We start from the raw sequence: 113,338 nt of genomic DNA on the forward strand, positions 1-113,338 counted from the left end.
GGACGCCATGCTCCGTCTGGTCAAGCATTACCGCACTAAACCTGCGGAGGAATGGACGCCACTGTTCTGGGGCATCCTGCGCCGGCGCATCGTGGACCTGCAGCGCCGCCGCAAGGTGCGCTCCATCGTGGTGGGCTGGCTGGGCGGCGGTCACGATGATGACGGCGACGAACTCCCGGTTTGGGAACCGGCCGACAACGGCCCGGATCCGTTGGAAAAGCTACATGGAGAGCAGTCCTACGCGGATGTGGCCGCTGCCGTACGGCGGCTTCCACAGCGCCAACGCGAAGCCTTCACCTTTCGAGTGCTGGAGGGGCTGGACGTGGCGGAAACCGCTCACGCGATGGGTTGCTCGGAAGGTAGTGTGAAAACCCATCTCTCGCGAGCCATGCAACATCTGCGGGAGCATTTGGAGGAGTGGCGATGAACTCGTCCGACAAACAATTCGAACAGCGCGTTCGCGCGCTCTACCAGGAGGCGACGCAAAGCATCGACCCTGTCACCGCCGGTCGCCTGCGCGCCGTGCGTCGCACGGCCCTGGAAGCGGCCACTGCGCACACCTCGCCGCATCACCGTGCTCGCGTGCTGTTGCCGGTAGGCGCCCTAGCGGCCGTTGCCTTGGCGGCGCTGATGACCTGGCAGCCCTCGCCTCAGCCACAGGCGGACGGAAAGCCGCAGGTCGTTGCCGTCACCGAGCAGGAGAATGAATATTTACCGCCGGGTGCCGATAAAGCCGATCCTGGCCTTTATCAGAACCTCGACTTTTACAGCTGGCTCGCCGCCAACGACGGCAGCCAGGCCAAACGTTGATCCATGTTGCTACGAAGAGTTCGCCTGCCAGCGCTGTTGACCTTCCTGCTCGGTCTGATGATCGCGGCACCCGCGTACGCGCAAAACATCCATCCATGGGGCAGCCTGAGCCCATCCCAGCAATACCTGCTCGCACCGCTGCAGTCACAGTGGAACACGCTGCCGCAGGCCCGCCAGGAACACATGATTCAGCGCACCCAGGAATGGATGAAGCTACCGCCGGACAAGCAACAGGAAATTCGCGAGCGCATTGATCGCTGGCAAAAAATGACACCAGAGCAGCGCGAGCAGGCTCGGCAAAACCAGCATTTGTACGACACCCTGCCTGCGGATAAGCAACAGCAATTGCACGAAGCCTTTAAGCGCTACCAGCAATTGCCACCGGATCAGCGTGAAGAACTCCGCCGTCGTTGGTTGCAGCAGTCGCCGGAGGAGAAGCGCCAATGGCTGGAACACATGGGACCAGGCTCCACCTTACCCGCGGGGCGTGCGTTCGGCATGCCTCCCCGCGGTCGTCATTGATAGGCAGGTTTGGGTTCGCACCCCAACCTGCGCATCAGGCATTAACTAGCGCTTCGCCATTGCGCGCCACGCAACTCTTCGCCACCAGCTCATCCTGAAAATCCGGCTGCAGCGCGCCATCACGCACCAGCAATTCCGCGAAGTTGTAGATGTTGCGCGCGTACATCTCCGAAGCGTGCAGCGCCGCGCCAGCAGCGAGATTGAGCGGCCCGAGAATCGTCACACCGCCCTGCTCCACGCGCTCGCCCGGACGCGTCAGCTCGCAATTGCCGCCGCTTTCGGCGGCAAGATCAACGATCAGGGCGCCCGGCTTCATGCCTTCGACCATCGCTACCGTAAGGATCTTCGGCGCGGCACGTCCCGGCACGGCCGCGGTCGTCACCACCACGTCGAACACTTTCAGATGTTCCGCCAACGCTTGCTGCTGAGCTGCGCGCTCTTCGGCTGTGAGTTCGCGCGCGTAACCGCCACTACCGGCAGCACTCACACCCAGATCCAGAAACTTCGCGCCCAGCGACTCCACCTGCTCGCGCGTTTCCGGACGTACGTCGTAACCTTCAATCTGCGCGCCAAGCCGGCGCGCCGTGGCAATCGCCTGCAGGCCTGCGACGCCCGCGCCAATGACCAGCACGCGCGAAGGACGGATGGTGCCGGCCGCCGTGGTCAGCATGGGAAAGAATTTCGGCGCATTGTCGGCTGCGATCAGCATGGCGCGATAACCCGCCACTGCCGCTTGCGAACTCAGTACGTCCATCGCCTGCGCACGCGTCGTTCGCGGCAGCAATTCCAGTGCGAATGCCGTCAGCTTCTTCTGCGCCAACGCGGCGATACGCGCCGCCGCGCCGTGCGGTCGCAATTGGCCGAGCACGATGGCGCCTTCGCGTAGATGGGCCAGTGCAGCATCTTCGGGCGGCAGCACGCAGGTCAGCAGATCAGCCTGCGCCAGTACGTCCGCCGCACTGGCAAATTCGACCTCTGCATAGCCCGCATCCGGAAAACCGGCCGCGGCACCTGCGCCGTGTTCAAGCAGCACGCGCAGCCCTTTGCCGCGCAGCTTCTTTGCTACTTCCGGCGTGATTGCCACTCGCCGCTCACCAGCGGCGGTTTCACGCAATGCGGACACGGTGATCGACATCGGCCATCTCCTGCAGGTCAGATTTCCCATCGTAGCCTAAGAGCCTGTCTACGATCTCTGCGTAGCCCTCGTTGTGCCCGAGTGGCCGCCATGCGGCAGCGCGCGGCTTGACCAGACGGCCAGTCTGGCGCTGCGCCACGCACTACCACCTGACAGCCACTCAGACGCAACGCGAACCACGCAAAGATCGTAGACAGGCTCCATCGCGGGTTAGACTGACTGGCCCGAATCGGGGGTTACGAGGAAACCCTTGTGTCCGAGCAGATCGTCAGCAGCACCCTGTTGGACTTTGCCCGCCGCGCGCGCGAACTGGCATACGCGCCTTACTCCCGCTTCCAGGTCGGTGCCGCATTGCAGACGAAAGACGGCCGCGTGTTCCCCGGCTGCAATGTGGAAAATGCCGCATACGGTCTGTGCAATTGCGCCGAACGCACGGCTTTGTTCAGTGCCATCGCCGCGGGCTGCAAGCCCGGCGATTTCAGCGCCATCGCCGTGATTGCCGATACACCGGAACCGGTTACGCCATGCGGCTCCTGTCGCCAGGTGCTGGCCGAACTATGCACAAGCGACATGCCGGTGCTGCTGGCCAATGTGGCTGGCGTCATGCGGCAGACCACCGTAGAAGCACTGCTCCCTGACGGATTCAGGCTTAATACCGCCGACTGATTCGTTGGGTTACCCCGGACTTGATCCGGGGGTAACCCAACAATGCTGCTCGAATGCGTTGGGTTACGCTGCGCTAACCCAGCCTACTGGCTACGACTCAGCAGTTGCTCGAGCGCAGTGTCGAATGCCTGTGGGTCATCCACGAACACTGCGTGACGCGTGTTCGGCACTGCGATGAAACGCGCACCACGAATCGCCGTGGCCATTTCCTTCTGCGCATCGAGCAGCGGCGATTCTGCTGAAGCAATCACCAGCGTGGGACGATCGATCTTCTGCAGCGCCGGCCGGCGATCGGCGCCGAAGATATCCGCCGTCAGCATCGCGGTACCGACTGCTACGGGCGTGTGCTGAGCCTGAGCAATCACCGCGTCGATGTTCGCGGGCGGATGCTTGAAGATGGAACGCACTATGCCGGCGCTGTAATCGGCCGGCTGTGCCGCGTAGCGCGACAATCCTGAAAGAATTGCTTTGCTGAATGCCTTGCGGATATCCAGCTCATTGGTGCCCGCGGAAACCGGCGAATCCACAAACACCACGCCGGCAAGCGAAGCAGTACCGAACTGCTGCACATAGGCGGCAACATCCTGCGCACCCTGCGACCATCCCACCAGCACACAGCGATCGATGTGCAGCGACGCCAGCAATGCGTGCAAATCCTGCGCGCGACGCTCCGGCGTATTGCCGGTCAGCATGATCGACGACTCGCCTTGCGAGCGCGAGTCCACGGCAATCACACGCCTTTGCCGCGAAAATCGCTCCAATTGCTCGTGCCACAGCGATGTCGTCAAAGTCCAACCGGGAATCAGCACCAGCGCTGGTGCCGCTCGATCCTGCCCCGCCTGCAGGTAGTGAATGCGCGCACCATCGTCGGTCGTGAAATAACTGTCACTGATCAACGCTGCGGCTTCGCTGGCATGCGCTCCCGAAAGCAGCGTAAGCAGGAAGATGGCGATCACACTTTTCAGCAGCTTCATACCAAGCGCTCCTTTGGAGGGGTGCGCGGATCGTAGGCCCTTGGCTCGCGTACGTCTGCGTGACTGAAAGGCATCGTGACCGGATGCAGACGGTTGTAGGATAAGCGTTTTCCCAGGCACGCCTTCCCATGCTCGATGCGCTCACCTTGCTGCAGCAACGCCATTCCGCACCTTCGCGCCAGCTCGGCGAACCTGCGCCCGATGCAGCCACCTTGCGCGGCCTGTTGGAAGCCGCCATCCGCGTACCCGATCATGGCAAGCTCGTTCCTTTTCGTTTGATAGCGTTGCGCGACGATGCCAAGCTGAAGTTCGGCGCGTTGCTTACGGAGCGCGCCATTCGACGCGATCCGGAGCTACCGGAATCCAAACGCGAAAAAGAGCGGTTGCGCTACACCTTCGCACCGCTGGTGATCGCAGTCATCGCACGCATCGATCACGAGAACGGCATTCCGGAAATCGAACAGAAGCTGTGCGCCGGCAACGTGGCCTACAACATCCTGCTTGGCGCTTACGCGCTGGGTTTCGGCGCGCAGTGGCTCACAGGTTGGGCAGCCTATGATGCAGAAGTAGCCGGTTTGCTCGGCCTGGCCAAGCACGAATGCGTCATCGGCTTCGTGCACATCGGCACGCCGCAAACCGAAATTCCCGATCGCGATCGCCCCGCGCTCGACGATCTGCTCACTGAATGGAAGGGATAAGCCCATGTCCCAGCTACCCACCGCACATCTGATCGACGGCAGCCTGTATGTGTTCCGCGCCTGGCATTCGATGCCCGACGAGTTTCACGATGCGGACGGCCATCCGGTCAATGCGGTGCATGGCTACACCCGTTTTCTATGCGAATTGCTCGAGCGCGAAGATCCTTCGCATCTCGCCGTGGCGTTCGATGCATCGCTTACCACGTCATTTCGCAACGCGATCTACCCGGCCTACAAGGCCAATCGCGAGCTGCCCCCACCTGATCTTGAACGGCAGTTCGTGCAATGCCGCGCGGTGACGGAAGCGCTCGGCATTCGCGTGTTGATCGATCACAGCTTCGAAGCGGACGATCTGATCGGTAGCACCCTGTGGAGTTTGCGTGCGCAGGGATTCCGCAGTGTGATCGTGTCTGCCGACAAGGATTTCGGCCAGCTGTTGGGCGAGCACGACGAGCAATGGGATTACGCACGCAACCTTCGCTGGGGGCCAGCGGGTGTGTTCGAAAAACTGGGGGTACACCCGACTCAGGTCGCGGATTTTCTCGCGCTATGTGGCGACGCGGTCGACAACATCCCGGGCGTACCCAGCATCGGCGCGAAAACCGCCGCCGCGCTGCTCGCACATTTCGGCAGCCTGGATGAATTGCTCGATCGCGTGGATGAAGTTGCATTCTTGCGTCTGCGCGGTGCAGCGAGCTGCGCTGCGAAACTACGCGAACACGCCGACGCTGCCAGACTCTATCGCCGACTGACCCGCATCGCGCTGGATGCACCTATCGAAGGCGGCGCCGAGGTGTTGATTCGCAAACGTGGCGTGGACACGCTCGAAGCGCTGTGTGAGCAACTTCGCTTCGGTCCGTTGACGCGCAATCGGCTGCGCGCACTCACCAGCCTCTAAAGTTTCCTACTGAATCATTTCCATGAACGACATCAACCGCAAACCTGAAGACGCCAACGCTCCTGTAGAAACGCTCTATCAGGGCCGTTGGCTGCGCCTGCGCCGCCGCGGGCGCTGGGAATTCGCCGAGCGCAACAACCCCGGCGGCGCCGTGATCATTCTGGCGGTAACGCCCGAAGACAAGGTGCTTTTCGTGGAGCAATACCGCGTAGCCGTGCAGCATTTCACCATTGAAATGCCGGCAGGCCTGGTAGGTGACCTGGCGGATCAGCAACATGAAAGTGCACTCATCGCCGCGCAACGCGAGCTGGAAGAGGAAACCGGTTACCGCTGCGACCATGTCAGCTTCGTGCACGAAGGGCCATCGTCATCCGGCATGAGCAACGAGATCATCGCCTTCGTGCGTGCGCACGATCTGGTGAAGGTGAGTGACGGCGGCGGCGATGGCACCGAAAACATCGTGGTGCATGAAGTGCCACGGCTCGAAGCGGGTGAGTGGTTGATGGCGCGTGCGAAAGATGGTTACTCGATCGATCCGAAACTGTTCGCGGGGCTGTGGTTTATTGAGCACACCGAGGCATTCAGTTAATGATCCTCCCCCTCCCCTGCTAGCTGCACATCTCTACGCAACTCGTATAACTCTGCTTTTTTATCTCACCATTGCCCGGTGAAAACTGGGGCTCAGCGACTCGTCAAACTTCTTAGTCGCGAGGACAACGGTTAGGCGTCATCAAAAAACGCGTTGAGAGTTGTGTAGATACCTATGCCTGCTAGCAAGGGAGGAAGCCCACCATTCAGTGCCGCTAACCTGTAGTTCCGTCAGCGACCAAGCGCGCGTCGAACGCAGTCTCGTCCTGCTCGGACATACGCAGCGATTGCAGATTTCGCTTCAGCACAAGCGCCCAGCATTTGAGATCTTGCACGGCCAACGTGGCCTCCTGCTGCAACAGATCGCTGTCATCAGCGTCTACCGTCGGCTCGGCACAGGAAACACTCTGCTGCTTATTCCCCATGAAGGCCGTCATTTCCGCACCTTGGATAACGGAATCGATGATATGGAGCATTTGCAGACCCGCCTGCTCCATCACGATCATGCTTTGGCGGATACGATCCACGCTGTCGGCAACGACTGCATCGATATGTTTACAAGCGACTGAACCGCGCTGCGCATTTTTCAGAACTTGACTCGCCAGCGAAGAAAAATGCTGGACTTCTTGATGATCTGCCGTGGGCGGCGAAACCAGTTTCGACGCGGAGTTCTCCACTTCGTCGATCAGCCTTACGACGTCATGTGACAACTCGCTGAAAACCCGCGCGTTGTCGACCAGCTCATGGGCGATGCTTCTTCCTCGATACCACGGAGAGCTGATCGCTCCAGCCGATTTGTCTCCCCTGATGCAGGTGTACTTTTTCGCAGTGCCCGCTTCCTCATGTGTAGAGGTGCCATGCGTTTGAAAAGCAGCATTTCTGCATCGGTGGCCCGGCGTACTTCCTTCTTCGGCCACCCGAGTGCGCTTAAGCGACACTCTCCACTTCCTTGTCAGCTTGAAACACTTTGCGTTGCGCATTTGGAAGCGCCCCCGCTATGCGTAGTCGAGATCTGCTCGTTCGAGCACCGACTGGAGAAACAGGGGGAAGTCAGAAGGCCTCGCTCTATGACCCAGTTCCACGTCATCCTCATTTGAGGGTCCAAGCCAGCTTGGGTGGGCTTGGAACTTTCCGTGCACTGACTGCGAGTGCCCCTTTCATCTCCACGCGATGCCGTTTCCGCTCCTTACGACATCACCGCTATATGTTTATTAGCGAAATGAGTGTTCAAATGTGTTTTATTCCAAACTTCGCCTTAGTGCAAGGGGTTTTGGAAGTTTTTTTCAAAAAAATGGCACCCAGGCGCCACGCCTATCACAAACACTTGTATTCAAAGGAAAAATAACCAAGGCGGCAGCGAAAGCCGTGTCTGGCTCCGGAAAAGTAAAGCTATGCGACGGCCCGCAACGCCCGCACGCGCCACACCGCCAGCGCCACACCTACCACCGCAAGGCCGAACCACTGCGCCGCCACCGCATTGTCATTGCCCAGCCACAGCACAGCATCGACCGCACCCATCACCAGCACGGCAATAGCCGGCGCAAGAACCGGATCGATGCGCTGGTAATGCCAACGCACCAGCAAGACTGCACCGAGCGTGGCCAACAACCATGCGAGAACGCGGCGCAACCACGGCACATCAGGCGGCAACGGCGTATCGGGAAAAATGCCCGAGAGCGGCATATCGCCGGATTGCACGGCGAAGCCGACGCCATCTGTCGCATCGCTAGCCGGCACGAGCTTGTTGCCGTCCACCTTCGCAACAATAGTGACGGTCTGCACCGGCACCGCTTCCCATGTCACGCGTAGATCCCCCAACTGCGGACGCGACGGCACCGCACTGGTCACCAAGCCATTGTCGTAAAGGCTGAAACTCGCAGCGAGATTGCTCGGCAGGTTGCGCAGATTCGGTGTGACCGGTTCGCTGCCGACCAACGCATGCACCAGCGCTGGCGCAAGCACAAAACCATTCAAGCGCACCTTGCCTGCATCGAACTGCTCGCCTTGCAGCAGAAACTTGTCCGGATTGGTGTGGCCTTCCGGATGCTGAAAATGGCTGGTATCGACGGGATGGTCTTGCCAGTCCATTTCGTACGTGGGCGCGCCGCCGTAACTCAGTTCGCGCCACTGGAACATTTGCACGTGGCGAATCAGTACGGGTTGATCAGTCTGCTGGTTGAACTGTTTGTCGAGCGGCGCTTCCACGACCTGCAGCTGCCCGACCACGCGCACCATGAAGCCCTGTTCGCTGGCATCGGGAGTACCGTGGATGCCAAGATCCAGCACGTCGCCGCCGTGGCGTTTCATCTGCTCGCTGTAATCGAGCTGTCCCTTTTCCACGACCGCGCCCACACCTACGCCGATCAGCAGAAGCACGGCGCCCAGTGCGGGCAAAAGCAATTCACGGATGGAGAGTGGTGGCTTGCGCTCGCCGCTCATCGAGCCTCCGGGTGTGAGCTTGGATCTTAAGGGTCAGACGACGCCACGCAATTCAGGTTGCTCGTCGACCGTACCATAACGCCCACGCTCGTCACGTGTCACGCGCGCCATTGCACAAGCGTGATCGTGAGTGAAAAACAGCCGCACATTGCGCGCGAGCTTGTCGTCCAGGAAGGCACGCTTTTCGTCGATCAGCGCTTCTGGAAAGCGGTCGTAACCCATGGTGATAGGCAGGTGCACCCAGGAGCGGCCCGGAATCAGGTCGGCGCAAAAAACTACGCCGGCCACTTCGGACAACATCAGTCCTGGCGTGTGGCCGTCCGAAAAATGGAAGCGCACGGCCCGACCGAGCGTCTGCGAATGTTCGCCCGCTACCAGTTCCAGCCGTCCACTGTCTTGCAACAGGTGCTGCAACTCGGGAACGAACGAGGCACGATCGCGTGGATGCGGTTTCATGGCGCGCTGCCAGTGTTGTGCGCCAACCAGAAAACGCGCATGCGGGAACAGCAACCGCGGTGTTTTGCCTTCCTCCCACGGCGCAAGCAAACCGCCTGCGTGATCGAAATGCAGGTGCGAAAGCACTACTACATCGATGTCTTCATGCGACAGACCCAACGCGGCGAGCGAATGCAACAGCACATGCTCGCTCTCCACCACGCCATAGCGTTCACGCAGCGACGGCTCGAAGAACGCGCCGATGCCGGTTTCGAACAGCACATTGCGGCCTTCCAGATCTTTCACCAACAGACAGCGGCAAGCGAGCGGAATGCGATTGAATTCGTCGGGTTCGATCCAGCGCGACCACATCGCTTTCGGCGCATTGCCGAACATGGCGCCGCCGTCGAGTTTTTGGGTGTTGCCGTTGAGGGACCACAGTTGCATGACAACGCTCGCTGATCAATCTTGCCTTACACCACCAACTCGTCATCCCCGCGAAAGCTGGGATCTAGCGACTTGCAGATCCTCAAAGGCACTGGATCCCAGCTTTCGCTGGGATGACGGAATATGCATTTAGGATGAAGCAGGCGCTCATTGCACCTTACCGAGACCATCTTCCCTGCGCGGATCACTCGCCGCATCCAGCTTGTTGGTACGACGATCCCAGATCACCGCATTCATGAAGCCCCATGGCTCGCGCTCTTTGAGCGTGTGGCCCATCTGAGTCAGCGCGCTGCTGGTGGCGGCATCGAAGGCACCGGGTTCTACCATGACCCTGTCCGGCATGTACTGATGATGGAAGCGCTTGTACGCAACAACCTGATGGGCGTCGCCGCCATCGATGAAAGCGAGTATGCCTTCCAGCACCTGGGTGATGATGGTGGAGCCACCGGGCGACCCGATCACCGCCGTGCGATCAGCGCCGATCACGATGCTCGGCGACATCGATGACAGCATGCGCTTGCCCGGCTCGGGTGCATTCGCCTTGCTTCCCAGCAAGCCATACACATTCGGCTTGTTCGCCACCAGCGCGAAGTCATCCATCTCATCGTTGAGCAGCACACCCGTGCCTTTCGCGACGAAGGTGGAGCCGAGCACGTAGTTCACGGTGCACGTCATCGCCACCATGTTGCCGTCGGCATCGATGATCGAGAAATGCGTGGTGTGCTGCCCAGGATCTTCGCTGTTCGACGGCGCCAGCATCGATGAAGGCGTGGCCTTGTCCGGCAGGATGGTTTGCCGCAAACCGTCGGCGTAATACGGCGACAGCAGCATGTTCAGCGGCATCTTCACGAAATCCGGATCACCAAGGTAATCGTTGTGATCGCGGAACGCGCGGCGCATCGCTTCGATCACCAGATGCACGCGATGCACCTGGTCGAGCTTGCTCAGATCGAAGCCGGAAAGAATGTTGAGAATTTCCGCAATGGCTACGCCACCGGAAGACGGCGGCGGTGCGGTAATGATCTTGTAGCCGCGATAGTCGACCGTGAGCGGCGCGCGTTCCTTCACGCGATAGGCTGCCAGATCCTTCAGCGTCCAATTACCGCCGGCTTCGTGTACCGCGCTTACCAGCTTCTGCGCGGTTTCACCGCTGTAGAAGCCGGGCTCACCGTATTTGGCGAGCAATTCCAGCGTGTGTGCCTGATCGGGATCGCTCCAAACCTGACCAGCTGCTGGCGCCTTGCCACCAGGCAGGAATTTCCCCGCGGAAGCGGGCCAGCGCTCGAGGTTCTTTTGCTCTTCATTGATGGAACCGAGCAAGCGGTTATCCGGCTTGAAGCCATCGCGTGCGGTGCGGATCGCCGGGGCCAACGAAGCGGTGAGCGGCAGCTTGCCATAGTGCTTGGCCAGCCATGCCAGACCCGCCGGCTCGCCGGGAATACCGGCCGACAACGGACCCTTCAACGCGGTATCGCGATTGGGCGTGCCGTCGGGGTTGAGATAATCCTTGGTATTGACCGCCGCCGGCGCCGTCTCGCGCGCGTCGATGAACACGCTGCGCTTGTCGGCAGCGATGTACATGGTTGCCATGAAGCCGCCGCCGATGCCCGAACTTTCCGGCTCTACCACCGACAGCGTGGAAGCCACCGCGACGGCTGCGTCGAACGCATTGCCACCCTTGGCCAAGACTTCCAGTCCAGCTTCCGTTGCGAGCGTGTTCGCGCTGGCGATACCAGCATGGCCAGGACGCTGTGCAAGCTGCGTGGAAGGTGCGGAGGTTTGAGGTTTGTCGGCTGCGAATGCGCCGCTGGTACCAAGCAAGAAACCTATCAAAAACACGTGCCAACGCAACGCAAGCTTCATCCCTTGGCCTCCATCAGGTGTTTGTATTTGTCTTCGAGCTGTCCGCGCGTTTCGGTATGCGCGGGATCGATGATGATGCATTCCACCGGACACACGACGACGCACTGCGGCTCATCGTGATGGCCGACACACTCGGTGCACAGTGAGGGATCGATGACGTAGAACTCCTCGCCGAGCGAAATCGCCTTGTTGGGGCAGACGGGTTCGCAGACGTCGCAGTTGACGCAGGTATCGAGGATCTTGAGAGACATGCCGGATTAGTTTACATGGGCCGGCTGGGGGATTGTGCGAAGCAGCAACGGAATCGCCTGCCTAGGGGATTGCGGTGAGGGCAACGGAGCTTGCTCTCACCCAGCCTCTCCCCCGTTATTGATCAAAGACGGGGGAGAGGGTGGAATAACACAGCTTTAGAACTGCACGTAGCGAATCGTCGAGTCCGTCGGCTTCAGCACGTCGTTTACACGCTGTTCGTCGGCCTTGTCGCCGATCACAACGATGATCACGCCCTTGAGGGAACCAGGCTTGGCATCCTTGAAGGCGGTGGTGACCAGATCGGCGGTCTTGGCCGAATCCGGGCCGCCGAATGCCAGCAGGTTGCCCGGCAGCACGCCGCGGGCCACGATGTCCTGCACGTTGCTGAGCTGACGATCACGCGAGTCCTTGGCGTCGTCGCTGTCGCCGGCCGGGATCATGTAGGCATACGGCTGCGGTGCCGACATACCCTGCATGTTCTTCTGCATGATCTGACCGAGGTAGGCGTTCCAGCCCTTGCTGTCGTTCGGATCGGTGGGCTTGGTCACCTGCTGCTGTTGCTGCGCCTGCTGCTGGCCGTCCTGCTGCTGGTTGTTGCATGCAGACAGAGCGAGGCAGCCGGTCAATGCAAGGGCGGAGGCGACGAGAGTGAGTTTACGCATAGTTATCCCCTTCGGTTTCGGGTTGCTTCTTTTGCCAGCGCTGCCGCATGGCTTGTTGGACCGCAGGATGCACGAAACCGGTAATGTCGCCACCCAGGCGACCGATCTCGCGTACCAGCGAGGAAGAAATGAAGCTGTACTGCTCGGCCGGCGTCAAGAATAACGTCTCGGCCTGCGGAATGAGATGGCGATTCATGCTCGCCAGCTGGAATTCGTACTCGAAATCCGACACAGCGCGCAGTCCGCGGATGATCACGCCGGCGCCAAGCTCACTCACCAGTTGGGCGAGGAGGCAATCGAAGCCGCGTACTTCCACATTGGGCAGGTCCGCCAGCGCCAGCCGCGCCAGCGTGATGCGCTCCTGCAGCGAAAAGCCGGGGCCCTTGTTCGAGCTCTCGGCCACGGCCACCACAATTCGTTCGAATAAGGGCGCTGCGCGTGCGACGAGATCCGCATGGCCATTGGTGATCGGGTCGAAAGTGCCCGGATAGACGGCGAGGCGTTTATTGACCGGCGGCTGGTTCACGTAGAGGAATGGGCGGACAAAGAAGGCACTAGCTTAACGGAACGTCTTGAAGGCGGCGATAGAGCGCGTAGCGCACCTCGCCCGCATGCCCTTCGCGATGCAGCATCCAGTTTGACGGCAAAGCCAGCTCCGCTCCGCGTGGTGATTCGACATAAATCTGCGCTGTCTTGGCAAGCCAGCCACCCTGCTCCAATTGATGAGCCAGTGAAGCCCAAAGCTGCGCGGCAAACGGCGGATCGAGAAACACCAGCCCGAATGGCTGCGGTGCGCCACGCAGGAAATGCGCGGCATCGTTCGACGACACTTCCCCGCCTTGCGCTTTCAGCCGGGCCAGGTTGCCGCGCAGCGCATCGGCCGCCGCACGTTCCGGCTCCACGAATTGCACCGTGCTCGCGCCGCGCGAGAGCGCCTCAAGGCCGAGCGCGCCGGTACCGGCGCAAAGGTCGAGCGCTCGCACACCTGCGATGGTCGGCGCCAGCCAGTTGAACAGGGTTTCGCGCACGCGCTCGGGCGTAGGCCGCAAGCCGGGAAGATCGGGCACGTTCAAGCGCGAATTGCGCAGATTGCCGCCGATAATACGGATTCGTCCGGGTATGGCCTTCATGCGCAGGCGCCCTCAGCGGACAGTACGGGTCGGGGTGTTAGCATGTTCGGCATTGTCTTCGAAGCTAGCCCTTCATGCTCAAGTTCTGGAAAAAGAAGCCCACCGACCAAGGGTCGGGGGAAAACGAAGAAGCAGCCGATCAGGTACCCGCGCAAACGGAAATGCCTGAACGGGCGTCGGTACCGGAAGTCACTCCACCTCCCGAACCGACCGTCGCCGAAGCACCGACCAAGCGCAGTTGGCGCGAGCGCCTTTCCGGAAGCACGTTCGCGCGCGGACTCAACTCGCTGTTCTCCCGCCATCCCAAGCTGGACGACAGCCTGCTGGACGAACTGGAAACCACGCTGATCACCGCCGACGTCGGCATCGAAGCCAGCACCTCGCTGGTGGAGAACCTGCGCAAGCGCATGCACAAGCGTGAGTTCGCCGATGCGGGCGCCTTGCTGCAGGCTTTGCGGCAGGAACTGATCACACTGCTCAAACCCGTGCAGAAGCCGCTGGACATTAACGGCCACAAGCCGTTCGTCGTGCTTACCGTTGGCATCAACGGCGCCGGCAAGACCACCACGATCGGCAAACTGGCTCGCCGTTGGCGCGATGAACATCACCAGGTGCTGCTGGCTGCCGGCGACACCTTCCGCGCTGCTGCGGTGGAACAGCTCAAGACCTGGGGCGAGCGCAACCAGGTGCCGGTGATTTCGCAAGGCCAGGATGCAGATGCCGCCAGCGTGATATTTGACGCGCTGCAAGCCGCGCGTTCGCGCAACGCCGATGTGCTGATCGCCGACACAGCCGGCCGCCTGCATACGCAAGGCGGCCTGATGGATGAACTGGGCAAGATCGCACGCGTGCTGAAGAAGCTCGACGCGGAAGCACCGCACGAGGTGCTGATGGTGATCGATGGCACCGTAGGCCAGAACGCAGTGAACCAAGTGCGCCAGTTCCGCCAGATCGTCGGCGTGACCGGTCTGGTGGTGACCAAACTCGATGGCACCGCCAAAGGCGGCGTGGTGTTCGCGCTGGCACGCGAGTTCGGCTTGCCGATCCGGTTCGTTGGTCTGGGTGAAACCGCCACCGATCTGCGCGTATTCGATGCGGAAGCCTATGTCGACGGGCTGCTTCCCGCCGACTTCGCACGGGCATGACGATCCCGCGTCCGCTGCGACTCCTGCTGATTGCGTTGGCCAGCCTGGCTGGCGCCATCGTGCTGGTCGTGCTGGTGGCGCTCTATCTGCTGCTGCAACCTGATCGCTTCACAGCGATGCTGAAGGAGCAAGCGAGCCAGGCAAGCTTGCGGCTTACGCTATCGAGCCCTGCCAGCCCTACCTTGTTTCCGCGTCCCGCCTTGCAATTGGAAGGCATCACGCTCGTAGCGAGCGATGCGGGTCCAAACGCCATGCCGATCCTGCTCGCTGCAAACGGCCGACTGGTGTTGCCATGGCATGCGCTGTTCGGCCGTCAGGTTGTTATCTCGCGCATGCAGATCAACTCGCCACGCGTAGATCTGGATGCGCTGCAATCCTGGTTGATGCACTTGCCGCCACAATCGGCCGCCGTGCCGGATGAAATTCCGCGCATCGCCACCGGCGTACGCATACGCAACGGCAGCGTGGTGCAGAACAACAGCGAATGGTTGAGCAACGTGTCGCTCGACACCGGCCGTCTTGCGCCAGGCCAGGCGTTCTGGGTGAACCTGTCCGCCAAGGAAACCGACGGTACACCGCTGCAATGGCAGTTTTCCGGCGTACCGAACATCGCCAACGGCGTATTGCGGCTGGATGACATCAACATCAACGTTACCGACAGCAGTGCCACCACACTGCGTTTGAACGGTCATGCGCACTGGATGGGCGCGGCCAATGCGTCCATGCAACTGCAAGGCAAATTCCATCTCGCGGACGCAGGCGATTACGACGCCGCAGTCACGCTCAACCCCGCCGCACAAGACAAACCATTGCTGCTGCATCTGAAGCTGCTCGGTTCTGACAATCACATCGACCTCGACCTGCCGCCGCTCGCGCTCGCGCAGTGGTGGGATCAGTTGGGGAATCCGCAGGGTCCCATGCTGTCCGTGCCACCCGGCAACGGGCAGATCGACATGGCCAAACTCGACGTTGGCAAGATTCACATCGAAGGATTGAGTGTGCAGACCGGCGATGCGGTGCCTGCAACTGCGGAAAGCACCGCGCCGCCTGCTAAATCTGCCGCATCTAAACTGCAGTGACTCCTTTCGCCTCCGCCCTGCTCGACTGGTTCGATCGCCACGGCCGTCACGATCTGCCGTGGAAACATCCACGCGATGCCTATCGGGTGTGGCTTTCCGAAATCATGCTGCAGCAGACGCAGGTAGCCACGGTCATCCCCTATTTCCAGCGCTTCGTGACGCAACTGCCAACGCTGCACGATCTGGCTGCCGCCGACGAAGACACCGTCCTCGCGCTGTGGTCCGGCCTTGGCTATTACCGCCGTGCGCGCTTTCTGCATCGAGCAGCGCAAGTGTGCATAGAACAACACAACGGCGAGCTGCCGCGTGAATTCGATGCGTTGGCAGCACTGCCTGGTATCGGCCGCTCCACCGCGGGCGCGATCCTGGCACAAGCCTACGAGCTACGTTTTCCCATTCTCGACGGTAACGTGAAACGCGTGCTTACGCGCTATCACGGCATTGCAGGTTATCCAGGCGAGCGCGAAATCGAAAAACAGCTATGGCTGCATGCGGATGCACATACGCCGGCCGAACGCGCTGCCGACTACACGCAAGCCATCATGGATCTGGGCGCAACACTCTGCGTACGCACTCGGCCGTTATGCGCCATGTGTCCAGTACGGAGCGATTGCGTAGCGCACCACGACAACCTCACCGCGCAGCTACCCACACCCAAGCCCGGCAAAGCGATTCCCTCGCGCAGCACCATCATGCTGATCCTGCGCAATGCCGACGGCCAAGTGCTGCTGCAGCGCCGCGGTGCGCAAGGTGTGTGGTCGGGCTTATGGAGCCTGCCGGAAGCCGACGACACCGACAACGCTTGGCGCGAAGCGCAACGCCACGCGCGCATCGACGACGCACAACCGCTCACGCCCTTCGTGCACGTCTTCAGCCACTATCGCCTGCAGATCCAACCGTTGCTGTTCGATGCAGCGGCACCCGCGCACGCGATCGCCGATAATGCCGACTTGCGTTGGTGCGCCATCGCCGACTTGCCTGCGCTGGGCCTGCCCGCACCCGTACGATCGCTGTTGATGGCGCTGCCCGAACCGGCTGCACCGTAATCCTTAACCACGAGACATTTCCGATGAGCCGTACGATTCATTGCGCCAAGCTCGGCATCGACGCCGAAGGCCTGGATTTCGCACCCTGGCCCGGCCCGCTGGGCCAACGCATCTTCGCGGAGATATCCAAGCCCGCGTGGCAGCAATGGTTGGCCCACCAGACCATGCTGATCAACGAATACCGCATCAATCCGCTCGACCCCAAAGCGCGCCAGTTCCTGGGCGGCGAAATGGAAAAATTCCTGTTTGGCGGCGAGGCGAAAAAGCCCGAAGGCTACAAGCCGCCCGAGGCGGAGTCTTGACGCAGACCCGCTCATCCGATTTAATGAGCGGCTCCATGCAACGCATGGTTACCCTCTGGCCGGGTAGCTCAGTTGGTAGAGCAGGGGATTGAAAATCCCCGTGTCGGCGGTTCGATTCCGTCCCCGGCCACCATGTATTCCCTGATCAAGCCCGCTCATCGAGCGGGCTTTTTCGTTTTCGGCATACGGCATAGATCAGAAACGAAGCCAGGCATTTGACGGCGAAGCCATGCATGGCAAATGATCGGGACAGGGAATCGATCCAACCTTTCGAATGACCCAAGTGGGGATGGGTCCAACACGGCTGGGAACTCTTCGCCCAGCGCACAGGGAGAGCGGTAACGCGAGCAGCCGATGCAGGGGAAGCACAAAACGGCATTGCCTTATCAGCAAGCATGGCGTGAGCCGATGGCCCTCAACCAGAGCCACAGACGGCCAGCGCAACTCGATTGTCACTCGTGAAACAGGAGTTTCCATGTACGGCATTCAACGCTTCAAAACCAGCAACTGCCAACGTCATTCGCTTTCCGTGCGTAACGCGGCCATCGTCATGGTGCTGGGTATCGTCAGCTCCCTATCTCCGCCGACTGCGCATGCGCAGTCGACGACCGCTTCCGTCTTCGGCCAAGCCCCCGCAGGAGAAATCGTGACAGCGCACAGCTCGGAGGGTCTGCAACGGCACAAAATCGTAGGTAAAAATGGCCGCTACAGGATCGATCCGCTACCGGCAGGCGATTACTCGGTGACGCTGGAGAAAGACGGGCAACCCGTCGATGCACGCACGCATATTCCACTGATCGTAGGTCGAGGCACAGAAGTCGACTTCGCCTGCCCTAACGATCATTGCGCAGCCTCCGAAAGCCGCTAAAACCTCTATCACTAACAGCACTGATGACAGACCCGGCGTCGTCGCAATGCAAACTTGCTTGCGACGACGATCGGCATCAACGCGGCAACGCACTCCATCGCTCCTTCATAGCGCATGCACTGAACAGCACATGATGCGCAGCATGAACATTTCCCTACCCCGCTAATCTTTTCTTCACCGCGGATTGATTACGCGCGACCAAGACTGCGGACACTCACCGGCAGCGAGGGTAATTCCGTGAAGAAGATCGCTTCATTGACCATTGCATTGGCATTGGGCTGTGCCGGCATGGCTATGGCGCAAGATGAGCATGCGTTGACTCAACAAGAAGTCATCGCACAACTCACGCAGCAGGGATACACGGATATCCATGATGTGGATTTCAGAGACGGCGTGTGGACAGCACGCGCCCATAGCGGCGATGGCTCACATGTAACGCTGCGCGTAGACCCGATCACTGGCAAGGCCTATCCGAACAAGCAAGTGTCGCGCATGAATGAAATGGACGTCCGCGCCATGCTTTCGTCAGAAGGCTACACGCATGTGCATGATGTCGATTTCCGTCATGGCGTGTGGACAGCAAACGCCAGGAACAACGCCGGCGTACGCGTTTCGCTGCAGATCGATGCGCAGTCGGGACGGATCATCGGTACGAATTGATGACCGCAACTACGTCATAGCGAGGTCGTAAGATTCGTCACCCAATCCGGCAATACGCCGATGATGATTGCCTCCAGGCGGTGATCCGTGCCGGTGATGATCAACACGGCGACCAGTGCGATGAGCACGCCAAGCACTCGCCTGCCCCGCGTACCTGCGCTCATCAGTTTGCTCCGCCAACGCGTTAACACGCTTTGCGCGAGCAAGGCCATAACGAGCAACACGCTGGCAATGCCGAGCGCAAACGCAGCCATCACCAGCGCTACCTGACTGAGATCCTTGCCCTGCGCAGCCAGTACCGTTGCAGCGCCCAATGTGGGACCGACGCATGGACTCCACACCAGGCCAAGCAGTACGCCAATACCCGCCTGCCCAGTTAGGCCGAAACGTTCCAGCCGCGCCTGACGCTCACCCGCCCAATTGGCGAGCGGTCCGGCGGCATGTTCGAACTGCGCTTGCAACCTCGGAACGATGAGTACGATGCCTACGACCAGCAGCAACACCGCACTCCACAGCCGGACCGTCTCCGTATTCAAACCAATCGACGCACCCACCGTGGCGATAAGAAAGCCGGTCAGCGTAAACGACGCTACCAACCCTAATGCCAGTGCCAGCGGCCCCCAGCGATGACGCTGTGCCGCACTGCCGAGCACAATAGGAACCAACGGAAGCACGCAGGGCGACAGGATGGTCAAGGCGCCGGCGGCGTAGGCAACGATGGGGCTGAGACTGCCGCTCATGATCCAAGCCTCGGGCGAATGAACGGTGAAGTGGCGAACGACATGACGGACTCCGATATTTTCACTCCTATTTCGCTCGTTCGTGTCATGAGGTTACGGCTGTAACCGGCAGCTTTTTTGCAACGAATAGCCAGGAGAACTCACCCGAAGGATTCGCCATGTCTTTCTTTCGCAAACTCTCCTTGATTGCACTGCTTGGCCTGATTTATGCCGCGCCGCTGCTGGCCCAACCCATTCAGCCCTTCACTACGGCGGCATTGAAGGCAGCCCAGGCTGCGGGCAAACCGGTACTGGTGGATGCTTATGCGAGTTGGTGCCCGATCTGCCGCAAGCAGGCGCCCACGATCGATGCAATGGCTACTGATCCGGCGTTTGCGAAGCTGGTGATTCTGCGCTTGGATTACGACTCACAGAGCGCGGAAAAGCGTGAACTCGGCATCGTGCAGCAAAGCACGTTGATTGCGTTCGACGGGAACAAGGAAATCGGCCGACTCGTTGGTGTGACGGATCCGGATCAGATCAAGAAGTTGGCGGAATCGGCTTTGCATTGAAAGCCCCAGCACAGCGGGTATTTCCGTCGCACCGCAGACCAGTCCCCTCTCCCCTTCGGGGAGAGGGCTAGGGTGAGGGGCTGGGCTTGCGGGAAACTCGCCAAGCACGTGCAAGTTTTGCCCTTTGAATCTTGCATAGAGCTTGCTATTGCGCGAGATTCACCCCTCAGCCCAGCCCTCTCCCCAAAGGGGAGAGGGAGCACGCGACATCAAATTTCCCCGAATGCCAGTGAGCCTTCGGCGGAATGACGCTGAGGCATATGTGCGCCTAGAGAGGGAATCCGTCATGTCTATGCGTTACAGCATTGCCGCCACGGCGGTACTCATGATGACGGGTTGCACGACAACACCGATCGATCGCGCTGCATGGATGAACTACGCATGCAGCAATGGACAAAACGTGCAAGCCACGTACCCTGATACGAACGCCGCCGTTATCGAGCTCCAGGGCAAAACGCACACCCTGCACGTCGCTCTTTCCGGCAGCGGCACCCGCTACACCGGCGAAGGCTGGCAATGGTGGACCAAAGGCATGCACGACGGCACGCTGGCGCCGCTAGCGCCGGGGGAAAGCATCGCCGGCGCACCCGGCACGACCTGCCACGCCAACTGATCACATCTTTCTAACGAAGCGAGACGACGATCACGAAGCCGTCATCCGTCGACATCGAAATGACGCATGGAAATAATCCTCGCGTCATCACCCGGCGCGATGCTGTCACCATCGGATTCGGAGTTCCTCCCGTGGTGTCGCAGTACGTATTTCCTTCCAGCCGGGGCATGTTCCGCATCGTCAAGCATGGGCATCGCTGGCGTTCGTTGATCGAGGCGCGTGAAGTGGCTCGGCACGATTCGCCCGAAGCGGCGCTGGATGCGCTGCGCCTGGCCTGGCCGCAGGCGCGCCTGCCGCAGATGTTGAGCCAGTGGCGCTATGTCGCCGAAGCTGCTTATCTGCCGCACGCTCGGTTGGCGCGCGCCACCAATGGTTTCAGGGTTACTGGCATCGATCCATCGCAACCGCGCGTACGTCGCTCGCGCCGCGCGCAGGGTCGGCCAAGCCGTGGCGTGACTGATCATGGATGATCGGTCACAGCCTTCACACTTCACTCCTGCGCGTTGATCACGTCCAGAAAATCGCGGCCATAGCGCTTGAGCTTCGCTTCGCCCACGCCGCTGATCGATGCGAGCTCTTCTTCATTCGCCGGCATCGCACGCAGCATCGCCAACAACGTAGCGTCGTGAAAGATCACGTACGCAGGTACACCGTGTTGCTTGGCGAGCTGTGAACGCAAGGCGCGCAGCGCTTCCCACATGGGTTGTTCGTAGGCTTCGATACCCAAGCTGGCGCCGGTGATCAACTGACTGTCGCGACGACGCGACGCGCGGCGTGCTGGTCGTGTTTCCTCGCGCATGTGCACTTCACGCTTGGATGTCAGCACGTCGCGGCTGGCAACGGTGAGTCGCAAGGTTCCAAAACCTTCTGCATCCGTTGCTAACAAACCAGCCGCAAGCAACTGGCGGAACACCGAGCGCCACTGCTTTTCGTCCATGTCCGCGCCGATGCCGAAGGTGCTCAGACGATCGTGTCCGAGTTGGCTCATGCGCTCGTTGTCGACGCCACGCAAGATGTCGATCACATGCCCCGCGCCGAAACGCTGGCCGCTGCGATACACCGCCGACAAAGCTTTCTGTGCGGGAACGGTGGCGTTCCAAGTTTTAGGTGGCTCAAGGCAGTTGTCGCAGTTGCCGCATGGTCCGGGAAGTGTTTCGCCGAATGCAGCAAGCAGCATCTCGCGCCGACATTGTGTTGCCTCGGCGTAGCTGAGCAACGAATCCAGTTTCGAACGCTCGACACGCTTACGCTCGTCGCCCGATTCGGACTGCGCAATCATCTGGCTCATCGTTACCACGTCTGACAAGCCGTAGATCATCCATGCATCGGCGGGCAACCCATCGCGCCCGGCGCGGCCGGTTTCTTGATAATAGCCTTCCATACTGCGCGGCAGATCCAGATGCGCAACAAAGCGCACGTCGGGTTTGTCGATGCCCATGCCGAACGCAACCGTCGCCACCATCACGACGCCATCCTCACGCAAGAAACGTTGCTGGTTCGCCATGCGTGTCGCCGCATCCAGGCCGGCGTGGTACGGCAACGCCTCGATGCCGCCTTCGGCCAGCCAGGCGGCCGTTTCATCCACCTTGCGGCGGCTGAGGCAGTAGATGATGCCGGCATCGCCGCGATGCCCATCGAGAAAACCCAGCAGCTGGCTGCGAGGATTGTGACGTTGCGTCACGCCATAGCGGATGTTGGGGCGATCGAAGCTGGAAAGGAACTGACGCGCATCCTGCAGCGCCAGCCGCTCGACGATTTCCTCACGCGTGCGTGGATCAGCGGTAGCCGTGAGCGCGATGCGCGGCACGTTCGGATAGCGCTGATGCAGGATCGTCAGTTCTCGGTATTCCGGCCGGAAATCGTGGCCCCATTGCGATACGCAATGCGCTTCGTCGATGGCGAACAGCGCCACTTCCGCGCGATCGAGCCATTCCAGGAAACGCGTGGTGAGCAGGCGTTCCGGTGCCACATACAGCAGATTCAGCTCGCCTGCCGAAAGCTTGCGCTCCACCTCGCGCTGTTCCTGCGCATCGAGACTGGAGTTGAGATACGCAGCCGCCACGCCCGCTTCGCGCAATGCGTCTACCTGATCGTGCATCAACGCGATCAGGGGCGATACCACGATGCCGGTGCCTTGCCGCAGCAGCGCCGGAATCTGATAGCACAGCGACTTGCCGCCGCCGGTCGGCATCAGCACCAATGCATCGCCACCCTCAGCCACGTGCTCGACGATGGCCTGCTGGTGACCGCGAAAATGGGCGTAGCCGAAGATGCTTTGGAGAATATGGAGGGGCGTGGCGGACATGTTTCTTGTTTTTCGCCCTCTCGCCTACGGTGAGAGGGTTGGGGTGAGGGATAACCTGGCGGCCAAGCTTATTTCTTTCGCGCCTGACCTTCGAGTTATGTAATCCCGTTGAGAAGGGAGGGACTTGCCTCGCCAAAGTGACAGGCGCTTCGACCGTACTTCTCAGCCAGCCTAAGGCAGCCCCCACAGTTCCCGATCCACATCCGCATCCAGCCCAAAACGCGCCAGCGGCACGCGACCGTTCTTCACCTCTACACCTTCCGCGCGCAACAGGCGGCATTGCTCACGAAAACCGCGACTGCCGGGTGGCATGGCGATTTGGCCGCTGGAGCGCAGCACGCGAAACCACGGCAGCTTCATGCCATCAGGCACCTCGCCCAGCAGGCGGCCCACCAACCGTGCGCGACCCGGCAAGCCTGCGCGTGCCGCGATAGCGCCATAGCTGGCCACGCGACCGGGCGGGATGGCTGCGATGGCTTCAAAAACCTTGAAATATTCCTGTTTCACGACAAGCGTGCACCTTCACGAAGCTCGTGGCAGAGTAGCAGCGGTCCGCTTTCGATTCGGATAGCCGCATGCATCACTTCGAAGCCGTCCGTTCGCTGATTGGCAGCCTGCACACCTTGCGGCGAAACGATCCGTATGTGATCAGTTTCGATATGACGCTGCCGCATGGCCGTCACCAGGGCATGTACCTGGCCGAACTGGAAGATGAGAACGGCCGCCGTTACCTTCGTATCTCCACGCCGATCGGCCCGCTGTCGGGCGCCGATCCCAAGCGCTGCCTGCGTTTCAATTGGGAGCAGCGTGTCGGCTTCCTGGCGGTGACGGATCTGGATGGCTCCCCTTACCTGCACTTATGCGAGAACCGGCCATACGAGCTGGTGAATGGGCAGGAACTGATGCGGCTGATCACGGAACTGGGCTCGCTAGGCGATGAGCTGGAACAGTTGATCGTGGATAGTGGGGATAGCTTCTAGTTGGTTGGGGTGAAAATCCCACCATCGGGATTCTTGCGTGCATGGCAATGTTGGGGTCTGCACCCCCAACGGTGACTCACCCGAACTGCCGTGCCAGTTGCACAAACCCGTACGCGATCAACGCCGTCACGGGCAAGGTGAGAATCCACGCCCACACCATGCGTTCCACCACCGACCAGCGGATGGCATTGAAGCGCTTGGCTGAGCCCACGCCCATGATCGAGGACGACACCACGTGCGTGGTCGATACGGGCAGACCGAACATCGAGGCGAAGAGAATCACCATCGCAGAACTGCCCTCCGCCGCGAAGCCATTGATCGGATGCAGCTTCACCATCTTGTGACCGAGCGTCTTGATGATGCGCCAACCACCACCCGCCGTACCGCCGGCCATGGTGAGCGCACACACCGCCGCCACCCAATGCGGCACGGCAAAGCCACCCGCCGTGGATTCATGGATACGCAGGAACGACAGCCATTCCGGCAAGTTGTCGAAGCGACCGGCTGCCGTAGCGCTAGCCAACGCCAGCGCGATGATGCCCATGCTCTTCTGGGCATCGTTCATGCCGTGCGCCAGACCCATCGCGCTGGCTGAAAGGATCTGCACTTTGCCGAAGAAGCTGTTCACGAACGGCGTGCGTCCCAGATGACGCAGAACGCTCTTGCGCGTCGCGAACCAGGCGAGCAGGCCGTACAAGCCACCCATCAGTACAAAACCGAGCACAAAGCCCATCACCGGCGACACCACCATCGGCATCACCACCTTCGGTAACACACCCTTGCCTTCCCACCAGTGCGCGCCACCCTGCGCCCAGATCACTGCAGCGAGGCGCCCGCCGGATTCGGCAATAGCCGCACCAATCAGCGCCCCCACCAGCGCGTGACTGGAACTGGAAGGCAGACCCAGCCACCAGGTGATCAGGTTCCAGACAATGGCTGCCAGCAGCGCGCAGATCAGCAACTCAGGCCCAGCGTGCACCACGCCGGTGTTGACGATGCCGGCCGCGATGGTGGCGGCCACCGCCGTGCCCCACATGGCGCCGACCAGGTTGGTGACGGCTGCCAACAGCACTGCCTGCCCGGGTGACAACACCTTGGTGGCGACAACCGTGGCAATCGAGTTGGCGGTGTCGTGAAAGCCGTTGATGTAAGTGAAGATAAGCGCGATCAGCACGACCGCAACGACGAGGCCAAGGCTCATGCGTGCACCCGGCCTCAGGAGTTCTTCAACACGATGGAATAAACGGTGTTGCCGACGTCACGGCACTTGTCGATGGCCTTCTCGATCAGCTCGAACAGATCTTTCGCCAACATCGCACGCATGGCGTCGTTGCTTTCAAGATAAAGCGTGCGATACGGCGCAAGCAGCATGCGATCGCCCTCCGATTCCAGTGTCTGCAGGCGATCCTGCAATTTTTTCACCGGATCGATGCGCAGGCCGCGGCGCAGTTCGCCGATCATCTCGGCCACCACGTCGGTGGCGCGCGTCAGCACCAGGGTGCGCTGGCTGAAATCCACGCCCTGCAGGCGGCTGGCGACGATCTCGTAGCGTTCGGCGAACTTCTCCACGCTTTTCGGAATTTTGTACAGCGAGGAGTTGAGCGCCTCGATGTCCTCGCGGTCCAGCGCCGTGACAAAGGTGTTCACGAGTTCTTCGCTGATTTGAGCAGCCAACGCCTTTTCGCGCGAACGGGTGGCAGCGAAGGCAGCCATCACCGGCGCATGGTCGGGCTGGCTGACCAGCTCATGCAGGGCTTTGGCGCTTTCACGAGCCGCCTCAGCGCTCTGCTCCAGGAGCCCGTAGAACTTATCGCCTTTGCCGAAAATCGTCTGGAGAGAAAACATGCTTGGGGGCCTGGAAGCAGAAAAAAAGACAAATATTTCGCGAATGTTACAGGACGCCCCTGCCGCGCCGCACCACCCGGGCCTGACGGGACCGTGTCTAAGACGGCTCGCCGTGCCTTACACTGCTCACATGCCCGCACCTGATGCCCTGTCGCGATGCTAGCCACAATCGCGCTCGTCCTCCTCCTCGCCCTTTGCAACGGTTTCTTCGCGCTTTCGGAAATGGCGCTGGTCGCCTCACGCAAGAGCCGGCTCAAGCAGATGGCCCGCACCAGCCGCCGCGCCCAGATCGCGCTCAAGCACGCCGAGGCGCCAGAGCATTTCCTTTCCACCGTGCAGGTGGGCATCACCCTGGTGATGTTGATCACCGGCGCAGTAGCCGGAGACGCCATCGGCACGCAGATCGGCACCATGCTGCACGACGGCAGCATCGCCTGGCTGGCGCCTTACACGCGAGTGATCGGCATCGTGCTGGGCTTCATGGTGATCTCGTTCATCCAGATCGTGGTCGGTGAGCTGGTGCCCAAACGCCTGGCGCTGTCCGCGCCGGAGAAAGTGTCGAGCATCGTCGGCGTGCCCATGCTGGTGCTTTCACGCGCCACCGCCCCGTTCGTGTGGATGCTCAACCGCTCCAGCAGCGTGTTGCTGAAGCTGATGCGCGTGCAGGATCGTGGCGACAGCGCCGCGACAGAAGAAGAAATCCGCCTGCTGGTGGCTGAGAGCACCGAGCAAGGCGTGCTCGACGCCGACGAGCAGGCCATGGTCAACCGCGTGCTGCGCTTGGGCGATCGCACAGTGGATAGCGTGATGTCCCCGCGCACACGTATCGCCTGGCTGGACGTTAACGCGCCGCTGGAAGAAAACCTCGAGGTATTGCGACACAACTCCTACTCGCGCTACCCCGTCTACCGCGACGATGAAAGCGACGTGCTTGGCGTGATGGAAGTGAAAACCCTGCTCGGTGACATCACCCTGGGCAAACTCGACCTGTTCCGCACGTTGGCAAAACCGCTATACGTGCCCGCCACCGCGCGTGCCCTGGATCTATTGGAAGAATTCCGCGACGCCGAAACGCCGATGGCACTAGTGGTGGACGAGTATGGCGATATCGACGGCGTGGTGACGCTCAACGATCTGCTTGCCGCCGTGGTCGGCGCCAGCCAGCTCGGCCACGGTAGCGGCGGTGAAGAAAACTCACCGATCGTGCAGCGCGAGGACGGTAGCTGGTTGATCGACGGCGCCATCTCCACCGACGACCTCCGCGAGCTGCTGCATTTGGATCAACTGCCCGGCGAAGACGAACACGATTTCCGCACCGCCGCTGGCATGGTGATGGCCGCGCTCGGCCATATTCCGCAGACCGGCGAAGTGTTCGCCTGGCGCGGCATCCGTTTCGAAGTGGTGGATCTGGATGGCGCGCGTATCGACAAGTTGCTGGTGACGCCGGCGCCGCGGATTGAGCTGGGCGACGACGAGCAGTGAGCTTGCTTTTCATCCTCTCCCCTACGGGGAGAGGATCGAGGTGAGGGGACATGGCTTGCCCCTGCCTTTTTCAAACGAAGCGATGCCTTGATCTACCTGCAACGCAAGATTGCCCCTCACCCTAACCCTCTCCCCGGAGGGGAGAGGGAATAACACACTTACTTCTTCTCGCTCGCCAACTTCGCCATCCGCTGCGCATCCGCCAAAATCCCGTGCAGCATGCGCAACTCGCGCTCATCCATCTGCGTGCGCTGAAACAGCTTGCGTAGTCGCAGCATGATCATGGTCGGTGAGCGGCCCTTGTGGAAATCAATATCGTCCAGCGTTTGCGACAGATGTTCGTAGAAGCGTTCCATCTGCGACGCGTCTGCCGGCAGCTCATCGTGCAGCGGTGGCGGCGCGGGCATCTTCTCGCCGAGCAAGGCTACGCGTAACTCGTAAGCCATCACCTGCACTGCCTGCGCGAGATTGAGCGAACTGAAATCGTCCACGCTGGGGATACGCACCATCGCGTGGCAGCGCGCCAACTCTTCGTTTTCCAAACCCGTGCGTTCGTTGCCGAACACCAGCGCCACCTGCTCGCCACGTTCCGCTGCCGCCAGCGCCTGGGCTGCGGCTTCACGCGGGGTCAGTTCCGGCAAGTTCACGCCTCGGCGGCGTGCCGAAAGACCGAAGGCCACGCTGGTACTGGCCAAGGCATCCACCAGCCCCGCGTGCACACCAGCGCCGTCAAGGACATCGTCCGCACCCGCCGCCATCGCCGATACCTCGCGATCCGGAAAGCGCTGCGGTGCGACCAGATCCATGCGAGTAAAGCCCATGGTGCGCATCGCCCGCGCCGCACTGCCGATGTTCCCCGGGTGGGAGGTACGGACGAGGACAAAGCGGAAGCGGTTGGGAAGATCGATGGCGGTCATGCGGTGGGACATCGGGTTTTCGGGCTGGCAAGGATAGTCGAGGAGCAGGCGCAGGGGGCGACCCCGGTGGCTCGTCCCTCGCCCCACATCGCCCGCTCTGCTATTATTGCCGGTCGCTAACCCGTTCTTTTGCCAAGCCAAAGCCATGACCAGACCCGCCGTCAACGTCGCGGTACGCGCCGCGCGCTCCGCCGGTAACGTGATCCTGCGTTACATGAACCGCATCGACGGCCTCAACGTCGTTGAGAAGCAACGCATGGACTTTGCGTCCGAGGTCGATCGGCTGGCTGAGGCCGAGATCGTCAAAGAACTGCGCCGCGCCTACCCCACTCACGCCATCCTCGCCGAGGAAGGCGGCGCCATCGGCAAGAGCCCGCAAGTGTGGGTGATCGATCCACTGGATGGCACGCACAACTATCTCCGCGGCATTCCGCATTTCAGCGTATCCATCGCCCTGCTCGACAAGGGCGAGCCGGTGTATGCAGTGGTGTTCGATCCGCTGCGCGACGAACTGTTCACCGCCAGCAAGGGCGACGGCGCCTATCTCAACGACCGTCGTATCCGCGTCAGCAAGCGCGAAAACCTCGCCGGCGCCATGATCGCCACCGGGTTTCCCTACCGCCAGCGCGCGCATCTCGAGTCCCAGCTGGCGATGACACGCTCGCTGCTTTCGCAAGCCGAAGACATCCGCCGCTCCGGCTCCGCTGCGCTCGATCTCGCTTACACGGCCGCCGGCCGCTATGACGGCTTCTTCGAAATCGGCTTGAAGCCCTGGGACATGGCCGCGGGCGTGCTGCTGGTGCGCGAAGCGGGCGGCAAGTATTGCGACTTCGCGGGCCGGGATGGCATTCCCGAGAGCGGCAACATCGTCGCCGGCAACGTACATGTGACGAAGGCGATGCTCGAAGCGATCAGTGCGCAGGCAACGCCAGCGTTGCTGAGGGCTTAATGCGTCAACAGTAGGTTGGGTGCAACCCCCAGCCTACCGCTCACACCGTAATCTCAATCCGATTCCCATCCGGATCCAGCACCACGCTTTCGTAATACCCATCGCCGGTGCGCCGCGGCCCGTCGAGCAGCGAATAGCCGTCGTCCTTCAGGCGTTGCGTCAACGCATCCACTTTCTGCTCCGATCCCACCGACATCGCGAAATGCGTCAAGCCCATGCGTTGCGCACCTTGCGGGAGCACCGTGGGCGAAAGCGTCGTCGTGCGCATCACTTCCAAGCGCGCACCATCGGAAAACCTGAGAAAGCAGGATTCAAAACCCTTGGCCGCGTTGACATACCGGTCGCCCGCAGCGGCATCGAAATACGTCGTGTAGAACTGCACACAGCGATCGATGTCCGTGGTCCACAACGCGAGATGTTCGATACGCATGCAAGGCTTTCCTTACGAAAGCAGCAACAACATCACGTGCCGGATGTACCGATATTGAATATCAGCCCATAAGGATCGCGAAGATAACAGCGAGGAAGCTGTGCATCCTCCTCGACGACTTCGCAGCCCGCAGCGAGCAATTGCGCCTTGGCTGCCTGCACATCCGGCACCAGGAATTCGAACACCGGTCCATGCGCCGCCCCTTTCTCGACATAGAGGCGGAACTCACCGGTTTCGAAACCCACCATCCCTTCACCGCGCTGGACCGCTGCCAGACCTAGCACCGAGGTATAGAAATTCACGGCATCCGCCCAAGCTTCGGTGCGGATGATTACGTCGCGAGAAGAACGGAACATTGCGGACATAACGCCACCTCACTGCTCACATTCGAGGTTATTCCGGCAGATGACACACCGCTTCGATATTGTGCCCGTCCGGATCGAGCACGAAGGCACCATAGTAGTCCTGGTGATAGTGCGGACGAATGCCGGGCGCACCGTTATCGCGCCCACCTGCGGCAATAGCCTCGCGATAGAAGGCATCGACCAACGCACGATTGTTCACGCGAAACGCCACGTGCATAGGCGGCTGATGGGGCGCGCCTTTGCTAATCCAGAAATCCGGCTTGGGCGGCTCACCAAAACCAGCCACGTCTGTGCTGCCGGTGACCGCAGAGGGAAATTCCATCAACAGCGCATAACCGATCGCGGTTAGCGCCTTGACATAGAACGCCTTGCTTTTCTCGAAATCGCTGACAGACACACCAATGTGGTCAATCATGTCGCGTTCCTTGATGAAGCGTTACACAACCGTTGTGGCCATTAGTCGAACTCCTGGTGCTGCGGCAACCCATCGGTAATCGTGAACCACGGCGCTTTCGAGCCGACGAAGATGTGAGCCGTTGGCCGTATGGATGGATCGTCGATCAGCGTTCCCAGCGTGACGTGCACATACTGCCCTTCACGCACGACCGAATACAGCAGCGAGCCACACACCTTGCAATGCGCATCGTGCCCGTGTTCGTCGCCGAAGGTCATCAGATTTTCTGCGCCTTTGACGACGTTCAGTTTGTTTCGTTCGATGCCGCCGAATGGTTTGAATGCCGAACCGGTCGTCCTGCGGCATTGCGAGCAGTGGCAGTTCAGCGCGTAAACAAAGCTGTCTTCCACGCGATACCGAATCGCGCCGCAAAAGCACTCGCCTGAAAGCATCCGATCGCGTGAGTTATCGCCGGCATTCATGCTTATCTCTACCCGTCACTCACCGTTGAAATTCCGTAGGTCGCTCTAGTTGATAGATCGCGTCCTGGATATCGTCGAGCTTTTTGGACAGCACCGCCTGCGTATCGTACAAACCGCGGTTGTAGAAATACGCACCGATCTCCTTCGCAAAAAAGTCCAGGAGAAACTCCGCATCGAAACTGCCGATCGATTGATCCAGTTCTTCGGAAAAATACAGCTTTATCTTCCGAACGATCACTTCTTTTTCAGCCGGCGAAAACGCGATATCCGTCGTATGCATCGCACAGTCCTGATAGCAAGAGTGTTTTTCTTCCCGTAACGCCTAACCGATCTCGCGAAGAAACGTGCGCAAGAATGGGACGGTGATGCGCCGTTGCGCCGCCAGTGACGCCTGGTCCAGACGATCGAGCAGGTCGAGCAGTGCGCCGAGGTCGCGCGCGTAGCGGGCGAACAGCCAGTCGAGCACAGTGTCATCCAGCTCGATTCCGCGCAGTGCGGCCTGGCGCCTCAACACTTCGCGACGCTCGCCATCTTCCAGCGGCTTCAGCGTGAACTGCGTGCATGCACCCAGGCGGGAACGCAGATCAGGCAAGCTGAGGTTGAGTTGTGCGGGCACGACCTGCGCCGTAAAGATGAGCGCGGTGCCTTCGGCGCGGGCGCGATTGTAGAGATCAAACAGGGCGTGCTCGGCTTCACGCTCGCCAGCAAGCACATCGATGTCATCGAGCGCAATGAACTGACTTCCAGCCACACCGCGCAGCGCCATGACGTGCTCGTGCAGATTCTTCATCGGCAGATATTGCACGGTATGTCCGGCCTCATGCGCGGCCTGACACGCGGCCATAAGCAGATGGCTTTTCCCGCCGCCGGTAGCACCGCTCAAGTACACCCAAGGTGCACCGGGCTGCGTGGCAAGTGCTTGTACAGCAGCCAGCGCCGCGGCGTTAGCGCCGGCGTGGAAATGCTCGAAACGCTGGCGGCGGGGCCAGCGCAAGCCCAACGGAAGTTGCGTGGTCATGGCTTGTCGTTGTGGCCGGCGACATGCACAGATGCCTCGCCATCGTTCACCGTCACGTCCTCATCGACAAACACGCTGTCAGGCTCGCCTTTTTCGGTGTACAGATCGCTTTGCCGGTAACGCTGCGCGAGATAGCGCAGCAGCACCAGAATGACCGATGCGGCCGGCAGTGCAAGCAGCACGCCGAGGAAACCAAACAGGTAGCCACCCGCCAGCACGGCGAAGATCACCGCCACGGGATGCAAACCGATCTTCTCGCCAACCAGCCGCGGCACCAGCACGTAGCCTTCGAGCAATTGCCCGATGATGAACACGCCCACCACCATCATCAGGTGCGTCCAGTCCCCGTGTTGCACCAGCGAGGCGATGATGGCCGCGGCGAAACCCGTGATGAAGCCGAGATACGGCACAAAGCTAAGCAAGCCGGCGACCATGCCGATCAGCGGGCCCACCGAAATGCCGATCAGCGTCAGCGCCACACCGTAATAGATCGCCAGCGCCAGCATCACCAGCAATTGCCCACGCACGAATGCGCCGAGCACCATGTCGGATTCGCGTGCCAGGTGCGCAACAGTCGGCTCGACCGAACGTGGCAGCATGCGATCGATCCATGCCACGAGACGATCCCAGTCGCGCAACAAGTAGAACCACACCACCGGAATCAGAACCACGTTGGTGAGCCAGGCAACGACACCGAGGCCCGAGCGGGACAGCTTGCCCAGTACGGTGCCGATGGAACCGATATGTTGCTTGATCTGATCGACCAGGCGGTCGGTATCGAACGCCTTGGGGTCCAGATGCAGCTTAGCCTGCAGCCATGGCACGGCTTTGGCCCTGGCCCACTCCACGTAAAACGGGAAGTTCTGCACCAGATTCTCGACCTGCCGCGCGATCAGCGGTATCAGCAAAAGCAGCGCGGCGGCGATCACCAGAATCAGCAGCACGAACACGATGCTTACCGCCAGCGCCCGCCCAAGCCCGAGTCGCTCCAATCGATCGGCCAGCGGATCGCTGAGGTAGGCCAGCATGGCGGCAACGGCGAACGGCATCAGTACCGGTGCAAGCAACCAGACCAGCAAGCCGATGGCTACGATGATTGCCAGCATCTGCCAGCGGCGGGATGTCTCTTGGCTTATGGACACGAAAGGCTCATCGGTGATGGGCGAACGTAGGCAAGTGTGGCTGATGTGGCGGATCGTTCAAAGTCTTGCATCACGGTGCGTGACGCGTATGCCATGCGCGGCGAGACCATTGCCACACATAGTGCGCTCCGCTCGCCACACACAACACCGCTACCAGCCAGGCGAGTGCCGTCGAGCGCAGCATCGGCCAGCACGCCAACGCCAGCAGCAGCGTTAGCAGATAAATGATCTGGGCCAGCGTGCAGGCCTTCGACAGCAAGCTGGGATGAGGGTCGATTGGACCGATCAGTACGCGCCAACCCAGCGCGCCTGCAGCTATCACCAGGTCGCGCCCGCACACGATCGCTGCCAGCCACAGCGGCGTCTCCTGTCGCCACGCAAGGATCACGAAACAGCTGACCAGCAGCAGTTTGTCCGCAATCGCATCGAGCATGCCGCCGAGCCGGCTCTGCCATCCATAATGACGCGCGAGAAAACCGTCCAGCCCATCCGATGCGCCGGCTACCGCCACCAGTGCGAGCGCGGACGGCCATTTTTCATTCCATAGCAGCCAGCAGATCGGCGCCACGAGCAACACCCGCAGCATGGAAATGGCATTGGGTAGATGCCGCCAAGGAGAATGCGACGCAGATGGCATCGCAGCGGTCACGCTTTTTCAGTGCAGCCAGCGCAGGCTGGCATCCGCACCATCGTGGGAGCTGCCTTCTATCACTCGGCCTCCCGCCGAGAGATTGGTCACCAGGTTGTCCAGCGGCATGCCGGCCTTCACCGCGAGCAGTACGCCATCGTCCTGAGCACCGACCGTGTAAAGGCTGCGCACGGAAGGATCGGCACGCAGTGTGGCGAGCAGGTTGGCGTAGTCCATGGCCGAATGCAGCCCGCTTACCCATAGCTTGCCGTTGACGTCACTGGTGGCGATGACGTTCAACGCTTGCCCCAGGCGGTCGGCGGCAGTTTTACCTGCATCAGCGAACAGGGCGTCCTGATTGCCGCCTTGCGCATTCCAGTGCTGCGACTGGCCGCCGCTGATCAGCGTCCAATCGGCACTGTTGGCCTGCAGGTTACCGATCAGCACCAATCCGGTGTGGTACAGCCGGCTGATCGCCGACAGCGCGGCAGGATCGGCATCGGCGAGCTTGCCCAGATCGGGCAACTGAGCCGGATCGGCATAACTGACCTGATAGCCGCGCTTGCCGACTGCGCCGGTGAGCCCGCCCAGCTCGTTCTGGCTGAGCAGATGCCCATCGCTGCCTTTCACGATCAATAGCAGCGGCGGTTTGACACCAGCCGTAGTCGCACCCAACTGTGTGACCAGCCGTTGCACCGCGCCCTGATCGAAGGTCACCGTCAACGTGAAAGTTGGTGGGTTGCCGCCATCGCCCTGATATTGGAACTGCTTCACGATGCCGGCAGCATTCTGCATGGCCTCGGGGTAGCCATTCTTGCTGGATAGATCCTGGCCACCGGAGACACGTACCAGCACCTGCCCGAGGGCTGCCTGGAACGCCTGGTTGCGCTGGATCGCGCTGGTATCCGGTACGGGCACCACGACGGTATAGGGCGAAGTGGCGGTCTGAGCCTGCGCAACCGGGACAAGCCCCAGGACAAGACCAAACAGCAAGATGGCGATCGGCAGGCGTGACAGGCGCATGAGCGTGAGCTGTGCTCTGGGTCAGGGGTTCGGGCGGAAGTCTGCCCAATCCGACCCTTAACGTCTATCATTGGACGTTTTCCGAACGCCAGGTTGGCCATGTCCGACGCCCTTACCTACCGCGCTGCAGGCGTGGATATCGATGCCGGCAATGCCGTGGTCGAACGCATCAAACCGCTGGTCAAGCGCACCTTCCGCCCCGAAGTGATGGGTGGGCTGGGCGGTTTCGGCGGCTTGTTTAATCTCGGCACACGCTACAAAGAGCCGGTGCTGGTCTCCGGCACCGACGGTGTGGGCACCAAGCTCAAGCTGGCGCAGCAGTTGAACCGTCATGACACCATCGGCATCGACCTGGTCGGCATGTGTGTGAACGACGTGCTGGTGCAAGGCGCGGAACCGCTGTTCTTCCTCGACTACTTCGCCACGGGCAAATTGGACGTGGACACCACCGTGGCCGTGGTCGGCGGCATCGCCAAGGGCTGCGAACTGGCCGGCTGCGCACTGATCGGCGGCGAAACCGCCGAGATGCCCGACATGTATCCGCCCGGTGAATACGATCTGGCGGGCTTCACCGTCGGCGCGGTGGAAAAAGAAGCGCTGCTCAGCGGCGACGACATTGTGGCCGGCGACGTGATCCTGGCGGTGGCTTCGTCCGGTCCGCATTCGAACGGCTATTCGCTGATCCGCAAGATTGTCGAGCGTGCGGGTAGTCCGCTGGAACTCGATCTTGGCGGCGTGAAGCTAGTGGACGCGCTGATGGCGCCGACCACGATCTACGTGAAGTCGATGCTGGAATTACTGAAGTCGTCGCCAGTCCACGGTATGGCGCACATCACAGGCGGTGGCTTGAAAGAAAACATCATCCGCGTAGTGCCAGACGGCCTTGGCTTGAACATCGACGCCAACGCCATTGTCCTGCCGCCGGTGTTCGATTGGCTGATGCGCGAAGGCAAGGTTGTACGCGAGGAAATGTGGCGCACCTTCAATTGCGGTGTGGGCTTCACCGTGCTGCTGCCGCGCGACGCGGTGAGCGCGGCCTCGGCCCTGTTGGACAAGCATGGCTTGAAGAGCTGGGTGATCGGCGAAGTGGTGAAGGCGCAAGGCGACGAGCGCGTGCATATTGGCTGAGCGCGCTTTGCTCCCTCTCCCTTCCGGGGAGAGGGTTGGGGTGAGGGGCCAACCTCGCCGGAAGCCTGAAACATCACCACGCACAACGCATCTCAATCCCAAGCATTAACGTCAATCTTCGCAAGAGTGTCCCCTCACCCCAGCCCTCTCCCCGGCGGGGAGAGGGAGCAAAAAAAGCCTGCACCTTATGCCCAAACCCCTCCGCATCGCCATCCTCGCCTCCGGTCGTGGCAGCAACTTCGCCGCGCTGCTGGCCGCACGCGAACGCGGTGAGCTGCCGGTGGAATTCGTGCTGGTTGCCAGCGATAAAGCCGATGCACCAGTGTTGCAACTCGCGCAAAGCGCAGGTGTCCCGACCATAGTGCTCGACCCACGCGAATACGCTGACCGTCGCGCCTATGATTTCGCACTGTTCGACTGCCTTGCCGCCAGCAAGCCGGATCTGCTCGTGCTGGCGGGCTTCATGCGCATCATCGATGGCGATGCGATGAAACCCTGGGCGGGAAGGATGATCAACATCCACCCTTCGTTGCTGCCCAAATATCGGGGCCTGCATACCCATCGCCGCGCGCTGAAAGCAGGCGACGTCGAACACGGCGCCAGCGTGCATTACGTAACGGCCGAACTCGATGGTGGCCCGGTGATCGCACAGACCACCCTGTCGATCGAGGCCGGCGACAACGAGAACACCCTCGCCGCGCGGTTGCTTCCGCTGGAACACCAACTGCTGCCGGCAGTCGTTGCGCTTATTGCCTCCGGCAGACTGGCGCTAGGTGAACAGGGCGTCATCTTCGATGACGCCCCCATTCGCAAACCTTTGCGCTGGCAAGGCGGCGAACTCGTTCGCTGATTACGCGTTCAGGATGAAGAACCTGTTTGATGTCTCAGCGTGGTTCGCCTAGTCCCTGAGTAGCTGTCAGGTGGTCGTGCGTGGCGCAGTGCCAGACTGGCTGTCTGGTCAAGCCACGCGCGGCCGCATGACGGCTACTCAGGGACTAGGCGAGCTACGCTGGGATGTCAGACAGGTTCTTTGACGTACACTCCCGATCCATGCGCACACTTAACCTTCCCCGCTCCCTTCTCGCCGGCCTTGTGCTGGCCGTTTCCACCAGCGCCGCACTTGCCGCGCAACCGACGCCCTTCACCGCCACGTACCAGGTTTCGCGCCAAGGCGAAGCGATGGGCGAAGCGACGATTACGCTGAAGCCGCTTGGTAACGGCGAATATGAGTACAGCAATCAGATCCACGGCACTTCCGGCCTGGCTGCGATGCTGGGTGCGAACTCCAGCGACGTCACGCATTTCCGCTGGAACAACAATGCCCCCGAAACAGAGAACTACACATCCAAAGTCGTCGCGCTGAAAACCAAGCAGCGCATCATGCAGGTGAATTGGAGCACCAAGCAGGTAAGCGTGGAGGATGGCAAAGGCACCATGAATTATGCCGCAGTGCCAGGTCTGGTCGACCGCAATACGCTGTTGTTGGCGATAGGTCTTTCGCTGCGCAATGGCAACCAGAACGTGACGCTGCCGGTGGGCGTGAGGCAACAAGTGGAGCAACAACAGTACAAAGTGCAGGGCACTGAAAGCGTGCAGGTACCTGCAGGCAGCTTTCAGGCCGAGCGCGTCACACGCACCGATTCGGACAAGCATTTCGACGCGTGGTACGTGCCGAAGCAGTATCCGTTACCGGTGAAAGTGGCGCAGAGTGAAGGTGGCGATTTGACGCTGCAGTTGGTTCGGTACAGCTCGCCGTAAATCACATCATCACGCATCCCACATCGCCGTCATTCCCGCGAAAGCGGGAATCCATGCTGCTCTGATGCAAAAGCAAAAATGGATTCCCGCTTTCGCGGGAATGATGACCATTGAGGTCCAAGGCAAGGCGGGAATTAGGTCGGCAAGCGACGAATCCGCGCCCCAAGCGTGCTGAGTTTCTCTTCGATGTTCTCGTAACCGCGATCGATGTGATACACGCGATCGACCGTGGTATCGCCTTCCGCGACCAGTCCCGCCAGCACCAGACACGCCGACGCGCGCAGATCGGTAGCCATGATCGGCGCGCCGCTCATCTTGTCCACGCCGCGAATGATGGCGGTGTTGCCTTCCAGGCGGATATCCGCACCAAGACGCTGCAGTTCGTGTGCGTGCATGAAGCGGTTTTCGAACACGGTTTCGGTAATCACACCCACGCCTTCGGCCACGCAGTTGAGCGCGGTGAACTGCGCCTGCATGTCAGTGGGAAATGCTGGGTACGGCGCAGTCGTGATGTTCACGGCTTTAGGACGGCGGCCCTGCATGTCCAGCTCGATCCAGTCCGGACCGGTGCTGACGTGCGCACCGGCTTCTTCCAACTTCACCAGCACGGCATCCAGTGTGTTGGCGCGCGCGTTGCGTGCGCGAATCTTGCCGCCGGTCATCGCCGCACCAACCAGAAACGTGCCGGTTTCGATGCGATCGGGCAGCACTTCGTAATCGCCGCCGTGCAAGCGCTCCACACCATGGATCACCAAGGTGGAGGTGCCAGCACCTTCGATCTGTGCGCCCAACGCATTGAGGCAGTTGGCCAGGTCCACCACTTCCGGTTCCTGCGCCGCGTTTTCGATGATGCTGGTGCCGTCGGCCAACACCGCCGCCATCATCACGTTCTCGGTGCCGGTGACGGTCACCATGTCCATCAAGATGCGCGCGCCCTTTAGGCGCTTGGCACGGGCCTTGATGTAGCCGTTCTCGACTTCGATCTCCGCCCCCAGCGCTTGCAGGCCGCGAATGTGCTGGTCCACGGGACGCGAACCGATCTGGCAACCACCCGGCAGCGAAACTTCCGCCTGACCGAAGCGCGCCACCAGCGGCCCGAGCACCAGGATCGAGGCGCGCATGGTTTTCACCAGTTCGTACGGCGCGAAATAACGGTCGGCGGAGCGCGGGTCCACCTGGATCTTCATGCGGTCGTCCAGCACCAACTGCACGCCCATCTGGCCGAGCAGCTCCATGGTGGTGGTGACATCGTGCAGGTGTGGAACGTTGCTGATCGTCACCGGCTCATCAGCCAGCAAACAGGACGCGAGAATCGGCAGCACGGCGTTCTTGGCGCCGGAAATACCCACTTCACCGCGTAGCGGCTCGCCGCCGCTGATCAGAATTTTAGCCATCAGGAATTCCTAGAGAAAAACGGAAGCAACCGCGGCAGCGTCAACGGCGCACGGCGGCTTCTTCCGGCGTCAGAGTCTTGAGTGCGAGCGCGTGGATCGCGCCCCCCATGAGGTCGCCCAAAGTGGCGTAGACAAGGCGGTGGCGAGCCAACGGCAGCTTGCCCGCAAACTGCTCGGCCACCACTTCCGCCTCGAAGTGCACCCCATCGTCACCTTGCACGCTCGCCTTTGCGCCGGGCAGGCCCGTTTCAATCATTGCCTGGATGCTGGCTGCGTCCATCGATTTTCCAATTGCTGAGATACTGAACGCCGGCTGCCGGCTGGTACAGGGCGAGCCATGGGCGACAGGCATCAAGATAGAATGCGAATATGCCATGTTAATGGAAATCCGCTGTCGCAGAAACGACACAGGCGTTTTGCCCCCTGCCCAGCACGCCCCGAGGACGCATGAACGCACCCATCACCAAAGCCAAATCCACCCGGGTGGATGCCGCCACCATCGTGCGCAGCGCACGCACGGTCATCGCTACCGAAGCCGCCGCCATCCGGGCGCTGGAGCCGCGTATCGACCAGACCTTCGTCGATGCTTGCCGGCTGATCCTGGGCTGCAAGGGACGCGTGGTGGTCACGGGCATGGGCAAATCCGGCCATGTGGGGCGCAAGATCGCCGCCACCTTGGCTTCCACCGGCACACCGGCCTTTTTTGTGCACCCGGGCGAGGCCAGCCACGGCGACCTTGGCATGATCCTGCCGCAGGACGTGGTGCTGGCCCTGTCCAACTCGGGCGAGACGGACGAGATCCTGTTCATCCTACCGGTGATCAAGCGCCAAGGCATTCCGTTGATTGCCATCACTGGCAACCCGGATTCTTCGCTCGCCGGCCAGGCCGATGTACATCTGGATGCCGGCATTTCCGCCGAAGCCTGCCCACTGGGCCTGGCCCCCACCGCCAGCACCACCGCCGCGCTGGTGATGGGCGACGCCCTCGCCATCGCCCTGCTGGAAGCACGTGGGTTTACCTCCGAAGACTTCGCGCGTTCTCACCCCGCAGGCAGCCTGGGACGCCGTCTGTTGCTACACATCAGCGATGTGATGCACACCGGTCCGGGCGTCCCGATGGTTCCACCGGATGCAACGCTTACCGAAGCCCTTATGGAAATGACCCGCAAGCACTTGGGTATGACCGCCGTAGTCGACCCTGACCAGCACTTGCTGGGAGTGTTCACCGACGGTGACTTGCGCCGCGCGCTCGACGACGATGGCGTTGATCTGCGCAACGCGCGTGTCAGCGATCTGATGACACGCGGTCCGAAGGTGATCGGCACCGACAAGCTCGCCATCGAGGCAGCACAGCTGATGGAGAAGTACCAGATTCACGCCCTGCTGGTGGTCGATCACACGCAACGCGTGGTCGGCGCCCTCAACATTCACGACCTGCTGCGCGCGCGCGTGGTCTGAAGAACGGAACCGCTGCATGCAATACCTTTCCAACCTGCCTGCCAACGTGCTCGCACGCGCTGCCAAAATTCGTTTGGCCGCGTTCGACGTGGACGGCACGCTCACCGACGGTCGCCTGTGGTACAGCGAAAGCGGCCACGAAACCAAGGTTTTTCACGTGCACGACGGCCTGGGCCTGAAGCGCCTGCAGGCGAACGGCATCCAGGTAGCCATCGTCAGCGCGCGCATCAGCCATCCGGTCGCCTTGCGCGCGGAAGAACTGAACATCGCGCACGTCTACCAGGGTCAGAACGACAAGCGCGAATGCCTGCGCCAGATGCTCGAAGCCCTGAACCTTCAGCCCGAGCAGGCCGCCTTCGTCGGCGACGACCTGCCTGACTTGCCCGCGATGGATCTCGCCGGTTTTGCTGTGGCTGTCGCCAATGCGCACCCCTGGGTCACGCAGCGCGCACATTGGCAGACCAGCCTGGGTGGCGGTATGGGCGCCGTGCGCGAAGTGTGCGATCTGATCCTGCACGCGCAGGGCAAGAGCGCAGCGGAACAGGAGCACTGGCGGTGAGCTTTCGCCAATACCTGCGCGACAATCGCGTCAACGCAACCATCGTGCTGCTCGCTATTGCCGCACCCGCCAGCTGGATGCTGCGCAGCTGGGTGGTAGGCGAGCCGCCGACCAACGAATTCATCGGCCCGCCCGTGGCCGACTATGTGCTCTACAACTCCCGCGTGTGGAGTTATGACGTCGATGGATTGCTAAGCTTCACGATGACCGCACCGCGCATGGATCGCCGCGGTGGCGACGAGTCGCTGTACATCAACGCACCGGTGTTCGATGTTGCCTCGAAAAAAACCGGTGTGCCGGACTGGCAAGGCAATGCACCATACGGCTGGGTCAACAAGAGCGGCACGGAAATGCGGCTGGATGGTGCGGTGTACATGTGCCGCCCTGCCTACGCGCAAAGTCCCATGGCAACATTACACACCTCGAATGTCACGGGCTGGCCGAAAGAGAACCGCATGGAAACCGCGGACCCGGCCACTCTGACGCAAGGACAAAGCGTAATGAACGGCGTCGGCATGCGTGCCAGCCTCAACGATAACCACTTGGAGTTGCTCCATGACGTGCACGGTTTCCTGTATCCGCGCCAGAAAAATGCTACGGCTCAGTCTGCTGGCCACGGGGCTGCTGCTCCTGCAACCTGCGATGGCGCGACAGGATGATCGCAACCAGCCGATTCACGTCGTACATGCCGACAGCTTCGACGGCTACAACCAGCCCAACACCATCAGCACTTTCAAAGGCAGCGTGCTGATCAACCAGGGCACGATGAAGCTCATCGGCGACATCGCCAAAATCTACACGGCCAAGGAAGACACGTCGGTCGATCACATCGTTGTGACCGGCACGCCACAAAAGCGTCCGCACATTGAACAGATCGACGACAACGGCAACTTGATGACCGGTGATGCCGATCAGCTGTACTACGACAACGTCAACGGCGTGGCGATCCTCACCGGCACCGCCTACGTGCATCAGCAGAACAAGGGTGATGCGCGCGGTGCCAAGCTTACCTACAACACGCAGACCGGCTACATGGTCGGCGAAAGCGGTGGCGCGGGTCAGGTCACCATGACCTTCCTGCCGAAGCAAAAACCGCTGCCGCCGCCGAAGCACGGTGCGCCGGCCACACCGCCTGCGCCCGCCAAGCCCGCACCGTCACCCAGCGCGCCGGCGTCCGCCAGCAGCGCATCGAAGGAATAACCCGTAAATGCTTTCCGCAGAAGGTCTGCAAAAGAGTTTCCGCGCGCGCCAAGTCGTGCGCGATTTCGCGTTCTCGATCCGCCAGGGCGAAGTAGTGGGCCTGCTCGGCCCCAATGGCGCCGGTAAAACTACCTGCTTCTACATGATCGTGGGCCTGATCGAGGCCGACGGCGGTGCGATCAAGCTTGACAAGCAGGACATCACCGGCCTGCCCATGCATTCGCGCGCCAAGCTCGGCATCGGCTACCTGCCGCAGGAAGCCTCCGTATTTCGTCGCCTGAGCGTGGCCGACAACATCATGGCCGTGCTGGAATTGCGCCAAGGACTCGATCAACGCAAGCGCGATGCCGAACTGGAAAGCCTGCTGGACGAACTGAAAATCGCGCACATCGCGGGACAGAAAGGCATCAGCCTGTCCGGTGGCGAGCGTCGTCGCGTGGAGATCGCGCGCGCCCTCGCTGCACAGCCGCGCTACATGCTGTTGGACGAACCGTTCGCCGGCGTCGACCCGATCTCGGTGGGCGAAATCCAGCGCATCGTGCGGCACTTGAAGGAACGCGGCATCGGCGTGCTGATCACCGACCACAACGTGCGCGAAACACTCGGCATCTGCGATCGTGCCTACATCATGAACGAAGGCGAGGTGCTCTCGCGCGGCACCCCGGCGCATATCCTGGCCGATGAACGGGTGCGTGAAGTGTACTTGGGTCGCGAATTCCGCCTGTAAGCGGTGGTTGAAAGCATCCGGTTAACCAGACTGCGGACGACCGGCTGCGGATCAGCACGTCAAATGACTGATCCGTATCGCCGAGTCCGGTAAACCCAGCCTCGGCACATTCGAATAGCACACGGACCACGCCTGTTCGAATCTCTGGTAAATACTCCAACTTATTCGCCCGCACAAGCCTAATTTGCGCCGCTTCACATCCACGTTACGACGCAATCATTCCCCTCGCGACAACTATGGCCGACATTCCGGCGAAGGGTTAGGATGAGGTTGTCTTAACCGTTTCGGCAGGCATGAAACCAGGGCTTCAGTTCCGTCTCAATCAACAGCTGGCTCTCACGCCGCAGTTGCAACAGGCCATTCGCCTACTGCAATTGTCGCAACTGGAGCTGGCTGCCGAGTTGCGTCAACTCGCTGAGAGCAATCCTCTGCTCGAGTTCGCCGAAGATGCTTCGCTGGAGCAGGACGAAACAGAAGCCGACGGCGAATACGACAACGAATTCGAATCGTTGAACGCCGCCAGCAGTAGCAGTTCGACGTCCAGCAACGACGCCAACGACGAAGCGCCGGAGTGGACCGAACCGGAGATCAGTTCCGACGAGCCGATCGATTTCTCCGCCACCAACGGCAACGGTAACGGCAGCTCGAGCAATCGCGACGACGAAGGCATGGAACCGCAAAACGCGGCGCCCGAATCGTTGCAGGAACATCTGCTGTGGCAGCTCAACCTCACGCCGATGGAACCGCGCGCCAAGGCGATCGCCACGGTATTGATCGACGCACTTAACACAGACGGTTATCTAGGTGAAGGCATTGAAGCGGTGCTCGCAGCGCTGCCGCCACATCTGAAAGCCACGGTCGAAGAAGTGGATGCGGTGCGCCGCCAATTGCAGCGCTTTGATCCTGCTGGCGTGGCGAGCATCGATCTTCCCGATTGCCTGCGCGCACAGCTCGAGCAATTCGATCCAAGCACGCCGTATCGCGACCTCGCGTTGCAAATCGTCCAGCACGAACTGGAACTCCTTGCACGCAACGACATGGTCAAGCTTGCCCGTCGTTTGCACGCAACCGAGGAAGAAGCAACCGGCGCGGCGATTCTTATCCGCAGCCTTGATCCGCGCCCTGGCGCGGCGATGGATACCACGCCCGTGGAATACGTCGCGCCCGACGTCTATGCACGCAAGGACGGCACGCGTTGGCGCGTACTGATCAATCCGGACAGCCAGCCCAAGCTCAGCCTCAACCAGCACTATTGCAGCCTGATCGCGCAGGCGCGCAGCGATGATGCAAGTTGGATGCGCGGCCAATTGCAGGAAGCGCGCTGGCTGATTAAAAGTTTGGAATCCCGTGCCGAAACACTTATGAAGGTGGCGGAAGCCATCGTGCGCCGGCAGAGCGCCTTCCTGGACTACGGTCCGGAAGCGATGCAGCCGCTGGTGCTGCGCGAAGTGGCCGAGGAGGTAGGTATGCACGAATCAACCATTTCACGTGTAACTACCCGTAAATACATTCACACGCCGCGCGGCACCTACGAGTTGAAATATTTCTTCTCCAGCGGCGTATCCACCGAAGACGGCGGCAGCGCGTCCGCCACCGCCATCCAGGCCATGCTGCGCAAGCTGGTCGATAACGAAGATCCACGCAAGCCGCTCTCCGACCAGGCACTCGCCGAGGAGTTGCATAACAAAGGCATTCAGGTAGCGCGCCGCACGGTGGCGAAATACCGGGAAATCCTGCGCATTCCAAGCTCCAGCGAACGACAGCGCAGCAACTGAACCATGCCATCCGGCCATGCCCGGGAACTTGCACAGCGGCAGGACAATCCCATATTACAGAACAAGGTCTAGCTTCACGATGCAACGGTCGGCTCTTTTCGATCTGCGCATCGATCAACGCCGCCATTGGCGGCCAGCTCTAGAAGGAGGCGTACCATGCAATTCCAACTCAGTGGCCATCGGATCGAAGTGACCCCAGCTCTGCGCAATCGCGCGGAAACCAAGCTTGACCGATTGACCCGCCTCGACGACCGCATCGTCAGCCTGAACGTAGTGCTTTCGGTAGACAAACTTCAGCAACGCGCCGAAGGAACGCTCAAGGTAGCGGGCAATACGCTGCACGCCGAAGCCACCGAGCACGACATGTACGCCTCGATCGACATCCTCTTTGACAAGCTCGTTGACCAGCTTCGCCGTTATCGCGAAAAGCTGTGTGATAAGCATCAACGTGAAGTAAGAGAAATCCGTCAGTACGGTTGATACAACAACTCCGTTTCACCCCTCTCCCCTTCGGGGAGAGCACGTTCAAGAGTCCTCCCTCTCCCCTCCGGGGAGAGGGTTGGGGTGAGGGGCCAAGGCTTGCCCCAGACCTCAATAAAACGATGCTCCGATGCACCTTCCCCGCAAGATTGCCCCCTCACCCCGCCCTCTCCCCAGAGGGGAGAGGGAAAAACACTGTCCGTCTTCGAACAGAGGGGATCGCAAAAGCTGGCACAATGTCCCCCGCCGCCGCCTCCGCCCAGGCAGCCACGCGGCGCAAAGGGAATATCTTTGGACCGGCTCACCGCAAGACAACTCTTCGACGATATCCACGAGCGCATGGCATTGCGCTGGGTGGCCGGCATGCGCGGCGAAATGCGCGTGCTCGAATATGGCTCCACGCCTGCGCGCCGCCCGTCGCTGGTTGGCTATCTCAACGTCATCTATCCCAACAAGATCCAGATCGTCGGCACGGAGGAGCTGAGCTACCTCGACGGCCTCGATTCGCGCCAGCGCTGGGAAGTCATCCACAAAGCAGCTGCCACGCATCCGGTCGCATTCATTGTGACCAAGGATCAGGCGATCCCCTCCGACCTGCGCGAGGTGGCCGAAGAAACGGACACGCCACTATGGATCAGCGCCAAGCGCGGCCATGAGCTGCTCACCTGGATGCAATACCACCTGGCGCGCACCATGGCGCCACGCCTCACCCTGCATGGCGTGTTGCTGGAAGTGTTCTCTATCGGCGTGCTGATCACCGGCGAAGCCGGCTCTGGCAAGAGCGAGCTGGCGCTGGAACTGATCAGCCGCGGCCATCGCCTGGTTGCCGACGATGCGCCCGAATTCACCTTGATCGCACCGGACGTGGTCGACGGCGCCTGCCCCGAGCTGTTGCAGGATCTCCTGGAAGTGCGCGGCTTGGGCGTGCTCAATGTGCGCGAGATGTTCGGCCACACCTCGGTGAAGACGTCCAAGTATCTGCGCCTGGTCATCCATCTCAAACCATTGCGCGACGGCGAAAATGTCGATGCGCTTACGCGCCTGACCGGCGACGTGGGCCACCGTGACATCTTCGACGTGAAGATGCCGATGATCACCCTGCCCGTTGCCCCCGGCCGCAACTTGGCGGTACTGGTGGAAGCCGCCGTGCGCAGCCATATGCTGAAGAGCAAGGGCATCGATCCGGCGCAAAGCTTCATGGACCGCCAGGCCCACCAGATGCGCCGACTGCCGCCTTGGTGAACGCATGACTCACTACGAAGGATTGATCAATAACGACGATCCGAACGCCATCCATCTGGTGGTGCTCACTGGCATGTCTGGCGGCGGCAAGACCGTCGCCCTGCGCGCGCTGGAGGATCTGGAGTTCTACTGCGTCGACAACCTGCCCAGCACACTGCTGCCGGAATTGGTGGAAGCGGCGACGGGCGGCTACAGCGGCCGTCGGCGCATTGCCGTCGGCGTGGACGTGCGCAGCCGCGATGAAGATTTCCAGCACATGCCCCAGGTGCTCTCGACGCTGGCCGCCACGGTGCAGGTGCATCTGATCTTCCTCGACTGCAATGATGAGGTTTTGATCAAGCGCTATTCGGAAACACGCCGCCGCCATCCGCTGGCTTCGCTCGGCATGTCTCTGGCCGATGCAATTGCCGAAGAACGCCGGCTGCTGCGTCCGCTGATGGCGATCGCCGAACGCGTGATCGATTCCAGCAACTTGAACGTGCATCAGCTGCGTCGCCTGATCGCCACCGGCTACGCACAGACCACGTCCGGGCTCACGCTGATGTTCCAGTCGTTTGCGTTCCGCCGCGGGCTGCCGCTGGATTCGGATTTCGTATTCGACACACGCTGCCTGCCCAATCCACACTGGGAACCCACGCTGCGCCCGCTATCCGGCAAGGATGCGCTGGTGCGCGAATTCCTCGAAAAGCAACCAATGGTGAGCGAATATTTCGCCGACACCTCACGCTGGCTGGATGCGTGGCTACCCCGCTTCGAGGCGGACGATCGCAGCTACGTCACCATTTCCATCGGTTGCACCGGCGGACGCCATCGCTCGGTCTATCTGGTCGAGAAACTTGCCGCGCACTATCGCGCCAGCCGCGAAGGCGTTCTCACATTCCATCGCGAACTTGAGTGATGTTTATGATGTCTGCTAGAGCCTGCCTACGGCCTCCGCATGGCCCGCGCCGGAATCTGTTTGCCTGTCGGGCAAGGAGGAACGAAGGCGTGTATGTCGATACACAACTGAGTGAGGACGCCGCTCGGCGAGCAAACAGATCCGGCCCGAAGGGTTGTCACGGTGTGGTCGCCATGCGGCAGCGCGCGGCTTGGCTTGACGGCCAGTCAAGCGCTACGCCACGCACTACCACCTGGCGACCACGCCGTGACAACGCGGGCTATGCGGAGGCCGTAGACAGGCTCTCTAACTCAACGGAAGCCGCCGTGTCATGAGCGTCGGCGTGCTTCTGATGACCCATGAGTCGGTCGGCCAGGCGCTGGTGAAAGCCGCACGTCACGTGCTGCCCAAACTGCCGCTGCGGGTCGCCACCGTGGAAGTGCCCGCACGTGCCGATCCGGATGTGATGCGCACACTCACGGCCAAGCATGCGCGCGAACTGGATCAAGGCGAAGGCGTGCTGGTGCTGGCCGATCTTTACGGCGCCACGCCCTGCAACATCGGGCTGTCGTTGAGTAGCGTGGGCGTAAGGCTGCGCTGTGTTTCGGGATTGAACCTGCCCATGCTGCTGCGCGTACTCAACTACGCCGACAAGCCGCTGGACGAACTTGCTGAAATCGCGGCCAGCGGCGGTCGCGGAGGAATCTTCATCGATCATGCTTGAAAAAGAAATCGTCGTCTCCAACAAACTGGGCTTGCATGCCCGCGCATCAGCCAAGCTGGTGCAGCTCGTGCAAAGTTTCAAATCCACCGTGTGGTTGATCAGCAAAGGCCGCGAAGTAAATGCGCAAAGCATCATGGGCGTCATGATGTTGGCCGCAGGCATCGGCACGCCGCTCACGGTGCGCGCCGATGGGCCGGACGAATCGGCAGCACTTGGCGCGGTGATCGATCTGTTCGATCGCAAATTCGATGAAGGGGCGTGAATGAAGCAGGGAACAAGGAACAGAGAACGGGGAACATCACGCTTGCGGCGTGACGTGCACCTGCGCACTGCTCGCGTTCCCCGTTCCACGCTCCCCGTTCCCGGCGATCCCCATGGGGGTCGTCCATGAGGCAAATCCTCTCCGGCACCATGGCTTCGCGCGGCATGACACTCGGCCGCGCGCGCCTCGTGCAGCCCAGCCGCTACCTGGTCGACACCCGTCCGCTTACCGAAGAAGAAGTCCCCTCCGAACTGGAACGCTTGCATGCCGCGCTCAACACGGCGCGGCAGGAACTGCACGAACTGCGCGGCAAGCTGCACGGTGCGCTGGCGCGCGAAGTCAACGAATTCATCGACGCGCATAGCCTGCTGCTGGACGATGCCGAGCTGCTGCGCGGCCTGGACGAGATGATCACCATCGGTCGCTATCGCGCCGGCGCCGCGCTGAAGAAACAGCGCGACCGTCTTGCCGGCGTGTTCGCAGCCATGGACGATCCCTATCTGCGCAGCCGCATGGAAGATGTCGACCAGGTCATCGGTCGCGTCATCTCCGCGCTACAGCGTCAAACGAGCGCGGAGGAGCGCAAGCTTGCCGCGCGCGTCGGTGAAATCCTGGTCGCCGATACCATCGCGCCTGCCGATATGGCGCATCTGGCGGGCAACGGCCTGCTCGGCGTGATCACCAGCTCCGGCAGTCCGTATTCGCATAGCGCGATTCTTGCGCGCAGCCTCAACTTGCCCATGCTGGTAGGCACGCGCGATGCACTCTCCACCATTCATGACGACGATCTGATCCTGCTCGACACCGAACGCGGCGAAGCCGTGGTGCACCCCGCCGCGCAGGACCTGGCCCGCTACCGCGCATGGCAGCGCGAAGCGGCGCAAGAAGGGCGCAGGCTAGCCAGCCTGGCCAACGCACCTACGCTTACACGCGACGGCATCCACATTCGCCTGCTGGCCAACGCCGAATCGGTTAGCGACGTCGCGCTCGCCCGTGCGCGCGGCGCGGACGGTGTGGGCCTGTATCGCACGGAATTCCTGTTCCTGCGCCACAAAGGTTTGCCGTCCGAAGACGAACAGTTCAACGCCTATCGCGATGTGGTGATGGGGATGGGCGGCACACCGGTAACGATACGCACACTCGATCTCGGTGCCGACAAAGCCGACGCTGCAGGCCTGGTGATCCGCGGCGAAGAAAACCCCGCTCTGGGCGTGCGCGGTGTACGTCTTTCATTGCGCCATCCGGCCGTGTTCACCACGCAGATCCGTGCCATCCTGCGCGCTGCTTGCTACGGCCCGGTGCGCGTGCTCGTGCCGATGGTGACGCAACCCGATGAATTGATCGCCGTGCGGACACTGTTCAAACTGGCGCGACAAGAACTCAAACGCGAGAACATCGACCTGCCGGAGAAACTCCCGCTCGGCGCGATGATCGAAGTGCCCGCCGCCGCGATCAACGTCCGCGCCCTGCTCGAGCACTCCGACTTTCTCGCCATCGGCACCAACGACCTGGCGCAATACGTGCTCGCCGCAGACCGCGGCAACGATGCACTGGACAACATCTACAACCCTCTGCAGCCCGCGCTGCTGCGCTTGCTTTCGCACGTGATTTCCGCCGGTCGCCGTGCCGGCAAGTCGGTCAGCCTATGCGGCGAGATCGGCGGCGACGAAAACTTCACCGCGCTGCTGCTCGCGCTCGGCTTGAATGAATTCAGCATGCATCCCAGCCGCATCCTGGTCGTGCGCGATCGTCTCGCCACGCTCGATCACGCGAAACTGCGCAGTTTCGCGCCACGGCTGATTCGTGCACGTACGCACGAAGAAGCGGAGGCCCTGCTCGCTTCCATCGTCTGCCCCGAGTCAGCGTAGGGCGTAGATTGAAGTGCAAAGTCCAATATCGTCATGTCCGCAGGCATGGCGACTTTGGGGCGTGCACCCTAACCTGCAAATTGCTTCGCCGAAGGCTACGTCACGGATTGCAAAAAGACTTCCAACGCCGCGCCGCGATATTTTTCGCGATGCAGAAGCATGGACAGCTTGCGATGCAGATCGAGGAACGGTGTTTTCAACGCAATCAATTTTCCTGTTGCCAGTGCATCGCTCACAGCAACTTGCGGTAGGCATGCGATGCCAAGGCCTGCGGCAACAGCCTGTTTTATGGCCTCGATCTGATCCAGCTCCATCACCGTTTCGCCTGGCGGCAATTGAGCCAGCGCTCGCTCGGTGGTAACGCGCGTGGCGGAGCCGTGTTCGCGCAGGATCCAGCGTTCACCGGCGAAGTGTTCCGGTTTCAGTCCCCGCTTCTTCGCCAAAGGATGTTCGGGTGACGCGCAGACCAGCAGCGTGTCGTCGCGCCAAGGCCGCACTTCCAGTAGTGGATGCGTGACCGGTCCTTCCACACAACCGACGTCCAGGCTGTGATCGAGCACTGCGGTGGCGATGTCATCCGTATTGCCCACGCGCAGGCGGATGGCGACTTGCGGATGTGCGCGCACGAAGTCGCCCAGCAGTTCACCGACGCGATAATTGCCGACCGTGTTGCTCGCACCAATACGCAATTCCCCAGCGAGCGCCACCGTCTTGCCGGTGGCGCGGCGCCCGAATTCGGCGTGGCGTTCCAGCAGTTCCTGCGCCAGCGGAAGCAGCTCACGCCCTCGCGCGTTGAGCCGGAGCCGGCCGCGCTCGCGATCGAACACGGGCGCATCGAGCTGACGCTCCATTTCCGCCAGGGCCATGCTGGCCGCCGGCTGGGTGAGGTGCAGCCGCTCAGCGGCGGCGCGCACGCTGCCGTGCAGGGCGATCTGCACGAATACATCAAGCTGACGCAAGCTGACATTAAGCATCAGCTTATCTTATAGGATTGATTAGATATTTCAAATTTTCCTAATACATGACGAAATGGAAAATGGCGGTGTCCCCAAGGAGTTGTCCGTCATGAACGCCGTATCCCTCCCCGCCGCCTCACCTGCCCTGCGCCTTCGCGCATCGGGTCTGCTGCTTGCTCTCGCCATTGCCCTCGCGGCCTGGTGGCTGGGGCGCCAAGTGCCGCTGATCGGCGGCCCGGTGTTCGGCATCCTGATCGGTATCGCCGTGCGCAACCTGTTCGCGCCTGGCGAGGCGTTCAACCCCGGTATCCAGTTCGCAAGCAAACAGATTCTGCAGTGGTCGATCATCGCGCTCGGCTTCGGGCTTAGCCTGACCCAAGTGGCGAAAACGGGGTTGCAGTCGTTGGCCGTTACGCTGGTGACCATGAGCGTGGCATTCGCGACGGCATGGCTGCTCGGCCGCGTGCTGAAGGTCCACGACAAGCTCAAAATACTGATCGGCGTAGGCACTGCGATTTGTGGCGGCTCGGCCATCGCTGCGGTGACGCCGATCATCAAGCCAGACGATCACGACACCGCATTCGCGATTTCCACCATCTTTCTGTTCAACATCGTCGCTGTGCTGCTGTTTCCGCTGCTGGGGCATGCGCTGCATCTTTCTGACCTGGGCTTCGGCCTATGGGCGGGCACAGCGATCAACGATACGTCTTCGGTCGTTGCTGCCGGCTACAGCTACAGCAACACGGCAGGCGATTACGCGACGATTGTGAAGTTGACCCGTGCGACGCTGATCATCCCGATCTGCCTGGTGCTCGCCATCGTGGTGGCTATGCGGGAAAAGCGCGCGGCGAAGCATGCAGGTATCGCCAGCGACTTCAGCCTGCGCCGCATCTTTCCGTGGTTCATTTTGTGGTTTCTGGTGGCATCGGCAGTGCGCACGGCGGGCTTCGTGCCGGTGGCGATTCAGCCGATGATCCATCTCGCCGCGGAATTCATGATCATCGTGGCGCTCACCGCGATCGGTCTGTCGGCCAATCTGCGCAAGATGGCATCGACTGGCGTGCGGCCGATTCTGCTGGGCCTGGGCGTGTGGGCAGCAGTGTCGGTGAGCAGCTTGCTGGTGCAGTTGGTCATTGGGCAGATGTGATGCCTACCCCCTCTCCCCTCCGGGGAGAGGGCTGGGGTGAGGGGCCAACCTCGCGCAATGTTGAATCAGCGCCCCTGCTCCGCCAGCGTCAACGCCACTTTGTCGCGTAGATACACTGGCAACGCCAACTCCGGCGCCACCGCACGACCTGCCTTGAACTCGCGTACCGCCAACGTCGCCACGTGCCGGGCCTGCGGATAACACGCACCATCGGTCGAACGCGGCTCGGTGCCAAGCCGATGGCGCAACGCTTCCTGATAAGTCGCCCAGCCGGAACCGACCACATTCCACGCATCGGCTTGCGGCAATACCAGCGACTCGGTCGTGCAAACGCGCTCGTCATCCAATGCGATCAAGCCGCCCTCATCGTCCCGTCGATAACAGGCCGCATAGATCTCCCCCATGCGCGCATCGATCACGGCGAGAATCGCCGCATCGTCTTCCGGCGCCTCCAGCGCCAATGCGGCGAGCGAGGAAATGGTGATCACCGGCCGATCCAACGCCATCGCCATACCTTGTGCCAGCGATATCGCCAACCTCACGCCGGTGAACGCACCCGGGCCGCGACCTACAACGATGGCATCCAGCGCGTGCTTGCCCATGCCCGCTTCGGCCAGCAATTCATCCGCCATCGGCAACACACGCTCGGCATGGCGGCGCGGCGCCAGTTCGCTGCGGGCAATGACCGTTTCGCCATGCACCAGTGCGACGGAGCAGGATTCGGTGGCGGTTTCAATGGCGAGCAGATTCATCGAAGCATTCTCGCATGAGGTGGAGGTCATTACCTCCCAGGTAATCGTCGCCACACAGTACCGGCCGCAAGCTGTCTCCACCCAACCAAGGAGACCAAGCCATGAACGATGCCCATGCCCTCGCCGCCCGCTATATCCGTAGCTGGAATGAAACCGATCCGCTGCGCCGGCGCGCCTTACTGGAAGATGTCTACGCCGAACACGCCGTGTACACCGACCCGATGATCACTGCCAAGGGTTGGGAGGCGATCGACGCCACCATCGCCGCGGTGCAGAAGATGTTTCCCGGCCATGTTTTCCGCCTCGACGGTGACGTGGACGCACATCACGACATGATGCGTTTCCGCTGGCACCTCAGCCAGCCCGATGCAAGCGAACCGCTGGTGATCGGCTTCGACGTTGCTGTGCTGGAAGGTGGGCACATCAGCAAGGTCTACGGCTTCCTCGACAAGGTACCAGTGGCCGCATGATTCCCCTTACCGCGGCGCGCACACGCGCGCCGCTTATCAACTTCCGGAGTACATCATCATGTCCATGTTCGAAACCAGCGATCACATCCGTCTGCATTACGAGGATTGGGGTAACGGCAAACCCGTCGTCTTCGTCAGTTCCTGGGCACTCGACGCACGCATGTGGGCGCCGCACATGCTGCATTTGAACGCACTCGGTCTGCGCTGCATCGCCCTTGATCGTCGTGGCCATGGCCGCTCGGATCGACCCGGCCACGGCTACGAATACGATCGACTCGCCGATGACCTGGCCGAACTGATCGCCCATCTCGATCTGCACGACATCACCCTGATCGCCCACTCGATGGGCACCAGCGAATGCACGCGCTATCTCTCGCGGCATGGCCGTGAGCGGATCGCACGTGTGGTATTCATCGGCGCGACCGCGCCTTGCTATGTGCAAAGCGAGAGCTATCCGCAAGGCCTGCCGCGCGAGGCATTTGTGGCGATCAGCGACGTGCTACGCAACGATCTGCCCGGATGGTTGCGCGACAACGCGGAACCGTTCTTTCTGCCCGCGGAAACCGGCGTTCCAGAGGACGTGACACGCTGGACCATCGATTGTGTACTCAACGCTTCGCTGAAAGCGCTGATCGATTGCTTCCTGGCCCGCACACACGCGGACATGCGCGATGAATTGCGCGCACTGAACATACCCATGCTGATCATCCACGGCGACCGCGACGCCAGCGAACCCGGGCATGGCCGCATGGTGGCCGAACTCGTGCCAGACAGCCGCTATATCGAATACGCCGGTGCACCGCATGGCATCTACCACACGCATCGAGAACGGTTATTGGCGGATATCGATCGCTTCATCGGGGAGGAGTGCCGAACGACCCACGACAACCGCACAGCACGCGCGGCATGATCAACACATGCATGCTATTCACACCCAGCGCCCGGTCGGCGACTTGCTGCGCGAATGGCGCCGGCATCGGCGGCTGAGCCAGCTCGATCTTGCCAACCACGCCGAGATTTCCACGCGGCATTTGAGCTTCGTGGAATCCGGCCGTGCCCAACCCAGCCGCGACATGATCCTGCATTTGGCGGAATACCTGGACATTCCGCTGCGCGAACGCAATGCACTGCTGGTGGCTGCGGGATTTGCGCCGGTGTTTCCGGAGCGCCCTCTGGAAGATGCGTCGATGGATGCAGCGCGTCGGCTGATCGAGCAATTGCTGCAAGGCTTCGAGCCTTATCCGGCGCTTACCATCGATCGCCACTGGCATCTGGTTGCAAGCAATCAGGCGGTGCTTCGTTTAATGGACGGTGTCGCACCCGAGTTGCTGCAACCACCGATCAACGTGTTGCGACTCAGCCTGCACCCTGACGGTCTTGCACCACGCATCCGCAACCTGGCCGAGTGGCGTGCGCATCTGATGCATCGTCTGCAGCAACAAATCGAAGCCACGCACGATCCACACCTGATCGCCTTGCGCCGTGAATTACAAGCTTTACCCGCACCTGCGGAGACGGTTTCGCGAGCACCCGCATCGGCCATCGCGGTGCCGATGCAACTGGAAGTGCGCGGGCAAGTGTTGTCCATGATCAGTACCACCACGGTGTTCGGTAGTCCGGTGGATATCACTCTGTCAGAGCTGGCACTGGAGGCCTTCGTACCCGCCGATGCGCAGACCGCGGAAGCGTTGCGACAGATGGCGTGAGCGTGCGTATTGCACTCTGTTCAATGCCATAACTTCGTAGGTTGGGGTGGGTCAAGCAACCTCGCGAAGGATTCAATCTACGCGGCAAGCCCGTGCAACCCCACCCCAGCCCTCCCCTGCAAGCAGGGGAGGGGGCAAATCTCGCAAGAAGAAAAACTTCAGGCTCAATACCGCTTCGCCTTCGGGTTGTAATAGCTGGTATCCGTCGCCTCCAGCAATTTACGCATCGCCGGACCGACGTGTTTGAAACCGTGAGCCGCCAGCACTTCTTTCTTGCCGGGAATGTCGTACTGGCCGGAAACCCCTTCGTGCGGCGAGCCATCCGCAGGCAAATCCGCCGGCCGCGGCAATTGCTCCGGCCAGTGCTGTGCATGCAGCGTGAGCGGCGGGCACCAATGACGGTTATCCGGATGCACCGGCTCGCGCTCCTTGATGTGCACCACCGCACGCGTGTCGAACTCTTGCACGAAGGCTTGATAGAAGTCGTATTCCAGCGTGTTTTCGAACGTCGGCTGGATGCCGTCGATCACCTTGAAGAAACGCGGATCGTTGCGCGCAATGAAAAACTGCGTGGACAACGTCTGCTTGCGCTTGATACCGAAATCGTTGCCCAGCGCGTTGAGCACGCTGGCCACGCCAAGCTTCACCTTGGCGAACGGGTGCCGCAGCCTGCGCCATTGCACACGTTGGTCAGTACTCCACGTCGACGCCGCTAAGAATGCGTTGGGATCACGATCGAGCAAATCGATGTAGCGCTGGATGACGCCCTGGTCGAACACCCAGGTATCCGCTTCCACATGCAGCAAATACTGGGGGTTGTATACCTCCACGGCCGCACGGCAGGACTGCCGTAGCAAATTCAACGCACCTTCGATGATGGAGCGCGGCTGGCAGCGCACCAGCACGTCTTCCATATGTGGCTCGTACGTGGGATCGGAGCAGGCGTGCACGATCGGCCACGGCTCCGGGTAGTTGAGCTTGATGATTTCCTGATTGATGCGCGCGCAGTCCGGCCGCTCGTGGTTGGTCATGCACACCACCACCTTAGGCCGAAGTGCATCGGCAGCCGGCTTGGGCAGGCCTGCGGTGGCGATATCGACCTCGTTTCGTACTTCCATGCGCCCCTATCCGGATGGGAGTGGTGAAATCAGTCGAGAACTATAACGCCTTTCAACTCCCTCTCCCCTCCGGGGAGAGGGTTGGGGTGAGGGGCCAAGGCTTGCCTCAAGCTCCATAAGAGCCACGCTTCGAGCTAGTCACGCCGCAAGCTTGCCCCTCACCCTACCCTGTCCCCAGAGGGGAGAGGGAAAAGCACAGTCAGCGCTTTGGCACACCCCCACCCGCCCCTTACAATGCGAGTTTCTGTGCCTACCCACACGCGCTTGCCACCCGGCGCGCCAATGCGAGTCCCCGATGGAAAAGAGTTTCGAGCCCCGCCCGATCGAGTCGAAGTGGTACGCCTGCTGGGAACAGAGCGGCGTATTTCAGCCGTCCGGGCAAGGAGAGCCGTACTGCATCCAATTGCCGCCACCGAACGTTACCGGCACCTTGCACATGGGCCATGCGTTCCAGCAGACGGTGATGGACATGCTGATCCGCTACCAGCGCATGCGCGGCCTGAACACGCTGTGGCAGGTAGGCACCGACCACGCCGGCATCGCCACGCAGAAGATCGTGGAGAACCAGCTCGCGGTAGAGAGCAAAACCCGTCACGACCTGGGGCGCGAGCCGTTCGTCGAACGCGTGTGGCAGTGGAAGGAAGAATCCGGTTCCACCATCACCAACCAGATGCGCCGTCTTGGCGTAGCTGCCGACTGGTCGCGCGAGCGCTTCACCATGGACGAAGGCCTGTCCGCCGCGGTACGCAAGGTGTTCGTGGAGTGGTACCGCGCCGGCCTGATCTATCGCGGCAACCGCCTGGTGAACTGGGATCCGGTGCTGGGCACCGCGGTGTCCGATCTGGAAGTGAACAACGTCGAACGCGACGGGCACATGTGGTCGATCCGCTATCCCGTCACCGACAGCAATGAAAGCCTCGTGGTCGCCACGACGCGTCCGGAAACCATGCTGGGCGACGCCGCGGTCGCCGTGCATCCGGAAGACGAGCGTTATCAGCACCTGATCGGCAAAACGCTTACGCTGCCGCTCGCGGGTCGCCAGATTCCGGTGATCGCCGATGATTACGTCGATCGCGAGTTCGGCACGGGCTGCGTGAAGATCACGCCAGCGCACGATTTCAATGACTACGCCATTGGCCAGCGCCACAAGCTTGCGCCGATCGAGATCTTCACGCTCGATGCGAAGGTCAACACCAATGCACCGGCGAAGTACCAAGGCATGGATCGCTACGAAGCACGCAAGGTCGTGCTCGCCGATCTCGACGCCGCCGGCCTGCTGGTGGAAACCAAGCCGCATAAATTGCAGGTGCCGGTGAGCCAGCGCTCGGATGCGGTGATCGAGCCGATGCTCACCGACCAGTGGTTCGTCGATCTCACGAGTGAAAAAGGTCGCACGGCCATCACCGAACCCGCACTCAACGCCGTTCGTTCGGGCGACATCAAATTCGTGCCGGAAAACTGGACCACTACCTACACGCAATGGCTGGAAAACATCCAGGATTGGTGCATCAGCCGCCAGCTGTGGTGGGGTCATCGCATTCCGGCGTGGTACGACGAGGCCGGCAATATCTTCGTCGGCGAGGATGAGGCCGATGCGCGCAAGCTCGCTTCTGTCGAACCCGTGGGCAAATTGAAACAGGACGAAGACGTACTGGACACCTGGTTCAGCTCCGCACTGTGGCCGTTCTCCACGCTCGGCTGGCCTTTCGATGGCGCCGTGAAGAACGACGACAAGGTGGTTGCGAATTGGCAACACGACAAGATCTTCCTGCCCAGCGCCGTGCTGGTCACCGGCTTCGACATCATCTTCTTCTGGGTGGCGCGCATGGTGATGGCCACCTTGTACTTCACCGGCAAGGTGCCGTTCCGCGAGGTGTACATCAACGCGATCGTGCGTGATGCGGAAGGCCAGAAGATGTCCAAATCCAAGGGCAACACGCTGGACCCGCTCGACCTGATCGACGGCATCGAACTGGAACCTCTGGTGGAAAAATCCACCAAGTCGCTGCTGATTCCGCAAGTACGCGAGAAAGTGGAAAAGCGCATCCGCAAGGATTATCCGCAGGGCATTCCCGCCATCGGCACCGATGCGTTGCGTTTCACCTTCGCTGCGTTAGCCAGTTACAGCCGCACGATCAACTTCGACATCAAGCGCGCGGAAGGCTACAAGGCGTTCTGCAACAAGCTGTGGAATGCGGCGCGCTTCGTGTTGATGAACCTGCCGGAAGGTGAGTTGCCTGCGCCGGCCGGTGCGCCGGTGACCGAAGCCGAACGCTGGATTCTCACGCGCTTGAAGCAAACGCTTGCCGAAGTCGAACAGCATTTCGTTACGTACCGTTTCGACCTGTTGGCGCAGGCGTTGTACGAATTCGTGTGGAACGAGTATTGCGACTGGTTCCTCGAACTGTCCAAGCCCGCATTGAATGGCGACGACGCAATCGCCGCGGCATCCACACGCCACACCTTGCTGGTGGTGTTGGAAACGGTGTTGCGTGCATTGCATCCGATCGTGCCGTTCATCACGGAAGAAATCTGGCAGTCGGTGGCACCGAAGCTCGGCATCAAGGCCGATAGCATTCTGCTGCGCGCGTGGCCGAACACGAACGATATTCCCGCCGATGAAGCCGCCACCGCCGAGATCGAATGGTTCAAGAACGTGCTCAGCGGTATCCGCCGCATCCGCGCAGAAATGAACATCGCTCCCGGCAAGGTCATTCCGCTGCTACTGGCCGATGGTGATGCCAGTGATCGCGCACGTGAGGCCAAGTTTGCCGCGCAAATCAGCTTCCTTGCGCGCGTTGAGGCGCCGCAGTGGATCGAGTCCGGCGCAGACGAGCCCGCCGCTGCAGCAGCCGTAGTCGGCTCGCTGCGTGTGTTGATTCCGCTTGCCGGCCTGATCGATCTCGGCGCTGAGAAGGCACGCCTTGCGAAGGAAATCGGAAGGATTGAAGGCGAGATCAAGAAGTGTGAGAGCAAGTTGGGTAATGCCAACTTTGTAGCGAACGCGCCGGCGGAAGTGGTGGCGCAGGAACGTCAGCGCATTGCCGACTGGGGTACACAGCTGGGCGCGTTGCGCGAGCAGATGCTGAAGCTGGGTTGATGCTTTAAGCCCTTCTCCCACCGGGAGAGGGGTTGGGGTGAGGGTACGACCAGCACGTCATAGCAAAACCTGCACGATAGGTCAGCATCACGCTTCGCCCGAACCCTCACCCGAGCCTCTCGGCACCCTCTCCCGGAGGGAGAGGGACTTACTAAGAAAGATCACAGGTGGGCGAACGCGCCCTACGAAACATCAAACTCCAACGCCATCACGATCGCATCCTCACGCCCGCTGTGCGCCGGGTAATACCGCGGCCGCCGGCCAATCTCGTGAAATCCCAGCGACGCATACAAAGCCTGCGCATTCGGATTGGATGGCCGCACTTCCAGAAACACGCGCTCGGCGCCGTTCCACCGCGCGATGTCGAGTAAGCGCTTCATCAGATGCCGCCCAAAGCCCTGCCCACGCTGATCGGGCGAAATACACACATTCAGCACGTGTGCCTCACCCGCACCCACCGAAAGAATGCCGTAGCCGATCGCGCACCCTTCCAGGCATAACACCCACGCCGGATGCCCGGCCTTCAGGCAATCGGCGAAGATGCCCATGCTCCAGGGAAATTCGTAGGAAGCGTGTTCCAGTTCGCTCACTCGCGGCAGGTCTTCGCGCCGCATTGCGCGCATCTCCAGTGAGGGGCGCGCAACAGCAACCATCAGCGCTGCCCTCCGGCTGCAAGAGCACGGCGCAGGGTACGCAAGGCCTGCCATAGCCGTCGCTTGGAATTGGCCTGCGCCAGGATTTCCGAAGGTGCATCCGCCAGCACAATGTGCGCATCGCGCATGACGCTGGCCGGCAACGCCCGTCCAAGTGCATGCGCCTGAGCCTGGCCGAACACCAGATAGGCCGGTGCATGCGGCACCTGCATGGTTTCGCCATCCCGCGCCTCGATGCGTGGCGCGCGCGCCAGCTGAGGTCCGAAGGCGGACAGTGCGCGCCCGAGCAGATCGTGCTCGCGTACCGCGCAACCAGCGGGTAGCACAACCACGACGCCAGCACTGGCGGATACCTGCTGAGGTTCCGCCGGCAACACCGGTTCCATCGACGCTGCCGCGGCAACACCCCGCTTGCGCCAAGTCACCACGCCCAGCGCACGCAGCACACGTGCTCGATGAGCTGGACTGGCGGCTACTGCGTTCATACCGCTCCGCGACGCGGGCGCTTGCGATGCGTAGCGAGGCCCCATAGCGTCACGATCGGCCCGGACAAGAGATAGAGCGAAAACACCACCAGCAGCACGCGCGGCGGATCAACGAATAACGGCACCAGGATCAGCACCGCAACCAGAATCCACAGAAACGGCACCTTGTCCGCCATCGGCAGGGATTTGAAGCTGTAGTAGCGGAAGCGGCTCACCATCAGCAAGCCTACGATCACCGCCATGAACGGCATGACCACGTCCAACTCGGCGCCGGAAAAACCCCAGCTGTCCATGCTCCACACGAACGACATGCACACCGCCGCCGCCGCCGGGCTAGGCAAGCCTTGGAAATAACGTTTGTCGGCAACGCCCACTTGAGTGTTGAAGCGGGCCAGCCGCAGCGCAGCGCATACGGCGTAGATGAAGGCTGCCGCCCAACCGATCTTGGCCGGCAGCGGCCCAAACTCCTTGAGGCCAGACAGCGACCAGTTGTACATCACCAGCGAGGGCGCAAGGCCGAAGCTCACCAGGTCGGACAGCGAATCGTACTGCACCCCGAATTCGCTCTGCGTATGGGTCAGACGCGCCACGCGGCCGTCGATGCCATCCAGCAAGGCAGCCACGAACACAGCAATGGCGGCATCCGTGAAATGCCCGCTGATGCTGACCACAATGGCGTAGAAACCGGCGAACATGGCGCCGGTGGTAAACAGGTTCGGTAGTAGATAAATACCGCGATGCCGCGGCACCCGTACTGGTGTCGTCTCGCTCATGAAACCATCCGTGATGGGACTGTTTCAGTGTAACAGGGGGCGGCGATACGCCGGGAACGGGGAATGGAAAGGGGATCGCAGCCGGTGATGCCGGCGGTGCTTGCAATTTGTCTTTGGCCAATGTCGGGATCTCCGTCCGCCTTGCAGCCGACGTTCCCAGTTCCCCCGCCCCCAAACGTGCTAACAAGCACGTTCTACACACTCCGCCCATACCGCCCGCTTGAGTCCCAACCTCAGCGGTTGTTAACTACACGTGTTCCCTCACTTTCCGTTCTGGAGTCACCTCATGCGTCGACTGTCCATTGCCCTGGCGCTGCTGCTCGTCGCGCCCCTGGCCTGCGCTCAGGTCTATAAGTGGACCGATGCCCATGGCACCATCCATTACTCGGAATCGCCCCCGCCGACCGGCACCAAATACAGCCAGGTCAGCGTAAACACCGGCACCTCTGCCCCCGCTGGCGGTGACAACACCGCCACCACCACATCGAGCAACAGCGCCTCTTCGCAACCGAGCAGCAATAACAGCGCGCCGCAAGGTCCGGTGGAAGACACGCCCGAAAACCGCGCGAAGCTCTGCGCTTCGCTGAAAACCAACATCGGCACCTTGCAGGGCAGCGGCCCGGTGGTGATGAACAATGGTGGACAGCAGCAAGTGCTGAATGCGGATCAACGCAAGCAGCAGCTGGATGCCAGCCAGTCGCAATACAGCCAGTACTGCAACCAATAACGCGCTGAAGCGCCGTAGGTTGGGGTGCAAACCCCAACATCGCCATGCAACGCGACATCGGAATGTTGGGGTTTGCACCCCAACCTACGGATATCGTCTGTTACGCCCAACCTGCCGGCTATAATCGCCCCTTTATCTCGATAGCCGACCGATCACTCATGCGCCTTAGCCAATTCCACCTGGCCACCGTCAAGGAAGTCCCTGCCGATGCCGAGATCGCCAGCCATCAGCTGATGATCCGCTCCGGCATGATCCGCAAGCTTGCCTCCGGCCTTTACACCTGGTCGCCGCTGGGATTGCGCGTATTGCGCAAGGTGGAACACGTCGTGCGCGAGGAGATGAATCGCGCCGGCGCCATCGAAATGCTGATGCCCTCGGTACAGCCGCGCGAGCTGTGGGAGGAAACCGGCCGCTGGGAAAAATTCGGCGGGCAGCTCCTGAAGATCAAGGATCGCAAGGAGCAGGAATTCTGCTACGGCCCCACGCATGAAGAAGTCGTCACCGACTTCGCGCGTAACGAACTGAAGAGCTACAAGCAGCTGCCGGTCAACTTCTATCAGATCCAGACCAAGTTCCGCGACGAGATCCGTCCGCGCTTCGGCGTGATGCGCGCGCGCGAATTCCTGATGAAGGATGCCTACTCCTTCCACCTCACGCAGGAATCGCTGGGCGAAACCTATGAGGTGATGTATCAGGCGTACGCGCGCATCTTCACGCGCCTGGGGCTCAAGTTCCGCGCCGTGCAGGCGGATACCGGCGCCATCGGCGGCAACGCCAGCCATGAATTCCAGGTGCTCGCCAACTCCGGCGAAGATCTGCTCGCCTTCTCCGACGGTTCCGAATACGCCGCGAACATCGAAAAAGCCGAAGCCGTTGCACCCGCGATCAGCCGCCCCGCTCCGTCGGCAACGCTGCAGCGCGTGGACACGCCGCGCGTGCGCACGGTGGACGAAGTCACCAAACATTTCAGCATCAGCGCTGACCGCATCATCAAGACCGTGCTGGTGCGCGGCAAGGAAGGCCTGGTCGCGTTGTGCCTGCGCGGTGATCACGAGATCAACGAAGTAAAGGCCAGCAAGCTACCCGAGCTGCCGGGCGAATCCGTGCTCGCCTCCGACGAAGAAATCCTCGCCGCCGTCGGCGTGCGCCCCGGCTTTATCGGCCCGGCCGGCCTGCCTGATTCCATCCCCGTCATCGTCGACCGCAGCGCAGCTGTGCTGGCCGATTTCGTGTGCGGCGGCAACGCCAACGACACGCACTACACCGGCGCCAATTGGGTGCGCGACGCACGCATCACGCGCGTGGAAGATATCCGCCAAGTGGTGGCGGGCGACCTTTCGCCCGATGGCCGCGGCACCCTGCAGATCGCACGCGGCATCGAAGTGGGCCATGTGTTCCAGCTTGGCAGTAAATATGCCGAAGCCCTGAGCGCCACCGTGCTCGACGACCAGGGCAAAAAGCAGGTGATGCTGATGGGCTGCTACGGCATCGGCGTCAGCCGCATCGTCGCCGCGGCGATCGAACAGCGCCACGACGATGCCGGCATCATCTGGCCCGAACCGATGGCGCCGTGGCGCATTGCCGTATGCGTGATCAATCCCAAGAACTCGCCCGAGGTCGAAGCCGCCGCCGAATCGCTTTATAACGAACTGACCGCGCGTGGCATCGAAACGGTATGGGACGACCGCGGCCTGCGCCCCGGTGCGATGTTTGCCGATATGGAATTGATCGGCATTCCGCATCGCGTGGTGGTCAGCGAACGCGGCCTGGCTGCCGGCACACTGGAATATCGCGCCCGTTCCGCCGCCGAAAGCAGCGCCATTACGCGCGACGAGCTATTCGAAATACTCGCCTGAAGCAGGGCATGAAATCGAAAAAGGCCGCGTAATGCGGCCTTTTTCTTGCGCCATAATCAGGCCTCAAAATACCTGTTTTTCACATCCATTGCTTTGCAATTTTGAGTTTCGTGCGAGAGAATGAAAAATGCGTCCGGACATTTATTCATAATCAATAGTCGGGCATGTCCTTCTCATTATTTCTTTTACCGGAGTCCGCTTAATGGCCATTGATATCAAGAGCCTCAACCATACCCAGCTCAATGACCTGATTCAGAAGGCGCAAGCGCGCCAAGACGAACTACAAAAGGAAAAAGTCACCAGGGTGCGCGAAAAAGTGCAGGCCCTGCTGAAGGCCGAAGGCCTCAGCTTCGAAGACGTGTTTGGTGCCGGCGCCAGCGTGCGCGGCGGCGGCAAGCGTCGCGGCACGGGTTCGGTGGCGCCGAAATACCGCAATCCCGCCGATCCGGAACAGACCTGGTCGGGTCGCGGCAAGCGCCCGCGCTGGTTCAACGATGCGTTGAAAGCGGGCAAGAAGGAAAAGGATATGGCGGTCTGATTTCTTGATCAGGTTCGCGAAAAACGCCGGCTTATGCCGGCGTTTTCCTTTCTGGAGTTCGGGATTCACGCGATGCGAAACCTTTCCTCACGTCATTTCGGCGAGTTAATGGCAAATATTGCCGCGAGGTTGTCCTCGCCTCGCCCCCTCCCAAGGGGGAGGGAGTCACCGTCACAGCGACCGTCTCGGCGCAATCAGCAACTCACCAAACATCAATCCCGCCACTAGCGAAATCAAAATCGTCACCAGCAATACGGTCGAATCAAAACCCAACGACGCATTACGGTCGAGCAAATAAGAAACACTACGAAATCCCACACTGCCGGGCACCAGCAGCAGAATGCCCGGCTCGCGCACCACGGCACCGGGACGCCCCGCGTAACGCGCATACAAGTTAGCCAGCGCGCTCAATAGCAGGCCGCCCAGGAATATGCCGAATGGCGCGCCAGACAGGTTTATGGAAATGACGCTACCCAATCGCGTCGCCATATAGCCCGTAATCACCGCAACAACCACCGCAGGCCAATCGCGCCATGCGGCGCGAAACAACATGGCGAAGGCGATGGCCGCTACCAGCAAGGCCGGATAATCCACCCACGCCGGCAAGGCCGGCAGCGCGAAGTCACGTGGCTCGATGCCCAGCACCGCGCAGATCTGCGTAGCGGCCACCGTACCGAAGGTCAGCTTGAGCAACGTCGACATCGCCCCGCCCATGCGCGCCATGCCCGCCACCAAGTGCTGGCTGGAAATCTCGCGCACCGCGGTGGTCAGCGACATGCCGGGCATCAGCACAATCAGGCCCGCCAACACCACCGATTTGATCGCCAGCGGCGCCACGAAGGCACTGAACACGATCGTCACCAGCGTCGCCACCATCGCGCAGATCGCATCACTCGCGACCTGCAGGCGCGGACGCGTTCCAGACAGGATGGTGATGGTGCCGATGATCAATCCCACAAACGCCGCGACCAGCAGATCCACCCAGGAACTATGCAGGAACAGCGCATCGATGGCCGCTGCAGACAAGCCGTAACTCACGATCACCCCGGCCTGTTGGCGAGGTGTGTCCGGCAGCTCCAGCGCGCGCAACAGACGGAAGCCTTCACGCAGATCCAGCTGCCCTGCGATGACGCGATCAGCAATCTCGTCGGCACGGCACAGCTTGTCCAGATTCACGTCACCCGGCAGCAGGCGAATCACCTGTGTGACCTGCGCCAGCCGCCCTTCCTCGCCCTGCGCAAGATCGGCGAAGGAGATGATGATGGCCGTGGGGCTGGACCACACGTCCGCACTCAGGCCAATACGCTGCGCCGAACCTGTAATCGCCATTTCCAAGCGCGGCGACGCCGCACCATATTTGTGCAGACGTGTGGCGAGTTCCACCAGAAAGGCGATACGGGTGTTGAGCGCCGTGGTGGCGAAGGATGGCAATGGCGATCGGAGGGTGGATGCGGGCATGGCGTCATTGTTACCGCAAGCACATCGCTTGGGTATGTCGTGGCAAGCCCTTTAGCGTTGCTCTCTCGACTTGCCAGCATCTTGCTCCCTCCCCTACGTGTAGTAGGGGGCGTACTTTCTTTTCTCCCCCGGCGAGCCGGAGGAGGCGGGGTTGGGGTGAAGCAATCTCGCGGCGAGTTCCAATTTATGCAGCGAGCTCGTGCAACTCCACCCCAACCCTCCCCTGCACCGCAGGGGAGGGAGCAGCGTCCAAGCTCTCATCAAGCAGGCTTCACTTGCAACGTAGCCCCTTCCACGGCAACGACTTCCACCGTGCTGCCCACCGGCATATCCGGCCCGCTCACTAGCCACTGCCCATCGCCTACCCGCGCCTTGCCGCGTCCATTGACGATGGCTTCGATCAGCACATAACGGCGGCCGATGAGTTGTTCGCCACGCCGGTTGAGCCGCCCGTCGCTCTCGTCGCGCTTCTGCAGCGCCGGCCGTACGGCGTACCAATAGACCGCGCACGACACGAACGCCAACACCACGAACATGACTGCCTGGGCCATGAGCGACAAGCCCGGCATCAGCAGCACCAGCAAGCCTGTTGCGGCTGCACCGATACCGATCCAGAGCATGAAATAGCCGGGCATGATCACCTCGATGGCAATCAGCACCAGCGCAACGATCCACCACAGGTAATGCGCGGCAACGCTTGCGAACATGATCGGTTCCTCGCACTCAGCTCATCGATGGCGGATTGCGGCGAGCCGCGGTGAGCTTTTCCTGTTGTTGCCCGAGCGATTCCTTCGCCAGTTCCGCGATGCCCGCTAGCGAACCGAGGATTCCCGTGGCTTCCATCGGCAGCAGCAGCATCTTCTGGTTGGGCGAGTTGGCCATTTCCTTCAGCGCTTCCACGTACTTGTTGGCGACAAAGTAATTGAGCGCGTTCACGTTGCCATTGGCGATGGCATCGGACACCATCGTCGTCGCTTTGGCCTCGGCCTCGGCCGAGCGTTCGCGCGCTTCCGCCGCACGGAAGGCCGCTTCCTTCTCGCCTTCGGCGGCCAGGATCACTGACTGTTTTTCGCCCTCGGCCTTGAGAATGGCGGCCTGACGGAAGCCTTCTGCCTCAAGGATGTTGGCGCGCTTTTCGCGTTCGGCTTTCATCTGGCGCGCCATCGAATCGATCAAGTCGCGCGGTGGCGCAATGTCCTTGATCTCGATGCGATTGACCTTCACGCCCCATGGATGCGTGGCCTCATCGACTACCTTCAGCAGTTTCGCGTTGATGGCGTCGCGCTGGCTCAGCGATTCGTCCAAGTCCATCGAGCCCAGCACGGTGCGGATGTTGGTCATCACCAGTGCGAGCGCGGCCTGCTCCAGATTAGCTACTTCATACGCAGCCTTGGCGGCGTCGAGTACTTGATAGAACACCACGCCATCTACGCGCACCACGGCGTTGTCCTTGGTGATCACGTCCTGGCTCGGCACATCCAGCACCTGTTCCATCATGTTCATCTTGCGGCCGATGTTGTACATGACGGGAATAAGAAAATGGAGCCCCGGTGGCAACGTGCGCGTGTACTTGCCGAAACGCTCAACGGTCCATTCATAACCCTGCGGAACGATGCGCACCAGTTTGGACAGTACGATCACTGCCACTACGATGAGTACTAATGCAACGATATTTCCCATGGTTCTACTCCTTGTCGACCAAGCGAGTATAGGCCAGCGGCGTTATCCCCTCTCCCCTCCGGGGAGAGGGTTAGGGTGAGGGGGACAAGACTTGCGGGAAAACGCGACTTGCACGCACGCATGCATAAGGTTTTCGCGCAATGATCAAAAGATCAGGCGGGGTTGGCCCCTCACCCCAACCCTCTCCCGGAAGGGGAGAGGGAGTGTTAAACCGCATTCGCCGGCTGCGGCAGTATCAGCGTGACACGCAGACCACCATCCTCGCGATTGGCCAACGCAATACGCCCGCCATGCGCCTCGCTGATTTCGCGCGCAAGTGCCAACCCAAGCCCCGTGCCCGAGCGCTTGGTGGAATAGAACGGCAGCAGCGCCTGCGCCAACACCGCCTCGCTCATGCCGGGGCCGCGGTCGCCCACTTCAATGCGCAACTCGTGTCCGATCAAGGTCAGCGCCAAGGTGACGCCTTCTGGCGCACTACCCGATTCGTGCGCGTTCTTGACCAGATTGATAAGCACTTGCTCGATCTGCACCGGATCAAACCATCCCGGTTGCGTGGGTGCTTTGCCCTGCAGCTGAAAATGGCAATGCAGAGCTAGCGCATCCAGGAAGGGCTTCCATTCCACCGCCACCGTCCGTGGTGCGGGCAACTTGGCGAAACGCGCGTAGCCATCGATGAACCCATGCAAGTGACGCGCACGCTCACCGATGGTGGCGAATACACCAGGCAATCGCTGCACGTCTCCACGTCGTGCCAGCTCCGCGCCGGAATGCGCGAGCGAGGAAATCGGCGCCAGCGAGTTGTTCAATTCATGGCTGACCACGCGGATCACACGCTTCCAGGCTGCCACTTCCTGGCGCGACAATTCGCGTGTCATGCGGCGAAACAATTGCAGACGATGCGGTCGACCTTGCAAGCGGAATGCACGCTGCGACAAGTGGAAGGTCTCCTCGCTCCCATCCATTTCCACACTGAAGAGCGCATCCTCCGTGCCCTCCGTCGCCTTGCGCAGTGCTTCGGGTGCATCGGCGATCAGCGTCGCGAAATGCAGACCGTTGAGGCTGCGTCCTTCGTTGAACAAGTGCCGCGCTGCGATGTTGGCGTAAGCAACCCGTCCACTGCCATCGGTGAGTACCAGCGCCACCGGCGTGTTCTGCACCACGGTATCCAGCAACAGTTCGCGCTGCGCAAGATTCTGCCGCTGCTCGCGCAAGGTCTGCCCGAGTTCGTTGTGCACGCGCACGAGATCGCCCAGCTCATCGCCCCGATTGAGCGCAATGGAAATACTGAAATCGCCATCGCGATAACTCGCCACCGCACCTTCCAGCGCGCGCAGCAGACGCTTCACCGGCTGCATCACCATATGTGCGAACCACCAGGACAACGGCGCCAGCACGGTCACGCAGAGGAGGATCGCTGCCGTGCGGTCAGGCTCCGCAACATGCAGCCCCAGCTCGCTATGCATCCAATTCAACGTCTGCGGCATAGGCCACTGCGTAACGCCGATGTAGACCAGGGCACCCATCAACGCAGCCAGGGCCAGCCAGAGGAACAACCGGGCTTCCAGCGATCTCAGGCGCATGTGGCGATCCTGGCTTGGTGGGTGCATGGAAGCATGATGGGTTTCCGCGTGAAATGCGGCTGTTCTACACGTTGCTGCCTACGTGCGCCACTGCCGGAAGATGCATCGAACCTACATGGCCGTCATTCCCGCGAAAGCGGGAATGACGGCCGTGAGGGATACATGAGCATTCCAACCCAATGGCCTGTCAGGCATCACGTCGCCGTCATCAACCCATACCGTTCCATGCGTCGATAGAGCGCCTGCCGCGACAAGCCCAGCGACTGCGCCGCACGGCTGACCACGCCATCGGCCTTGTGCAGCGCGGCCTCCACCACTTCGCGGCTCGGCTCGTCGAGATTGCGCACCGCCAGCGCACCGGCTTGCTGCGGCAAATTGAGCAATTCGGGGGTGATGGGATTGTTGCCCGCCAGCAATGCGGCGCGCTCAATCGCGTTCTTCAGTTCGCGTACGTTGCCCGGCCACGAATAGGTCATCAAAGCTTCGCGTGCCACATCGCTGAGTTGCGCGCGGCCAGCCAGGAAGTACTCAGCCAGCGGCAAGATATCGTCGATGCGTTCGGACAACGGCGGCAGATTCACGTCGATCACGTTAAGGCGGTAATACAGATCCTCGCGGAAGGTACCCGCGCGGATCATGCCTTTGAGATCGGCATTGGTCGCACTCAGCACGCGCACCTTCACCTTACGCACGCGGCCCGAACCCAGCCGCTCAAACTGCCCGGTTTCCAGCACGCGCAACAGTTTCATCTGTCCCGGCAGTGGCAAGTTGCCGATTTCATCCAGAAATAGCGTGCCGCCGTCGGCCAGCTCGAAGCGGCCTTCGCGCGCCTTGTTGGCGCCCGTGTACGCACCGGCCTCGGCACCGAACAACTCGGCCTCGATCAGCTCGCCCGGCAAGGCGCCGCAGTTCACCGCTATGAAGGGGCCGCTCTTCACTGAAGAATTGGCATGCACGATGGCCGCAATGCGCTCCTTGCCGGAACCATTGGGACCGGTGATCAGCACCGGTACGTCCGAGCGCGCCACTTGGCAAGCCAGATCGATCGTGCGTGCCATGGCTTCGGAAGCGAATACCAGCCCGTCGAGGTCGTATCTGCGCTGCAGATCGTCACGGCGCTTGCGGCGCTCCATGCGCGTGCGATTCACCTCGCGCGTGGATTCGGACAGCTCCAGCAGGTTCTCCACTGTCGTCAGCAGCTTGGCATCGTCCCAGGGCTTGGCGAGGTAATCGGCGGCACCCGCCTTCACCAGCTCCACTGCAGTTTCCAGGTGTGTCCACGCCGTCAGCAAAATGACAGGCAGATCCGCATGACGCTCGCGGATCGTGCGGAACAATTCCACACCCTCTTCACCCGAGGTGGTATCCGCCGTGAAATTCATGTCCTGGATCACCACGTCCACAGACTGGCGCGCCAGCGTGGCCAAGCCCTCTTCGGGCGTAAGCGCCACCAGCGGGCGCACATCGTGCAGCGAAAGCAGCAGCGACAATGCCTCGCCCACGGCCGGGTTGTCATCGATGATCAGTACAGTACGCATTCGTCGTCTACACATGCAGGCATGGATGCCGCTCCCGCCCAAAAGGTTGCCACGCCGAACGGCCTACGTATATCAAAACTGACGAAACCGTCTTCCAAGGTTAGTTGACGGCGGGGAGTCTGGACGATTCCAGGCGCCTGCGAACCTTGTCGTACTGAGCGCGCGGCATCTGTACCAGGAGCGGCAACTTCGCTGGATCGAACCATTCGATCAGCTGCTCGATATCTTCCTTCGGCATGGCCGTGCATCCAACCGTACCCTGACCAGCCCCACGCCAAATGTGCAAGAAAATGCACGAGCCACCGCCAGGCCGGGTCGGGTTGGCGTTGTGATCCACATAGACACCCCATTGATAGAGCTCGTCATTCCGCAGCATCTGTTCGGAACTGCTCCAGTCCGGCGCGCTGATGTTCTGGCGATCGACGATGCGGTTGTAATGCTGGGACTTCACGTCATCCACACACTCGATGGACGGAGTAAGGTGCATGTACGACATGCGCGAGCCGGCCAGCAACTGTGGTTCATATCCGAATGCCGTTCCCAACGAGAACACGCCGGCCGGCGCTTTGCCATCCCCTTCCCGCTTGACCGGATCGCCAGCATCGGCGCCCAATCGTTCGGTGGTGATCAAGCCATTACCCCATGCCAGCCCGGTCTTCCCTACCACAATGGGAAACGGCTGCCCCACCGCCGTCCACTTATCGTGCGATCCACCGCGTTCAAACCGTTGCAGCGTGCCGCTCACGCTGTTCCAGTCGGTGGTGGTAACAACCACGATCTGACGCGCATCATCGAGCGCGTCATGCGCACGCGCCGTTAGAGTTGGGAACAGGCCCACCGCGCAAATGGCCAGCAAGGAAAAGCGAAGCACTTTGCTCATAAGCTTTCTTGGCCTGAAAGAAATGATCATTTCGGCATGCCTGCATCGTCTGCCGATGCAGGCATGGAGCCACCCCCGCCCCGAAGGTTGCCACGCGGAACAGCCACCGTACATGAAAAATTGCTACGGCGACTTCCCGGACACCCGGCGCTTGGTTCAGTGATCCCTCACCGCCTCCACCGGCGTCGTATCGCCCGCTGTTTGCGCCAACGGCAGTGCATCGCTCACCAAATGCATCAAGAATCGGCCTGGCTGTTCCTGCATGATCATGTGCGCGGAATCGGCGAAAACCACCAACCGCTTCGATGGTGCCTGGAGCTTGTCGAACCATTGTTCGGCAAGTTCATGCGAGGTGGTCTCGTCGTGCGCTCCGACAAACAGGATGACTGGGCAAGCAAAATGCGTGGTGTTGTCGAAATCGACATCGACGACAGACGCCATCAAGTGATGAATGGAGAACACGCTTCCCTTATTGATCGCGTCCAGTTCCTTTGAGCTGTAATCCGGCGATAGCTCTTCGGCATCCGAATCGAAGCTGTAATTCTGCCGCCCGTATGCCAAACCGCCGTAATACATCTCCCATTTGCTTCGCACACCGAGGCGATCAAGCGTAACGGGCGTCGTACCGGGATACGGCGCAATAGCCTGCAGTTGCTTGATGGCCTCCGCATTGCCACTCGCTTTCGCCTGCTGCAAGGCGAAGTTGTAGCCAATTTCTTCATTCCGGCGCACGTTCACCACCTGCCCTACGCCGATATAAGCGTAGAACCAGTCGGGATGCTGCTGCGCCAAACGCGTACCCAGCACCGTGCCCCATGAATGACCCATCAGAAAAATCTTCTGCTTGTCATAGTGCTTACGCAGGTATTCCACGACCTGCGCTGCATCATCCGTCATGCCTTCGACAGTCATGCCAGGCGCCATCTTTTGCTCGGTATTCGCAGCATAGGTCTTGCCCGTGCCACGCTGATCCCATTGCACGACAGTGAAATAGTCTTCCCACGGCGACTGGTAGATGTAATCGCCCGGCATGCTTGGCGATGCAGGGCCACCATGCAGAACCAGCAAAATAGGATTACGGCGATCCCTGCCGCGGATCGAAAGCCATTGATCGATGCCATTGATGGGCACCTTCACCAATTCCTCGACGCCGTTGGGCGTAACGATATGGTTTGCATTGGCAATGATCCGCGTGACTTCCGCACGCGTCATCGTTGCCTCTTTGTCCTTTGCGGCTGCACCATCATGCGCTGCAGCCGCAACCATCAGCGGCGTCAGCGCAACCATCGACAACAGCCATGGCAATCGCACTTTCATTTTTACTTCTCCAGGTTAAAGTCATCAAACAAAGTCATACGGATCGTGTCGCCACCACCGGTGGCACTTCCGTGGCGCGCAGAGCCGGCGCGAGTACACCCAACTGCCCTATCACCAACATCACGGCAGCACCAACTGGCAGATACATCCAAGGTAAATGGGGAAGCTCGTAGTAATGCATGAGCAAAATGTTGCCGGCATAAGCAAGCGCCATCCCTAAAAGGATGCCTACGCTAACGATCAATAGATTTTCCGCAAAGAAGTAACACAGTATCTGCGCGCGGCGCGCGCCTAGGGCGCGACGTATCCCGATCTGCCGGGTGCGACGCTGCACCCAGAAACCGGTGAGACCCATGATGCCGACCAAGGTTACGATGACGATTGCCAGCACCATGCCCAGCAGCAACCAAAGCGCGGCACGCGAACTCTTGAAGGCATCGTTGCGCTTTTCGTTGTACGTCTGCACCCGAGCTTGAGCCCCGCCTGCGTTCGCTCCACCGAATTGACGCTTGATCGCGTTTTTCACACCTTGCAGCGCAATGTCACGCATGGCTGGATCCACGCGCACCGCGTAACTCAGCATGGCTGTATTGCCGATATTTCGAGCTAGCAGCACGGTATAGTCCGCACGTCCATCCGTGGCCAACCCAATCTCGTTGCGGAGCAAGTGTTTGACGACACCTACCACCTGATAACCGTGGTCGCTCTTATCGGCTGGATCAGGATCGGCTAGCAACTGCCCAACAGCGGGAGCTGCGCCAAACAATTTATCGGCCAAAGCCTGCGTAATGATCACCGGCTGCGTCACGCCGGTATCCCAGTCCGAATTGCTGCCATTACTCGCACCTAAACCCCACGGCCGATATTCGCTTGGCAGAAAATCCCGCCCCGTCACCATCTGCAGTCCCAGCGTCTGTACCAGGCCTTTGCCAAAGAAAGCGTTGACGCCAACTGCTGTGTGTGTCGGCCCCTGCAGATTGACCATGATCGATGCGATGCTCACCATCGGCAGACCGAACCCAGACGACGCGGCACGCACACCGGGCACCGCACGCAGCGCGTCTTCTCCGGCGACGGATTCGGCCGCCGTGTAAGTTCGCCCTTGCGCGGCCAGGTTATCCACCAGGATCAGGTTATCGGCATCCACGCCACTCGGCGCCAGCATCGGCTGCAAGCGCTGCCAGGCCAGAAAAAACACATTGCACAGAATGGCGCAGGCCAATGCAACCTGCAGCAGGACCAGCACAGGCATCAAGCTATGTCGACGCAATGGAGCAAGAATGATCCGCATGCACACGCCCCCTTAAGCGCTTTTGACTTGCAAGCCAGGCTGCACCATCGATACCCGCCACGATGGCAACAAGCCCACCAGCGCACCGACACCAAGGGCGAGTGCGAACAGCGCCGCAAACATCGCCACATCGAGCCTCGCCAGATCGGTGAAACCTTGATCCTGCATCCGCAATAAGGCCAGCCCCAGCAATGTGAGCGGCCAGGCCAATGCACCACCAAGAAAACAAACCATGCCGGCCTCGAACAAGTGATGCAGCATCACTGCACGTCGTGAAGCCCCCAAGGCGCGCCGAATGCCGACTTCAACACTGCGGCGCATGAACTTCGCCGCCAGCAGGCCCGCCACATTCACCATGCATAGCACCAGAAACGAACCGGCCAGCCAAACATTGAGCCGCACGTTGTCCGGTATCACATTCTGCAGCGTCAACCACTGTTGCACACTCAACAACTGCGATTGCGGTTTCTTGCCGTAACTCCCCAGTGAGGTTTGCTGTTGCGCATAGTGATCAAGAAAACTGCGGTATGCCGCTACATCCTGTGGCGTGCCGAGCTGTACCCAGTAGGCCAGCCACTCGCAATGCAAAGGGTCAACGGCAATGAATCGCTTACCTTTGTCCGTCGCGTCATCGCAGCCGTCGGTGCTGGAGGACGCGAGACCTGCATCGACTGCGGCACCGTAAGGCACGAAGATGCTTTCTTGAGAATCACCGCCGAACGCCCAAGCATTCAAGCCATAGAAATGGGGTTGCGGCGAGTAAGGTTGGCTGACGCCGATCACACGAAAAGCGTGGTTCTTGATCTGCACCACGCGGCCAACGGCCCTCGGTGTACCGAACAGCTTTTGCGCCAGGCCGCTATCAATCACAGCAATCGGAGCGCGTGCCGCATCCTCCGCGACGGTCCAGCTGCGCCCATCCCGCAATGCCACGCCAAACATCGAAATGAAATCACTGCCCGTGGCCAACAACTGCTCGTTGAAATGCTGCCCGTTGCTACCCTCCACTCGCGCATCCAGATCGGCAACCACGGTCTGCAGCGTCCCCTTGTGCGCTGCTAGCAGAGCTTCGGCGTCTGGCATCTTCAGCCGCTTGTAGTCATAGGTGGTCACCCCATCCAACGAGGTGAAAGTCTGCGATTTGGCCTCTACCGCATCTACCCAGGCAAGATAGAGATGCTGGCTCCGTCCAGGTAATGGATCAGCGGAAAGCATGTGCAACAGCGCCAACGTCGTCATGCTCGCAGCCAGGCCAATCGCCACCGTCAGCACGGCCAACGCCGTCGTCTTCGGATAACGACGCAATCCCCGCAAGGCCAACTCCATGCTGTATCCAACCATATACAACGTCACTCCCCTGTCCCTGTTGCCAGTAGCGCTTCGTTACGTCGTTATACGGATCGTGTAGCAACCACCGGCGGCACCGCTGCAGCGCGCAAGGCAGGCCCCAGCACCGCGAGTTGGCCTAGCAGCCAGAGCACGATGGCGCTTGTCGCAACGTAAGCGGCGGGCAAATGGGTGACTTCGTAAGCTTTCATCAACATCACGTTCAAGGCGTAAGCCAGCAATACACCGAACACGATGCCCATCGTCACGATGAGGAAATTCTCGGTTTGAAAATAGCGAAGGATGTCGCCGCGTGTCGCGCCAATCGCGCGGCGGATACCGATCTGCTTGCGGCGCTGCTGCACCCAGAAGCTCGCCAGGCCAACGATGCCGAGTGCGGTAACCAGCAGCAGCGCTGCAATCACCCCTACTAGTACTCGGGCCATGGCGCGGTCATTTTCGAAATAGGCGTAGCGAAATTCACTGATCGTCTTGGAGTCGTCCATGTCGAGCACCGTGTCAGGGGCGACTTTGGCTACGGCTGCGCGCACGTCGCGTAGTACATGCGAGATATCCTGTGGCCGCGCACGCAGAAGGTAACTGCCAGTCAGAAACGGCCCGGGTTGTGCCGGCACGAACACCGACCAGTCCACGCTGTACTGGCCGCGACTGCCTGGCTGGGCGATCGCCAGGTGTTCAAGCACGCCTGCCACACGGTAGTGGCCGCCGGACCAGAACTCTTTGCCGAGCGGGTCTGCGCCCGGCCATAGGTGGTCAGCTAATGAGCGCGTGATCCAGACCTGGGCACTACTAGGCAAGACATTGCTAAGCGACACATAGTCACTCGCCTGCGGCAAGCGGCCTGCAACAAGCTTCAAGCCCAACGACTGGAAACTGCTGGGTCCGCCGAGATAGAAATCGATGACCGCGTTGATTTGCTTCATCGCCGGGTCGAGAGACATGCCGTTCGCACCAGCCTGCGGTCCGAACGGCACCGTGTTGATCACGCTGACGGATTGCACCCTGTCGATCGCGGCAAGTCCGCTCAGCATTCGAGCATTGAGATCGCGCGCCATTGCGTTGTCGAAACCGGTCAGCTGGACGATGGCCAGGGACGATTCATCGACACCGCTGTTGAGCTTCATACGCTGCTCGCGCCCCATGATCAGAAAACAGGCATTGCATAACACGGCGCATGCCAAGGCGATTTCCATCGCAATCAGCAGGGTGGCGAGCCGGTGCCGGCGCAAAGCGGTGATGATGGGTCGAATCTGCATGATCATTCCCTTACTGCGTCTTCAACTGCAGGGCCGGCGCAACGCGGCTGGCGCGAAAAGCCGGCAAGGCGCCCGCCAGCAAGCTGACGGCAATGGACAGTGCAAACGTCGTCGCGAACATCAACACATCCAAGTGCACCATGTCCGCATAAGGTGTCGGCTGCCGGCGTACCAGCGATAGTCCTGCGAGCGTCAGCAACCAGCCCAGGACTCCGCCCAACACCCCAACTAACGCCGTCTCCATCAGGAATTGCGCAAAGATGGCCCCACGCGTTGCACCGAGTGCACGGCGCACACCGATCTCGCCGCCTCGACGAAGAAACTTCGCCAGCAGCAATCCAATCGTGTTGAACAAGCAGATCGCCAGGAAGGCAAACGCTAGCCAGGTTTGCAGATGCACGTCGCTGGGCACAACGCCGTTGTAGTCAAGCCATTCCATCAGATTGGGCAAACGCGTGTTCTCAGCATGCGTAAAGCGACCCAATGACTTTTGCTGCGCAGCGTAGTCCGCAAGGAAGCGGCGATAAGCTGCTGCCTTGCCTGCATCGCCGAGCTGCACCCACACGGTGACCCATTCGCATGGCGCGTCGATCAAATGCCCGGGTATTTTCGGCAACGCCCAGCAGGTGAATTGCTGGAAATTTCCGTCATTGATTTCCAAGCTACTGGAAAACGGCACGAACACATCTTCAGGCTTGCCATAGAAATCGGCAGTATCGCCATGCGCAAAACGGCCTCCCGCGACCATGTAGAACAACGGCGACGGTCGCCACGGCTTGAGTACGCCGATGATGCGGACGTCCGTATTGCGCAAATGCAAGGTACGCCCAACGCTGTTGGCGCCACCGAACAACTTGTCGTTAAGCGATGCACTGATCACGGCCACGCGGGAGCGCCGCTCGTCGTCATCGGCAGTCCAACCCGATCCGTATTGGAACGGCACATCGAACATCGGGAAGAAGTCTGTCGTGGTCGAAAGCAGCATTAGCATCAACGGCGGCACGTTGGTTGCTGCAGCAACCACCTTGACCGGACTCTGCACCACCAGCGTTTGCCGGTCGGCGCGATGCGCACTCCACAGATCCATCGCGGAGCGGTAATCCATGACATCCATCGGCGTCTCGTGGGTTCTCTCTGGCGTGGGATCGGGATCCACCAACGGACGAAACAACGTGGCGCTCTTGCCAGGCAAAGGGTCGCCAGAGAGCAGATGCATGACGGTCAACGTCGTCATGCTCGCACCAATGCCCACGCCAATGGCAAGCACCATCAGCACGGTAAGCACTTTATTGTGCTTGAGGCTGCGGATGGCCATATCAAGGTAATAACCGAACATGCTCCCTCCCTAGACAGTTAGACGGATCGCGTCGCCACCACCGGCGGCACCGCCGCCGCGCGCAACGCCGGGCCCAGCACCGCGGCTTGCCCCAACCCCCACAACAGCATTGCGCCCACTGGGAAATAGACCGCCGGCAACCGCGGCAGCTCGTAATGCACGATTAAGAACAGATTGATGCCATAGGCCAGCACCATGCCCAGCACGATGCCCATGGTGGTGAGCAGGAAATTCTCGGTCTGGAAATAGTTGAGAATGTTGTAGCGAGTGGCGCCCAACGCGCGCCGTACGCCGATACTGCGGTTGCGTTGCGCCACCCAGAAACTGGCCAAGCCCACGATGCCCAGCGCGGTAACAATCAACAGTGCAAGACAGACCCCGACGAGGATGCCAGCCATCGCGCGGTCGTCACGAAAATAGCGGTGACGCAGCTCATCAAAAGTGCCTTTTTCGAGCACGATACGATTGGGATCAAGGCCTTTCAGTTTGGCAAGCGCCGCTTTCAGCACCTGCTCCCGGTCCTGCTGTGCACAGCGAATCACGTAGGACGCGCCACCGGACGCACTGTAGCGGATCGGATTGACTGCGCTGTATTGCTCGCCCTCCCTGATGCCGCCGCCACGTGCCAGTTCCCGTATCACGCCAATCACCGTCAGCGAGATGTTCTTCGCCACATAGATCTGCTTGCCGAGAGGGTTTTGTCCGGGCCAAAGCCGTTCGGCCATGGGTTGGGTGATCAACACGGATTTCGGTAGGGCATTCATATCCCCCTTGCGCAGCAAGGCATAGACATCGGCAAGGTCGTGATATTCATCGGCGCGAAAATCGCGACCTGCCACCAGTTGCACGCCGAGCGTGGGAATCACGTCTTCGCCCAAATATTGACTGGCGTTGATCTCATCGTTTTGTTGCTCGGGATCGGTCTTGATACCCATGTTCGAGGAAGAGCCACCAAAAGGCAGTTGATTGGTAGCCATGGCCGACTTCACACCGGCGATCTCCTTCAGCGCAGCAAGATCGGCGGCTGAGCGCGCCATAGCGTCTGGGCGATTGTCGATATTGGCAAGCTGCACGTACACCAGTTCGTGCTCAGCCACACCGGTAGACATGTTCATGCGTTCCAGGCGCTGCCCAATGAGGAAAATGGCATTGCACACGATGGCGCAAGTCAGCGCGATCTGTGCAATCAGCAGGCAGGCGGTGAACTTGTGCCGACGCAACGTCGAGAGAATGGGTTTGATATCCATGTCAATTCGCCTTTAGCTGCAGTGCCGGAGTAATACGGCAGGCACGCCACGCCGGCAGTACGCCGGCCAGCAAACTGGCAAGCACTGCCAGCGTGAAAGTAGCCAGCAACATCGAAACATCCATGTGCGCAAGGCTGGCGTAACCGGCAGGTTGCTGCCGCACCAGCCAAAGGCCGAGCATCGCCAACAGCAATCCCCCAGTGCCGCCAGCAAGGCCAATGACGCCGGATTCCATCAGCAACTGCCCGAACAGCGCCCGCTGCGAAGCTCCCAGCGCGCGCCGCACACCCAATTCCGCAGAGCGGCGCATGAACTTCGACAGCATCAGGCCCACGGTGTTGACCAGACAAACGACGAGAAACCCCACGGACAACCATGTCTGCAAACGCGCATCACTCGGCACGACGTGTTGGTAGTCCAGCCATTGCATGACGTTGCGCAAACGTACGTTGGGCGGGCGCTCGAAACGGCCCATTGCGTGCTGATCTTGCGAGTAATGAGTCAGGAAAGACTTGTATGCCTCCACATCAGCAGGCTTGTCCAGTTGCACCCAGAACTGCAGCCACGTGCAATTCACGCGCTCCAGATTGTCCTGATCGCCACCGGTGTTGCCCCAACAGTCTGTCGAACCGTCATGCTCCATCTTCAGATCGCGCGACGTCGATAGCGGAACGTACACATCCTCATCGCTTGCATAACTGCCCATATAGAGCTGATAGAAGTGAGGATTGGGATGCCAATCACCTAACACGCCCACGATGCGAAAGCTCGTTTCCTGCAGCCTGAGCTCTTTGCCTACGCTATTGCCGCCACCAAACAGCTTGTCGTTCAATGAAGCACTGATCACAGCGACGCGCGCTTTGCCTTCATCTTCGTTTGCATTCCAGCCTTGGCCAAATTGGAACGGCACACCGAACATCGGAAAGAAATCGGCCGTGGTATAGAGCGCGCTGGTCTGGAAGGGATCGACATTCGACTCGGTTGGCTGCAGCGGAACCATCCCTTCCGTCATGAGTGCTTGCCTGCTGGCACGCTTGGCTTTCAGCAAGTACATGCCGTCAGTCCAGGCGAGCTGATCCGGCGGCTCGACATTCGGCCCGTAGTCGTTCATATCGCGCGGATCGATCTGCGGGTAGTACAGCGATCCGCTGCGTCCAGGCAGCGGATCGCCGGAAAGCACATGCAGCACCGTCAGCGTGGTCATGCTTGCACCGATGCCAAGCGCAATGGCGAGCACCATCAGCGCGGTAAGCACGCGGTTCCGCTTCAGGCTGTGCAATGCGAGACTGAAGTAGTAGGACAACATGACGCTCCCCTCGTGATTGTCCGTTGACGCTAAACCGACCGCGTCGCCACCACCGGCGGCACGTTCGACGCGCGTCGCGCCGGTACGAATACGGCGATCTGCCCCAGCGTCATGACGACCGCGAGACCCACGAGCACGTAATAGACAGGCATGCTCTGCATCTCGAATTTGCTCATCAACAGGCGGTTCAAACCGACTGCGAGCGCAACGCCGACTACTGCACCGATGCCTGCGATCATCAGGTTCTCAAGCTGGAAGTAGCGCAGGATGTCGATCTTGCGTGCACCCAGCGCGCGACGCACACCGATCTGTCGGTGACGCTGACCGACCCAGAAACTGGTCAGACCCACGATGCCCGCCGCCGTTACCGCGAGCAAGATGAGGCACACTGCCCCCATCAGTGCCGCCATGCCAATGTCGGCACGATAGGCTTCGGCGCGAATGTCTTTGAACGACTTGACGCTGTCGTCATCAAGCACCCGCATTGGACTGACCGTATACAGCGCGGACGGCACCGCACGCATGGCCGCCTCCAACCGACCCGGCTTGGCGCGCACCACGTAGCGTGAGAAGTTGCCATTGAGCCGAATCGGCTGGATGGTCGAGTTCCAAACAAAGCTGCTGGCCCAACTGCCCACGGAAGGCACCTGCAGACGCTCCACTTCGCCGATGATGGTGGTCGGCTTGGAGTCGCCATTGAGGTAAATCACCTTGCCAACCGCGTTCGCCTCTGGGAACAGCTTGTCTGCCAGCGCCTTGGTAACGATCACGATGTCGGGCTGCGTGTTGGCTCGGAAGCCCATATTGGTCACATCAGCCGCAGTGAAATCGCGACCGGCAACCAGATGCAATCCCAATGTTTTCAGCCATTGCTCGTCGCCGAAATAGAAGGTGGTGCGCGCGTTACCCGAGCGCAGATCGGTACCTGGTTTCAGGGCAGCGGAACCGTTCCAGCTCGATGGCAGCAGCGGCACGGAGTTCGTCGGCGCCACGGACTCCACATCAGGTAATGCACGTAGTGCATTCAGATCCTCACGCAACATGGCATCGAGCTTCTGAATGCTGGCGGGATCATCACCGCTGGGCGCACCGACCCATTGCTGGGTGACCAGGAACACATCGCTTTCGACCAGCCCTGTGGGCCGGCGTACATTTTCTATACGCGCATAAATGATGAAGATCGCATTGCAGACGATGGCGAGGGTCACCGCGATCTGCAGGGCGATCAGCACGACGCCGGCCTTGTGCTTGCGCAGTGCTGCGATCATGGGATGCAGGTTCATGGCGAAGCTCCTAGTTTGTTTTCAGCTGCAGCGCAGGCTGCACGCGCGAAGCGCGGAAGGTGGGATAGAGCCCAGCCAGCATCGTGGCGAGCACCGCTACCGCCAAGGTAAGCATCAGCAAAGCGAGATCGACGTGTGCCAACGAAGCGATTTCCTTGGGCAACACCCAACTGACGCAGCGCACACCTACCCAGGTCAACATCAGGCCCAGTACACCGCCGGTCAGTCCGACCATGCCCGCTTCGATCAGAAACTGCATATAGATGGCCATGCGCGGCGCACCCAACGCGCGGCGTACGCCGATCTCCGAACTACGGCGCAGGAATTTCGCCAGCAACAAGCCCGCGGTATTCACCAGGCAAGCCACCAGCAGACCCAGTGCGACCATCAGCGAAATCTTGGTATCGCTCGGCACGACGTGCTCGCTGTCCAGCCATGCTGGCAGATCGCGCAGCCGGTTGTTCACGGGCCAGTCGAAACGGCCGGCGGCTTTCTGGTCGCGGAAGTAGCCGTCCAGATAATCCTTATAAGCGGAGGCCGCAGCCTTGTCGTCCAGCTCAGCCATGTAGGAAATCCAGATGCACGAGGATTGCTGCAGACCGACGAAGCCCGACCCTTTGGGAATCTCCGCGCAATTGGTATTGCCGTCGTTGGGCATGCCTACATCGATGGCGCGAGTGAAGGGCAAGAACACGTCCTCCTGCCCGGTCGTGAACCCGCCGGTATTTACGACGTCATAGAACACCGGTTTGGGGCTCCAGTTGTCCAACACACCGGTGACGCGATAATCCTTGCCGTCGATGTTGACGGTCTTGCCGATACTGTTGGCGCCGCCGAACAGCTTTTGATTGAGCTTGTCGCTGATCACAATCACGGCAGCACGCTGCGCATCGCTATCCGCGCCCCAGGCATTGCCGAACTTGAACGGCACATCGAGCATAGGAAAGAACTCGCTGTACACGGCATGGCCGCCGACATTGATCGGATGCTTGCTTGCGTCGGGCGGAACGATCGACGGCGACACGCGATACATCGCGGACTGATACTTGGCGCGATGCTCACGCATCATCGCTACGGCATCGGTGTAATCCATCGCATCCGGTGGCTCGTTATTGTTGGTGCCGTCCCTACGCCCCTTCGGCCCCCACATGTCGATCTGCGGTACAAAAAGCCGAGATGACTTCCATGGAATCGGATCGCCCGACACGGCACGGAACACGGAATAGCTGGTCATGGATGCAGCTACGCCGAACCCCACTATGAGGATCATCAGCGTGGTGAGCCCCGGGCTTCGTTTCAGACTACGCAGTGCCAAATCAAGGTAATAGCCGAGCATCGGATGCCTCCCCGTTTTTGTTCGTCGTTATCGCGTTAAATCCGTTCATACCGATCGCGTCGCTTCCACCGGCGGCACGTGCGACGCACGCCACGCCGGTGCGAATACGGCGCACTGCCCCAGCAAAAGCAGCATCGCCACGCCGGCCAGTACATAACCCGGCGCAATCCGTTCCATCTCGAACTGTTTCATCAGCCAGAGATTCAATCCGATCGCCAGCAATCCACCCAGCACGACACCTGCCATGCAGATCAGCAGGTTTTCGGTAAGGAAATAGCCAAGGATGTCCTGCCGGGTGGCGCCCAATGCGCGCCGCACACCGATCTGCTTGCGGCGCTGTCCAACCCAGAAACTGGCAAGACCCACGATGCCCGCAGCAGTGGTCGCCACCAGAATCACACTGATGACGCCCATCAAAATGGCCATGCCGCGATCACTCTTATAGGCAGCGGCACGCACCTGCGCAAACGTCTTCACGCCATCCTTGGGACGAATGACGCGCAGGCGCTGCGTCGCATATAGCGTCGCGCGCACACGTGTCGCCACATCCTCAATCTCCTCCGGCTGTGTGCGAATCAGGTAATGCGTGATGGTCACCAGGTTCCGGAATGGCAATAGCGTGGAGCAATCAGCCCATCGCGCCATGCTGTTGTCCACCCATGGTATTTGCAGGCGGTCGACAATGCCGATGATGATGCTTGGCTCGTTGCTGATATAAGCGGTTTTTCCGAGCGCCGAACCATCCGGATAAAGCCGCCGCGCTAATTCGCGAGTGACGATGATCACGGCCGGTGCGATCTTGTCGTTATCACCCAGTCCATTGATTTCATCAGCGTTGAAATTGCGCCCCTCGACCAGCTTCAGACCCAGCGTGGAAAGGGTGTTCTCATCCGAGAAATAGACTGCCGTTACGGAAACGTAATTGCGCTTGTCAGGACTATGGCCGATGCCGTTGGCGAAACCACCATTAGATAGGGGATAGGTATTGGTTGCGTATACGTTCGCCACGCCAGGCATCTTCCGCAGGGTGTCGAGATCGGCCGCCATCAGCGATGCGATCTGGCCCGTAGCCGGCTTACCCGCCCATTCGTTCTTCACGACCAAGAGGCCCGATTCCTCTACGCCGCTGGGCTTATCCATACGGACCAACCGCTGATGGATGATGAACATGGCGTTGCACACAATCGCCAGCGTCAAAGCGATCTGCATGGCGATCAGCACGACGCCGGCCTTGTGGTAGCGGAGCGCGGCGAGGATGGGACTTATCTGCATCGTCATCGCCTTCAATTTGATTTGAGCTGCCATGCGGGCTGCACCCTTGATGCACGCCAGATGGGATAGAACGCTGCCGCAAGCGTCGATACCAATGCGCACACCAGCGTCAGCCCGATCAAGCCAGTATTGACGCGAGCAAGCCTGGCAATATCCGGCTCGAACACCAGGCCGACACTCAGCGCGCCAAGTCCAGTGAAAACCACGCCAACCACACCACCACCCACGCCCACCATGGCGGCCTCAAAGAGAAACTGCGTCCAGATTTCCTTGCGGGATGCACCTAGGGCGCGACGCACGCCAATTTCCCCGGCGCGGCGCATGAACTTTGCGAGCATCAGGCCGATCGTGTTGATCAGGCACACCAGCAGAAAACCTAACGACAACCACAGCGAAATGCGTGTCTCGGGTGGCACGACCTTTTCGTAATCCAGCCATTCGACGAGGTTGCGCAGCGTGATATACGGCTTCCAATGAAAGCGCCCTGCGCGATTCTGGTCCGCTGCATAGTTCGTGAGGTAATCGCGATAAGCAGCTTCGGCTTTTGCATCCGGCAGCTCTGCCCAGTACGACACCCAGGCGCAATCGGAATGTATGAAGCCATCGAAACCCGGGTTGCGTCCGGCACTGCCGTAGCAGTTGGTATTGCCGTTGGTGTTTATCTGCAAATCGATTCCCCGCGTGAACGGCAGGAAGATATCGGGTGCATCGTTGAAGCCGTCGGAATTGTTCACATCGTAAAAGCGCGGCTTTGGATTCCAGCCATCGACTACGCCCACGATCTCGTAATCGTGATCGTCCAGCCGGATGGTGCTGCCCACACTGTCAGAGCCCTGGAACAATTGCTGATTGAGCTGACTGCTGATTACGACCACTGCCGCATGTGTATCATCCTGGGCCATGTTCCACGCCCCTCCATAGAGGAACGGCGCCTTGAACATGGAGAAGAAATCGGCATAGGCCGCATAACCGTTTATCGCGAACGGCTCGCTACGCTCGTCCTGCGGAACGAGCGTGAGATTGACCGGATAGATGGCGGTCTGCCGCCTTGCTTTCTTGTCTCGCAGCAACGCCATCGCATCGGTGTAAGTAAGCGCATCTGGCATATCAGCGCCCTGCGCACGGCTCTGCGGTCCCCAAATGTCGATCTGCGGCGCGAACAGCTGCAAGGATTTCTCCGGCAAGGGATTGGCCGAAACCGCGCGGAACACCGCGTAGGTGGTCATCGACGATGCAACGCCAATGCCGATGGTCAACACCATCAGCATCGTGAGAATCGGATTGCGCAGCAAGCTGCGCACCCCTAAGCGGAAATAGTAGGCAAGCATGCCGATCACTCCCTCCCCTTGCGCCTCGACGAATGCATGCTCATACCGGCCGCGTCGCCTCCACGGGTGATACACGCGATGCACGCAGCGCCGGTGCGAACACTGCGCCTTGACCCAGCAGTAGCAGGATCACTACGCCACTGAGCACGTATGCCAACGGCATCACCCTCAACTCGAAGCGCGTGACCAACCAGAGATTCAGGCCGAACGTCAGCAGTACGCCAACCGCGATACCACCCAGGCTGATCAGCAGATTTTCGGTAAGGAAGTAATGCAGGATGTCGCGATGCGTGGCACCCAGCGCGCGTCGCACGCCGATCTGCTTGCGACGTTGTCCCACCCAGAAGCTGGTAAGGCCCACAATGCCCGCACCCGTAATCGCCAGCAGTACGACACAGATGATGCCAAGCAGAACTGCCATACCGCGATCACGGTTGTAAGCGCGTTGGCGTACCTGCGCAAAGCTCAGGAGCCCATCATGAGAATCGATGATGCGCATACGGTTACGCCCATACAACGCCTTGGGCGCCTCTTGCATCGCCGCGGCAAGCTGTCCGGGCTTGGCGCGCACAATGTAGTAGAGACCAATCGGAATCGCCTGGCGCATGGGCCATATCAACGATTGATTGACGAAGGGTGCACTCCAGGTGTTCACCTCCTCGCGCTGCAAACGTTCGACGATGCCGATGATGACGGTGGGTTCTGCGCTCATCGAATAGAGCGGCTTGCCTAGCGCATTGCCGTCCGGGAAAAGCTTGTCAGCCATGGCCTTGCTGACGATAACCACGGGCGGGTGGATGTTCTCACGCGTCCCCATGTCGCGTACTTCATCGGGCGTGAAGTCTCGGCCGGCGATCAATTTGACGCCCAAGGTATGTATCAGGCTCTCATCACTGATGTACACCGAGGCATCGGTTGTCGGCTTGATCTGTTCGGGCGTCAACGAAATGAAGTTGTCCCAACCGCCGCCGCGCAGAGGATAGCTGTTGCTCGGTGCAGCATCCTCGACGGCGGGGAGCTGGCGCAGCGCAGCCAGGTCCGCCTTGATTTCAGAGGACGCCTCCTGGGTGGAGTACTGCACTCCCCAGAAATTTTCGATCACGAACAGATTGGCTTCGTCGACACCGCTAGGTTCGGAAAGGTGCGACAGACGCTGGTGAATGATGAACAGTGCGTTGCACACGATCGCCAGGGTCAAGGCGATCTGCAAGGCAATGAGCAACGTGCCGGCCTTGTGTCGACGTAGGGCAGCCAGAATAGGTTGAATCTGCATACGTGCTCCCTCGCCTCAATTGGATTTCAGTTGCCACGCCGGCTGCACTTGCGCTGCACGCCAAGCTGGATAGAACGCAGCCGCGATCGTCGCCAGAATGGCCACCATCAACGTCAGACCAATCAGCGAAACATCCAGATGCGCCAACTTTGCAATCTCAGGCTCGAACAGCAGGCCGACACCCGACATGCCTGCCGCCGTCAACACCAAGCCCAGTACACCGCCGGCCAGCCCGACCGCTCCGGCCTCCACCAGGTACTGCGCGTAAATTTCATGACGTGTCGCACCAAGCGCTCGACGCACGCCGATTTCAGCGGCACGGCGCATAAACTTCGCCAATAGCAATCCGATCGTGTTGACCAGACAGATGATGAAGAAGCCCGATGCCACCGCCAGCGAAATGCGGCTTTCTGGCGGCACGACTTTCTGCTCCTCCAGCCACCCCATCACATTGCGCAAACGTATATTGGGCGACCACGCGAAACGCCCTGCGTGTTGTTGGTCGGCAGCATAGGCTTCCAGGAACTGGCGATAGCGCGCCACTTCGCTGGACGAATCCAACTCGACCCAGGGCATCATCCACACGCAGTCGCTTTGCAGCCATTGATTCCAGCCATTGAATTCCAGCCGACCGCGGCAGCTGTTTCTGCCCGAGGTGTCGATTTGCAGATCGAGCATGCGATTGAGCAGCACATAGAAATCGGGCGAATCACTAAAGGCGCTATCACTCCAGACCGCGTAGAAGCGCGGCGATGGATCCCAGTGCTTCGCCACGCCGACGACGCGATAATCGTGGCCCGACAGGGTAATGTTCTTGCCTACGCTGTTCGCACCGCCGAACATGCGCTGATTGAATTCTTCGCTAAGCACGATATCTGCGGCGCGCTTCTCGTCATCACTGCCAGTCCAGGCATTGCCGTACAAGAAAGGCACATTGAACATCGGAAAGAAGTCGCTCATGACCGCATAACCACCGGTCGAAACGAGCGTACTGCTGGAACCCGGCTGAGGCGAAGAAAGCATGACCGGATAAATCAAGGTCTGGCGCGAAGCCTGATGCGCCCTCATCAACGCTATGGCATCGATATAATCCAACGCTCCGGGCGGCTCACCCTTTTCGTTTTGCTGCGGCCCCCAGTTATCGACCTGAGGCACGAACAGCTGCGATGACTTTTCTGGAATCGGATTGCCCGACACGGCGCGGAATACCGAGTAGGTAATCATCGATGCGGACACGCCGAAGCCGATCGCCATCACCATCAGTGCGGTGAGCATCGGGTTGCGCCGGAGGCTGCGTAGACCGAGCTGGAGGTAGTAGGTGAACATGAAAAGTCCCGATAGAGCCCATTTGTTCTGCCGTCATTCCCGCGAAAGCGGGAATCCATCTTGAAGATGTACCAAGAGCAAAATGGATTCCCGCTTTCGCGGGAATGACGCCACAGAGGGAAGATCACGCGACTGTGTGGCTATCCATGTCCACAAGCAGTGCGTTGAGCTATCCCCGCACCTGTCCTGCCGCTGCTGCATACGCCGTGTGGAAACGCGGATCCTCCGCCAGATCCACCACTTGACCATCGATGATGTGCACGTTGCGCTGCGCGCGCGCAGCGAGTTCCGGATCGTGCGTTACCATCACAATCGTTGCGCCTTCGCGATGGATCTCTTCGAGCAGTTCCAGCACGCCGCGCGCCATCTGCGTATCCAGATTGCCGGTGGGTTCGTCGGCGAGCAGCAAACGCGGGCTGCCGGCGAGCGCGCGGGCAATCGCCACGCGCTGTTGCTGACCGCCAGAAAGCTCTGCCGGATAGTGCTTGGCGCGCGAGGCAAGACCGACGCGTTCCAGCGCGTCCATGATGCGTTGCTTGCGTTCCGGTGCCTTCATGCCGCGATAGCGCAGCGGCACTTCTACGTTGTCGAACACGTTGAGGTCGGGAATCAGGTTGAATGCCTGGAAGATGAAGCCGATTTTTTCGTTGCGTATCCTTGAGCGTGCGTTGTCGTCGAGGTGGCTCACTTCGACGCCGTCAAGGTGGTATTCACCGCCAGTAAAAGTTTCCAGCAGGCCAGCAATGGTGAGGAAGGTGGTTTTGCCCGAACCGGACGGACCGGTTACGGCGACGAACTCGCCTTCCTTCACGTCGATGTTGAAATCGCGAAGCGCGTACGTTTCCACGACTTCGGTGCGATAAACCTTGGAGAGATGCGTCATCTTCAGCATGAGTTTTATCCTTCGGTTGGTGTTTGCCGTCAGCGGCTGATCACGACGCGCTGCGCGCCTTTGAAATTGTCGGTACCGGAGATCACGATGTTGTCGCCTTCCTTCAGGCCATCGAGGATTTCCACTTTGTCGATGCTACTTTCGCCTGCGCGAATCGTGGTCTTGGTGGCGATGCCGTCGCGCACGACATAGGCATAGCTGCCGCCGGATTCGTCTACGAAGGAACCACGCTGCACCGTGAGCACGTTGTCGCGATGGTCGAGCAGAATGCGCACGGACAAGCGCTGGTTCTGACGCAGTTGCTTGGGCGTGCCACCTTCGAAGCGCACGCGCGCGGCCACCTCGCCATTCACCACTTCAGGCGAAATCGCGCTGACCAAGCCCTTCCAGTTGTTGCCGTTGCCGCTGATTTCGCCGCCCATGCCCACCGCAAGATCGCGTGCGAAGCTTTCAGGCACTTTCACTTCCACTTCCAGCGCAGAAAGATCGATCACGCTGAGCAGTTGCGCATCTTTCGCCACCGTGGCGCGTTCGGCGATGAAAAGCTGACCCACCTGGCCGTCCACCGGCGAGCGCACGTTGAGGTTGTCGACTTGGCGCTGCAGATCCTGCACCAGCAATACCTGGCGATCATGCGCGAGTTTCTTCGCCTTGATGTCAAAAGTGCCGGTATCGCTGTCGAGATTGAGATCGCCCTGCGCGTGCGCCATGGTGATCTTGGCTTTGTTCAGCGCATCCTTCATTTTGTCCACTTCCATCTGTGGCACGCCGCCGAGTTTGTATGCTTCCTGGTAGCGGTCGTAATCGCGCGATGCGGTTTCCTGGTCGATCTTGGCGTTGTCATACGCCTTTTGCATTTCCGACTGTTTCTTGCGCGCATCAATCTGCGCACGCAGATAGTCGACCTCCATCGCGTCGGCGTTGGATTGTTCCTGCGCAAGCTTGTTGACCAGCTCGGGGCTTTCGATCACTGCCAGCACCTGGCCCTTCTTTACCGTATCGCCCGCATGCACTTTTAGCGTGACTGCCCCGCCGTAGGTGGCATACATCGTCGGGCTGACCGCGGCAACCACTTGGCCTTCGGCCGCGATGTCGCGAATGAAGGGGCCGCGTTGCACGGTGGCGAACGCCAAGCGCGAGGCGCTCACTGATGCGTCGGCGGAAAACAAACGCGTGACGCTGGGCATCAAGAAGGCCAATACGATCACGGCAGCCACCGCGCCGCCTATCCATAAGAATTTTTTCTTGGGATTGGATTTGACCTCGACCAGACGGTCCTGGGCGGAAGTGTCACGAATCATGGTGCAGTCCTTGGCCGCGGACAGTGCGGCCCCTGACCATGAGTTGCAATCCGCGTGCCAACGCTCGGAAAGCAAAATAGACGCGTTTATTCAAACACTTGCATACATCACAGGACTATCGCCGGCTGTCCGCGGACACTCGCCGGACAGCGGACAGACGGGCTCTACGATTGCAGCACGGTGGATTCGGCGTGTGCGATGCGCGCGGCGATGCGATCGCCCAATGGCGACAGCGCGGTGTACGTGTCTTGTTCCAGCAGCAGCATTCCGGCTATTTCGCGCACGCGAAAATTCACCACGCTGGCACGATCGGGGTGCAGCGGTTGCATATCGATGGATGGGAACGTTATGGAACACGGCACGCAGGGTGCAGTAAGCGCATCCCAGGCGAGGTAGTCCGTGTCCGGCAATAAATGCCAACGTGCACGCACGCGGCCGAGGTGATCCAGGCATTCACACCATTCGCGCGGGCCATCATCAGTCACTACGCTGACGGCCACTAGCCAATGCGCATTCAACAAAGGCGCGAAAGCAGGTTGTGCGACTAATAAACCTGATGCTGACGCATTCGGCGGCGCGTCCTTCGATGCAGCGTGCAGGTAGAGCACACTGCCAAGGCCAGGTAGTGCGCTGATCAATGTATGCGGTGTGATTCGCCGAATGCGTCGCGACGCGAGCAGACGCAGCGCACGACGGCAAAGCAAAGGGGAGCGGGCGGCAAGCCAGCTGAACATGACGATCTCCTGCTTGAAGATCCGGCTGGCGTAAGCGTGCTGGCGGATGAGTTGGAAACGTTCCGACGAACTACTTGGTAAGGATCAGTTTGCCGTTACGTGTGAGGCGCAAGTGGTATTCGCTACCCATATGCTGGATGACCAACTCGCGCTCGCCGGCCAGCAGTCGATGGCTGGAAATGCGGCGAACTGCAGCGGTTGGCGTATGGCTACCGTCGTCATCCACATTGGGTGGCTGCGGCAGCTGAGGCAAGCGGGAAAGAGTGAGTAGCGTGCCGGTGTTGGACATAGCAGAACTCCATTCGTCGGGGGACGATTGGATGATAATGATTCTCATTTGCTAGTCAAGCCGGTAAGCCGGTACCTGCTGGCAGTTTTGTAGGATGGGGGGGGGGCAAACCCCAATCCTACAAAACACCCCACCTAAGCACCTGGTTACGCCAACGCCTGCTCGATCCGCTCCTTCAAGGCGAGATCGAAGCGCGGCAGCAGTTCCAGCGCTTCCAGGTTGTGCTCCAACTGATCCTTCCTGCTTGCGCCAAGCATCACTGTCGACACATTCGGGTTGGCCAAGCACCACGCGATAGCAAGCTGCGCCGGCGTGGCACCTATTTCGGCGGCAATGGCCGGTAGACGTTTCACTTTTTCAACGCGTTCGCCGCCCTCGCCCAGCACCATGTCGCGCAGCCATTCATAACCTGGCTGCGTGAGACGCGAACCATCCGGAATACCTTGGTTGTACTTGCCGCTCAACAGGCCCGATGCCAGCGGCGACCAGATCGTGGTGCCCATGCCGTAGCTCGCATACAGCGGTGCGTATTCCTGCTCCACACGTTCGCGATGCAGCAGGTTGTACTGCGGCTGTTCGACTACAGGCGCATACATATGCATGGCTTGCGCGACGCGATGTGCTTCATGGATAGCCGCGGCGGGCCATTCGCTGGTGCCCCAGTACAGCACCTTGCCTTGGCGAATCAGCGTATCCATCGCGGCCACCGTTTCTTCGATCGGTGTTTCCGGATCGGGGCGATGGCAGAAATATAGATCCAGGTGTCCCACGCGAAGGCGCTCAAGCGCCTGATGGCAAGCCTCGATCACGTGCTTGCGTGAAAGGCCACGCTGCGTGGGACGAGGCTTTTCCGCCGAGCCGAAATACACCTTGCTCGACACGCAGTAGCTGTCGCGCGAAAAGCGCAAATCGGCCAGCACATCGCCCATCAGGCGCTCTGCTTCGCCGTGGTTGTAGGTTTCGGCGTTATCAAAAAAGTTGATACCGCGATCCCAGGCAAGCGCCATGATCTCGCGCGCTTCGGAACGGCCGATCTGCCGACCGAAGGTGACCCATGCGCCGAAGGACAGCGCGGACAGTTGCAAGCCGGTGCGACCAAGACGACGGTATTGCATGGGGAATCTCCTGATTCGTGCTTGCAGATGGTGTCGTCACTCACGCGAATCCCTGAATGACAGCTCTCGGTGCTAACAGCGTTTCAGTGAACGCTGAAGTCCTGAATCGTGCTCTCCACTGTGCGCTGCGCATTATGCGTATGCAGCGTGACAGCCACGCTATATTTTTCGAGATAAGCCAGTGTCACTTTGTCGGTTTCGATGCCATTCGCATCAATGACACGGCAACTCAGCTCCGTCACCTGTCCTTCGATCGACGAATTGAGTTGCGACGCGTCATAACGCTTGCCGCTATCGCACAGAAACTGGCCGGGATCCTGAAGGGTTTGTCCACCTGTACTGCCGTAGAGATAGACGAAGGCGACATGCCCATTCGTGCCCGTGTCGAAACGCAGCACTTTGCGCGCTTCCTGCACCGGCGGCAGGCTGGTGGCGCGCGTGGATATTCCCTGCGTGAGGAATGAAAAGTAACCGCGGTAGGTGAGATCCAGGCGCGTAGCAATTGTATTGCCGTTGCTGTCTTGTATGGCCTCCACGCGACGCACCAGTCCATGCCCAGCATTTTCCAGCGACATAGCGGTGGTGTAGTTGGAAGGCTTCGACTGGTCCGCCGACGTCGCAACATCGTGTGTATGCAGTGTGATCTTTGCGAACGGCACGGCCGCGAGATTCGCGCGCGTGATCGCATCCTTCACATCAGGATTGAGCGCATCGAAGCTGAAATGCTGCGCGAGGTAGTTCGACCCGCTGGCATCGCCGCCTTGTGGCGCGTTTTGCGCATGCGCAGTCTGTGCAATCGCCAGCAGTGCAACCATTGCCGACGCCGTCAGCTGTTTCGTCCATGCCATGCCCATGGCCGCCTACCTTGATGAACTTGAGAGAGCCTTACGATAACAAGGACGCGCGATCTTTCGTAAGCAGTCCGTCGTGCATCACGCCCAAACAAGCACCAGTTTCAGCACGACCGCAGCGAAAATGCCGGCTATCACATCGTCCACCATGACGCCCAGGCCACCTTTCAGGTGTTGATCGAAGTAACGGATCGGCCACGGCTTCCATACATCGAATAGACGGAACAAGGCAAAGCCGAGGACCACTGCCCACCAAGGCGCGAGCAATGCAGGCAGCAAGGCAATCCATTGGCCGATGAATTCATCCCACACAAGGCTGCGGTGATCGTCCACACCCAAAGCGCGTCCCGCGACGTCGCACGCCCACACGCCCACGACAAAGCCGATTGCGATCACCAGCACGTTGACAGACAGCGAATATTGACGCAGCAGCAACCACGGCAAGATCGCGGCGAGTGATCCGAAGGTTCCCTGCGCTACGGGCGCAAGTCCGGAGCCGAATCCGCAAGCCAGCCAACCTGCCGGTGTGGCAAGCAGCGCGCGGCGTTGTTCCGGGGTAAGGACTTTGCGTTCGCTCATGCGCTGAAGTGATCCCATCCTCGCTGGACTGGTTCGAGCCATTGTCCGTTCGCGTCGCGTACTTTGACGCCCTCGCCTTCCACGATGCGACCGATGCGCGTGGCACCGCAACCGAGCTTGGCGAGATCGGTTTGCACGGATGCCACCCGTTGCGCGGGCACGGTAAAACACAATTCGTAATCATCGCCGCCGCTCAGGGCAAAATGGAGCGAGCTGGCATCATCGAACAAACTAAGCAAGGCAGACGAACGCGGCAACAACGCCGTATCGATTTCAGCGCCGACACTGCTTGCTGTGCAGATATGCCCAAGGTCAGCGAGCAGACCGTCGGAAACGTCGATGCATGCGTTTGCGCGTTCGCGCAAAGCCAGCCCAGCAGCAACACGCGGCGTAGGGCGATTCAAGCGATCGATCAGATAACCCGATTGCGCATCAGCGCGACCATCTTGCTGCAGCATTCGCAAGCCACCCGCCGCGTCGCCCAACGTGCCGGTGACCAACACCGCATCGCCCACTTGCGCACCTGCGCGCTTGAGCGCTTTGCCAGGTGGCACGAAGCCGTGCACCGCCACACTGACGGTGAGTGCACCACGCGTAGTGTCGCCGCCCACCAACGCCAGCCTATACATTTGCGCCAGTTGCGCGAAGCCGTCGGCGAAACCGTCGATGAAAGCCTCATTCGCGTTGGGCAAGGTCAACGCCAATAGCGCCCAAGCCGGTGTTGCGCCCATCGCGGCAAGATCGGAAAGGTTTACGGCCAGCGCTTTCCAGCCGATATCGGCGGCGACCGTGTCGCGTGGGAAATGTATGCCTTCGACCATGGTGTCGATGGCCATCGCCAGCTCCTGGCCGGATGGCATGGCCAGCAATGCGGCGTCGTCACCGATGCCGAGGCGTACGTCGTCGCGGCTTTGCGCGGTGCGCTGGCGGATGCGGTCGATGAGGGAGAATTCCATGGAATCTGCTTGCTCCCGATACCTAATCTTGCGCTGACGTCATTTCCGCGAAAGCGGAGGCGCTTTACAACAGCGAAGCTGGTCAATCCATCTTCGCCTTTGCTATAGAGCAACATGGATTCCCGCTTTCGCGGGAATGACGGCGAGGTAAAACGACCCATTGCACCAAACCGAGGTTCCAGATCGATCGTTACCCCTGCTTCTCCGTCACCCGAACCTGCGTCGCCAACTTATCCAGCACGCCATTCACATAGCTGTGCCCATGATCTGCCCCGAAGCGCTTGGTCACTTCGATCGCCTCGTTGATGATCACGCGATACGGCACATCCGGCCGATACTTCAATTCATACGCGGCCAGGCGCAACGCGGCACGTTCCACCGGATCGATCTGCTCGACGTCACGATCGATATAGGGCTTGAGCGCTTCGTCCAAAGCGTCGACGTTTGCTTCCACGCCACGCAGCAGATCTTCGAAGTACTCCAGGTCGGCGACTTCCATGTCCTGCTCGTGGCGGAACTGCTCGATCACCGATGTCATCGAGCTGCCGCTCATCTGCCAGGCGTACAGCGCCTGCAGCGCACGGCGACGGGCGCGCGAGCGCGCGGCGAGATCGATGCCCTCGGGACGGTGATTCATTACAGCTTTCCGTACAGGTTGACCATTTCGAGCGCGGCGATGGCAGCGTCGGCGCCCTTGTTGCCGGCCTTGGTACCGGAGCGCTCGATGGCCTGTTCAATGGTATCGGTGGTGAGCACGCCGAAAGACACCGGCACGCCGGAACTGAGAGCAGCCTGGGTGAGTGCCTTGGCGCATTCACCGGCAACGAAATCGAAATGCGGCGTGGCGCCACGGATGACTGCGCCCAGCGCGATCACCGCGGCATATTTGCCCGAGTTCGCCAGCTTGTGCGCAGCCAGACCGATTTCCCATGCGCCCGGCACGCGGATCACGTCGATGGCATCATCGCTTACGCCGTGTCGCACCAGTGCATCGCGTGCACCGGCCACCAGCGGTTCGACGACAAAGCCGTTGAAGCGGCCGGCGACAATGGCAAAACGGCCCTTGGGCGTGGCGAAATCGCCTTCGATGATCTTCATGTTGCGTGGATTCCTGTGATGGGCGGCCTGCCCATGGCGAGCGGGGTATTTTACGGGTTTTGGTGAATGCCGGTCAGAAGGCAGGCTGGGATGACAATCCCAGCCCGGTGACCCCTTCCGGATACCGGGATTTCACCCAGCCTACTTAAGTGCCGGTCAGGCCATGGAAGGTTCGTGGCCGCGTCGCAAATGCGGGTAACCGTGGAAATCCAGGCTGGCCCGCTGTCCCACCACCCGCAACCGCGCGGGTACGCCGAACGGCAACGTGAACTTGTCCGGATCATGGCCGAACGGCATGCCGGAAAGCACAGGAATGCCTGCAATGCGGCGAATCTGCTCGAAGCCGTCTGCCAGGTCGTAGCCGTTGTCATACGGAGCCGGGCGGCACTGGGTGAAATCCGCCAGGATCAAGGCCCGCTGTCGTCCCAGCACGCCGGACAGATGCAACTGGTAAAGCAGGCGCTCGATACGGAATGGCGGCTCGCCGATGTCCTCCACGAACAGAATGCCGCCCTCGATGCGCGGGAAGTACGGCGTCTGCAGCAGGCTGCACAGCATGGCGAGGTTGCCGCCCCACAGCGGCCCCTCCACCGACAGTTCCGCCGCCTCGCCGCAATCCCAGCTTGCATTGCCTTGCGGCGCGCTGAGCGTGCGCCAGAAGTGACGCCAGGTAAGCGGACTCAGTCGATGCGCGCCGAAATCCGGACCCAGCATCGGTCCGCCGAACGTCACGATGCCGCTCATTGCATACAGCGCCATCTGCACGGCGGTGAAATCGCTATGCCCGACCAGCGCGATCGGCTGGTCGGCAAGACGCTCGCGCAAGGCGTCGTAATGCAGATGTTCCAGCAGGCGTGTGGCGCCGTAGCCGCCGCGAATGGATAGCGCAATGTCCGGCAAGGTATCGAGCGTAGCGAGCCCGTTGATATCCGCGGCGCGCTGCGTATCGCTACCCGCGTAACGCAGCTCGGTGCGATCGATCACCTCAGTGCCTTCCACCAGGCAACCTGCATCGCGCAGCCGTGCGATGCCGCGCGTCATGGCGTCGCGATCGTGCGGATAGCCAGAGGGGGCGATCAGGCGGATGCGGCAGGCGGGGTTGGATGACATGCGGGGCTCGTTTCGTCATTCCGTTGGCGGGGAATGCACTCTATATCATTCGAACTGCCCCACTGGAGGAGTCGCGATGACACAGTTGCGGCGAAATCGTGGCTTGCCTTGCACTTACTGACTGAGTGCGTAGCCATACCTGCCATCATGCAGTACCTCCGTCATTCCTGCGAAAGCGGGAATGACGGAGGTACGGGTACTTCAAGGGGCAACCGTGGACGCCACAACGGCAGCTTCGCCCTTCAACGCCAGATCCCGCGACGAATGTCCAACCTGGATCGGATAGCTGCCCGCGCCAATCTTCCACTGATGCCCCGACACATCAAACGTCGCCAGCAAACGCGGATCGATCGTGACGGAAACCGTGCGACTCTGTCCCGGCTGCAGCGACACCTTTTCGAATCCTGCCAACCGGCGCGGTGCTTCGCCGCTGTCGCCCGGCAAGCTCACATACACCTGCGGTGTATCCATGCCGGCGTGATCGCCAACATTGCTGACCTTGAAGCTGACCGTCACGCGCTTGCCCTGCGTATTCACATGCAGATCGCTGTAATCGAAGCGGCTATACGAAAGACCAAAGCCAAACGGAAATAGCGGCTGCAGATTCTTTTTGTCGAACCACTTGTAACCGACTGCAGCGCCTTCAATGTTGTAGTCGACTTCTTGCGCGTTGGTGATTTGCGGACGTGGCAGTTGCTGTTCGTCCTGCGGGAATGTTACGGGCAGTCGGCCGGATGGATTCACCTTGCCAGCGAGCACGCCCGCAATCGCCTCGCCGCCGCGCGCGCCGGGATACCAGGCTTCCACGACTGCATTGACCTTCGACAGCCACGGCATCTTCACCGGGCCACCGTTTTCCAGCACAACCACCGTGTGCGTATTGGCTGCCGCCACGGTATCGATCAAATCATCTTGCTTATCCGACAGCGAAAGGTTCGGCTGATCGACGCCTTCGCAGGTCCACTGTGTTGCGAACACCAGCGCAACGTCGGACGACTTTGCCAATGCCGCGGCCTTCGCCGGATCGGTGCCATCGTCGTAGGTGATCTTCGCGTTTGGCAGCAGCTTCTGCAGCGCCTTCATCGGTGAGGATGGGTCGTAGACCTTCCATTGCCAATCCGGGCCCTTCACTGCGGGAATCGCGGGGCCACCGATCGGCCACACTTCAGCCGAACCACCGCCCGACAGCACGCCGACATCGGCATGGCTACCGATGATCGCTACCGTCTTGATGTCCGATTTAAGCGGCAGCTGATCCTGTTCGTTCTTCAGCAGCACGATCGCCTGCTCAGCGGCACGCTGCGCAACCAGTGCATCCGCTTCGACATCGAGCGGCTTGATCACCGGTGGATGATCAAACAGGCCCACTGCGTACATGGAGCGCAGAATGCGATGCACCATGTCTTCCAGACGGCCGCGCGGAATCTCGCCTTTGCCGATCGCCTGCAGCAGCGGTGCCCCGAAAGTGCTGGACGATTGCCCCAAGCTGAAACCACTACCCGCATCGATACCGGACACCTGATCAGTGCCCGCCATCGCATCCATCACGCCGTGATCGGCGCCCCAATCCGTCATCACCCAGCCGGGGTATTTCCAATCACCTTTGAGAATGTCGTTGAGCAGATGCTTGTTGGAGCAATCCCAGACACCGTTGACCTTGTTATAGCCGCACATCACCGATCCGGGATGACCGTCTTCGATCGCCAGTTCGAAAGCGAACAGATCTGACTCGCGCATGGCGCGCTCATCAATGTTCGAGCTCACTGTCAGGCGATTGGTCTCCTGATCGTTCAAGGCGTAATGCTTGATGGTGGAGATGACGTGCTGCGATTGAATCCCGCGGATTTCCCCGCCGTCGATGCGCGCGGCGAGCAACGGATCTTCGCCTAGATATTCGAACGTGCGTCCATCACGCGGTTCGCGTGTAAGGTTCATGCCGCCAGCCAGCAACACATTGATACCCTGGCGATGCGCTTCGCCCGCAATCATGCGGCCGCCTTCATACGCAATCTGCGGATTCCAAGTGGCAGCAATGGCAAGTGTTGAAGGTAGCGGAGTGGTGTTGCCCGCTTCACCACGTACGTGCGCGGGCTGCTTGCCTGGCCCTTGATCGATCGGGTAGTTGTGCACGCCGATGCCGGCGTCGTTCTGCTGCTGGGCGGGAATGCCGAGCTTTGGCAACGCCGGCACATAACCTGCTGCACCGATGCCGCCCGGCTGCTGCTGCAGGGCCATCATGTCGTTGTAGCTCTGCACCATGTGATGCATGTCTTCCAGCGACATGCGCTTGAGCATGGTTGCGGCACGTTGATCCGGCGAAGCAGTCTGGTCAGCCAAGGCTGGCGACAGGCTAGCCAGCGAGAGCGCGGTAAACAGAGCGGTGCGAGCAATGGTGAGCTTCATCCTGATCCCTTCGTGCTGGTTTGAACCGGACGAAGGATGCCACGAAGCGAAGTGCGTGGCAGTGATGAATATGGCCAGTCGTGCTTATGATCCTTGAAGCCGCAAGTTGCTATGAAAGTCGCCTCCCTGATTCGTCGTCCCGGCGAAGGCCGGGACCCAGCGACTTGTGAGTCCTCAAAGTCACTGGGCCCCGGCCTTCGCCGGGGTGACGACGAGTTATGTCATTCGGCGTATTCGACGACCTCTAGCCCGAATCCCGCAAGCCCAACCAGCTTGCGCGGCGTGCCCAACACGCGCAGGCGACGCACGCCCAGATCCGTGAGGATCTGCGCACCAAGGCCATGCTGGCGCCATTCTTGATGCTGATCGGCGGGCGCCTGCGGCGCAGGCTGCCGATTGAGACGACGCAACAATGCCTCCGGCGTGTCTTCGCCAGACAAGACCAGCAGCACGCCGCGGTTTTCGTCGGCGATGCGGCGCAAAGCAGCGGTGACGGTAAGGCCAAGATCGTCGCGCTGCAGATGCAGCACGTCAGATAAGGTGTTGCGCACATGCACACGGCTCAGCACGGGATGGCCATCATCCACATCGCCGCGCACCAAGGCAAAGTGCAGGCCGTGGCGGATCGCATCGCGATAGGCCACCAGGCGGAACGAACCGAATTCAGTTTGCACTTCTTCTTCGTGCACACGCTGCACGGTTTTTTCCGTTTCCAGGCGATAACGGATCAGATCGGCGATGGAACCGATCTTCAGGCCATGCTTTTTGGCAAACACTTCAAGCTCGGGACGGCGCGCCATCGAGCCATCTTCGTGCAGCACTTCGATCAGCACTGATGACGGTTCCAGGCCCGCGAGTGCGGCGAGATCGCAGCCAGCTTCCGTGTGGCCCGCGCGCGTCAGCACGCCACCTGGTTGCGCAGTAAGCGGAAACACATGGCCGGGCTGCGAGAGATCCTGCGGCTTCGCATCCGGTTTCACCGCCACCTGGATGGTACGAGCGCGATCGTGCGCGGAAATGCCGGTCGTAACACCTTCAGCTGCTTCGATCGAAACAGTGAAATTGGTGTGGTACGGCGAGGTGTTGTCGCTCACCATCGGACGCAGGTTGAGCTGACGCGTGCGTTGCTCGGTAAGCGTGAGGCATAGCAGGCCGCGCGCCTCGCGCACCATGAAGTTGATGTCTTCGGGCCGCACCATTTGCGCGGCCATGATCAGATCGCCCTCGTTTTCGCGATCTTCGTCATCGACGATCACGACCATGCGGCCAGCGCGAATGTCTTCGAGGATTTCGGGGATAGTGTTGAATGACATGTTCTGCTCCTTGAGGACTTACGCAAACCCGTGCTGCTTCAGAAACGCTTCATCGATGCGCGATGCTTCACCGCCACCGATCAAGCGCTCCACGTAACGCGCAACCACATCCACTTCGATATTCACCGCATCGCCTGCCCGCCGCGCATGGAACACCGTGTGTTCCACCGTGTGAGGAATCAGGTTGACGCCGAAACGCTGACCGTTCACTTCGTTGACGGTAAGGCTGGTGCCATCGATGCAGATGGAGCCTTTGGAAGCGATGTAGCGCGAGAGCTGCGCGGACACTTCGAACGTCCAGCGCTGCGAGCGGCCGTCCGGTGCGATGGAAACCACCTTGCCCACGCCATCGACATGGCCGGATACCAGATGGCCGCCCAGGCGATCTGCGAGCCTCAAGGCTTTTTCCAAGTTCACCGGATCGCCCGGCTTGTGCTTGCCCAGCGTGGTAAGTGACAGCGTTTCATTGGACACATCGGCAGCGAATCCGCGCGATTCGAGCGTGACCACCGTAAGGCATGCGCCGGATACCGCAATGCTGTCGCCCAATTGCACATCGGAAAGATCGAGATCGGCGGTATCGATATGCAGACGCACGTCGCCGCCGCGAGGTTCCAGCCGCGCGACGCGGCCGACGCTCTGGATGATGCCGGTAAACATCAGCGCACCTCCAGGGGTGATCTGGTCCATTCAACGTAGGTGGCAGCGTTTCTGTCTGTTCGCAGGCCACAGGGCCGACGGCGAAGACAGACTGGCTGTCTGTTGAGACGGCGGACCGATGGCATGCGGGCAGACAGGAACGCTGACATCTGCGGGGAATGGATCAGAGCATCCCCTAGGAAGGTAGGCGAAACGAGGTAATGACTGGCTAGCATGAACGTTCTCCACGTAAGACGAATGTGGGAACGCCCCAAGGCATGAGGCACACGCATCGCTTGCGCGACGCATGCCGCCGTCTTCTTTCATCCGGACTGTGAGCCGCCCCGGCGAACCGGAAACAGCTTGACCGTCGGCTCCGGCATTGGACCGGATCTGCTGACCTTCCGGCGGGACCGGAAGCGCTCGCGGGCTCAGACCTTACGGTCCCTACCGCCGGTGGGGAATTCCACCCCGCCCTGAAGACGTTTGTTGTGAGTGCCGGAAACCGGCTGGGGAAGTTTAACATCGATCACTGTGCCGTCCGTTCACTCGGGTGCACAGTGCGTTGCCCTTGCTCTCCCTCTACAGGCACCGGGTTGGCGCTATACGTCAGCTGCGCGAGATGCGGCTCCCTCCCCTATGCGCAGGGGAGGGGGTAGCTTGCGGCAGCTCATTGAGCCCCCAGCGTCTTCACCAAAAAATCGATCAAGCTCCGCACTGCCGGCGCGCGATCGGCTCCCGGAAGCCACAGCAAATGAATCGGCGAGTTGCTGGGCGGCCAATCGGTCAGCACTTCCACCAGACGCCCTTCCGCCACCAGCGCGTCCGCCATGTAATCGCCCTGGATACCGATGCCGACGCCGGCCAGGATCGCGTCGCGCACGGCTTGCGAGTCGTTGCAGGTCAGCACGGGGTCCACACGCACCGAGCGCCGCTTCCGCTGGCGTGCGAATTGCCATAAGGTGCCTGTGCGCAGACCGCTGAAAACAATGCAGCGATGCCGCTTGAGTTCGGAGGGATCGTTCAACGGCGGCGCCGACGCTAAATAATCAGGAGCCGCGCAAAGATAACGGCGCATAGTGCCTACCCGTCGCGCCACACAGCGTGTATCGGCCAGTTTGCCCACGCGCACGGCCAGATCCACTTTCGCTTCGACCAGGTCGACATACCTGTCGTCGTAGGTCGTTTCGATATGTAGCTGCGGATGGCTGCGCATGAACTGCGCAAGCAGCGGCGCCATGCACATGCGTCCGTACGAAGCCGGCAGATGTACGCATAACCGCCCGCCCAGTTCGCCGGTGCGCGGGCGCAAATTGACTGCCAGTTCTGCCATCACCGCCTCGAGGCGTTCGCAGTAGGCAAGCAATTGTTCGCCGCGTGCAGTCAACGTCATGCGTCGCGTGGTGCGCAAGAACAGCGGATTGCCAGTGGTTTTTTCCAGCGCAGCGATGCGGCGACTGAGCACCGATGGCGTGCACCCGGCCACGCGAGCCGCCTGGGAGAAATTCAACAGGCGCGCGGCAGCTGCAAAACCTCGAAGCTCCCGCAGGCGGGTCGGCGTCAGTTCGAACGATTTGTTCATAGAGTGAATAAAAGATATGTATTTGTGCGAGATTATCATCCCTCACTGAAAGTCAGACCATGGCGGCGTCCCCAAACAAGGAACACCCGCCATGCGCAGCATCCAGCTCACCGCCTTCGGACTCGATCATCTGAAGCTCGTCGACCTGCCCTCGCCACGCCCCAAGCCCAACGAGGTTCTGGTACGGATGGAAGCGGCCTCACTCAATTACCGCGATCATCTGTTAGTAAGCGGCCAGCTTTATCGCGGCGTGACATTGCCGATCGTGCCGATATCCGATGGCGCCGGCGTCGTGCTGGAAGTCGGCGAAGCAGTGACGCGTTTCAAGCCGGGCGATCGCGTCACCACGTTCTACAAGTCGCGCTGGTTATCCGGTGCCATGCGTCCCGAATGGGAAGGTGCGGAAATCGGAGGCCCGGCCGAAGGCATAATGCGCGAGCTGGCCTGCTTCGATGCGTATTCGCTCGCCCACGCGCCTTCGCATATGGACAGCCTGCAAGCGGCGACGCTGCCGATCGCTGCGCTCACTGCTTGGCAAGCATTGGAACAGGCCCGCGTCACCACTGGCCAGACCGTACTGGTGCTGGGTACCGGCGGCGTGTCTTTGTTCGCCTTGCAATTCGCAAAGCTGCGCGGTGCGAAAGTGATACTGCTTTCATCGAGCAACGAAAAGCTGGCACGCGGCAAGACGCTGGGTGCGGATGTCGGCATCAACTATCGCGAAACGCCACAGTGGGGTGCTGCCGTGCGTGAAGTTAGCAGGGGCGGCGTGGATGCCGTCATCGAAACCGCCGGGGCTTCAACCTTCCCGCAATCGCTCGAAGCCGTACGCATGCACGGTTTTGTCGGCGTGGTGGGCTTTTTGGGCGGCAACGATGCGCAGGTCTCGCTCCTGCAGGTGATTCTCAAGCGCGTGCATGTGCAAGGCATTTCGGTCGCTTCGCTGGAGCAGCACGAACGCATGGTCGCAGCCCTGGAGGCTACGCAGCTGCAACCTGTACTCGACAAGGTCTACGGTTTTGAAGAACTTCCCGCTGCATTCGAGCACATGCTGGCCGGCAAGCATTTCGGGAAAATTGGTATCGATTTCGCTCGTTGACGGTTATGCCGGACGCAATTGCAAACGCCAGTCGTTGCCTATCTGCCGCTGATCGACTACCCGCAACGACCAGCGCGACGCCATCTCGCTTAACGAAGGCAGATGCATCAATGGACGTGCGTGGTCGCCGAGCATGATGGGTGCGATGTAGAGCAACAGCTCATCGGCCAACCCTGCTGCGAAAAGTGCACCGCAGAGTGTTGGACCGGCTTCGACGTGCAATTCGCTGCAGCTTCGTCCAGCAAGCAGACTGAGGACGGCTTGCAGATTGAGCGCATCGCCCTGCTCTGGAATGGCGATGCGCTCGACGTTTGCGAAACGATCATCGGTGACTTCCGCCGACGCCGCATGCAACACGAGGGTGGGCGTTTGGCCGTCCAAAACATGGCTTCCGGCAGGGGTACGCAGATGACGGTCGAGAATGACTCGCGTGGGAGAGAACGTCTCACGCGGTAGATCCCCGGCGGGAAGTCGCACTGTCAGTTGTGGATTATCGCCAAGCACCGTACCGACGCCACTCAAGATGGCCGAGCTACGTGCGCGCCAACGCTGTACATCCGCTCTGGCCGCTTCGCCGGTGATCCACTTCGACTCGCCATTCGCGAGTGCTGTGCGGCCATCCAGACTCATCGCCAACTTCACGCGTACCCATGGGCTATGGCGTTCGATCCGACTGAAGAAACCGATGTTGATCTCCCGTGCTGCTTCCCGCATCAGGCCGCTTTCCACCGTGATACCTGCAGCGCGTAGCTTGGCGATGCCCTGGCCTGCCACTTGCGGAAAAGGGTCCTCTGCGGCGATCACCACACGGCCGACACCGGCAGCGATCAGTGCATCGGCGCACGGTGGTGTACGACCATGATGCGCGCAGGGTTCCAGCGTGACATAAGCGGTGGCGCCACGCGCTTCTGCTCCCGCCTCCCGCAACGCATATACCTCGGCATGCGGTTCGCCGGCGCGTTCGTGCCAGCCCTGCCCCACCACCCGCTCGCCATGGGCAATCACGCAACCCACTCGTGGATTGGGCTGCGTCGTATAGAGACCTTGTTCGGCCAAGCGCAGCGCGTGCGCCATGTGCTTAGCATCGACGACGGAAACTGTCATGGAGGCGTCTGAATATGGTTATGCAAGATCGTCAGTGTGCGCGATCGCCCGGCATTTGTCGCGCCAGTGGAATCGGGAGTAGCCTAGAAATCTTACTTGCGAAAAGGCCACGGTCATGATTTACGACAACATTCTCGACACCATCGGCAATACGCCCATCGTTCGTCTGCATCGTATAGCCCCCTCGCACGTAACGCTCTATACGAAGGTGGAAGCCTTCAATCCCGGCGGCTCGGTGAAAGACCGCTTGGCCATTGCCATCATTCTCGATGCAGAAAAGAAAGGTTTGCTCAAGCCCGGCGATACGGTGGTGGAAGCTACTTCGGGTAACACCGGCGTAGCACTGGCGATGGTGTGCGCCTCACGCGGTTATCGCTTCGTGGCCATCATGACTGAAACTTTTTCGATCGAGCGCCGCAAATTGATGCGTGCTTACGGCGCCAAAGTCATCCTTACACCCGCTGCCGAACGCGGCACCGGCATGGTTCGGCGTGCAGAGGAATTGGCAAAAAAGCATGGCTGGTTTCTGGCTCGGCAATTCCAGAACCAGGCCAACCCTTCTTACCACCGCAACACCACCGCGGCGGAAATCCTGCGCGATTTCGCCGGCAAGCGACTGGATGCCTTTGTCACCGGCTGGGGCACAGGCGGCACGCTTACCGGCGTCGGTGAAGTGCTGAAGGTTGCCCGGCCCGAAGTGAAAATCGTGGTCTCCGAACCTGCGGGCGCATCCTTGCTGCAGGACAAGCCATGGCAGCCACACAAGATCCAGGGCTGGACCCCGGACTTCGTGCCCGAGGTGCTCAATCGCAAAGTATTCGACGTGGATCTGCCGGTGGACGAAGTGGTGGCCCGCGACACCTCGCGTCGACTGGCCAAGGAAGAAGGCATTTTCGTCGGTATCTCAGCCGGCGCTACGGTTGCCGCTGCACTTCAGTATGCAGAAAAGGCCGAGCAAGGCAGCGTGATTCTGGCGATGTTGCCGGATACCGGTGAGCGGTATTTGTCGACCTTCTTGTTTGAAGGTGTGGACGAGGGTTCGGATGATGCTTGGCTAGAGAGCCTTGGCTAACTGATAGAGCTTGCAAACCTCACGGTCGTCATTCCCGCGAAAGCGGGAATCCATTGTCAACCTCGCCAAAAGCAAAATGGATTCCCGCTTTCGCGGGAATGACGACTACGTAGTCGAGTAGGTTGGGGTGCAAGCCCCAACATCGCTAAGCACGGTGACATCCATGCGTTGGGGTTTGCACCCCAACCTACGAAAGCTCAGCTCTTACGATGACCACGCTTCGCAGCCGCAGCACCCGCTTCACCCAGCAAAGACAGCTGCAAATTCTCCAGGCCAGGTAAATCGCGCTCCAACTTCTCGATCTCTTCGCGGAACGCATGCACGTCTTCGAACTTGCGGTAGACGGACGCAAAACGCACGTACGCCACCTGATCGAGCTTCTTCAACTCGCGCATCACCAGCTCACCAACGTGGCGCGAAGGCACTTCACGCTCGCCACTCTTACGTAGATCGTCGATCACCGCACGAACCGCGGCGTCCACGTCATGGCTTGCCACCGGCCGTTTCTGCAACGCACGCTCGAAGCTTGTGCGCAACTTGCGTTCATCAAAGATCTCGCGTCGCTCGCCACTTTTCACGATCGCCGGCAGTTTCAGCTCAGCCGTTTCGAACGTATTGAACCGCTCACCACACTGCGGACACTCGCGACGACGGCGCACGGTGGCGCCATCGTCGGCGAGGCGTGAATCGATCACGCGGGTGTCTTCATGCTGGCAGAAAGGACAGTGCACGTTGGGTGAGTATGCCTTTGCTTAGCCGTAGACGGGGAATTTCTTGCATTGTGCGGAGACTTTCTCGCGCACAGCTTTAATCACGCTTTCGTCAGCAGGAGCATCCAGCACGTCGCAAATCCAATGGGTGAGCTCAACCACCTCGGCCTCTTTGTAACCACGCGTGGTGATGGCGGGCGTGCCGACACGCAGGCCGGAAGTGACGAACGGCGAACGCGGGTCATTCGGCACGGCATTCTTGTTGACGGTGATGTGCGCCTTGCCGAGGGCCGCCTCCGCATCCTTGCCAGTGACTTCGCGACCGATCAGATCGATCAGCATCAGGTGGTTTTCAGTGCCGCCAGACACGACCTTATAACCGCGTTCGATCAGCGTCTTCGCCATGACCTTGGCGTTCTTTACCACCTGCGCCTGGTAATCCTTGAAGGACGGCTCCAACGCTTCCTTGAACGCCACCGCCTTGGCGGCGATCACGTGCATGAGCGGACCACCCTGAATACCGGGGAACACGATGGACTGCAGTTTCTTTTCGATTTCTTCGCCCGCGTCCTTGGCAAGCACAATGCCGCCGCGCGGACCACGCAGCGTCTTGTGCGTGGTCGAAGTGACCACGTGCGCGTGCGGTAGCGGGCTGGGATACACGCCTGCAGCGATCAAGCCTGCGACGTGCGCCATATCCACGAACAGATACGCGCCAACCTTGTCGGCGATGGCGCGGAAACGCGCCCAATCCATGATCTGCGAGTAAGCGCTAAAGCCGGCCACGATCATCTTTGGCTTATGTTCGACGGCGAGGCGTTCGACTTCGTCGTAATCGACCAGGCCCTGCTCGTTCACGCCGTACTGCACGGCGTTGTACATCTTGCCGGAGATATTCACCTTCGCGCCGTGCGTGAGGTGACCGCCGTGCGCCAGGCTCATGCCGAGGATGGTGTCGCCCGGATTGAGCAGCGCGAAGTACACCGCCTGATTGGCCTGCGAACCGGAGTGTGGCTGCACGTTGGCGTAAGTGGCGCCGAACAGCTGCTTCAGGCGCTCGATGGCGAGGCGCTCGGCCACGTCCACATATTCGCAACCACCGTAGTAACGCTTGCCCGGATAGCCTTCGGCGTACTTGTTGGTGAGCACCGAGCCCTGGGCTTCCAGCACGCGTGGGCTGGCGTAGTTCTCCGAAGCGATCAGCTCGACGTGGTCCTCCTGGCGGCGGGCTTCGTCAGCAATGGCCTTGGCCAGCTCTTCATCATAGCCGGCGATCGTTTGATGCTTCGGGAACATTCGGGCCTCGTGGGGTCGCGTGAGACGGGGTAAGACTCGAAAGTGTAATGGTCGGGGGGCTTCGCGACCACCGTGGAATGGCCGGAACATTCGTCGCGTTGCCAACAGTCAATGAATAGCAATTCATTGTTTTTCATCAAAAAATTAAATCGGCATGTGCCACTTTCCGCGTATCTGGCGTCCAGTCGTGCCAATTAATCACAAGGACGAACCCAGGTTGGGGCGCAAACTCCAACTTACTCGCCCTGCGTTCGCCGTGTCGCCACTGCACCCACCATCACGTAGCTGATGATCATCAGCAAAAACCATGATCCCAACTTCGACATCGGCACCATGCGCCAACCATGATGCTGCGTCGGATAACGCCATGCCGCACTGAAGGTACCGATGTTCTCGGCGAACCAAATGAACACCGCTACCAGCAGAAAACCCAATAGCAACGGCATGCGTCGATGTGCATGGCGAATGCGGAAATGTACCCAGGTGCGCCCGAATAACAGCGCTACCGCTGCAAACAACAGCCATCGCAGATCAGGCAAAAAGTGATGTGTGAAAAAGTTCGCATAGATCGCCACTGCTAACCACACCGTGGCCATGAATGGCGGATGCCGCGTGAATTCAAAATCGAACAACCGCCACGCCCGTGCGATATAACTGCCCACCGATGCATACATGAAACCGCTGAAGAGCGGCACGCCGCTGATGCGCAGCAACGAAGGCTCCGGATAGATCCACGAACCCACCGAAGTCTTGAACACTTCCATTGCCGTACCCACAACGTGAAACAGCAGGATCACCTTCGCCTCTTCCAGCGTTTCCAGTCGACTGGCGATTAGCGCGCATTGCATACCCAGAGCAGCGATGGTGAGAAAGTCGTAACGCGCCAGCGCTGCATGCTGCGGATAGAACGCCCAGGTGAGCCCAAGCAGCAGCACCATGCTGCCGCCGAATAGGCAGGCAGAGGCCTGCTTTGCCCCAAAACAGACGAACTCGTGCAAAGCAACGGCGCAACGGCCACGCGAGTGCGCCCAGTGTCCGGTTCGCTTATCCCACGCACGCAGCACTTCGAGCACGCTGCCAAGGATGTCGATTGTCGATGGTCTCCACATTCCCAGAAGCCTGGCGGCGCGGCATGACCAGGCGGGCGCGAAAAGTGGCACACGGCTAGCCATTGGCTTGCGATAAGGCGGCGAATGACTTCCCGCCGTCACCGGCGCTTACGCACAACCCGCTATAATCGGACGTTTGATACCCACGCCCTGCGCGTCGCCCGTCCTTGCGGGCCGACCACGCGTACGCCAACGGAGCCAGCATGCAATACATCTACACCATGAACGGGGTCAGCAAGATCGTTCCCCCGAAGCGCCAGATCATCAAGGACATCTCGCTGAGCTTCTTCCCGGGCGCCAAGATCGGCCTGCTCGGCTTGAACGGCGCGGGCAAGTCCACGGTGCTGCGCATCATGGCCGGCGTCGACAAGGACTTCCAAGGCGAAGCCCGCCCGCAGCCGGGCATCAAGGTCGGCTATCTGGCGCAGGAGCCGGAGCTGGATCATGAGAAGACCGTGCGCCAGGCAGTGGAAGAAGGCGTATCGGTGATCTTCGACGCGCAGAAGCGCCTTGAAGAGGTCTACGCCGCCTATGGCGAGGAAGGCGCAGATTTCGACAAGCTGGCCGCCGAGCAGCAGCAGCTGGAAAACATCCTGGCCGTGAACGACGCGCACGCACTGGAGCGCCAGCTCGAAGTGGCCGCCGACGCGCTGCGCCTGCCGCCGTGGGATGCCAAGATTGGACCGCTGTCCGGCGGTGAGAAGCGCCGCGTGGCGCTGTGCCGCCTGCTGCTGTCCAAGCCGGACATGCTGCTGCTGGACGAGCCCACCAACCACTTGGACGCCGAATCAGTCGATTGGCTGGAGCAGTTCCTGCAGAGCTATCCGGGCACCGTCGTGGCCGTCACCCACGATCGCTACTTCCTCGACAACGCCGCCGAGTGGATTCTGGAGCTCGACCGCGGCCGCGGCATTCCGTGGAAGGGCAATTACACCGAATGGCTGGAGCAGAAAGACCAGCGCCTGAAGCAGGAAGCGCAGCAGGAAAAGTCGCGCCAGAAGGCGATCGAGAAGGAACTGGAATGGGTGCGCTCCGCCGCCAAGGGCCGTCAGTCCAAGGGCAAGGCGCGCTTGAACCGCTTCGAAGAACTGAACGCGGTGGAATACCAGCGCCGCAACGAAACCAATGAAATCTTCATTCCGCCGGGCGAGCGCCTGGGCCAGGAAGTGATCGAGTTCAAGAACGTCACCAAGGCCTTCGGCGACCGCCTGCTGATCGACGATCTGTCGTTCAAGGTGCCGCCGGGCGCCATCGTGGGCGTGATCGGTCCGAACGGCGCGGGCAAATCCACACTGATGAAGCTGATCACCGGCGTCGAGAAGCCGGATAACGGCGAAGTGAAGATCGGCCATACCGTCAAGCTCGCTTACGTCGACCAGTCGCGCGGTGCGCTCGATCCGAAAAACAACGTGTGGCAGGAAGTCTCAGGCGGATCGGACATCCTCACCATCGGCAACTTCGAAATCCAGTCGCGCGCCTATATCGGCCGCTTCAACTTCAAGGGCACCGATCAGCAGAAGATCGTCGGCAATCTGTCCGGTGGTGAACGCGGCCGCCTGCATATGGCCAAGACGCTGCTACAGGGCGGCAACGTGTTGCTACTGGACGAACCGTCGAACGACCTGGATATCGAAACCCTGCGCGCACTGGAAGACGCCCTGCTGGAGTTCCCGGGCTGCGCGATGGTGATCTCGCATGATCGCTGGTTCCTCGATCGCATCGCCACGCACATCATCGCGTTCGAAGGCGATTCGCACGTGGAGTTCTTCCCCGGCAACTACAACGAGTATGAAGCCGACAAGAAGCGTCGTTTGGGTGACGAAGCGGCGAAGCCGCATCGTGTGAAGTACAAGAAACTCGCCTGACGCGACGCCTCACTCCCTCTCCCCTCCGGGGAGAGGGCTGGGGTGAGGGGCCAACGCTTGCCTCAAACTCCAATAGAACCGCGCACTGATCTACCACCACTGCAAGATTCGCCCCTCACCCTACCCTCTCCCCGGAGGGGAGAGGGAAAAAGAAACATGGCGGCAAGGAGAGAGACACATGCACTTCATGCAGAGCCTGCAAACCGCATGGACCCGCAACAACTCCCTGGTCTGCGTCGGCCTCGACCCCGAACCCGCCAAATTCCCTGCGCACCTTAAAGGCCGCCCCGATGCGGTATTCGAATTCTGTGCTGCGATCGTCGATGCCACCGCCGACCTAGCCTGCTCCTTCAAGCCGCAAATCGCCCACTTCGCTGCGTTGCGCGCGGAAGAAGCGCTGGAACGCCTGATCGCACACATCCACGCCAAGCACCCTGGCGTGCCGGTGATCCTCGACGCCAAACGCGGCGACATCGGCAGCACTGCGCAGCATTACGTCACCGAGGCATTCGAACGTTTCGGCGCCGACGCAGTGACACTCAATCCGTATCTCGGCCGCGACTCCGCGCAGCCGTTCCTCGATCGCGCCGACAAAGGCGTGATTCTTCTCTGCCACACCTCCAACCCCGGCGCCGCCGATCTGCAGGACCTGGACGTCGGCGGCAAGCCGCTGTATCAGCACGTCGCCCGCCTCATCGCGCAGGAATGGAACACGCATGGCAATTGCGCGCTGGTCACGGGCGCCACGTATCCAGAACAATTGGCGGAAGTGCGCGCACTGATCGGCGACATCCCGTTGCTGGTACCCGGCATCGGCGCACAGGGCGGCGATGTACAAGCCGTGGTGCGCAATGGCCGTACCGCCGCCGGCGCCGGCCTGATGATCAATTCGTCTCGCGCGATTCTTTACGCCGGCAGCGGCGAGGATTTTGCCGAAGCAGCGCGCACAGCAGCACTCGACCTGCGCGACAGCATCAACCACTATCGAGCGAGTTGATTCAACCGATACTTTTTTTCGGGGAACGTGCGTCCATGCCGGACTTCGATCGTGATATCGACCTGCAACGACGGCGTTGGCTGCAAGCAGCGGGCATGTCGCTTGGCTTCGCTGCAATAGCAATACTGCCTCGCGTGCTCCGTGCCGCGCCCGTGTCACGCTCGCGCCTGATTCTGCTTGGAACAGCTGGTGGCCCCACACCGAAACCGGCACGTTCCGCACCGGCCAGCGCGATCGTGGTCGACGGTGTCATCTACGTGATCGATTGCGGCAACGGCGTCGCTCGCCAGATGGTAAAGGCGGGGCTGGATCTCGGCGCCATCCGAAATGTCTTCATCACGCACCAGCATTCGGACCATAACGCCGATTACGGCAACCTGCTGTGGCTGGCCTGGGCGGCCAAGCTGCACACGCGGGTCGATACCTGGGGGCCGCCGCCGCTCTCTGAGATGACCCGGCTGTTCCTGCAGATGAATGACTATGACATCCGCACACGGATAGCCGATGAAGGGCGGCCTCCACTGGCGCCATTGATCGCGCCGCATGAAATCAGCCAGGGTGGACTTGTGATGCAGGACGAGCGCGTCAAGGTGACAGCCGCCCTGGTGCAGCATCCGCCGGTATCGCCCGCCTTTGCCTACCGTTTCGACTGCCCGGATCGATCTATCGTTTTTTCCGGTGACACGCGACCTTCCGAAAACCTCGTCAAACTCGCACGCGGAGCGGACGTGCTGGTGCATGAGGTGATGTACCTGCCAGCACTGGACAAGCTGATCGCCAGCGAGCCGAATGCCGCGCGTTTGCGCGAACATTTGCTGGCCAGCCACACTACTACCGAGCAGGTGGGACGCATCGCTACCGAGGCGGGTGTGAGAACGCTGGTACTGAACCACTTTGTGCCGGGCGGCGACCCCAGCCTTACCGACGAGGTATGGCACGACGCCGTCGCCCCGC

The 113,338-nt window shown here is 60.6% G+C and carries 118 protein-coding genes, 1 tRNA gene and 1 riboswitch (2 of these 120 running past the window's edge); of the genes, 48 read left to right on the forward strand and 71 right to left on the reverse strand.

The annotated features are described in order from the left end of the window. The 3 genes in view from QQJ86_RS05790 to QQJ86_RS05800 are tightly spaced (at most 3 nt apart) and all read left to right on the forward strand, a layout consistent with a single transcriptional unit that may run on beyond the window. On the forward strand, positions 1-427 hold the 3' portion of the coding sequence (locus QQJ86_RS05790; protein ID WP_284319966.1) for an RNA polymerase sigma factor. It extends 161 nt beyond the left edge of the window; the window shows 427 of its 588 coding nt (coding positions 162-588); its start codon lies off the left edge, out of view; it ends in the stop codon at positions 425-427. Continuing rightward, positions 424-810 carry a hypothetical protein gene (locus tag QQJ86_RS05795; RefSeq protein ID WP_284319967.1) on the forward strand — a complete coding sequence of 129 codons (387 nt, stop codon included), beginning with the start codon at positions 424-426 and terminating at the stop codon, positions 808-810. The genes QQJ86_RS05790 and QQJ86_RS05795 overlap by 4 nt, the downstream gene beginning before the upstream one ends. Positions 811-813: 3 nt before the next feature. Further along, positions 814-1,332 carry a DUF3106 domain-containing protein gene (locus QQJ86_RS05800; RefSeq protein WP_284319968.1) on the forward strand — a complete coding sequence of 173 codons (519 nt, stop codon included), beginning with the start codon at positions 814-816 and terminating at the stop codon, positions 1,330-1,332. Between the two features lie 34 nt (positions 1,333-1,366). Here the strand turns inward: QQJ86_RS05800 and QQJ86_RS05805 are convergent, their stop codons facing one another. Continuing rightward, complete coding sequence (locus QQJ86_RS05805) at positions 1,367-2,467, reverse strand: NAD(P) transhydrogenase subunit alpha (protein WP_284319969.1); 1,101 nt, start codon at positions 2,465-2,467, stop codon at positions 1,367-1,369. Positions 2,468-2,719: 252 nt separating this feature from the next. On the opposite strand from QQJ86_RS05805, the gene cdd reads away from it, so the two are divergent. After that, positions 2,720-3,133, forward strand: a complete 414-nt coding sequence (gene cdd, locus QQJ86_RS05810) for a cytidine deaminase (protein ID WP_284319970.1) — start codon at positions 2,720-2,722, stop codon at positions 3,131-3,133. Positions 3,134-3,216: 83 nt separating this feature from the next. Here cdd and QQJ86_RS05815 read toward each other — a convergent pair whose 3' ends face one another. Further along, a complete protein-coding gene (locus QQJ86_RS05815) occupies positions 3,217-4,107 on the reverse strand; it encodes an alpha/beta fold hydrolase (protein WP_284319971.1) in 891 nt (296 codons plus the stop codon). Between the two features lie 128 nt (positions 4,108-4,235). Here QQJ86_RS05815 and QQJ86_RS05820 point away from each other — a divergent pair, with 128 nt between their 5' ends. From QQJ86_RS05820 to QQJ86_RS05830, 3 genes are read left to right on the forward strand one after another with little or no spacing between them, the layout of a single operon-like run. Then, on the forward strand, positions 4,236-4,805 hold the full coding sequence (locus tag QQJ86_RS05820; protein WP_284319972.1) for a nitroreductase family protein: 570 nt from the start codon (positions 4,236-4,238) through the stop codon (positions 4,803-4,805). Positions 4,806-4,809: 4 nt separating this feature from the next. Then, positions 4,810-5,703, forward strand: a complete 894-nt coding sequence (locus tag QQJ86_RS05825) for a 5'-3' exonuclease (RefSeq protein WP_284319973.1) — start codon at positions 4,810-4,812, stop codon at positions 5,701-5,703. Between the two features lie 22 nt (positions 5,704-5,725). Then, positions 5,726-6,292, forward strand: a complete 567-nt coding sequence (locus tag QQJ86_RS05830) for an NUDIX hydrolase (RefSeq protein WP_284319974.1) — start codon at positions 5,726-5,728, stop codon at positions 6,290-6,292. A gap of 214 nt (positions 6,293-6,506) precedes the next feature. Here the strand turns inward: QQJ86_RS05830 and QQJ86_RS05835 are convergent, their stop codons facing one another. The 8 genes from QQJ86_RS05835 to rsmD all read right to left on the reverse strand — a co-directional run bounded on the left by QQJ86_RS05835 (position 6,507) and on the right by rsmD (position 13,519). Further along, positions 6,507-7,229 carry a PLP-dependent aminotransferase family protein gene (locus QQJ86_RS05835; RefSeq protein WP_284319975.1) on the reverse strand — a complete coding sequence of 241 codons (723 nt, stop codon included), beginning with the start codon at positions 7,227-7,229 and terminating at the stop codon, positions 6,507-6,509. Positions 7,230-7,680: 451 nt separating this feature from the next. Further along, positions 7,681-8,730, reverse strand: a complete 1,050-nt coding sequence (locus QQJ86_RS05840) for a TMEM43 family protein (RefSeq protein ID WP_284319976.1) — start codon at positions 8,728-8,730, stop codon at positions 7,681-7,683. Between the two features lie 33 nt (positions 8,731-8,763). After that, entirely contained in the window at positions 8,764-9,612 is an 849-nt protein-coding gene (locus QQJ86_RS05845; RefSeq protein ID WP_284319977.1) for an MBL fold metallo-hydrolase, read from the reverse strand. 147 nt (positions 9,613-9,759) lie between these two features. Continuing rightward, complete coding sequence (gene ggt / locus QQJ86_RS05850) at positions 9,760-11,475, reverse strand: gamma-glutamyltransferase (RefSeq protein ID WP_284319978.1); 1,716 nt, start codon at positions 11,473-11,475, stop codon at positions 9,760-9,762. Beyond that, complete coding sequence (locus QQJ86_RS05855) at positions 11,472-11,726, reverse strand: YfhL family 4Fe-4S dicluster ferredoxin (protein ID WP_284319979.1); 255 nt, start codon at positions 11,724-11,726, stop codon at positions 11,472-11,474. The genes ggt and QQJ86_RS05855 overlap by 4 nt, the downstream gene beginning before the upstream one ends. A gap of 156 nt (positions 11,727-11,882) precedes the next feature. Next, positions 11,883-12,389, reverse strand: a complete 507-nt coding sequence (locus QQJ86_RS05860; RefSeq protein ID WP_284319980.1) for a type 1 periplasmic-binding domain-containing protein — start codon at positions 12,387-12,389, stop codon at positions 11,883-11,885. Further along, positions 12,382-12,915, reverse strand: coding sequence for a pantetheine-phosphate adenylyltransferase (coaD, locus tag QQJ86_RS05865; RefSeq protein WP_284319981.1), 534 nt, complete (start codon positions 12,913-12,915; stop codon positions 12,382-12,384). Before coaD ends, QQJ86_RS05860 begins: the two co-directional genes overlap by 8 nt. Before the next feature lie 28 nt (positions 12,916-12,943). Then, positions 12,944-13,519 carry a 16S rRNA (guanine(966)-N(2))-methyltransferase RsmD gene (gene rsmD, locus QQJ86_RS05870; protein WP_284319982.1) on the reverse strand — a complete coding sequence of 192 codons (576 nt, stop codon included), beginning with the start codon at positions 13,517-13,519 and terminating at the stop codon, positions 12,944-12,946. Between the two features lie 74 nt (positions 13,520-13,593). Between rsmD and ftsY the strand changes: the two genes are divergently transcribed. The 7 genes from ftsY to QQJ86_RS05905 all read left to right on the forward strand — a co-directional run bounded on the left by ftsY (position 13,594) and on the right by QQJ86_RS05905 (position 18,619). Next, on the forward strand, positions 13,594-14,664 hold the full coding sequence (ftsY, locus tag QQJ86_RS05875) for a signal recognition particle-docking protein FtsY (RefSeq protein ID WP_284319983.1): 1,071 nt from the start codon (positions 13,594-13,596) through the stop codon (positions 14,662-14,664). Beyond that, the gene (locus QQJ86_RS05880) at positions 14,661-15,743 is read left to right on the forward strand and encodes an AsmA family protein (RefSeq protein ID WP_345782809.1); all 1,083 of its coding nucleotides are present in this window, start codon (positions 14,661-14,663) and stop codon (positions 15,741-15,743) included. Before ftsY ends, QQJ86_RS05880 begins: the two co-directional genes overlap by 4 nt. Beyond that, the gene (gene mutY, locus QQJ86_RS05885) at positions 15,740-16,789 is read left to right on the forward strand and encodes an A/G-specific adenine glycosylase (RefSeq protein ID WP_284319984.1); all 1,050 of its coding nucleotides are present in this window, start codon (positions 15,740-15,742) and stop codon (positions 16,787-16,789) included. The genes QQJ86_RS05880 and mutY overlap by 4 nt, the downstream gene beginning before the upstream one ends. Before the next feature lie 23 nt (positions 16,790-16,812). Next, positions 16,813-17,091 carry an oxidative damage protection protein gene (locus QQJ86_RS05890; protein ID WP_284319985.1) on the forward strand — a complete coding sequence of 93 codons (279 nt, stop codon included), beginning with the start codon at positions 16,813-16,815 and terminating at the stop codon, positions 17,089-17,091. A gap of 57 nt (positions 17,092-17,148) precedes the next feature. Beyond that, positions 17,149-17,224 (forward strand) — tRNA-Phe (locus tag QQJ86_RS05895). Positions 17,225-17,566: 342 nt separating this feature from the next. Further along, positions 17,567-17,959, forward strand: a complete 393-nt coding sequence (locus QQJ86_RS05900) for a carboxypeptidase-like regulatory domain-containing protein (protein ID WP_284319986.1) — start codon at positions 17,567-17,569, stop codon at positions 17,957-17,959. A gap of 237 nt (positions 17,960-18,196) precedes the next feature. Further along, on the forward strand, positions 18,197-18,619 hold the full coding sequence (locus QQJ86_RS05905) for a PepSY domain-containing protein (protein WP_284319987.1): 423 nt from the start codon (positions 18,197-18,199) through the stop codon (positions 18,617-18,619). Between the two features lie 14 nt (positions 18,620-18,633). On the opposite strand, the gene QQJ86_RS05910 is transcribed toward QQJ86_RS05905, so the two are convergent. Then, the gene (locus QQJ86_RS05910; RefSeq protein ID WP_284319988.1) at positions 18,634-19,359 is read right to left on the reverse strand and encodes a cytochrome c biogenesis CcdA family protein; all 726 of its coding nucleotides are present in this window, start codon (positions 19,357-19,359) and stop codon (positions 18,634-18,636) included. A gap of 158 nt (positions 19,360-19,517) precedes the next feature. Here QQJ86_RS05910 and QQJ86_RS05915 point away from each other — a divergent pair, with 158 nt between their 5' ends. The 3 genes from QQJ86_RS05915 (at position 19,518) to QQJ86_RS05925 (ending at position 20,993) form a co-directional block, all read left to right on the forward strand. After that, positions 19,518-19,910 (forward strand): thioredoxin family protein, encoded by a 393-nt coding sequence (locus tag QQJ86_RS05915; protein WP_284319989.1) that lies wholly within the window; start codon positions 19,518-19,520, stop codon positions 19,908-19,910. A gap of 286 nt (positions 19,911-20,196) precedes the next feature. Beyond that, positions 20,197-20,523: an MliC family protein gene (locus QQJ86_RS05920; RefSeq protein ID WP_284319990.1), complete on the forward strand. Its 327-nt coding sequence runs from the start codon at positions 20,197-20,199 to the stop codon at positions 20,521-20,523. A gap of 59 nt (positions 20,524-20,582) precedes the next feature. Further along, entirely contained in the window at positions 20,583-20,993 is a 411-nt protein-coding gene (locus tag QQJ86_RS05925) for a hypothetical protein (RefSeq protein ID WP_284319991.1), read from the forward strand. A gap of 20 nt (positions 20,994-21,013) precedes the next feature. On the opposite strand, the gene recQ is transcribed toward QQJ86_RS05925, so the two are convergent. Further along, entirely contained in the window at positions 21,014-22,828 is a 1,815-nt protein-coding gene (gene recQ / locus QQJ86_RS05930; protein WP_284319992.1) for a DNA helicase RecQ, read from the reverse strand. Positions 22,829-22,999: 171 nt separating this feature from the next. After that, positions 23,000-23,335, reverse strand: coding sequence for an MGMT family protein (locus tag QQJ86_RS05935; RefSeq protein WP_284319993.1), 336 nt, complete (start codon positions 23,333-23,335; stop codon positions 23,000-23,002). 68 nt (positions 23,336-23,403) lie between these two features. Between QQJ86_RS05935 and QQJ86_RS05940 the strand changes: the two genes are divergently transcribed. Then, positions 23,404-23,808 carry a hypothetical protein gene (locus QQJ86_RS05940; RefSeq protein WP_284319994.1) on the forward strand — a complete coding sequence of 135 codons (405 nt, stop codon included), beginning with the start codon at positions 23,404-23,406 and terminating at the stop codon, positions 23,806-23,808. Positions 23,809-23,884: 76 nt separating this feature from the next. Here the strand turns inward: QQJ86_RS05940 and QQJ86_RS05945 are convergent, their stop codons facing one another. Together QQJ86_RS05945 and QQJ86_RS05950 are read right to left on the reverse strand one after the other, a co-directional pair. Further along, positions 23,885-25,009 (reverse strand): inorganic phosphate transporter, encoded by a 1,125-nt coding sequence (locus tag QQJ86_RS05945; protein WP_284319995.1) that lies wholly within the window; start codon positions 25,007-25,009, stop codon positions 23,885-23,887. Positions 25,010-25,023: 14 nt separating this feature from the next. Then, entirely contained in the window at positions 25,024-25,653 is a 630-nt protein-coding gene (locus QQJ86_RS05950; RefSeq protein WP_284319996.1) for a DUF47 domain-containing protein, read from the reverse strand. A gap of 156 nt (positions 25,654-25,809) precedes the next feature. On the opposite strand from QQJ86_RS05950, the gene QQJ86_RS05955 reads away from it, so the two are divergent. Continuing rightward, positions 25,810-27,135 (forward strand): hemolysin family protein, encoded by a 1,326-nt coding sequence (locus QQJ86_RS05955; RefSeq protein ID WP_284319997.1) that lies wholly within the window; start codon positions 25,810-25,812, stop codon positions 27,133-27,135. 158 nt (positions 27,136-27,293) lie between these two features. Here the strand turns inward: QQJ86_RS05955 and QQJ86_RS05960 are convergent, their stop codons facing one another. Then, positions 27,294-28,064 (reverse strand): RNA methyltransferase, encoded by a 771-nt coding sequence (locus QQJ86_RS05960; protein WP_423372899.1) that lies wholly within the window; start codon positions 28,062-28,064, stop codon positions 27,294-27,296. Positions 28,065-28,197: 133 nt separating this feature from the next. On the opposite strand from QQJ86_RS05960, the gene QQJ86_RS05965 reads away from it, so the two are divergent. Next, a complete protein-coding gene (locus QQJ86_RS05965; protein ID WP_284319998.1) occupies positions 28,198-29,001 on the forward strand; it encodes an inositol monophosphatase family protein in 804 nt (267 codons plus the stop codon). A 40-nt stretch (positions 29,002-29,041) separates the two neighbouring features. Here the strand turns inward: QQJ86_RS05965 and QQJ86_RS05970 are convergent, their stop codons facing one another. The 9 genes from QQJ86_RS05970 to QQJ86_RS06010 all read right to left on the reverse strand — a co-directional run bounded on the left by QQJ86_RS05970 (position 29,042) and on the right by QQJ86_RS06010 (position 34,483). Next, positions 29,042-29,431, reverse strand: coding sequence for a VOC family protein (locus QQJ86_RS05970; RefSeq protein WP_284319999.1), 390 nt, complete (start codon positions 29,429-29,431; stop codon positions 29,042-29,044). Positions 29,432-29,463: 32 nt separating this feature from the next. After that, positions 29,464-29,796, reverse strand: coding sequence for a VOC family protein (locus tag QQJ86_RS05975; protein WP_284320000.1), 333 nt, complete (start codon positions 29,794-29,796; stop codon positions 29,464-29,466). A 28-nt stretch (positions 29,797-29,824) separates the two neighbouring features. After that, positions 29,825-30,211 carry a VOC family protein gene (locus QQJ86_RS05980; RefSeq protein ID WP_284320001.1) on the reverse strand — a complete coding sequence of 129 codons (387 nt, stop codon included), beginning with the start codon at positions 30,209-30,211 and terminating at the stop codon, positions 29,825-29,827. A gap of 41 nt (positions 30,212-30,252) precedes the next feature. Continuing rightward, a complete protein-coding gene (locus QQJ86_RS05985; RefSeq protein WP_284320002.1) occupies positions 30,253-30,672 on the reverse strand; it encodes a GFA family protein in 420 nt (139 codons plus the stop codon). Between the two features lie 19 nt (positions 30,673-30,691). Further along, positions 30,692-30,952, reverse strand: a complete 261-nt coding sequence (locus QQJ86_RS05990; protein ID WP_284320003.1) for a DUF2164 domain-containing protein — start codon at positions 30,950-30,952, stop codon at positions 30,692-30,694. Between the two features lie 42 nt (positions 30,953-30,994). Further along, entirely contained in the window at positions 30,995-31,690 is a 696-nt protein-coding gene (gene hda, locus QQJ86_RS05995; protein WP_284320004.1) for a DnaA regulatory inactivator Hda, read from the reverse strand. Continuing rightward, positions 31,687-32,832, reverse strand: coding sequence for an AI-2E family transporter (locus QQJ86_RS06000; protein ID WP_284320005.1), 1,146 nt, complete (start codon positions 32,830-32,832; stop codon positions 31,687-31,689). The genes hda and QQJ86_RS06000 overlap by 4 nt, the downstream gene beginning before the upstream one ends. Before the next feature lie 70 nt (positions 32,833-32,902). Continuing rightward, the gene (locus QQJ86_RS06005; protein WP_284320006.1) at positions 32,903-33,481 is read right to left on the reverse strand and encodes a CDP-alcohol phosphatidyltransferase family protein; all 579 of its coding nucleotides are present in this window, start codon (positions 33,479-33,481) and stop codon (positions 32,903-32,905) included. 6 nt (positions 33,482-33,487) lie between these two features. Continuing rightward, positions 33,488-34,483 carry a DUF2066 domain-containing protein gene (locus QQJ86_RS06010; protein WP_284320007.1) on the reverse strand — a complete coding sequence of 332 codons (996 nt, stop codon included), beginning with the start codon at positions 34,481-34,483 and terminating at the stop codon, positions 33,488-33,490. 99 nt (positions 34,484-34,582) lie between these two features. On the opposite strand from QQJ86_RS06010, the gene purM reads away from it, so the two are divergent. The 3 genes from purM to QQJ86_RS06025 all read left to right on the forward strand — a co-directional run bounded on the left by purM (position 34,583) and on the right by QQJ86_RS06025 (position 37,369). Further along, positions 34,583-35,611 carry a phosphoribosylformylglycinamidine cyclo-ligase gene (gene purM, locus QQJ86_RS06015; protein ID WP_284320008.1) on the forward strand — a complete coding sequence of 343 codons (1,029 nt, stop codon included), beginning with the start codon at positions 34,583-34,585 and terminating at the stop codon, positions 35,609-35,611. A 187-nt stretch (positions 35,612-35,798) separates the two neighbouring features. Next, entirely contained in the window at positions 35,799-36,461 is a 663-nt protein-coding gene (gene purN, locus QQJ86_RS06020) for a phosphoribosylglycinamide formyltransferase (protein WP_284320009.1), read from the forward strand. A 200-nt stretch (positions 36,462-36,661) separates the two neighbouring features. Next, positions 36,662-37,369 (forward strand): DUF3108 domain-containing protein, encoded by a 708-nt coding sequence (locus tag QQJ86_RS06025; protein WP_284320010.1) that lies wholly within the window; start codon positions 36,662-36,664, stop codon positions 37,367-37,369. A 134-nt stretch (positions 37,370-37,503) separates the two neighbouring features. Here QQJ86_RS06025 and murA read toward each other — a convergent pair whose 3' ends face one another. Both murA and QQJ86_RS06035 read right to left on the reverse strand, forming a co-directional pair. Further along, positions 37,504-38,763 (reverse strand): UDP-N-acetylglucosamine 1-carboxyvinyltransferase, encoded by a 1,260-nt coding sequence (gene murA, locus QQJ86_RS06030; RefSeq protein WP_284320011.1) that lies wholly within the window; start codon positions 38,761-38,763, stop codon positions 37,504-37,506. A 40-nt stretch (positions 38,764-38,803) separates the two neighbouring features. After that, positions 38,804-39,043: a BolA family protein gene (locus QQJ86_RS06035; protein WP_284320012.1), complete on the reverse strand. Its 240-nt coding sequence runs from the start codon at positions 39,041-39,043 to the stop codon at positions 38,804-38,806. Between the two features lie 167 nt (positions 39,044-39,210). Between QQJ86_RS06035 and QQJ86_RS06040 the strand changes: the two genes are divergently transcribed. The 12 genes from QQJ86_RS06040 to ptsP all read left to right on the forward strand — a co-directional run bounded on the left by QQJ86_RS06040 (position 39,211) and on the right by ptsP (position 49,935). Continuing rightward, entirely contained in the window at positions 39,211-40,221 is a 1,011-nt protein-coding gene (locus QQJ86_RS06040; RefSeq protein WP_284320013.1) for a KpsF/GutQ family sugar-phosphate isomerase, read from the forward strand. Positions 40,222-40,237: 16 nt separating this feature from the next. Beyond that, a complete protein-coding gene (locus QQJ86_RS06045; protein ID WP_284320014.1) occupies positions 40,238-40,780 on the forward strand; it encodes a KdsC family phosphatase in 543 nt (180 codons plus the stop codon). After that, positions 40,777-41,439, forward strand: coding sequence for an LPS export ABC transporter periplasmic protein LptC (lptC, locus tag QQJ86_RS06050; RefSeq protein ID WP_284320015.1), 663 nt, complete (start codon positions 40,777-40,779; stop codon positions 41,437-41,439). The genes QQJ86_RS06045 and lptC overlap by 4 nt, the downstream gene beginning before the upstream one ends. Beyond that, complete coding sequence (gene lptA / locus QQJ86_RS06055) at positions 41,423-41,980, forward strand: lipopolysaccharide transport periplasmic protein LptA (protein WP_284320016.1); 558 nt, start codon at positions 41,423-41,425, stop codon at positions 41,978-41,980. The genes lptC and lptA overlap by 17 nt, the downstream gene beginning before the upstream one ends. 7 nt (positions 41,981-41,987) lie before the next feature. After that, positions 41,988-42,707 carry an LPS export ABC transporter ATP-binding protein gene (lptB, locus tag QQJ86_RS06060; protein ID WP_284320017.1) on the forward strand — a complete coding sequence of 240 codons (720 nt, stop codon included), beginning with the start codon at positions 41,988-41,990 and terminating at the stop codon, positions 42,705-42,707. Between the two features lie 293 nt (positions 42,708-43,000). Further along, positions 43,001-44,482 carry an RNA polymerase factor sigma-54 gene (locus tag QQJ86_RS06065; protein ID WP_284320018.1) on the forward strand — a complete coding sequence of 494 codons (1,482 nt, stop codon included), beginning with the start codon at positions 43,001-43,003 and terminating at the stop codon, positions 44,480-44,482. A gap of 156 nt (positions 44,483-44,638) precedes the next feature. Next, a complete protein-coding gene (hpf, locus tag QQJ86_RS06070) occupies positions 44,639-44,962 on the forward strand; it encodes a ribosome hibernation-promoting factor, HPF/YfiA family (protein ID WP_284320019.1) in 324 nt (107 codons plus the stop codon). A gap of 291 nt (positions 44,963-45,253) precedes the next feature. Next, positions 45,254-46,204 carry an HPr(Ser) kinase/phosphatase gene (gene hprK, locus QQJ86_RS06075; protein ID WP_284320020.1) on the forward strand — a complete coding sequence of 317 codons (951 nt, stop codon included), beginning with the start codon at positions 45,254-45,256 and terminating at the stop codon, positions 46,202-46,204. Between the two features lie 4 nt (positions 46,205-46,208). Continuing rightward, positions 46,209-47,102, forward strand: coding sequence for an RNase adapter RapZ (gene rapZ, locus QQJ86_RS06080; RefSeq protein ID WP_284320021.1), 894 nt, complete (start codon positions 46,209-46,211; stop codon positions 47,100-47,102). Positions 47,103-47,412: 310 nt separating this feature from the next. Beyond that, entirely contained in the window at positions 47,413-47,805 is a 393-nt protein-coding gene (locus QQJ86_RS06085) for a PTS sugar transporter subunit IIA (RefSeq protein WP_284320022.1), read from the forward strand. Beyond that, positions 47,798-48,067: an HPr family phosphocarrier protein gene (locus tag QQJ86_RS06090; protein WP_284320023.1), complete on the forward strand. Its 270-nt coding sequence runs from the start codon at positions 47,798-47,800 to the stop codon at positions 48,065-48,067. The genes QQJ86_RS06085 and QQJ86_RS06090 overlap by 8 nt, the downstream gene beginning before the upstream one ends. A gap of 125 nt (positions 48,068-48,192) precedes the next feature. Further along, positions 48,193-49,935, forward strand: coding sequence for a phosphoenolpyruvate--protein phosphotransferase (ptsP, locus tag QQJ86_RS06095; protein ID WP_284320024.1), 1,743 nt, complete (start codon positions 48,193-48,195; stop codon positions 49,933-49,935). A 95-nt stretch (positions 49,936-50,030) separates the two neighbouring features. On the opposite strand, the gene QQJ86_RS06100 is transcribed toward ptsP, so the two are convergent. Then, positions 50,031-50,909, reverse strand: a complete 879-nt coding sequence (locus tag QQJ86_RS06100) for a LysR substrate-binding domain-containing protein (protein ID WP_284320025.1) — start codon at positions 50,907-50,909, stop codon at positions 50,031-50,033. A 91-nt stretch (positions 50,910-51,000) separates the two neighbouring features. Between QQJ86_RS06100 and QQJ86_RS06105 the strand changes: the two genes are divergently transcribed. Further along, the gene (locus QQJ86_RS06105) at positions 51,001-52,038 is read left to right on the forward strand and encodes a YeiH family protein (protein ID WP_284320026.1); all 1,038 of its coding nucleotides are present in this window, start codon (positions 51,001-51,003) and stop codon (positions 52,036-52,038) included. Positions 52,039-52,103: 65 nt separating this feature from the next. On the opposite strand, the gene tsaB is transcribed toward QQJ86_RS06105, so the two are convergent. Beyond that, positions 52,104-52,790, reverse strand: a complete 687-nt coding sequence (gene tsaB, locus QQJ86_RS06110; protein WP_284320027.1) for a tRNA (adenosine(37)-N6)-threonylcarbamoyltransferase complex dimerization subunit type 1 TsaB — start codon at positions 52,788-52,790, stop codon at positions 52,104-52,106. A gap of 101 nt (positions 52,791-52,891) precedes the next feature. On the opposite strand from tsaB, the gene QQJ86_RS06115 reads away from it, so the two are divergent. Genes QQJ86_RS06115 through QQJ86_RS06125 form a run of 3 tightly spaced genes read left to right on the forward strand, consistent with a single transcriptional unit; the run spans position 52,892 to position 54,966 of the window. Then, a complete protein-coding gene (locus QQJ86_RS06115; RefSeq protein WP_284320028.1) occupies positions 52,892-53,260 on the forward strand; it encodes a nuclear transport factor 2 family protein in 369 nt (122 codons plus the stop codon). A gap of 58 nt (positions 53,261-53,318) precedes the next feature. Further along, complete coding sequence (locus QQJ86_RS06120; protein WP_284320029.1) at positions 53,319-54,170, forward strand: alpha/beta fold hydrolase; 852 nt, start codon at positions 53,319-53,321, stop codon at positions 54,168-54,170. 7 nt (positions 54,171-54,177) lie between these two features. Next, positions 54,178-54,966: a helix-turn-helix domain-containing protein gene (locus QQJ86_RS06125; protein WP_284320030.1), complete on the forward strand. Its 789-nt coding sequence runs from the start codon at positions 54,178-54,180 to the stop codon at positions 54,964-54,966. Positions 54,967-55,130: 164 nt separating this feature from the next. Here the strand turns inward: QQJ86_RS06125 and QQJ86_RS06130 are convergent, their stop codons facing one another. Further along, positions 55,131-56,084 carry a hypothetical protein gene (locus tag QQJ86_RS06130; protein WP_284320031.1) on the reverse strand — a complete coding sequence of 318 codons (954 nt, stop codon included), beginning with the start codon at positions 56,082-56,084 and terminating at the stop codon, positions 55,131-55,133. Between the two features lie 295 nt (positions 56,085-56,379). Here QQJ86_RS06130 and QQJ86_RS06135 point away from each other — a divergent pair, with 295 nt between their 5' ends. Beyond that, positions 56,380-59,184 carry a valine--tRNA ligase gene (locus tag QQJ86_RS06135; RefSeq protein ID WP_284320032.1) on the forward strand — a complete coding sequence of 935 codons (2,805 nt, stop codon included), beginning with the start codon at positions 56,380-56,382 and terminating at the stop codon, positions 59,182-59,184. A 182-nt stretch (positions 59,185-59,366) separates the two neighbouring features. On the opposite strand, the gene rimI is transcribed toward QQJ86_RS06135, so the two are convergent. The 3 genes from rimI to pssA are packed head-to-tail and all read right to left on the reverse strand — an operon-like array spanning position 59,367 to position 61,095. After that, the gene (gene rimI / locus QQJ86_RS06140; RefSeq protein WP_284320033.1) at positions 59,367-59,837 is read right to left on the reverse strand and encodes a ribosomal protein S18-alanine N-acetyltransferase; all 471 of its coding nucleotides are present in this window, start codon (positions 59,835-59,837) and stop codon (positions 59,367-59,369) included. Then, positions 59,837-60,322, reverse strand: a complete 486-nt coding sequence (locus QQJ86_RS06145) for a hypothetical protein (RefSeq protein WP_284320034.1) — start codon at positions 60,320-60,322, stop codon at positions 59,837-59,839. The genes rimI and QQJ86_RS06145 overlap by 1 nt, the downstream gene beginning before the upstream one ends. Beyond that, on the reverse strand, positions 60,319-61,095 hold the full coding sequence (pssA, locus tag QQJ86_RS06150; RefSeq protein ID WP_284320035.1) for a CDP-diacylglycerol--serine O-phosphatidyltransferase: 777 nt from the start codon (positions 61,093-61,095) through the stop codon (positions 60,319-60,321). Before pssA ends, QQJ86_RS06145 begins: the two co-directional genes overlap by 4 nt. Before the next feature lie 286 nt (positions 61,096-61,381). Here pssA and QQJ86_RS06155 point away from each other — a divergent pair, with 286 nt between their 5' ends. The 3 genes from QQJ86_RS06155 (at position 61,382) to QQJ86_RS06165 (ending at position 64,216) form a co-directional block, all read left to right on the forward strand. Next, entirely contained in the window at positions 61,382-61,822 is a 441-nt protein-coding gene (locus tag QQJ86_RS06155; protein ID WP_284320036.1) for a DUF4124 domain-containing protein, read from the forward strand. A 158-nt stretch (positions 61,823-61,980) separates the two neighbouring features. After that, positions 61,981-63,678: a proline--tRNA ligase gene (locus QQJ86_RS06160; protein ID WP_284320037.1), complete on the forward strand. Its 1,698-nt coding sequence runs from the start codon at positions 61,981-61,983 to the stop codon at positions 63,676-63,678. 202 nt (positions 63,679-63,880) lie between these two features. Next, positions 63,881-64,216 (forward strand): H-NS histone family protein, encoded by a 336-nt coding sequence (locus QQJ86_RS06165; RefSeq protein WP_284320038.1) that lies wholly within the window; start codon positions 63,881-63,883, stop codon positions 64,214-64,216. 171 nt (positions 64,217-64,387) lie between these two features. Here QQJ86_RS06165 and QQJ86_RS06170 read toward each other — a convergent pair whose 3' ends face one another. The 34 genes from QQJ86_RS06170 to QQJ86_RS06335 form a co-directional block, all read right to left on the reverse strand. Beyond that, positions 64,388-65,674 carry a threonine/serine exporter family protein gene (locus tag QQJ86_RS06170; RefSeq protein ID WP_284320039.1) on the reverse strand — a complete coding sequence of 429 codons (1,287 nt, stop codon included), beginning with the start codon at positions 65,672-65,674 and terminating at the stop codon, positions 64,388-64,390. 260 nt (positions 65,675-65,934) lie between these two features. Beyond that, entirely contained in the window at positions 65,935-66,381 is a 447-nt protein-coding gene (locus tag QQJ86_RS06175) for an NfeD family protein (RefSeq protein ID WP_284320040.1), read from the reverse strand. Positions 66,382-66,397: 16 nt separating this feature from the next. Beyond that, the gene (locus tag QQJ86_RS06180; RefSeq protein ID WP_284320041.1) at positions 66,398-67,354 is read right to left on the reverse strand and encodes an SPFH domain-containing protein; all 957 of its coding nucleotides are present in this window, start codon (positions 67,352-67,354) and stop codon (positions 66,398-66,400) included. A gap of 206 nt (positions 67,355-67,560) precedes the next feature. Continuing rightward, positions 67,561-68,934 carry a sensor histidine kinase gene (locus QQJ86_RS06185; protein ID WP_284320042.1) on the reverse strand — a complete coding sequence of 458 codons (1,374 nt, stop codon included), beginning with the start codon at positions 68,932-68,934 and terminating at the stop codon, positions 67,561-67,563. A gap of 194 nt (positions 68,935-69,128) precedes the next feature. Continuing rightward, on the reverse strand, positions 69,129-70,472 hold the full coding sequence (locus QQJ86_RS06190) for a sigma-54-dependent transcriptional regulator (RefSeq protein ID WP_284320043.1): 1,344 nt from the start codon (positions 70,470-70,472) through the stop codon (positions 69,129-69,131). Positions 70,473-70,572: 100 nt separating this feature from the next. After that, complete coding sequence (locus tag QQJ86_RS06195) at positions 70,573-71,352, reverse strand: L,D-transpeptidase family protein (protein WP_284320044.1); 780 nt, start codon at positions 71,350-71,352, stop codon at positions 70,573-70,575. 156 nt (positions 71,353-71,508) lie between these two features. Next, the gene (locus QQJ86_RS06200; RefSeq protein WP_284320045.1) at positions 71,509-72,669 is read right to left on the reverse strand and encodes an alpha/beta fold hydrolase; all 1,161 of its coding nucleotides are present in this window, start codon (positions 72,667-72,669) and stop codon (positions 71,509-71,511) included. A gap of 34 nt (positions 72,670-72,703) precedes the next feature. Further along, positions 72,704-73,960 (reverse strand): ABC transporter permease, encoded by a 1,257-nt coding sequence (locus tag QQJ86_RS06205; RefSeq protein WP_284320046.1) that lies wholly within the window; start codon positions 73,958-73,960, stop codon positions 72,704-72,706. Between the two features lie 12 nt (positions 73,961-73,972). Continuing rightward, the gene (locus tag QQJ86_RS06210; RefSeq protein ID WP_284320047.1) at positions 73,973-75,313 is read right to left on the reverse strand and encodes an ABC transporter permease; all 1,341 of its coding nucleotides are present in this window, start codon (positions 75,311-75,313) and stop codon (positions 73,973-73,975) included. A gap of 38 nt (positions 75,314-75,351) precedes the next feature. Beyond that, entirely contained in the window at positions 75,352-76,563 is a 1,212-nt protein-coding gene (locus tag QQJ86_RS06215; protein WP_284320048.1) for an ABC transporter permease, read from the reverse strand. A 10-nt stretch (positions 76,564-76,573) separates the two neighbouring features. Beyond that, positions 76,574-77,899 carry an ABC transporter permease gene (locus QQJ86_RS06220; protein ID WP_284320049.1) on the reverse strand — a complete coding sequence of 442 codons (1,326 nt, stop codon included), beginning with the start codon at positions 77,897-77,899 and terminating at the stop codon, positions 76,574-76,576. 17 nt (positions 77,900-77,916) lie between these two features. Then, entirely contained in the window at positions 77,917-79,146 is a 1,230-nt protein-coding gene (locus tag QQJ86_RS06225; RefSeq protein WP_284320050.1) for an ABC transporter permease, read from the reverse strand. Position 79,147: 1 nt separating this feature from the next. Next, positions 79,148-80,452, reverse strand: a complete 1,305-nt coding sequence (locus tag QQJ86_RS06230) for an ABC transporter permease (protein ID WP_284320051.1) — start codon at positions 80,450-80,452, stop codon at positions 79,148-79,150. 29 nt (positions 80,453-80,481) lie between these two features. Next, positions 80,482-81,735, reverse strand: a complete 1,254-nt coding sequence (locus QQJ86_RS06235; protein WP_284320052.1) for an ABC transporter permease — start codon at positions 81,733-81,735, stop codon at positions 80,482-80,484. A gap of 10 nt (positions 81,736-81,745) precedes the next feature. Next, positions 81,746-83,071: an ABC transporter permease gene (locus QQJ86_RS06240; RefSeq protein ID WP_284320053.1), complete on the reverse strand. Its 1,326-nt coding sequence runs from the start codon at positions 83,069-83,071 to the stop codon at positions 81,746-81,748. 45 nt (positions 83,072-83,116) lie between these two features. Then, entirely contained in the window at positions 83,117-84,376 is a 1,260-nt protein-coding gene (locus QQJ86_RS06245) for an ABC transporter permease (RefSeq protein ID WP_284320054.1), read from the reverse strand. Then, entirely contained in the window at positions 84,355-85,671 is a 1,317-nt protein-coding gene (locus tag QQJ86_RS06250) for an ABC transporter permease (protein WP_284320055.1), read from the reverse strand. Before QQJ86_RS06250 ends, QQJ86_RS06245 begins: the two co-directional genes overlap by 22 nt. 40 nt (positions 85,672-85,711) lie before the next feature. After that, positions 85,712-86,944, reverse strand: a complete 1,233-nt coding sequence (locus tag QQJ86_RS06255) for an ABC transporter permease (RefSeq protein ID WP_284320056.1) — start codon at positions 86,942-86,944, stop codon at positions 85,712-85,714. Positions 86,945-86,959: 15 nt separating this feature from the next. Further along, on the reverse strand, positions 86,960-88,270 hold the full coding sequence (locus QQJ86_RS06260; protein ID WP_284320057.1) for an ABC transporter permease: 1,311 nt from the start codon (positions 88,268-88,270) through the stop codon (positions 86,960-86,962). Between the two features lie 169 nt (positions 88,271-88,439). Beyond that, the gene (locus tag QQJ86_RS06265; protein ID WP_284320058.1) at positions 88,440-89,162 is read right to left on the reverse strand and encodes an ABC transporter ATP-binding protein; all 723 of its coding nucleotides are present in this window, start codon (positions 89,160-89,162) and stop codon (positions 88,440-88,442) included. 29 nt (positions 89,163-89,191) lie between these two features. After that, positions 89,192-90,463, reverse strand: a complete 1,272-nt coding sequence (locus tag QQJ86_RS06270) for an efflux RND transporter periplasmic adaptor subunit (protein ID WP_284320059.1) — start codon at positions 90,461-90,463, stop codon at positions 89,192-89,194. A 164-nt stretch (positions 90,464-90,627) separates the two neighbouring features. After that, a complete protein-coding gene (locus QQJ86_RS06275; protein WP_284320060.1) occupies positions 90,628-91,197 on the reverse strand; it encodes a hypothetical protein in 570 nt (189 codons plus the stop codon). Positions 91,198-91,267: 70 nt separating this feature from the next. Continuing rightward, positions 91,268-91,486 (reverse strand): hemin uptake protein HemP, encoded by a 219-nt coding sequence (hemP, locus tag QQJ86_RS06280; RefSeq protein WP_284320061.1) that lies wholly within the window; start codon positions 91,484-91,486, stop codon positions 91,268-91,270. Positions 91,487-91,632: 146 nt separating this feature from the next. Continuing rightward, a complete protein-coding gene (locus QQJ86_RS06285) occupies positions 91,633-92,601 on the reverse strand; it encodes a potassium channel beta subunit family protein (RefSeq protein ID WP_284320062.1) in 969 nt (322 codons plus the stop codon). An 83-nt stretch (positions 92,602-92,684) separates the two neighbouring features. After that, positions 92,685-93,449 carry a hypothetical protein gene (locus tag QQJ86_RS06290; protein WP_284320063.1) on the reverse strand — a complete coding sequence of 255 codons (765 nt, stop codon included), beginning with the start codon at positions 93,447-93,449 and terminating at the stop codon, positions 92,685-92,687. A gap of 84 nt (positions 93,450-93,533) precedes the next feature. Next, positions 93,534-94,031 (reverse strand): phosphatidylglycerophosphatase A family protein, encoded by a 498-nt coding sequence (locus QQJ86_RS06295; RefSeq protein WP_284320064.1) that lies wholly within the window; start codon positions 94,029-94,031, stop codon positions 93,534-93,536. Then, complete coding sequence (gene thiL / locus QQJ86_RS06300; protein ID WP_284320065.1) at positions 94,028-94,987, reverse strand: thiamine-phosphate kinase; 960 nt, start codon at positions 94,985-94,987, stop codon at positions 94,028-94,030. The genes QQJ86_RS06295 and thiL overlap by 4 nt, the downstream gene beginning before the upstream one ends. A 190-nt stretch (positions 94,988-95,177) precedes the next feature. Next, positions 95,178-95,624, reverse strand: a complete 447-nt coding sequence (gene nusB, locus QQJ86_RS06305) for a transcription antitermination factor NusB (RefSeq protein ID WP_284320066.1) — start codon at positions 95,622-95,624, stop codon at positions 95,178-95,180. After that, positions 95,624-96,085 carry a 6,7-dimethyl-8-ribityllumazine synthase gene (gene ribH, locus QQJ86_RS06310; protein WP_284320067.1) on the reverse strand — a complete coding sequence of 154 codons (462 nt, stop codon included), beginning with the start codon at positions 96,083-96,085 and terminating at the stop codon, positions 95,624-95,626. Before ribH ends, nusB begins: the two co-directional genes overlap by 1 nt. 156 nt (positions 96,086-96,241) lie before the next feature. After that, the gene (ldcA, locus tag QQJ86_RS06315; protein ID WP_284320068.1) at positions 96,242-97,195 is read right to left on the reverse strand and encodes a muramoyltetrapeptide carboxypeptidase; all 954 of its coding nucleotides are present in this window, start codon (positions 97,193-97,195) and stop codon (positions 96,242-96,244) included. Positions 97,196-97,396: 201 nt separating this feature from the next. Next, entirely contained in the window at positions 97,397-99,598 is a 2,202-nt protein-coding gene (locus QQJ86_RS06320; RefSeq protein ID WP_284320069.1) for a beta-glucosidase family protein, read from the reverse strand. A gap of 221 nt (positions 99,599-99,819) precedes the next feature. Continuing rightward, positions 99,820-100,911, reverse strand: coding sequence for a bifunctional 3,4-dihydroxy-2-butanone-4-phosphate synthase/GTP cyclohydrolase II (gene ribBA / locus QQJ86_RS06325; protein ID WP_284320070.1), 1,092 nt, complete (start codon positions 100,909-100,911; stop codon positions 99,820-99,822). Between the two features lie 18 nt (positions 100,912-100,929). Further along, the gene (locus tag QQJ86_RS06330; protein WP_284320071.1) at positions 100,930-101,571 is read right to left on the reverse strand and encodes a riboflavin synthase; all 642 of its coding nucleotides are present in this window, start codon (positions 101,569-101,571) and stop codon (positions 100,930-100,932) included. Positions 101,572-101,861: 290 nt separating this feature from the next. Further along, positions 101,862-102,038, reverse strand: a riboswitch (FMN riboswitch). A 182-nt stretch (positions 102,039-102,220) separates the two neighbouring features. After that, positions 102,221-103,132 (reverse strand): LysR family transcriptional regulator, encoded by a 912-nt coding sequence (locus QQJ86_RS06335; protein ID WP_284320072.1) that lies wholly within the window; start codon positions 103,130-103,132, stop codon positions 102,221-102,223. A gap of 91 nt (positions 103,133-103,223) precedes the next feature. Here QQJ86_RS06335 and QQJ86_RS06340 point away from each other — a divergent pair, with 91 nt between their 5' ends. Then, positions 103,224-104,231, forward strand: coding sequence for a zinc-dependent alcohol dehydrogenase family protein (locus QQJ86_RS06340; RefSeq protein ID WP_284320073.1), 1,008 nt, complete (start codon positions 103,224-103,226; stop codon positions 104,229-104,231). 3 nt (positions 104,232-104,234) lie between these two features. On the opposite strand, the gene ribD is transcribed toward QQJ86_RS06340, so the two are convergent. Continuing rightward, on the reverse strand, positions 104,235-105,335 hold the full coding sequence (ribD, locus tag QQJ86_RS06345) for a bifunctional diaminohydroxyphosphoribosylaminopyrimidine deaminase/5-amino-6-(5-phosphoribosylamino)uracil reductase RibD (protein WP_423372896.1): 1,101 nt from the start codon (positions 105,333-105,335) through the stop codon (positions 104,235-104,237). 115 nt (positions 105,336-105,450) lie between these two features. On the opposite strand from ribD, the gene cysK reads away from it, so the two are divergent. Beyond that, complete coding sequence (gene cysK / locus QQJ86_RS06350) at positions 105,451-106,407, forward strand: cysteine synthase A (RefSeq protein WP_284320074.1); 957 nt, start codon at positions 105,451-105,453, stop codon at positions 106,405-106,407. A gap of 197 nt (positions 106,408-106,604) precedes the next feature. Here cysK and nrdR read toward each other — a convergent pair whose 3' ends face one another. The 3 genes from nrdR to QQJ86_RS06365 form a co-directional block, all read right to left on the reverse strand. After that, a complete protein-coding gene (gene nrdR / locus QQJ86_RS06355; RefSeq protein WP_284320075.1) occupies positions 106,605-107,138 on the reverse strand; it encodes a transcriptional regulator NrdR in 534 nt (177 codons plus the stop codon). Between the two features lie 21 nt (positions 107,139-107,159). Beyond that, positions 107,160-108,413: a serine hydroxymethyltransferase gene (gene glyA, locus QQJ86_RS06360; protein ID WP_284320076.1), complete on the reverse strand. Its 1,254-nt coding sequence runs from the start codon at positions 108,411-108,413 to the stop codon at positions 107,160-107,162. 236 nt (positions 108,414-108,649) lie between these two features. After that, complete coding sequence (locus QQJ86_RS06365; RefSeq protein ID WP_284320077.1) at positions 108,650-109,522, reverse strand: DUF817 domain-containing protein; 873 nt, start codon at positions 109,520-109,522, stop codon at positions 108,650-108,652. A gap of 203 nt (positions 109,523-109,725) precedes the next feature. Here QQJ86_RS06365 and ettA point away from each other — a divergent pair, with 203 nt between their 5' ends. From ettA to QQJ86_RS06380, 3 genes are all read left to right on the forward strand, one after another. Beyond that, on the forward strand, positions 109,726-111,387 hold the full coding sequence (ettA, locus tag QQJ86_RS06370) for an energy-dependent translational throttle protein EttA (protein ID WP_284320078.1): 1,662 nt from the start codon (positions 109,726-109,728) through the stop codon (positions 111,385-111,387). Between the two features lie 178 nt (positions 111,388-111,565). Continuing rightward, entirely contained in the window at positions 111,566-112,384 is an 819-nt protein-coding gene (pyrF, locus tag QQJ86_RS06375) for an orotidine-5'-phosphate decarboxylase (RefSeq protein ID WP_284320079.1), read from the forward strand. 35 nt (positions 112,385-112,419) lie between these two features. After that, on the forward strand, positions 112,420-113,338 hold the 5' portion of the coding sequence (locus QQJ86_RS06380) for an MBL fold metallo-hydrolase (protein ID WP_284320080.1). 47 nt of this gene lie beyond the right edge of the window; 919 of the gene's 966 nt are visible here — the first part of the coding sequence; the start codon lies at positions 112,420-112,422; its stop codon lies beyond the right edge, outside the window.

Source organism: Dyella acidisoli, assembly GCF_030160295.1.
GTDB lineage: Bacteria > Pseudomonadota > Gammaproteobacteria > Xanthomonadales > Rhodanobacteraceae > Dyella_B > Dyella_B acidisoli.

Coding starts and splice junctions, on each gene's coding strand:
- QQJ86_RS05795 (WP_284319967.1), top strand. CDS start 424: ATGAACTCGTCCGACAAACAATTCGAACAGCGCGTTCGCGCGCTCTAC.
- QQJ86_RS05800 (WP_284319968.1), top strand. CDS start 814: ATGTTGCTACGAAGAGTTCGCCTGCCAGCGCTGTTGACCTTCCTGCTC.
- QQJ86_RS05805 (WP_284319969.1), bottom strand. CDS start 2,467: ATGTCGATCACCGTGTCCGCATTGCGTGAAACCGCCGCTGGTGAGCGG.
- QQJ86_RS05815 (WP_284319971.1), bottom strand. CDS start 4,107: ATGAAGCTGCTGAAAAGTGTGATCGCCATCTTCCTGCTTACGCTGCTT.
- QQJ86_RS05820 (WP_284319972.1), top strand. CDS start 4,236: ATGCTCGATGCGCTCACCTTGCTGCAGCAACGCCATTCCGCACCTTCG.
- QQJ86_RS05825 (WP_284319973.1), top strand. CDS start 4,810: ATGTCCCAGCTACCCACCGCACATCTGATCGACGGCAGCCTGTATGTG.
- QQJ86_RS05830 (WP_284319974.1), top strand. CDS start 5,726: ATGAACGACATCAACCGCAAACCTGAAGACGCCAACGCTCCTGTAGAA.
- QQJ86_RS05840 (WP_284319976.1), bottom strand. CDS start 8,730: ATGAGCGGCGAGCGCAAGCCACCACTCTCCATCCGTGAATTGCTTTTG.
- QQJ86_RS05845 (WP_284319977.1), bottom strand. CDS start 9,612: ATGCAACTGTGGTCCCTCAACGGCAACACCCAAAAACTCGACGGCGGC.
- ggt (WP_284319978.1), bottom strand. CDS start 11,475: ATGAAGCTTGCGTTGCGTTGGCACGTGTTTTTGATAGGTTTCTTGCTT.
- QQJ86_RS05855 (WP_284319979.1), bottom strand. CDS start 11,726: ATGTCTCTCAAGATCCTCGATACCTGCGTCAACTGCGACGTCTGCGAA.
- QQJ86_RS05860 (WP_284319980.1), bottom strand. CDS start 12,389: ATGCGTAAACTCACTCTCGTCGCCTCCGCCCTTGCATTGACCGGCTGC.
- rsmD (WP_284319982.1), bottom strand. CDS start 13,519: ATGAAGGCCATACCCGGACGAATCCGTATTATCGGCGGCAATCTGCGC.
- ftsY (WP_284319983.1), top strand. CDS start 13,594: ATGCTCAAGTTCTGGAAAAAGAAGCCCACCGACCAAGGGTCGGGGGAA.
- QQJ86_RS05880 (WP_345782809.1), top strand. CDS start 14,661: ATGACGATCCCGCGTCCGCTGCGACTCCTGCTGATTGCGTTGGCCAGC.
- QQJ86_RS05890 (WP_284319985.1), top strand. CDS start 16,813: ATGAGCCGTACGATTCATTGCGCCAAGCTCGGCATCGACGCCGAAGGC.
- QQJ86_RS05900 (WP_284319986.1), top strand. CDS start 17,567: ATGTACGGCATTCAACGCTTCAAAACCAGCAACTGCCAACGTCATTCG.
- QQJ86_RS05910 (WP_284319988.1), bottom strand. CDS start 19,359: ATGAGCGGCAGTCTCAGCCCCATCGTTGCCTACGCCGCCGGCGCCTTG.
- QQJ86_RS05915 (WP_284319989.1), top strand. CDS start 19,518: ATGTCTTTCTTTCGCAAACTCTCCTTGATTGCACTGCTTGGCCTGATT.
- QQJ86_RS05920 (WP_284319990.1), top strand. CDS start 20,197: ATGTCTATGCGTTACAGCATTGCCGCCACGGCGGTACTCATGATGACG.
- QQJ86_RS05925 (WP_284319991.1), top strand. CDS start 20,583: ATGACGCATGGAAATAATCCTCGCGTCATCACCCGGCGCGATGCTGTC.
- recQ (WP_284319992.1), bottom strand. CDS start 22,828: ATGTCCGCCACGCCCCTCCATATTCTCCAAAGCATCTTCGGCTACGCC.
- QQJ86_RS05940 (WP_284319994.1), top strand. CDS start 23,404: ATGCATCACTTCGAAGCCGTCCGTTCGCTGATTGGCAGCCTGCACACC.
- QQJ86_RS05945 (WP_284319995.1), bottom strand. CDS start 25,009: ATGAGCCTTGGCCTCGTCGTTGCGGTCGTGCTGATCGCGCTTATCTTC.
- QQJ86_RS05950 (WP_284319996.1), bottom strand. CDS start 25,653: ATGTTTTCTCTCCAGACGATTTTCGGCAAAGGCGATAAGTTCTACGGG.
- QQJ86_RS05955 (WP_284319997.1), top strand. CDS start 25,810: ATGCTAGCCACAATCGCGCTCGTCCTCCTCCTCGCCCTTTGCAACGGT.
- QQJ86_RS05960 (WP_423372899.1), bottom strand. CDS start 28,064: ATGTCCCACCGCATGACCGCCATCGATCTTCCCAACCGCTTCCGCTTT.
- QQJ86_RS05965 (WP_284319998.1), top strand. CDS start 28,198: ATGACCAGACCCGCCGTCAACGTCGCGGTACGCGCCGCGCGCTCCGCC.
- QQJ86_RS05970 (WP_284319999.1), bottom strand. CDS start 29,431: ATGCGTATCGAACATCTCGCGTTGTGGACCACGGACATCGATCGCTGT.
- QQJ86_RS05975 (WP_284320000.1), bottom strand. CDS start 29,796: ATGTCCGCAATGTTCCGTTCTTCTCGCGACGTAATCATCCGCACCGAA.
- QQJ86_RS05980 (WP_284320001.1), bottom strand. CDS start 30,211: ATGATTGACCACATTGGTGTGTCTGTCAGCGATTTCGAGAAAAGCAAG.
- QQJ86_RS05985 (WP_284320002.1), bottom strand. CDS start 30,672: ATGAATGCCGGCGATAACTCACGCGATCGGATGCTTTCAGGCGAGTGC.
- QQJ86_RS05990 (WP_284320003.1), bottom strand. CDS start 30,952: ATGCATACGACGGATATCGCGTTTTCGCCGGCTGAAAAAGAAGTGATC.
- hda (WP_284320004.1), bottom strand. CDS start 31,690: ATGACCACGCAACTTCCGTTGGGCTTGCGCTGGCCCCGCCGCCAGCGT.
- QQJ86_RS06010 (WP_284320007.1), bottom strand. CDS start 34,483: ATGCGCCTGTCACGCCTGCCGATCGCCATCTTGCTGTTTGGTCTTGTC.
- purM (WP_284320008.1), top strand. CDS start 34,583: ATGTCCGACGCCCTTACCTACCGCGCTGCAGGCGTGGATATCGATGCC.
- purN (WP_284320009.1), top strand. CDS start 35,799: ATGCCCAAACCCCTCCGCATCGCCATCCTCGCCTCCGGTCGTGGCAGC.
- QQJ86_RS06025 (WP_284320010.1), top strand. CDS start 36,662: ATGCGCACACTTAACCTTCCCCGCTCCCTTCTCGCCGGCCTTGTGCTG.
- murA (WP_284320011.1), bottom strand. CDS start 38,763: ATGGCTAAAATTCTGATCAGCGGCGGCGAGCCGCTACGCGGTGAAGTG.
- QQJ86_RS06035 (WP_284320012.1), bottom strand. CDS start 39,043: ATGGACGCAGCCAGCATCCAGGCAATGATTGAAACGGGCCTGCCCGGC.
- QQJ86_RS06040 (WP_284320013.1), top strand. CDS start 39,211: ATGAACGCACCCATCACCAAAGCCAAATCCACCCGGGTGGATGCCGCC.
- QQJ86_RS06045 (WP_284320014.1), top strand. CDS start 40,238: ATGCAATACCTTTCCAACCTGCCTGCCAACGTGCTCGCACGCGCTGCC.
- lptA (WP_284320016.1), top strand. CDS start 41,423: ATGGCGCGACAGGATGATCGCAACCAGCCGATTCACGTCGTACATGCC.
- lptB (WP_284320017.1), top strand. CDS start 41,988: ATGCTTTCCGCAGAAGGTCTGCAAAAGAGTTTCCGCGCGCGCCAAGTC.
- QQJ86_RS06065 (WP_284320018.1), top strand. CDS start 43,001: ATGAAACCAGGGCTTCAGTTCCGTCTCAATCAACAGCTGGCTCTCACG.
- hpf (WP_284320019.1), top strand. CDS start 44,639: ATGCAATTCCAACTCAGTGGCCATCGGATCGAAGTGACCCCAGCTCTG.
- rapZ (WP_284320021.1), top strand. CDS start 46,209: ATGACTCACTACGAAGGATTGATCAATAACGACGATCCGAACGCCATC.
- QQJ86_RS06085 (WP_284320022.1), top strand. CDS start 47,413: ATGAGCGTCGGCGTGCTTCTGATGACCCATGAGTCGGTCGGCCAGGCG.
- QQJ86_RS06090 (WP_284320023.1), top strand. CDS start 47,798: ATGCTTGAAAAAGAAATCGTCGTCTCCAACAAACTGGGCTTGCATGCC.
- ptsP (WP_284320024.1), top strand. CDS start 48,193: ATGAGGCAAATCCTCTCCGGCACCATGGCTTCGCGCGGCATGACACTC.
- QQJ86_RS06100 (WP_284320025.1), bottom strand. CDS start 50,909: ATGCTTAATGTCAGCTTGCGTCAGCTTGATGTATTCGTGCAGATCGCC.
- QQJ86_RS06105 (WP_284320026.1), top strand. CDS start 51,001: ATGAACGCCGTATCCCTCCCCGCCGCCTCACCTGCCCTGCGCCTTCGC.
- tsaB (WP_284320027.1), bottom strand. CDS start 52,790: ATGAATCTGCTCGCCATTGAAACCGCCACCGAATCCTGCTCCGTCGCA.
- QQJ86_RS06115 (WP_284320028.1), top strand. CDS start 52,892: ATGAACGATGCCCATGCCCTCGCCGCCCGCTATATCCGTAGCTGGAAT.
- QQJ86_RS06120 (WP_284320029.1), top strand. CDS start 53,319: ATGTCCATGTTCGAAACCAGCGATCACATCCGTCTGCATTACGAGGAT.
- QQJ86_RS06125 (WP_284320030.1), top strand. CDS start 54,178: ATGCATGCTATTCACACCCAGCGCCCGGTCGGCGACTTGCTGCGCGAA.
- QQJ86_RS06130 (WP_284320031.1), bottom strand. CDS start 56,084: ATGGAAGTACGAAACGAGGTCGATATCGCCACCGCAGGCCTGCCCAAG.
- QQJ86_RS06135 (WP_284320032.1), top strand. CDS start 56,380: ATGGAAAAGAGTTTCGAGCCCCGCCCGATCGAGTCGAAGTGGTACGCC.
- rimI (WP_284320033.1), bottom strand. CDS start 59,837: ATGGTTGCTGTTGCGCGCCCCTCACTGGAGATGCGCGCAATGCGGCGC.
- QQJ86_RS06145 (WP_284320034.1), bottom strand. CDS start 60,322: ATGAACGCAGTAGCCGCCAGTCCAGCTCATCGAGCACGTGTGCTGCGT.
- pssA (WP_284320035.1), bottom strand. CDS start 61,095: ATGAGCGAGACGACACCAGTACGGGTGCCGCGGCATCGCGGTATTTAT.
- QQJ86_RS06155 (WP_284320036.1), top strand. CDS start 61,382: ATGCGTCGACTGTCCATTGCCCTGGCGCTGCTGCTCGTCGCGCCCCTG.
- QQJ86_RS06160 (WP_284320037.1), top strand. CDS start 61,981: ATGCGCCTTAGCCAATTCCACCTGGCCACCGTCAAGGAAGTCCCTGCC.
- QQJ86_RS06165 (WP_284320038.1), top strand. CDS start 63,881: ATGGCCATTGATATCAAGAGCCTCAACCATACCCAGCTCAATGACCTG.
- QQJ86_RS06170 (WP_284320039.1), bottom strand. CDS start 65,674: ATGCCCGCATCCACCCTCCGATCGCCATTGCCATCCTTCGCCACCACG.
- QQJ86_RS06175 (WP_284320040.1), bottom strand. CDS start 66,381: ATGTTCGCAAGCGTTGCCGCGCATTACCTGTGGTGGATCGTTGCGCTG.
- QQJ86_RS06180 (WP_284320041.1), bottom strand. CDS start 67,354: ATGGGAAATATCGTTGCATTAGTACTCATCGTAGTGGCAGTGATCGTA.
- QQJ86_RS06185 (WP_284320042.1), bottom strand. CDS start 68,934: ATGCGCCTGAGATCGCTGGAAGCCCGGTTGTTCCTCTGGCTGGCCCTG.
- QQJ86_RS06190 (WP_284320043.1), bottom strand. CDS start 70,472: ATGCGTACTGTACTGATCATCGATGACAACCCGGCCGTGGGCGAGGCA.
- QQJ86_RS06195 (WP_284320044.1), bottom strand. CDS start 71,352: ATGAGCAAAGTGCTTCGCTTTTCCTTGCTGGCCATTTGCGCGGTGGGC.
- QQJ86_RS06200 (WP_284320045.1), bottom strand. CDS start 72,669: ATGAAAGTGCGATTGCCATGGCTGTTGTCGATGGTTGCGCTGACGCCG.
- QQJ86_RS06205 (WP_284320046.1), bottom strand. CDS start 73,960: ATGCGGATCATTCTTGCTCCATTGCGTCGACATAGCTTGATGCCTGTG.
- QQJ86_RS06215 (WP_284320048.1), bottom strand. CDS start 76,563: ATGCAGATTCGACCCATCATCACCGCTTTGCGCCGGCACCGGCTCGCC.
- QQJ86_RS06220 (WP_284320049.1), bottom strand. CDS start 77,899: ATGTTCGGTTATTACCTTGATATGGCCATCCGCAGCCTCAAGCACAAT.
- QQJ86_RS06225 (WP_284320050.1), bottom strand. CDS start 79,146: ATGGATATCAAACCCATTCTCTCGACGTTGCGTCGGCACAAGTTCACC.
- QQJ86_RS06230 (WP_284320051.1), bottom strand. CDS start 80,452: ATGTTGTCCTACTACTTCAGTCTCGCATTGCACAGCCTGAAGCGGAAC.
- QQJ86_RS06235 (WP_284320052.1), bottom strand. CDS start 81,735: ATGAACCTGCATCCCATGATCGCAGCACTGCGCAAGCACAAGGCCGGC.
- QQJ86_RS06240 (WP_284320053.1), bottom strand. CDS start 83,071: ATGCTCGGCTATTACCTTGATTTGGCACTGCGTAGTCTGAAACGAAGC.
- QQJ86_RS06245 (WP_284320054.1), bottom strand. CDS start 84,376: ATGGCAGCTCAAATCAAATTGAAGGCGATGACGATGCAGATAAGTCCC.
- QQJ86_RS06250 (WP_284320055.1), bottom strand. CDS start 85,671: ATGCTTGCCTACTATTTCCGCTTAGGGGTGCGCAGCTTGCTGCGCAAT.
- QQJ86_RS06255 (WP_284320056.1), bottom strand. CDS start 86,944: ATGCAGATTCAACCTATTCTGGCTGCCCTACGTCGACACAAGGCCGGC.
- QQJ86_RS06260 (WP_284320057.1), bottom strand. CDS start 88,270: ATGTTCACCTACTACCTCCAGCTCGGTCTACGCAGCCTCCGGCGCAAC.
- QQJ86_RS06265 (WP_284320058.1), bottom strand. CDS start 89,162: ATGCTGAAGATGACGCATCTCTCCAAGGTTTATCGCACCGAAGTCGTG.
- QQJ86_RS06270 (WP_284320059.1), bottom strand. CDS start 90,463: ATGATTCGTGACACTTCCGCCCAGGACCGTCTGGTCGAGGTCAAATCC.
- QQJ86_RS06275 (WP_284320060.1), bottom strand. CDS start 91,197: ATGTTCAGCTGGCTTGCCGCCCGCTCCCCTTTGCTTTGCCGTCGTGCG.
- hemP (WP_284320061.1), bottom strand. CDS start 91,486: ATGTCCAACACCGGCACGCTACTCACTCTTTCCCGCTTGCCTCAGCTG.
- QQJ86_RS06285 (WP_284320062.1), bottom strand. CDS start 92,601: ATGCAATACCGTCGTCTTGGTCGCACCGGCTTGCAACTGTCCGCGCTG.
- QQJ86_RS06290 (WP_284320063.1), bottom strand. CDS start 93,449: ATGGCATGGACGAAACAGCTGACGGCGTCGGCAATGGTTGCACTGCTG.
- QQJ86_RS06295 (WP_284320064.1), bottom strand. CDS start 94,031: ATGAGCGAACGCAAAGTCCTTACCCCGGAACAACGCCGCGCGCTGCTT.
- thiL (WP_284320065.1), bottom strand. CDS start 94,987: ATGGAATTCTCCCTCATCGACCGCATCCGCCAGCGCACCGCGCAAAGC.
- nusB (WP_284320066.1), bottom strand. CDS start 95,624: ATGAATCACCGTCCCGAGGGCATCGATCTCGCCGCGCGCTCGCGCGCC.
- ribH (WP_284320067.1), bottom strand. CDS start 96,085: ATGAAGATCATCGAAGGCGATTTCGCCACGCCCAAGGGCCGTTTTGCC.
- ldcA (WP_284320068.1), bottom strand. CDS start 97,195: ATGTCATCCAACCCCGCCTGCCGCATCCGCCTGATCGCCCCCTCTGGC.
- QQJ86_RS06320 (WP_284320069.1), bottom strand. CDS start 99,598: ATGAAGCTCACCATTGCTCGCACCGCTCTGTTTACCGCGCTCTCGCTG.
- ribBA (WP_284320070.1), bottom strand. CDS start 100,911: ATGTCATTCAACACTATCCCCGAAATCCTCGAAGACATTCGCGCTGGC.
- QQJ86_RS06330 (WP_284320071.1), bottom strand. CDS start 101,571: ATGTTTACCGGCATCATCCAGAGCGTCGGCCGCGTCGCGCGGCTGGAA.
- QQJ86_RS06335 (WP_284320072.1), bottom strand. CDS start 103,132: ATGAACAAATCGTTCGAACTGACGCCGACCCGCCTGCGGGAGCTTCGA.
- QQJ86_RS06340 (WP_284320073.1), top strand. CDS start 103,224: ATGCGCAGCATCCAGCTCACCGCCTTCGGACTCGATCATCTGAAGCTC.
- ribD (WP_423372896.1), bottom strand. CDS start 105,335: ATGACAGTTTCCGTCGTCGATGCTAAGCACATGGCGCACGCGCTGCGC.
- cysK (WP_284320074.1), top strand. CDS start 105,451: ATGATTTACGACAACATTCTCGACACCATCGGCAATACGCCCATCGTT.
- glyA (WP_284320076.1), bottom strand. CDS start 108,413: ATGTTCCCGAAGCATCAAACGATCGCCGGCTATGATGAAGAGCTGGCC.
- QQJ86_RS06365 (WP_284320077.1), bottom strand. CDS start 109,522: ATGTGGAGACCATCGACAATCGACATCCTTGGCAGCGTGCTCGAAGTG.
- ettA (WP_284320078.1), top strand. CDS start 109,726: ATGCAATACATCTACACCATGAACGGGGTCAGCAAGATCGTTCCCCCG.
- pyrF (WP_284320079.1), top strand. CDS start 111,566: ATGCACTTCATGCAGAGCCTGCAAACCGCATGGACCCGCAACAACTCC.